The sequence below is a fragment of the Pseudacidovorax sp. genome (assembly GCF_017991995.1).
In the GTDB taxonomy this organism is placed as follows: Bacteria; Pseudomonadota; Gammaproteobacteria; order Burkholderiales; family Burkholderiaceae_C; genus Xenophilus.
Window position 1 is genome coordinate 110101 of the sequence record NZ_JAGOPN010000004.1, and the last position, 104044, is coordinate 214144.

At 71.2% G+C, this 104044-nt stretch carries 57 protein-coding genes, 1 tRNA gene and 1 pseudogene (1 of these 59 cut by a window edge); 27 read left to right on the forward strand and 32 right to left on the reverse strand.

Features of this window, described 5'->3' with window-relative positions:
• Positions 1-985, reverse strand: partial view of a tripartite tricarboxylate transporter substrate binding protein gene (locus tag KBC94_RS07010; protein WP_294367875.1) — the 5' portion only. Its footprint begins 11 nt before the window's first position; only the first 985 of its 996 coding nucleotides appear in the window; it begins with the start codon at positions 983-985; its stop codon lies off the left edge, out of view.
• Positions 986-1078: 93 nt separating this feature from the next.
• Here KBC94_RS07010 and KBC94_RS07015 point away from each other — a divergent pair, with 93 nt between their 5' ends.
• Positions 1079-1978, forward strand: coding sequence for a LysR family transcriptional regulator (locus tag KBC94_RS07015; protein WP_294367879.1), 900 nt, complete (start codon positions 1079-1081; stop codon positions 1976-1978).
• Between the two features lie 3 nt (positions 1979-1981).
• On the opposite strand, the gene thiL is transcribed toward KBC94_RS07015, so the two are convergent.
• The 4 genes from thiL to apaG form a co-directional block, all read right to left on the reverse strand.
• Positions 1982-2950 (reverse strand): thiamine-phosphate kinase, encoded by a 969-nt coding sequence (thiL, locus tag KBC94_RS07020; RefSeq protein WP_294367882.1) that lies wholly within the window; start codon positions 2948-2950, stop codon positions 1982-1984.
• Between the two features lie 5 nt (positions 2951-2955).
• Positions 2956-4080 carry a YbdK family carboxylate-amine ligase gene (locus tag KBC94_RS07025; protein WP_234193722.1) on the reverse strand — a complete coding sequence of 375 codons (1125 nt, stop codon included), beginning with the start codon at positions 4078-4080 and terminating at the stop codon, positions 2956-2958.
• A gap of 124 nt (positions 4081-4204) precedes the next feature.
• A complete protein-coding gene (locus tag KBC94_RS07030; protein ID WP_294367884.1) occupies positions 4205-5470 on the reverse strand; it encodes a cation:proton antiporter in 1266 nt (421 codons plus the stop codon).
• Positions 5471-5613: 143 nt separating this feature from the next.
• Positions 5614-6009, reverse strand: coding sequence for a Co2+/Mg2+ efflux protein ApaG (gene apaG, locus KBC94_RS07035; RefSeq protein ID WP_017762174.1), 396 nt, complete (start codon positions 6007-6009; stop codon positions 5614-5616).
• 78 nt (positions 6010-6087) lie between these two features.
• Here apaG and rpe point away from each other — a divergent pair, with 78 nt between their 5' ends.
• Positions 6088-6783 (forward strand): ribulose-phosphate 3-epimerase, encoded by a 696-nt coding sequence (gene rpe / locus KBC94_RS07040; RefSeq protein WP_294367887.1) that lies wholly within the window; start codon positions 6088-6090, stop codon positions 6781-6783.
• A 26-nt stretch (positions 6784-6809) separates the two neighbouring features.
• The gene (locus tag KBC94_RS07045) at positions 6810-7262 is read left to right on the forward strand and encodes a DUF2214 family protein (RefSeq protein ID WP_294367888.1); all 453 of its coding nucleotides are present in this window, start codon (positions 6810-6812) and stop codon (positions 7260-7262) included.
• 67 nt (positions 7263-7329) lie between these two features.
• Here KBC94_RS07045 and KBC94_RS07050 read toward each other — a convergent pair whose 3' ends face one another.
• Complete coding sequence (locus KBC94_RS07050) at positions 7330-7656, reverse strand: PsiF family protein (RefSeq protein WP_294367890.1); 327 nt, start codon at positions 7654-7656, stop codon at positions 7330-7332.
• Between the two features lie 197 nt (positions 7657-7853).
• Positions 7854-9140 carry an EAL domain-containing protein gene (locus KBC94_RS07055; protein ID WP_294367892.1) on the reverse strand — a complete coding sequence of 429 codons (1287 nt, stop codon included), beginning with the start codon at positions 9138-9140 and terminating at the stop codon, positions 7854-7856.
• A gap of 78 nt (positions 9141-9218) precedes the next feature.
• Here KBC94_RS07055 and argS point away from each other — a divergent pair, with 78 nt between their 5' ends.
• The 8 genes from argS (at position 9219) to KBC94_RS07095 (ending at position 17590) form a co-directional block, all read left to right on the forward strand.
• Entirely contained in the window at positions 9219-10919 is a 1701-nt protein-coding gene (gene argS, locus KBC94_RS07060; protein WP_294367895.1) for an arginine--tRNA ligase, read from the forward strand.
• 56 nt (positions 10920-10975) lie between these two features.
• On the forward strand, positions 10976-11674 hold the full coding sequence (locus KBC94_RS07065) for an SPOR domain-containing protein (RefSeq protein WP_294367897.1): 699 nt from the start codon (positions 10976-10978) through the stop codon (positions 11672-11674).
• 93 nt (positions 11675-11767) lie between these two features.
• Positions 11768-12424 carry a thiol:disulfide interchange protein DsbA/DsbL gene (locus KBC94_RS07070; protein WP_294367899.1) on the forward strand — a complete coding sequence of 219 codons (657 nt, stop codon included), beginning with the start codon at positions 11768-11770 and terminating at the stop codon, positions 12422-12424.
• 172 nt (positions 12425-12596) lie between these two features.
• Positions 12597-13268: a lipopolysaccharide transport periplasmic protein LptA gene (gene lptA, locus KBC94_RS07075; RefSeq protein ID WP_294367902.1), complete on the forward strand. Its 672-nt coding sequence runs from the start codon at positions 12597-12599 to the stop codon at positions 13266-13268.
• The gene (gene lptB / locus KBC94_RS07080) at positions 13265-14041 is read left to right on the forward strand and encodes an LPS export ABC transporter ATP-binding protein (RefSeq protein ID WP_234193175.1); all 777 of its coding nucleotides are present in this window, start codon (positions 13265-13267) and stop codon (positions 14039-14041) included. Before lptA ends, lptB begins: the two co-directional genes overlap by 4 nt.
• Positions 14042-14123: 82 nt before the next feature.
• The gene (locus KBC94_RS07085; protein ID WP_294367907.1) at positions 14124-15713 is read left to right on the forward strand and encodes an RNA polymerase factor sigma-54; all 1590 of its coding nucleotides are present in this window, start codon (positions 14124-14126) and stop codon (positions 15711-15713) included.
• Between the two features lie 100 nt (positions 15714-15813).
• Positions 15814-17085, forward strand: a complete 1272-nt coding sequence (locus KBC94_RS07090) for a THUMP domain-containing protein (protein ID WP_294367909.1) — start codon at positions 15814-15816, stop codon at positions 17083-17085.
• Positions 17086-17116: 31 nt separating this feature from the next.
• Positions 17117-17590, forward strand: a complete 474-nt coding sequence (locus KBC94_RS07095; protein ID WP_294368406.1) for a putative toxin-antitoxin system toxin component, PIN family — start codon at positions 17117-17119, stop codon at positions 17588-17590.
• A 939-nt stretch (positions 17591-18529) separates the two neighbouring features.
• Here the strand turns inward: KBC94_RS07095 and KBC94_RS07100 are convergent.
• The 3 genes from KBC94_RS07100 to KBC94_RS07110 form a co-directional block, all read right to left on the reverse strand.
• Positions 18530-19090 carry a TPM domain-containing protein gene (locus KBC94_RS07100; RefSeq protein WP_294367912.1) on the reverse strand — a complete coding sequence of 187 codons (561 nt, stop codon included), beginning with the start codon at positions 19088-19090 and terminating at the stop codon, positions 18530-18532.
• A complete protein-coding gene (locus tag KBC94_RS07105; protein ID WP_294367915.1) occupies positions 19090-19962 on the reverse strand; it encodes a TPM domain-containing protein in 873 nt (290 codons plus the stop codon). Before KBC94_RS07105 ends, KBC94_RS07100 begins: the two co-directional genes overlap by 1 nt.
• Before the next feature lie 182 nt (positions 19963-20144).
• A complete protein-coding gene (locus tag KBC94_RS07110) occupies positions 20145-20738 on the reverse strand; it encodes a LemA family protein (protein WP_294367917.1) in 594 nt (197 codons plus the stop codon).
• A 102-nt stretch (positions 20739-20840) separates the two neighbouring features.
• On the opposite strand from KBC94_RS07110, the gene KBC94_RS07115 reads away from it, so the two are divergent.
• Positions 20841-21644 (forward strand): hypothetical protein, encoded by an 804-nt coding sequence (locus KBC94_RS07115; RefSeq protein WP_294367920.1) that lies wholly within the window; start codon positions 20841-20843, stop codon positions 21642-21644.
• Positions 21645-21670: 26 nt separating this feature from the next.
• Here KBC94_RS07115 and KBC94_RS07120 read toward each other — a convergent pair whose 3' ends face one another.
• The 12 genes from KBC94_RS07120 to KBC94_RS07175 all read right to left on the reverse strand — a co-directional run bounded on the left by KBC94_RS07120 (position 21671) and on the right by KBC94_RS07175 (position 33554).
• Complete coding sequence (locus KBC94_RS07120) at positions 21671-22483, reverse strand: ABC transporter permease (RefSeq protein WP_294367923.1); 813 nt, start codon at positions 22481-22483, stop codon at positions 21671-21673.
• Positions 22480-23385, reverse strand: coding sequence for an ABC transporter permease (locus tag KBC94_RS07125; RefSeq protein ID WP_294367926.1), 906 nt, complete (start codon positions 23383-23385; stop codon positions 22480-22482). Before KBC94_RS07125 ends, KBC94_RS07120 begins: the two co-directional genes overlap by 4 nt.
• Positions 23382-24509 carry an ABC transporter ATP-binding protein gene (locus KBC94_RS07130; protein ID WP_294367928.1) on the reverse strand — a complete coding sequence of 376 codons (1128 nt, stop codon included), beginning with the start codon at positions 24507-24509 and terminating at the stop codon, positions 23382-23384. The genes KBC94_RS07125 and KBC94_RS07130 overlap by 4 nt, the downstream gene beginning before the upstream one ends.
• Positions 24506-25552 (reverse strand): PotD/PotF family extracellular solute-binding protein, encoded by a 1047-nt coding sequence (locus tag KBC94_RS07135; RefSeq protein WP_294367929.1) that lies wholly within the window; start codon positions 25550-25552, stop codon positions 24506-24508. The genes KBC94_RS07130 and KBC94_RS07135 overlap by 4 nt, the downstream gene beginning before the upstream one ends.
• A 39-nt stretch (positions 25553-25591) precedes the next feature.
• A complete protein-coding gene (locus KBC94_RS07140) occupies positions 25592-26575 on the reverse strand; it encodes a 2OG-Fe(II) oxygenase family protein (RefSeq protein ID WP_294367931.1) in 984 nt (327 codons plus the stop codon).
• Positions 26572-27279 (reverse strand): isochorismatase family cysteine hydrolase, encoded by a 708-nt coding sequence (locus tag KBC94_RS07145; RefSeq protein ID WP_294367933.1) that lies wholly within the window; start codon positions 27277-27279, stop codon positions 26572-26574. The genes KBC94_RS07140 and KBC94_RS07145 overlap by 4 nt, the downstream gene beginning before the upstream one ends.
• Positions 27279-28223, reverse strand: coding sequence for an ABC transporter permease (locus tag KBC94_RS07150; RefSeq protein ID WP_294367935.1), 945 nt, complete (start codon positions 28221-28223; stop codon positions 27279-27281). The genes KBC94_RS07145 and KBC94_RS07150 overlap by 1 nt, the downstream gene beginning before the upstream one ends.
• A 1-nt stretch (position 28224) precedes the next feature.
• Entirely contained in the window at positions 28225-29355 is a 1131-nt protein-coding gene (locus KBC94_RS07155; protein ID WP_294367938.1) for an ABC transporter permease, read from the reverse strand.
• Complete coding sequence (locus KBC94_RS07160; protein ID WP_294367941.1) at positions 29348-30853, reverse strand: ABC transporter ATP-binding protein; 1506 nt, start codon at positions 30851-30853, stop codon at positions 29348-29350. Before KBC94_RS07160 ends, KBC94_RS07155 begins: the two co-directional genes overlap by 8 nt.
• Before the next feature lie 118 nt (positions 30854-30971).
• On the reverse strand, positions 30972-32069 hold the full coding sequence (locus KBC94_RS07165) for a BMP family ABC transporter substrate-binding protein (protein ID WP_294367945.1): 1098 nt from the start codon (positions 32067-32069) through the stop codon (positions 30972-30974).
• 106 nt (positions 32070-32175) lie between these two features.
• Positions 32176-32562: a VOC family protein gene (locus KBC94_RS07170; protein ID WP_137946951.1), complete on the reverse strand. Its 387-nt coding sequence runs from the start codon at positions 32560-32562 to the stop codon at positions 32176-32178.
• The gene (locus KBC94_RS07175) at positions 32562-33554 is read right to left on the reverse strand and encodes a 2-oxoglutarate and iron-dependent oxygenase domain-containing protein (protein ID WP_294367952.1); all 993 of its coding nucleotides are present in this window, start codon (positions 33552-33554) and stop codon (positions 32562-32564) included. Before KBC94_RS07175 ends, KBC94_RS07170 begins: the two co-directional genes overlap by 1 nt.
• 282 nt (positions 33555-33836) lie before the next feature.
• Between KBC94_RS07175 and rutR the strand changes: the two genes are divergently transcribed.
• Positions 33837-34586, forward strand: a complete 750-nt coding sequence (rutR, locus tag KBC94_RS07180; RefSeq protein ID WP_294367955.1) for an HTH-type transcriptional regulator RutR — start codon at positions 33837-33839, stop codon at positions 34584-34586.
• Positions 34587-34598: 12 nt separating this feature from the next.
• Here rutR and rutF read toward each other — a convergent pair whose 3' ends face one another.
• The 5 genes from rutF to rutA are packed head-to-tail and all read right to left on the reverse strand — an operon-like array spanning position 34599 to position 38329.
• Positions 34599-35156: an NADH-dependent FMN reductase RutF gene (rutF, locus tag KBC94_RS07185; RefSeq protein WP_294367958.1), complete on the reverse strand. Its 558-nt coding sequence runs from the start codon at positions 35154-35156 to the stop codon at positions 34599-34601.
• Positions 35157-35179: 23 nt separating this feature from the next.
• On the reverse strand, positions 35180-35968 hold the full coding sequence (gene rutD / locus KBC94_RS07190) for a pyrimidine utilization protein D (protein WP_294367961.1): 789 nt from the start codon (positions 35966-35968) through the stop codon (positions 35180-35182).
• An 8-nt stretch (positions 35969-35976) separates the two neighbouring features.
• Positions 35977-36369: a pyrimidine utilization protein C gene (gene rutC / locus KBC94_RS07195; RefSeq protein WP_294367964.1), complete on the reverse strand. Its 393-nt coding sequence runs from the start codon at positions 36367-36369 to the stop codon at positions 35977-35979.
• A gap of 32 nt (positions 36370-36401) precedes the next feature.
• Positions 36402-37193: a pyrimidine utilization protein B gene (gene rutB, locus KBC94_RS07200; RefSeq protein ID WP_294367969.1), complete on the reverse strand. Its 792-nt coding sequence runs from the start codon at positions 37191-37193 to the stop codon at positions 36402-36404.
• Positions 37194-37207: 14 nt separating this feature from the next.
• Complete coding sequence (gene rutA, locus KBC94_RS07205) at positions 37208-38329, reverse strand: pyrimidine utilization protein A (protein ID WP_294367972.1); 1122 nt, start codon at positions 38327-38329, stop codon at positions 37208-37210.
• Positions 38330-38541: 212 nt separating this feature from the next.
• Here rutA and KBC94_RS07210 point away from each other — a divergent pair, with 212 nt between their 5' ends.
• From KBC94_RS07210 to KBC94_RS07220, 3 genes are all read left to right on the forward strand, one after another.
• On the forward strand, positions 38542-38994 hold the full coding sequence (locus tag KBC94_RS07210) for a nuclear transport factor 2 family protein (RefSeq protein WP_076507440.1): 453 nt from the start codon (positions 38542-38544) through the stop codon (positions 38992-38994).
• 8 nt (positions 38995-39002) lie between these two features.
• Positions 39003-39977 carry an alpha/beta fold hydrolase gene (locus KBC94_RS07215; protein WP_294367980.1) on the forward strand — a complete coding sequence of 325 codons (975 nt, stop codon included), beginning with the start codon at positions 39003-39005 and terminating at the stop codon, positions 39975-39977.
• Positions 39978-40115: 138 nt separating this feature from the next.
• Positions 40116-40649, forward strand: a complete 534-nt coding sequence (locus KBC94_RS07220; RefSeq protein WP_294367983.1) for a DUF2946 family protein — start codon at positions 40116-40118, stop codon at positions 40647-40649.
• A gap of 141 nt (positions 40650-40790) precedes the next feature.
• Here KBC94_RS07220 and KBC94_RS07225 read toward each other — a convergent pair whose 3' ends face one another.
• The 4 genes from KBC94_RS07225 to KBC94_RS07240 all read right to left on the reverse strand — a co-directional run bounded on the left by KBC94_RS07225 (position 40791) and on the right by KBC94_RS07240 (position 47591).
• Complete coding sequence (locus tag KBC94_RS07225) at positions 40791-41426, reverse strand: c-type cytochrome (protein ID WP_294367984.1); 636 nt, start codon at positions 41424-41426, stop codon at positions 40791-40793.
• Between the two features lie 192 nt (positions 41427-41618).
• A complete protein-coding gene (locus KBC94_RS07230) occupies positions 41619-43097 on the reverse strand; it encodes an efflux transporter outer membrane subunit (RefSeq protein WP_294367985.1) in 1479 nt (492 codons plus the stop codon).
• Complete coding sequence (locus tag KBC94_RS07235) at positions 43090-46263, reverse strand: efflux RND transporter permease subunit (RefSeq protein WP_294367987.1); 3174 nt, start codon at positions 46261-46263, stop codon at positions 43090-43092. Before KBC94_RS07235 ends, KBC94_RS07230 begins: the two co-directional genes overlap by 8 nt.
• Positions 46264-46313: 50 nt before the next feature.
• Positions 46314-47591 (reverse strand): efflux RND transporter periplasmic adaptor subunit, encoded by a 1278-nt coding sequence (locus tag KBC94_RS07240; protein WP_294367988.1) that lies wholly within the window; start codon positions 47589-47591, stop codon positions 46314-46316.
• Positions 47592-47773: 182 nt separating this feature from the next.
• On the opposite strand from KBC94_RS07240, the pseudogene KBC94_RS07245 reads away from it, so the two are divergent.
• The 3 genes and pseudogenes from KBC94_RS07245 to KBC94_RS07255 all read left to right on the forward strand — a co-directional run.
• A pseudogene (locus KBC94_RS07245) lies at positions 47774-48382 on the forward strand (TetR family transcriptional regulator); the annotation flags it as partial.
• A 124-nt stretch (positions 48383-48506) separates the two neighbouring features.
• Positions 48507-48581, forward strand: a tRNA-Arg gene (locus KBC94_RS07250).
• A gap of 242 nt (positions 48582-48823) precedes the next feature.
• Positions 48824-49717 (forward strand): LysR family transcriptional regulator, encoded by an 894-nt coding sequence (locus tag KBC94_RS07255; RefSeq protein WP_294367990.1) that lies wholly within the window; start codon positions 48824-48826, stop codon positions 49715-49717.
• 49 nt (positions 49718-49766) lie between these two features.
• Here the strand turns inward: KBC94_RS07255 and KBC94_RS07260 are convergent, their stop codons facing one another.
• Positions 49767-50408 carry a hypothetical protein gene (locus KBC94_RS07260; RefSeq protein ID WP_294367994.1) on the reverse strand — a complete coding sequence of 214 codons (642 nt, stop codon included), beginning with the start codon at positions 50406-50408 and terminating at the stop codon, positions 49767-49769.
• 345 nt (positions 50409-50753) lie between these two features.
• Here KBC94_RS07260 and KBC94_RS07265 point away from each other — a divergent pair, with 345 nt between their 5' ends.
• From KBC94_RS07265 to KBC94_RS07300, 8 genes are all read left to right on the forward strand, one after another.
• On the forward strand, positions 50754-51467 hold the full coding sequence (locus KBC94_RS07265; RefSeq protein ID WP_114801439.1) for a SapC family protein: 714 nt from the start codon (positions 50754-50756) through the stop codon (positions 51465-51467).
• Positions 51468-51510: 43 nt separating this feature from the next.
• Positions 51511-53046, forward strand: coding sequence for a TolC family protein (locus KBC94_RS07270; protein ID WP_294368000.1), 1536 nt, complete (start codon positions 51511-51513; stop codon positions 53044-53046).
• The gene (locus KBC94_RS07275; protein WP_294368002.1) at positions 53043-53909 is read left to right on the forward strand and encodes an efflux RND transporter periplasmic adaptor subunit; all 867 of its coding nucleotides are present in this window, start codon (positions 53043-53045) and stop codon (positions 53907-53909) included. Before KBC94_RS07270 ends, KBC94_RS07275 begins: the two co-directional genes overlap by 4 nt.
• Positions 53909-55789, forward strand: a complete 1881-nt coding sequence (locus tag KBC94_RS07280) for an efflux RND transporter periplasmic adaptor subunit (RefSeq protein WP_294368003.1) — start codon at positions 53909-53911, stop codon at positions 55787-55789. The genes KBC94_RS07275 and KBC94_RS07280 overlap by 1 nt, the downstream gene beginning before the upstream one ends.
• 15 nt (positions 55790-55804) lie before the next feature.
• On the forward strand, positions 55805-57952 hold the full coding sequence (locus KBC94_RS07285) for a biotin/lipoyl-binding protein (protein WP_294368004.1): 2148 nt from the start codon (positions 55805-55807) through the stop codon (positions 57950-57952).
• Positions 57949-59904 carry a hypothetical protein gene (locus KBC94_RS07290; protein WP_294368007.1) on the forward strand — a complete coding sequence of 652 codons (1956 nt, stop codon included), beginning with the start codon at positions 57949-57951 and terminating at the stop codon, positions 59902-59904. Before KBC94_RS07285 ends, KBC94_RS07290 begins: the two co-directional genes overlap by 4 nt.
• Positions 59888-61477, forward strand: a complete 1590-nt coding sequence (locus KBC94_RS07295) for a DUF1566 domain-containing protein (RefSeq protein WP_294368009.1) — start codon at positions 59888-59890, stop codon at positions 61475-61477. The genes KBC94_RS07290 and KBC94_RS07295 overlap by 17 nt, the downstream gene beginning before the upstream one ends.
• A 171-nt stretch (positions 61478-61648) precedes the next feature.
• The coding region (locus KBC94_RS07300) for an LEPR-XLL domain-containing protein (protein WP_294368011.1) at positions 61649-104044 on the forward strand (42396 nt) is incomplete at its 3' end.

The window sequence follows — 104044 nt, forward strand, 5'->3', positions numbered from 1 at the left end:
TGATTTGGGCGGTTTTGATGACCTGGCCCCACTTGCGCGTCTCGCTCTGGATGTAGCGCTCGAAGGCCTGTGGCGTGTCGGGCGCCGGCTCCACGCCCTGGGCGCGCATGGCGGCCTGGTTCTGTGGATCGCGCAGCGCAAGGTTGAAGGCCTCGTTGAGCTGCGTGACGATGGCCGTCGGCGTGGCGGCCGGTGCTACCACGCCGAACCAGCCGGTGGCGTCGTAGCCGGGTAGGCCGGCTTCGGCCAGCGTGGGCACGTCGGGCAGCGAGGGCAGGCGCTGCGGACTGGTGACGCCGAAGGCGACCAGCTTGCCGGCACGGATCTGCTGCAGCGCGGCCGGCAGGTCGACCATGGCCAGCGGCACCTGGCCCGCGATGGCGTCGATGGCCGCCGGGCCCGAGCCGCGGTAGGGCACGCCCACCACCCTGGCCTCGGCCATCTGCTCGAACAGGGCCGTGGCCAGGTGCATGGCGGTGCCGTTGCCGCCGTGGCCCACCGACAGCCCGCCCGGCTTGCTGCGGGCCAGCGCGATCAGCTCGCGCAGGTTGCGCGCCGGCACCGAGGGGTGGCCCACCAGCACGAAGGGAATGGCCGCCAGCATGCCCACGGGCTTGAGGTCCTTGAGCGGGTCGAAGGGCATCTGGGCATACAGGCTGGAATTGGCCGACAGCGCGCCGGCCGCGCCCACGCCCAGCGTGTAGCCGTCGGCCGGCGCCTTGGCCACCAGCGTGAGGCCGACGTTGCCGCCTGCGCCGGGGCGGTTGTCCACCACCATCTGCTGGCCCAGCTTCTCGTTGAGGCGGGGCGTGAGCAGGCGCACCACGGCATCGGTGCTGCCGCCGGGCGGGAAGGTGACGACCAGGCGGATGGGCTTGTCGGGCCAGTTGCCCTGGGCGCGGGCGGCCAGCGGCGCGGCCAGCAGCGCCGCCAGCGAGGCCAGGCTGGCGCGCCGCGTCAGGCCGGCGGCATGTTCTGTCGTCATCGATCTGTCTCCTGTTTTTGTCGAGGCCGCATTGAAGCGCGTCAACATTCATTCGTAAATCGAGAAATTCGAATGAAAATTTCAGGTCACCTGATGAATCGTTCCTTCACGCCCACCATCCGCCAGCTGCGCGCCTTCGTCGCCGTCTACCAGTCGCGCCGGCTGGGCACGGCGGCGCAGCGGCTCTTCGTCACCCAGTCGGCGGTGAGCATGCTGCTGCGGCAACTGGAGGAGGGGCTGGACACGCGCCTGTTCGACCGCACCACGCGCTCGCTGCAGCCCACCGCGGCGGCCACCGACATGCTGCCCACGGCCGAGCGCATCCTGCGCGACGTCGATGCGCTGGCCGGCGGCTTCCGGGACCTGGCCACGCTGGAGCGCGGACGTGTCGCGGTCGCCATCACGCCCACGCTGGCGGGCTTTCTGTTGCCCGAGGCGGTGCGCCGTTTCGGCGAGTCGCACCCCGGCGTGCGGGTGGTGGTGGACGACTGCGCGCCCGACCAGTTCGTGGCCCGCGTGCTGGGCGAGCATGTGGACTTCGGCCTGGGCACACCCGAGCGGCCCGGCGCCGACATCGAGACCGAACCGCTGCTGCGCGACCACCTGGCCTTCGTCTGCCGGCGCGACCATCCGCTGGCCGGCCGCCGCAGCATCCGCTGGACCGACCTGGCCGGCCATCCCGTCATCACCTCGCGCGGCGGCTACGGCGTGCGCCAGACGGTGGACGTGACCGCCGCGCGCGCCGGCGTGGCGCTGGAGGTGGCGGGGGAGGTGAGCTTCCTGTCCACCGCGCTGTGGATGACGGCCAGCGGCCTCGGGCCGTCGGTGATGCCCTCGGCCTTCGCGCGGGCGCGCGGCGATGCGGACCTGGCCGTGATTCCGCTGTCGGCACCGCGGGTCTCGCGCGACATCTCGGTGGTGACGCGCCGTGGCCGCTCGCTGTCGGCGGCCAGCCGCAGCTTCATCGAGATGCTGCGGGCGCAGTGGGCCTGAGCGTCAGCCGAAGTGGTCGAAGGACGCGAAGCGCTGGTCCACCGGCCGGCCTTGCGCATCCACCACGCGCAGGCCGGGCTCGGCCTCGATGCGGCCGATGCGCGTCACCGGCACGCCGGCCGCACGCGCCGCGGCTTCGACGTCGGCCGCGCGCCCTGCCGGTGCTGTGAAGGCCAGTTCGTAGTCGTCGCCGCCGGCCAGCGTCAGGCTGCGCTGCATCGCGGCGTCCAGCGCCACCGCGCCGCGGGCGGCCAGCGTGCCGGCCACGGCGTCGGCGTCGAGCGTGGCGCCCACGCCGCTGGCGCGCAGCACATGGCCCAGGTCGCCGGCCAGGCCGTCGCTGATGTCGATGGCGCTGGTGGCGATGCCGCGCAGCGCCAGGCCCAGCGCGACGCGCGGCGTCGGCTGCTCCATGCGGGTACGGGCCGCGGCGAATACCGTTTCGGGCACCGAGAGCCGGCCGCGGAACACCTCCAGCGCCAGCCGCGCATCGCCCAGCGTGCCGCTGACCCAGAGCTCATCGCCCACGCGCGCGCCGCTGCGCAGCAGGGCCGCGCCGCGCGGCACCTCGCCGAAGACGGTGATGCACAGGTTGAGCGGGCCGCGCGTGGTGTCGCCGCCCATCAACTGACAGCCGTGTGCATCGGCCAGGGCGAACAGGCCCTGGGCCAGACCGGCCAGCCATGCTTCGTCCACCGAGGGCAGCGACAGCGCCAGCGTGAAGGCCAGCGGTCGCGCGCCGCAGGCGGCCAGGTCGCTCAGGTTGACGGCCAGTGCCTTGTGGCCGAGCCGCGCCGCATCGACCGTGGAGAGGAAGTGCCGGCCCTCGACCAGCATGTCGGAGGAGACGGCCAGTTGCATGCCCGGTGCCAGGTCCAGCAGCGCGCAGTCGTCGCCCACGCCCAGCGCCACTGCGCCATCGGGCACCGCCGGGCGCTGGAAGAACTGGCGGATCAGATCGAATTCACCCATGTCGATCAGCCCACCGGCGTGCGGAAGCGCTCGGCCGCCTGGCGCACCACCTCGGCCAGCAGCCGTTCGCGGCCCTGGCGCTCGCGCAGCCAGCGGGCGTCGTTCTCGCTGGCTTCGACCGAGCTGCGCAGCCGGCCGAAGGCGCGGGTGGCGTCGAGCACGGCGGCATGCGGCTCCAGCATGGTCATGGTGCGCAGGATGTGCTCGCGCAGCGGCATGTGCTCGCCGTTGGACGGGTCCACGTACACCGCGTCCAGGCCGAAGCGGCAGGCCTGGAAGCGGTTGTAGGTGTAGACCAGGTAGTCGTCCTCGCTGGGCACGAAGGGCTGCTCCTGCAGGAAGTACGCGGCCAGCGTCTGCACGTAGCCGGCCAGCGCGGCGGCGCGCTCCACCGTGAGCGGCGTGTCGAAGACGCGGATCTCGATGGTGCCGTACTCGGGCTTGGGCCGGATGTCCCAGTAGAAGTCCTTCATGCTCTTGACCACGCCGGTGCGGGTCATGCGCGCGAAGTAGCCCTCGAACTCCTTCCACGACAGCGTGAAGGGCGCGCGGCCCGACAGCGGGAAGGCGAAGACGGAATTGAGCCGCGCCGAGTCGAACTGCGTGTCCTGCCCCTGCACATAGGGACTGGAGGCCGACAGCGCGATGAAGTGCGGGATGTAGCGGCTCATGCGGTGCAGCATCAGCAGCGCCGAATCGGCATCGGGGCAGCCCACGTGCACGTGCTGGCCGAAGATGGTGAATTGCTTGGACAGGTAGCCGTACAGCTCCGACAGCTGGCGGAAGCGCGGCTTGTCGTAGATGCGCTGCTCGTGCCACTGCTGGAAGGCATGCGTGCCGCCGCCCAGCACCGCGATGTTGAGCTTGCCGGCCACCTTGACCAGCGCGTCACGAAGCGGCCCCAGCTGCTGCAGCACCTCCTCGGCCGAATGGCAGACGTCGGTGGAGATCTCGATCATGCTCGAGGTCATCTCCGGCACCACGCTGCCGCGCAGGTCGAACTGGGCCATGCCGCGCAGCATGTCCTCGGCATAGGGTGCGAGGTCGTAGTCGTGGGTGTTGACCAGCTGAAGCTCCAACTCCACGCCCAGCGACAGCGCCTTGGAGCTGCGGAAGGGCTCCAGCGGCACCACCCGCGCATCGGCCTCGCGCTGGGCGCGCGTCGGCTCGGCGGTCGGGGGCGAGAAGGGCGAAGGGGGGGTGTCCAGAGGGCTCATGGCTGTTCCTTCGGCGTCGAAGCGGCCGGGCGGGCGCTCATCGCTGCGTGTCCTCGGGGGCGGTGAAGGCCTCGGGGGCCCAGGGCCGCGAGCTTTCTTTTGCGCCATAGAGGGCCACGGTGGCCAGCACCGCGCCCAGCACCTCCATCAGCAGGATGGCCGGCAACGCGACCTGCGTGATCAGGTGGCCCAGCAGCGGCGAGGCGGTGACGAAGCCCGACGCAATCAGCAGCGCGATGGACGACAGCGGCGCCATCGCGCAGCCGATCCACAGCGCCTGGCGCCAGCTGGTGCCGCTGCCCGGATTGGCCAGCGCCACGCCGGCGATCTTGGCCACGGCGCGCGCACCGATCAGCGCCAGCACCACGGTGGCCACGGTGAGGTTCCATTCCGCCTGCGCCGCGACGATGGAGACCAGCACGAACATCAGCATGGTCACCAGCGAGGCCGCGGTGCCCAGCTGGCGCGGCCAGACCCAGGGCCGCGGATTCAGCCCCTTGAGCAGCACGCCGCCGATCAGCGCCGCCAGCGGTGCCGCGCCGCCCCAGGCGCTGGCCACGGCCGCGCCGGCACCGATGATCGCCAGCAGCAGGATCGAGGTGTTCTCGCTCGTCGGGCTCATCACCCGCAGCGCCGAGCGCAGGGCCAGCGCCATCACCGCGCCCACCACGAAGGACAGGCCCAGCACCGTCAGGATGGGATGGAAGTTCTCCATGAAGCCTTGCGGCGAGTTCTCGAGCCGGCCCGCGAAGACATAGGCCAGTGTCAGCGCATACAGCGTGTTGAGGGTGGACAGCGCCAGTGCCCGCTCGGTCACCGGGCCGGAGGCGCGGATGTCGATCACCACGCGGGACAGCACGGCCGGCGAGGCCGCCACCGCGATCAGCGCCAGTGGGGCGATCACCGAGGGCGGCACGTCGAAGGCGCGCAGCGTCCACCAGACGGCGGCGAAGGTCAGGCCCGATTCGGCCAGGCTCTGCGCCAGCACCATCGGGTTGCGGCGGAACCAGCCCAGCGGCAGGCGCCCGCCCGCCTCGAAGAGCACGATGGCCACGCCCAGCTCCATCAGGTAGAGGGCCGTGCCCTGCAGCGGCCAGATGGCACCCTCGAAGCCGGCCAGGCCCACCACGGTGCCCACCAGCGAATAGCCCACCACCTTGGGCAGGCCCATGTAGCGTTGCACGAGATGGCCGGCGGCGGCTGCTGCGGCGATCAGCAGGGCCCACCACACGGTGGGCAGGCCAGCTGTCGGTCGCATCCAGCTGGACAGGAAGCCCAGCAGGTCGGAAGGAAGAAGATTCATCGAGCTGGCAAAGGTCTGCGAAGGGCCGGACGGCATCGGCACCGCGCAGCGGCGTCCTGGTCGTCCGTTCCTTCTGACTGGGCCCGCGGCGCCAGCGCGCGGTCGGGTCCCGGGGTCATCGGCGCCGCAGCGCCGGGCGATCCTCAGTGCAGGATGCGCGGGCCGGGGTCGGAACCCGTTCCGGCGTCGAGCACGAAGGCGGCGATGGGCACGTCGAAGCGTTCGGCGTCCTCGCTCACCACGAAATAGCTGCCGCGCATCGTACCGCTGGCCGCCTTGAGCTGGCAGCCGCTGGTGTAGCGGAAGGACTGGCCCGGCGACAGCAGCGGCTGGCGCCCCACCACGCCCAGGCCGCGCACCTCCTGCACATGGCCGGAGATGTCCTCGATCACCCAGTGGCGGGCGATCAGCTGGATCGGGAACAGCGCCACGTTGGTCACGGTGATCGTGTAGGCGAAGGCGTAGAGCCCGGTTTCCGGCGAGGACTGCTCGGGCAGGTAGCGAGGCTCGACCTCGACGCGCATCGGGTGCTGGGGCATGGCGCGGAATGTTAACAACGCGGGTCTTCCGGCCGGGTCCGCGGGTCAAGGGCGGGCCTGCGGCGAGAATCCGCGTCCATGACGACGAGCCGCCCCACGACCCACCGCATCGCCCCGTCCATCCTCTCGGCCGACTTCGCCCGGCTGGGCGCCGAAGTGAGCGACGTGATCGCCGCCGGCGCCGACTGGATCCATTTCGACGTGATGGACAACCACTATGTGCCCAACCTCACCTTCGGCCCGATGGTGTGCGAGGCGCTCAAGCCGCACGCCAAAACGCCCGACGGCCGGCCGGTGCCCATCGACGTGCACCTGATGATCCAGCCGGTCGACGCCCTGGCCGCCGCCTTCGCCAAGGCCGGTGCCGACTACATCAGCTTCCACCCCGACGCCTCGCCGCATGTGCACCGCAGCATCCAGGCCATCCGCGCGGCCGGCTGCAAGCCGGGGCTGGTGTTCAACCCGGCGGCCTCGCTGGAGGTGCTGGACTGGACGCTGGACGAGATCGACCTGGTGCTGATCATGAGCGTCAATCCCGGCTTCGGCGGCCAGAGCTTCATCGACTCGGCGCTGCGCAAGATCGAGCTGGTGCGAAAGCGCATCGACGCCAGCGGCCGCGACATCCGGCTGGAGGTGGACGGTGGCATCAAGGCCGACAACATCGCCCGCGTGGCCGCCGCCGGCGCCGACACCTTCGTGGCCGGCAGCGCGATCTTCAACGCGCCCGACTACCGCACGGTGATCGACACCATGCGCGCCAACCTGGCCCGCTGAACGCCTTTCCATCTCCGGAGTCCGCCGTGACGCTCGAAGCCATCCTGGCCTACCTGCACCTGCTCGCCATCCTGACGATGGTGGTGTTCATCTCCAGCGAGGCCGCGCTGTGCCGCATCGAATGGCTCAACGCCAAGGCGGTGGAGCGGCTGGCCAAGGTCGACCTGATCTACGGCATTGCCGCCATCGCCGTGCTGGCCACCGGCTTGGTGCGCACCTTCCTGGGCGTCAAGGGCAGCGCCTGGTACTGGACCAACCCGCTGCTGCACGTGAAGGTGACGCTGTTCGTGATCGTGGGGCTGATCTCGATCTTCCCGACGCTGACCTTCCGCCGCTGGGTGCGCGCGCAGCGCCAGGGCGGCGCACTGCCCGGCGCCGAGGAGGTGCGCCGCACCCGCCGGCTGGTGATGGTGCAGGCGCACCTCATCGCGCTGATCCCGCTGTTCGCCGTCTTCCTGGCGCGCGGCTTCGGCAAGTAGGCGACGGCGCCCGGCAAAAAAGCCCGGCGTCGGCCGGGCTTCGTGGTCGTGGACGCGGGCGCCCGCCTCAGGCGGCCTTGGCGCTCAGGCATTCCTTCATGAAGGCCTTGCGCTCGTCGCCCTTGAGGGTCTTGGCCTTGGGGTCGGCGTTGCAGCTCTTCATCTTGTCCTGCTGCGTGGCGGCCTTGGCCGGCTTGGCCGACAGGCACTGCTTCATGAAGGCCTTGCGCTCGTCGCCCTTCTTGTCGCCGGCGTCGGCGTTGCAGGTCTTCATCTTGCTCTGCTGCGCGGTCGGCGCCTTCTCGGCGGCCGCTGCCGCCGGGGTGGGCGTCTGGGCGAAGGCGTTGAACGACAGGGCGGCGCCCAGGGCGATCAGGGAAGCGAGCTTTTTCATGGGTGGTTGTCCTTCCGGCTCAAGCGGCGCCCCTCGGGCACCGGCCCGGCGGCGCCAGGCTTTCATGCAACGCGGTTCACAAAGGTTGCGATGACGACGAACGATGAAACGAAAGTTTGCAATCGCACCAGCGCGAGGCGAGGCGAGGCGATGCGGAGCGCGGCGCGGCGCGGCGAGCGGCCTGACGTGCCGCCGGGTCAGCCCGCGCCGGTCGATCCGCCTGCGCCGGCCGGTGCCGTTCCGCGGCCGATGGCGTGCGCCCATTCCAGGGCCTCGGCCTGGGCCTGGTTGAACAGGGCCGGCGAGAGGTCGGGGTGGGCCTGCAGGGCCTGGGCCAGCCCTTGCAGGTTGCCGCTTTCGCTGGCCTGCGCCAGGGCCAGCAACTCGCCCAGCAGCCCGGCGCCGTCGCGCAGGGCCTGGTCGATGGCCGGGGCCAGCCGCAGCGGGCCGAGGATGTCTTCCATGGCCAGCCCCACCACGGCGGGCATGAGCGACATCATCCCCACCATGAAGGCACCATCTGCCAGGCCCGCATCGCGCGGACGCAGCAACTGGGCCGCCGATTCCATGAGCCGGCCGCGGGTGGCGGCCATCAGCAGCAGGGGGCTGGCCGTGCCACCCCGGGCATCGGCGGCAAACAGCAGCAGTTGCACCCAGCGCTGCAGGTGGCGGCGGCCCAGCACCTGGATCACGTCGCGCAGCGAGGTGACCGCGCGCGTGGCCCCGGCGCCTGCGGCGTTGGCCATGCGCAGCAGGTTCATGGTCAGGCCGGGCTCGGGCTTGAGCGTTTCCTCCAGCGCACCGCTGTCGGCATCGGCGCCCAGCTGACCCATCAGCCGGATCAGCGTGTGCTGCGAATGACCCAGGCGGCGGCCGGCGATGATCGTCGGCCGCGCGAAGTGGTAGCCCTGGAAGAGCGAGAAGCCCAGCGCCAGGCAGGCGTCGAACTGCTCGCGCCGCTCCACCTTCTCGGCCAGCAGCAGGACCGCCGGTGCCGCCGCGCGGAGGCGCCGCACCAGCGGAGCCACGGCATCCGCGGCGAGGGGCAGCAGGTCGACCTTGACCACGCGCGCCAGCGGCAGCAGGGCGGCCGTGCGGGCATCGAAGTCCACCACGTCGTCCAGCGCCAGCGTGAAGCCCGCCTCGCGCAGGTGCAGGCAGCGCTGCAGCACGGCTGGCGTGGCGGGGACCGACTCCAGGATCTCCAGCACCACCGCCTGGCGGGGCAGCAGCTCCAGCACGTCGCTGAAGAGCAATTGGGTGTCGACGTTGATATAGGCGGGATGACCGTCCAGGGCATGGGCCATGCCCAGTTCGGCGAAGGCGTTGACGATCACCGTGGCCGTGGCCTGGGCGCCGTCGAGCACCTGGGCACCCGCGGCATGGCCACTGCGGAACAGCAGTTCATAGGCGTGCAGTTGCTGGTCCCGTCCCAGGATGGGCTGGCGGCCGATGTAGAGGGCCTCCGCGGCGTCGTGGCGCATCTTTTTAGTGAATTTTTCTTAAAGGATCGTAAGCGCTTGCGCCCGGGGCGGCCTGGCACGCCCGCCTAAAATCCTTCGATGCTTACCGTCAAACAGGACCTTCTGGCGGCGCTGGCCCAGGTGCTCGAGCAATTCGAGCCGGGCGCCGGCAGCCGGGCGGCCTTCGAATCCCCCAAGGTCGCCGCCCATGGCGACCTGGCCTGCACCGCGGCCATGCAATTGGCCAAACCCCTCAAGAAGAACCCTCGCCAGCTCGGCGAAGAGCTGCGCAATGCGCTGCTCGACACGCCTGCGTACGCGCGCTGGGTCGATGCCATCGAGATCGCCGGCCCCGGCTTCCTCAACATCCGCCTCAAGCCGGCCGCCAAGCAGCAGGTGGTGCACGAGGTGCTCGACGCCGGTGCCGCCTTCGGCAGCCAGCCGGTGCGCCCGGACGAGAAGGTGCTGGTCGAATTCGTCTCGGCCAACCCGACCGGACCGCTGCACGTGGGCCACGGCCGGCAGGCCGCGCTGGGCGACGCCATCTGCAACCTGCTGACGACGCAGGGCCAGGCCGTCCACCGCGAGTTCTATTACAACGACGCGGGCGTTCAGATCGAGACGCTGACCAAGAGCACGCAGCTGCGCGCCAAGGGCTTCAAGCCGGGCGACGACTGCTGGCCCACCGACCCTGACAACCCCGCCAGCAAGGCCTTCTACAACGGCGACTACATCCAGGACATCGCCGACGACTTCCTGGCGAAGAAGACCGTCCGCGCCGACGACCGCGAATTCACCGCCAACGGCGACGTCAACGACACCGAGAACATCCGCCAGTTCGCCGTCGCCTACCTGCGCAACGAGCAGGACAAGGACCTGCAGGCCTTCAAGCTGCGCTTCGACCAGTACTACCTGGAGTCCAGCCTGTACACCAGCGGCCGGGTCGAGGCGACGGTGAACAAGCTGATCGAGGCCGGCAAGACCTACGAGCAGGACGGCGCCCTGTGGCTGCGCTCCACCGACTACGGCGACGACAAGGACCGGGTCATGCGCAAGAAGGATGGCACATACACCTATTTCGTGCCCGACGTCGCCTATCACATCGCCAAGTGGGAGCGCGGCTTCCACAAGGTGGTCAACATCCAGGGCGCCGACCACCACGGCACCATCGCCCGGGTGCGCGCCGGCCTGCAGGCGGCGGGTGTCGGCATTCCCGAGGGCTACCCCGACTACGTGCTGCACACCATGGTGCGCGTGGTGCGCGGCGGCCAGGAGGTCAAGATCAGCAAGCGCGCCGGCAGCTACGTCACGCTGCGCGACCTGATCGAATGGACCAGCACCGACGCCGTGCGCTTCTTCCTGCTCAGCCGCAAGCCCGACACCGAATACACCTTCGACGTCGACCTGGCCGTGGCTCAGAACAACGACAACCCGGTCTTCTACGTGCAGTACGCCCATGCGCGCATCTGCTCGGTGCTGGACAGGGAAGGCGTGGACGCCGCGGCGCTCAAGGGCACCGAACTGGCGCCGCTGGCCACCGAGGCCGCCCAGCCGCTGATGCTGCTGCTGGCCAAATACCCTGAGATGCTGGCCGCCGCCGCGCGCGACTTCGCGCCGCACGACGTCACCTTCTACCTGCGCGAACTGGCCGCGGCGTACCACAGCTATTACGACGCCGAGCGCATCCTGGTGGACGACGTGCCCACCAAGCGCGCCCGCCTGGCGCTGGTCGCCGCCTGCGCGCAGGTGCTGGCCAACGGCCTGTCGGTGCTGGGCGTCAGCGCGCCGCGCAAGATGTGAGAGCCCGCACAATCCCACCCCGGCGCGCCGGTGGCGCTGCAGCAGCAAGGCAATCCATGAGATCCAGACAACAGGGCAATTTCGCCATCGGCCTCATCGTCGGGCTCGTGCTCGGCCTGGGCGTGGCGCTCGGCGTGGCGGTGTACGTCACCAAGGTGCCGATCCCGTTCATGACCAAGACCCAGCCCCGCGCCGCCGAGCAGGACGAGGCCGAGGCCCGCAAGAACCGCGACTGGGACCCCAATTCGCCGCTGTATGGCAAGCAGCCGTCCAAGCCGCCGGCCACGCCGGGTGCGCCGGCCGGCGGCAATCCGCCCGTGACCACCGCCCCGCCGGTGCCGGCCATCGCCGCCCAGCCTGGCACCCCGCCCCAGGCCGCCACGCCGCCGACGGCCGTCACGCCGGCCATGCCGCGCGCGCCGCAGGCAGCCAATCCGCCGCCCTCGGCCGATCCGCTGGGCGACCTGGCCCGCGCGCGCGCCGGCCTGCCCGCCAGCGGCGGCGATGCGGCGTCCGACCCCTTCGTGTACTTCGTGCAGGCGGGTGCCTTCCGCACCAGCGACGACGCCGAGGCCCAGCGCGCCAAGCTCTCGCTGATGGGCGTGGAGGTGCGCGTCACCGAGCGTGAGCAGGCCGGCCGTCCCGTCTTCCGGGTGCGCGCGGGTCCGTACAGCAAGAAGGACGACGCTGACCGGCTGAAGGAACGACTGGACGGCGCCGGCTTCGACGCCGCCCTGGTGCGCGTCCAGCGCTGAGTGCCTTGCCCTGTTGCCGTCGGGCGCGGCAGATCGCCGGAACTCGCTGCCGCCCGACGTGCTCTGTGTCTGCATCCCTGTTGGAGAAATCGCTTGAAACGTCGTGACTTTTCGCTGGCCGCCGCGGCCGTGACGCTGGCCCCCCTGGCCCCCCTGGCGGCCCATGCCCAGACCCCCGCCTCCGCCTTCAAGGCCGGCAAGGACTACGTGACGCTGGGCAAGCCGGCCCCGGTCGATGCGCCGGCCGGCAAGGTCGAGGTGGCCGAGTTCTTCTCGTACAACTGCCCACACTGCGCTGCCTTCGAGCCCAAGCTCGAACCCTGGATCAAGAAGCTGCAGCCCTACGTGGCCTTCCGCCGCATCCCGGTGCCCTTCGTGGGCAACGACGTCGAGACCAAGCAGAAGCTCTACTACACGCTCGAGGCCATGGGCAAGGTCGACGAGTTCCAGATGAAGATCTTCCAGGCCATCCACGTCGACCGCCAACGCATCTTCGGCGACGCCGCCGTGATCGAGTGGGCCGGCAAGCAGCCTGGCCTGGACGCCAAGAAGTTCGAGGAAACCTTCAAGTCCTTCGGCGTCGCCGGCAAGGCCAAGCGTGCCAGCCAGATGACCGAGGCCTACCAGGTGGCCGGCGTGCCCGCCTTCGGGGTGGCCGGCCGCTACTATGTGGACGGCGACTTGGCCGGTTCGCTCGACCGCGCCCTGCAGATCGTGGAGGCCCTGGCGGCCGAATCGCGCAAGGGCTGAGCCGACGCCCCGCCCCAGCGCCCCGGCCCGCTTCGGCGGGCCTTTTCATTGCGGGTGTGCCGCGCGCCCTGCCGACGGTGCGCGCTACCGGAATGCAAGCGCGGGACATTCACCGCGGCCGCCGGTTTGAGACAAAGCCGGGCCTACAATCAAGAGCAAGTTCCGTGCCTTTATGACCCATCCCTCGCACTCCACGATCTCCCTTCCCTGGCGCCGCCTCGGCCGTGCCATGGTCCTCGTGGCCGCGCTGGGCCTGGCCGCCGCGGCCCAGGCCGAGAAGGCCGACCGCAACCAGCCGATGAACATCGAGGCCGACTCGCTGCGCTATGACGACCTGAAGCAGACCAGCATCTTCACGGGTCGGGTGGTGGTCACCAAGGGCACGCTGCTCATCCGCGGCACCCGCGTCGAGGTCCGGCAGGACCCGGAGGGCTACCAGTACGGCGTGGTCACCGCCGACCCGGGCCAGCGCGGCTACTTCAAGCAGCGCCGCGATGGCGGCAACGACGAGTGGATCGAGGGCGAGGGCGAGGTCATCGAGTACGACGGCCGCGCCGACACCGTCAAGTTCATCCGTCGCGCCGTCATGCGCCGGCTGACCGGCACCACCGTCACCGACGAGACCTCCGGCCCGCTGATCACCTACAACCAGACCAACGACACCTTCACCGTCAATGGCGCCCCGCCGCCGCCGGGCGGCACCCAGCAGCCGGGCGGCCGCGTGCGGGCCATCCTGTCGCCGCGCAGCACCGAGCCCACGCAGGTGCCGGCCCCCGGCCCGCGCACCGGCGCGCCGCTGCGCCAGAGCGGCTCGCTGTCGGGCCAGAACGGGGGCAGCCGGTGAGCGTCGCGGTGCCGGCGGGCGGCAGCCGGCTGCAGGCGCGTGGCCTGCAGAAGAGCTACGGCAGCCGCAAGGTGGTCAAGAACGTCTCGCTCGACGTGCAGAAGGGCGAGGTCGTCGGCCTGCTGGGCCCCAACGGCGCCGGCAAGACCACGTCCTTCTACATGATCGTCGGCCTGGTGCGGGCCGATGCTGGCCAGATCAGCATCGACGGCGAGGCCGTGGAGCACATGCCCATCCACCGCCGGGCGCGCATGGGCCTGTCGTACCTGCCGCAGGAGGCGTCGATCTTCCGCAAGCTGACGGTGCAGGAGAACGTGCGCGCCGTACTCGAACTGCAGGAGGAGCCCGACGCCCGCGGCCGCATGGCGCCCCTCTCGCGCGATCGCATCGAGCAGCGCCTGTCCGAGCTGCTGGCCGACCTGCGCGTCGACCACCTGCGCGACTCACCCGCCCTGGCCCTGTCGGGCGGCGAGCGGCGCCGGGTGGAGATCGCCCGTGCGCTGGCCACGCAGCCGCGCTTCATCCTGCTGGACGAGCCCTTCGCCGGCATCGACCCCATCGCCGTGATCGAGATCCAGCGGATCATCAGCTTCCTCAAGGAGCGCGGCATCGGCGTGCTGATTACCGACCACAACGTGCGCGAGACGCTGGGCATCTGCGACCACGCCTTCATCATCAGCGACGGCCAGGTGCTGGCGCAGGGCACGCCCTCCGAGATCGTCGACAACGCCGAGGTGCGCCGCGTGTACCTGGGCGAACACTTCCGGATGTAGCCAGGGTGCCTGTTTCCGCGTTCCGTCCTGCCGGCTCCTTTCCCGTCCTGCCAGCGGCTGCGCGCCCTGCGGGAGGCCGGCCATGAAGCAGGGCCTGTCGCTGCGCGTCTCGCAGCACCTGGCGCTCACGCCCCAGCTGCAGCAGTCGATCCGGCTGCTGCAGCTCTCGACGCTGGAGCTGAGCCAGGAGGTCGAGCAGATGCTCGACGACAACCCCTTCCTGGAGCGTCTGACCGAGGAGGCGCCGCGCGAGGAGTTCGGCCTGGAGGCGGCCGACGCCCCGGTGCCCCGCGACGAGCGCGAGGACGGCACCGACTACGCCGCGACGGCCAGCGCCAGCAGCACGTCGAGCAGCAGCGACACCGCCGTGGCAGAGGCCGACGCGCCCGCCACCGAGAGCGTCGACGCCGAGCCCGACTGGGACGGCGACGGCACCGTGGAGTTCTCGCCCGACGACAGCGAATGGGGCGGCGACGCCCCGGCGCGCAACAACAGCAGCAGCCAGGACGACGACGAGCGCGCCGACGCCACCGAGCTGGCGCGCAGCCAGGAGTCGCTGCAGGCCCACCTGCACCGCCAGGCGCTGTCGCTGCGCCTCACGCCCGAGGACTCGGCCGCGCTGCGCTTCCTGATCGAATCGCTCAACGACGACGGCTACCTGGAGGATTCGCTCCCGGCCCTGGCCTCGGCCCTGGCCGGCGACGACAACGACGAGTTCGACGAGTTGATCCACCACTTCCAGGTGGCGCTGGGCCTGCTGCAGAGCCTGGACCCGCTGGGCGTGGGCGCGCGCGACCTGGGCGAGTGCCTGGCCATCCAGCTGCGCGCCGGCGCCGACGCGGACGACAGCGACGAGGAAGACCAGGTCCGCAAGGTCGCCCTGGCCATCTGCAAGCAGCCCATGGACCTTCTGGCCAAGCGCGACTTCAAGCGCCTGGCCGTGCTCACCCGCAGCAACGAGGACCTGGTGCGCCAGGCGTCGCAACTGATCGCGCGGCTGGAGCCCAAGCCCGGGCGGCGCTTCGTCGATGTGGAGCGGCACGTGATCGTGCCCGACGTCATCGTCACCCGCAGCGGGCGCGGCAGCAACATCAAGTTCCGCGTGCAGCTCAACCCCGACGTGATGCCGCGGCTGCGCGTGCACGACATCTATGCCGGCGCGCTCAAGTCGCACAAGGGCGAGGGCAGCCAGGCCCTGAGCCAGCGGTTGCAGGAGGCGCGCTGGTTCATCAAGAACATCCAGCAGCGCTTCGACACCATCCTGCGCGTGTCCAACGCCATCGTGGAGCGGCAGAAGAACTTCTTCATCCACGGCGAGCTGGCCATGCGCCCGCTGGTGCTGCGCGAGATCGCCGACGAACTGGGCCTGCACGAGTCGACCATCAGCCGGGTGACCACTGCCAAGTACATGTCCACGCCCTTCGGCACGGTGGAGCTGAAGTATTTCTTCGGCTCGGCCCTGGGCACCGAGACCGGCGGCAATGCGTCCAGCACGGCCGTGCGGGCGCTGATCAAGCAGTTCGTGGGCTCGGAGAACGTCAAGAAGCCGCTGTCGGACAGCCAGATCTCGGACATGCTCAAGGAGCAGGGCATCGAATGCGCGCGCCGCACGGTGGCCAAGTACCGCGAGGCGCTGCGCATCGCGCCGGCCAATCTGCGCAAGGCGCTCTAGGAGCCGCCTTGTTCCTGGCCTGCACGCGGGCCGGGGCTTCCGATCGGCGTGCCGGCGAATCGCGGTGGCCGGCCACCTCATTTTTTCGGACGACGAAGCCGTGAACGAACTGATCCTTTTTCTGCCCTGCGCCGCCGGCGTGGAAGACCTCCTGGCCGCCGAGGTGCATGCCATCACCGGCCGCAGCGGCGACGACCTGCGGGTGCTGCGCGGCGGTGTGCGGGTGATGGGCGCCTGGCGCGACGTGCAGGCGCTCAACCTCAAGAGCCGGCTGGCGCAGCGGGTGCTGGTGCAGCTGGCGCACCGGCCCTATCGCAGCGAGGCCGACCTGTACGAAGCCGCCTCGGGCATCGCCTGGGAGATGTGGTTCCAGCCGCGGCAGACCTTCAAGGTCGAGCTCACGGCGCAGGGCAGCCCGCTCCAGAGCCTCAACTTCGCCACGCTCAAGATCAAGGACGCCATCGCCGACCGCTTCCGCGCCCGCGCCGGCGGCGTGCGGCCCAGCGTGGAGACGCGCTTTCCCGATGTGCGCGTCTTCGCCCACCTGACGGCGGAGGACGTGACGCTCTACATCGACACCAGCGGCGAGCCGCTGTTCAAGCGCGGCTGGCGCGTGGACAAGGGCGACGCCCCGCTCAAGGAGACCCTGGCCGCCGCCATGCTGGCCGCCAGCGGCTGGTGGGATCCGGAGACCGGTGCCGTCTCCGAGCAGCCGCTGTACGACCCCTGCTGCGGCAGCGGCACCATCCCCATCGAGGCGGCGCTGCTGGCGGCCGGCGTGCCGGCCGGCGCCTCACGGCGCTTCGGCTTCGAGGCGCTGCTGCTGCACCGCGCCGAGCTGTGGCGCGCGATGCGCGAAGAGGCGCTGGCGCAGGCCGACGCGCGACCGGCAGGGCCGGTGCGGGTCTTCGGCAGCGACGTGTCGCACCGCATGGTCGACTTCGCGCAGCGCAACGCCGAGCGCGCCGGCGTGACCGACCGGTTGCAACTGCGCGGCGGCGATGCGCTGCAGCGCATGCCGCCGGTCGAGGGCGGCGGCGTGATCCTGCTCAACCCGCCGTATGGCGAGCGCATCGCCGTGGGCGGCGTCGCCGGCGCCAACGCGGGGCGGCGCGGGCCGGGCGGGCGCGAGGTGGCGCAGACCGAATCGGGCGCCGACGGCGGCGATGATTTCTTTCCTCAGCTGGCGACGCACTGGAAGCGCAACTTCGCCGGTTGGACGGCCTGGGTGCTCACGCCCGACATGAAGCTGCCGCAGCGCATGCGCCTGAAGGAGTCGCGCCGCGTGCCGATGTGGAACGGGCCCATCGAATGCCGGCTGCTGCGCTTCGACATGGTGGCGGGTTCGGCGCGCACGGCGCCCGCGGCATGACGCCGCGTCAGGGACGCGCGCGGTGAGCCGCATGGCGGCGGACATGGGCGGGCCGGTCTCGTCGGCTGCGGGCGGTGCCGAGGTGGATGCCGCTGCGCAACCCGAAGTGACCGCCGTGGTCATCGACACCAACATCGTGCTCGACCTCTTCGTCTTCGACGATGCTGCCGCCAGGCCGCTGCGTGCGGCGCTGGAGGCCGGCCAGCACCGGTGGCTGGCGGCGGCCCCGATGCGTGTCGAGCTGGCCCGCGTGCTGGACTATCCGCAGATCGCGCCGCGGCGGGCCTTCTACGGCCTGTCGGTGGACGACGTGCTGGCCTGTTTCGACCGGCATGCGCAGCTGCAGCCGCCTGCGGCCAAGGCGCCCTTCACCTGCGCCGACCCGGACGACCAGGTGTTCATCGACCTGGCCGTGGCGCACCGGGCGCGGCTGCTGAGCAAGGACAAGGCCGTGCGGGCGATGCGCAAGCGGTTGGCGGGGCTGGGCGTGGAACTCTGGCCCTGAGTCGCTGCGCTGGCTGTGTGGGTTGCGTGGGTTTCGTCAGATGTGTGGGTTGTGCGGACGCACCTGCGATCGGGGCGCTAACCCGGCAGAGGGTGCCGGCATGCGCGCTCCCGGTGCACGCTCGCGCTGACCGGCTTGTCGCGCAAGCGGGGTGCTCGCTCTCCACCGACGCGCCTTGCACACTGCACGGCGCCGCGAATGGCACCTCCGCACGCACACCGGCACCCTCCGCCTTGACGCTGCGCGCGAACGGCCGGGTTCGGCCGCCCGGGTCCTAACTCCGTTCGCCCTGAGCTTGTCAAAGGGCAGAAGGGCGCGGGGCGCATGTGCCCGGCGCTGCTTGACTCGCCTGTGTGCTGCCCATAGGGGCGAGGCTTCGACAGGCTCAGCCCGAACGGGTTGGGTTGACCGGCCGGCATTGTCTCCAGGACCCCAGGACCCCAAGGGCCCACGACCCCACGACCCCACGACCCACGACCCACGACCCACAACCCCACAACCCCACAACCCCACAACCCCAAGGGCCCCAGGACCTCAGGACCTCAGGAGCCGAAGGACGCAAAGGACTCAAAGGACTCAAAGGACTCAAAGGACTCAAAGGACTCAAAGGACTCAAAGGACTCAAAGGACCAGGACCCAAAGAATGCCAAGGCCCGGAAAACGGGAGGGCTCGGGCGCAGCGTCGAGGCGGAGGATGACGGTGTGCGTGCGGAGGTGCCATTCGCGGCGCCGTGCAGTGCGCAAGGCGCGTCGGTGGAGAGCGAGCACCCCGCTTGCGCGACAAGCCGGTCGGCGCGAGCGTGCACCGGGAGCGCGCATGCCGTCGTCCTCTGCCGGGTTACCGTCCCAGCCGCTGATGCCGCTGATGCCGCTGATGCCGCTGATGCCACGGATACACATGGCGATCCCGACGTCGCCAAGCCCCCGTAACGGCGAAGCTCAGAGCAGCACCGGCAGATCCGGCAACTCGTTCATGCGCCGCGGCGCCTCGGCGTCGTCCTCGGCAGGAAAGTGCGTCACCAGCAGCGCCGAGACCTCTTCCAGCGCCTGCGTCAGCCCGTCCTCGAAGCGGCCCTCGCGGAAGGCGCCCTTCATGCGCTGCGCCATGGCGGCCCATTCGGCGGCGTCCACATGGGCGTCGATGCCGCGGTCGGCCAGGATCTCGATGGCATGGTCGGCCACCAGCAGGTAGATGAGCACACCGTTGTTCTGCGCCGTGTCCCACACCCGCAGCTTGCCGAACAGCGTGACGGCGCGGTCGCGGGCACTGGCGCCGCGGCGGATGTAGCTCCAGGGCAGGCCGGCCTCGACGCAGATGCGCACCTGGCCCGTGTGGCGCGCCTCGCTGGCCGCCACGCGTCGGCCCAGGCGCTTCACGGCCTCGGGCGGCAGCAGGCGCCGAACGTCGTGCTCGTCGTGCCAGCGGTGGCGCCACAGGCGCGCCAGGCGGGCCATGAGGCCGGGGCGCGGGGTCTGGGCGGTATCGGTGTTCGTCGTCATCACCAGTCTCCCGAGGCGCCGCCGCCACCGAAATCGCCCCCACCGCCCGAGCTGAAGCCGCTGCCGGAACTGCCGCTGCTCCAGCCGCCGCCTCCACTTCCACCACCGGACCAGCCGCCCGACCAGCCGCCGCTGGAGCCGCCGTGGCCCCCAAGGCCGGAGCCTGCGCGGTGGCCCGTCACGAAGGCGAGCACCAGGGCGGCGACCGTCGCCAGCGCGGCCACCACCAGGCTGGTGGTGACGATGAACACCGCCACGCCAGCCAGCCCGCCGGTGGCCAGCGGCCCCAGCTTGTTGCCCAGCAGGCTGCGCAGGAGCGGGCCGCCCAGCACCACGCCGAAGAAGACAAAGACCGCCAGGTCCTCCCAGTCGACGTCCAGCAGGCCTTGCCTCTGCACAGTGTGCGACTGGGGCATCGGGAGCGGCAGGGCCTCGTTCTCGATGCGCGCGATCAGCGCATCGGCGGCGGCCTCCAGGCCGCCGGCGAAGTCGCCGGTGCGGAAGGCCGGCTTCATCTGCTGATCGACGATGCGGGCCGCCGCCAGATCGGGCACGGCGCCTTCCAGCGTCTTGGCCACCTCGATGCGCATGCGGCGCTCGTCCTTGGCCACGATCACCAGCACGCCGTCGCCGACCTCGCGGCGGCCGATCTTCCAGGCATTGGCCACGCGGTTGGCATAGGCCGCGATGTCCTCGGGCGCCGTGGCCGGCACCATCAGCACCACGATCTGCGAGCCCTTGCGCTGTTCGAACTCGGCCAGCTTGGCATCCAGCGCCTGCGCCTCAGTGGTCGTGAGCGTGCCGGTCTGGTCGATCACGCGTGCCGTAAGCGCGGGCACCGGCAGCAGGCCCTGCGCCCAAACGGCCGCCATGAAAGCCATGTTCAGGCACAGCGCGGCCAGTACAGCCCAGAAGGCATACCAGACTGCGCCGCGCGCCCGGGGCGCAGCGAAGGCGGGGAACACCGCGGAACCGGCTTTGCCGGGCCGCTGGTGTTGCCCCCTGGAAGGGGGTTGGCGGAGCGACACGAAGTGCGCGAAGACTGGGGGTGGGCCTATTTTTTGTTGAAGTCCACCACAGGCGGCTTGGAGATCTCGGCCTCGTTCTGCACGCTGAAGTTGGGCTTGGGTTCGTAGCTGAACACCTTGGCCGTCAGGTTGGTCGGGAAACTGCGGGCCAGCACGTTGTACTCCTCCACCGTCTGGATGTAGCGGTTGCGGGCCACGGTGATGCGGTTCTCGGTGCCCTCGAGCGTCACGCGCAGGTCGCGGAAGCCCTGGTTGGCCTGCAGCTGCGGATAGCGCTCGGCCACCACCATCAGCCGCGACAGAGCGCTGGAGAGCTCGCCCTGCGCCTGCTGGAACTTGTTGAAGGCCTCGGGGTTGTTCAGCGTCTCGGGCGTGACCTGGATCGAGGTGGCCTTGGCCCGGGCCTCGACCACGCGCGTGAGCGTCTCTTGCTCGAAGTTGGCCTCGCCCTTGACCGAGGCCACGATGTTGGGCACGAGGTCGGCGCGGCGCTGGTACTGGTTGAGCACCTCGCTCCAGGCGGCCTTGCTGGCCTCGTCCAGGCGCTGGAAGTCGTTGTAGCCGCAGCCCGAGAGCAGGGTGGTGGCGGCAAGAAGAAGGGCGCAAAGCCAGCGGGTCATCGAACCTCCTTGAAAAGCATGGACGGCGGTGCGGCTGGGCGGACGGCAAAGAAGCGCCGTGCGCCGCGCACCCCCGTGGAGCGGCGACAGTAGCATAGGCCGATGGCCCTCGACCCCCTCCAAGCCCTGCAGGCCGCCAGTCGGCCGATGGCGCGTCCGCCTGCCCTCCAGACACTGCTGATCGCCGGCGCCACCGGCCTGCTGGGGGCCGAGCTGGTCCATCGCCTCGGTGGCGGGGGCGGCTATGCCCGCGTGGGCGTGCTGGCCGGCCAGCCCTTGCGCGAGGGGCTGCGCGGCATCCAGCCGGTGGTGGTGCCGGACGACCGGCCGCCCGCCGAATGGCCTCGCCTGCCGGTGGACATCGGCATCGTCGCCTTCGACCCGCCGCGGCTGCACCATGGCCGCGAGCGGGCGCTGTGGGCGGCCGACCCCGCGCAACTCCTGGCCATCGCCATCTGGCTGCGCGCCTGCGGTGCACACACGCTGGCCGTGGTGCAGCCGCACGACGCGGGCCGTCTGCCCGATGCGCTCAAGCGCGGCCTGGCCAACCTCGACGAGCATGCGCTGGCCGGGCTCGGCTTCGAGCGGCTGCTGCTGTTTCGCGCCGCGCGCAAGCCGGCGGACTTGGTGCACGGCCTGCTCCCCGGCCTGGCGCACTGGATGCTGTCGAGCCTGCGTTTCATGGTGCCGGCCACCGACCGGCCGGTGCGCGCCGTCAAGGTGGCCGAGCTGCTGGACGAGGCGCTGCGCATCGCGCCGCCCGGCATGCATGTGGCCGCGCCGGAGGTGGTGTGGGCCGCCTCGCAGCAGGACGCCCGCACGGTCGCCGCGCGCTGGCTGCTGGGCGAGGCGCCCGATGGCAGCGACGCGCCGCGGCCCGCCCGTGATGCCTGGAAGTCGCCTTAGTCAGGCGACGCCGCCGAACCAGCCCCTCAGCCGAAGCGCAGCGTGCGCAAGCCCACGCTGCGGTCGATCCACACCACCGCCGCCAGCGTCAGCACGATGCTCACCGTGGACACGGCGGCGGCCGTCGGGTCGAAGTCCCAGCGCAGGTAGTCGAAGAGCTGCAGCGGCAGCGTCGTCATGCCGACGCCCTTGAGCAGCAACGACATGTTGAACAGGTCGAAGGAGATCACGAAGGCGAACAGCGCGCCGGTGATCAGTCCCGGCTTGATGAGCGGCAGCGTCACGCGCGCGAAGGCCCGCACCGGGGAGGCGCCCAGGCTGCGTGCCGCCTGCTCCAGCGAGGCGTCCTGGTTGTAGAGCGCCGAGGCCACGTTGGTGAAGACGTAGGGCAGCGTCACCAGCACATGGCCCACCACCAGCCCGAACACGGTGCGCGTGCCGATGCCCGTCGCGTACAGGAAGAACAGCAGCGCGATGGCGGTGAGGATCTCCGGCAGCATCAGCGGCATCATGAGCAGCAGCCGCAGCGCCTCGCGCGTGCGCGTGGCATGGCGCACCACGTACAGCGCCGCGCCGGTGCCGATCAGTGTGGCCCCCACCGTGGCAGCCGCCGCCAGCGCGAGCGAGGTGCCCATGGCCCGCATGAAGCCCTCGTTGGCAAAGAGCGCGCCGAACCAGCGCAGCGACAGGCCCTGCGGCGGAAAGGTCAGGAACTCGCCCGCGTTGAGCGACATGAGCACGATCACCACGATCGGCAGCAGCAGGAAGGCATACACCGCGCCGATGAAGACGCGCAGCAGCGTGTCCATCGCGCGGTCGGCCACCATCGATCCGTTCATGCCAGTCCCCTCGAAAGCCGGCGCGTCAGCCGCGCATAGGCGGCCACCGCGAGCATGCCGCAGGCCGTGAGCACCAGCGCCTGCGCGGCGCCCGCGGGCCACTGGAAGTTGTCGATCAGGCTCTGCACCACCAGCACCGACACCGTCTTGACCTGCGCCCCGCCCAGCATGACCGGTGTGACATAGGCGCTGAGCGTGAGCACGAAGACCAGCACCGTGCCGGCCTGGATGCCGGGCCACGACAGCGGCAGCGACACGCGCAGGAAGGCGCGCAGCCGCGAGGCACCCAGCGAGCGCGCGGCGGCCTCCAGGCTCGGGTCGATGCCCTGGATCACGCCCACCAGCGGCAGGATCATGAAGGGCAGGAACACGTGGACGAGCGCGATCGTCACGCCCAGGCGGTTGTTCATCAGCTGCAGGCCGGTGTCGATCCAGCCGAGGTCGATCAGCGCGCGGTTGATCACGCCGTTGCCCGACAGCAGGATCAGCCAGCCGAAGCTGCGCACCACCACGCCCACCAGCAACGGCGAGAGCACCAGCACATACAGCAGCCCCGCCCAGCGCGAGCGGCTGCGCGCCAGGTGGAAGGCCACCGGATAACCCAGCAGCAGGCAGATGGGCGTCACCGTCAGGCCCAGCAGCAGCGTGTCGCCCAGCACGCCGAGCAGGTAGCCGTCGGTCAATACGCGCGTGTAGTTGCCCAGCGTGAAGCCCGCGCCGTAGGGCGCCCCGACGGCCGGCGGGCGCAGGCTCATCAGCACGATGTTCAGGTAGGGCAGCAGCAGGAAGACGCCCAGCAGCACCAGCGCGGGGGCGATCAGCCAGAAGGCGCGGCTGCGCGGCGCGGACGCCGCCGTGGCGGCGGGCAGCGCGGTGGGCGCGGCGAGCGTTGACGCGCTCATCCCGGAATGACCCAGGCATGCCCGGGCTCGAAGGCCAGGCCGCAGTGCGCGCCTTCGGGCATGCGTCCGCCGGGTGGCGTCTGCACCAGCAGGGTCTGGCCGCCAGCGGCCTCCACCACATGCTCGACCGTGCTGCCCAGGAAGTAGCTGCGTGCCACACGGCCCGCATAGGGGCCGTCGGCACGGAAGTGGATGGCCTCGGGCCGCAGCGTCACCTGCACGGTCTGGCCGGGCTCCAGCGCTTCGTGGAAGGCGGCCTCGACCGGGCCCAGGGCGGTGTCGACCGCATGCACCGGCCGCGGACCGGGCCCGGGCACGATGGCGCGCACGCGCCCTTCGATGAGGTTGGAGCGGCCGATGAAACGGGCCACCTCCACACTGAGGGGCCGCAGGTAGATGGCCTCCGGCACGTCGAACTGCTGCAGCTGGCCGCCTAGCATCACGGCCACGCGGTCGGACATGACCATCGCCTCGGCCTGGTCGTGCGTCACATAGAGCGTGGTGATGCCCACGCGGCGCTGCAGGTCGCGGATGAACACCCGCATGTCCTCGCGCAGCACGGCGTCCAGGTTGGCCAGCGGCTCGTCCAGCAGCAGCAGGCGCGGCTCGATCACCAGGGCGCGTGCCAGCGCCACGCGCTGCTGCTGACCGCCGGAGAGCTGGCGCGGAAAACGCTCGGCCAGCGCCCCCAGCTGCACCATGCCCAGCACCGCCTCGACCCGGCGCGCGATCTCGGCGCGCGGCACGCCGCGCATCTCCAGGCCGAAGGCCAGGTTGCGCCGCACCGTCAGGTGCGGAAAGAGCGCGTAGTTCTGGAACACCATGCCGATGTCGCGCTTCTCGGGCGGCAGGCCGGTGATGTCCTCACCGTCGATGCAGATGCGCCCGGCCTCCGGATGCTCGAAGCCGGCCACGCAGCGCAGCGTGGTGGTCTTGCCGCAGCCGCTCGGGCCCAGCACGGAGATGAACTCACCCTCGCGGGTGGCCAGGTCCAGCGAATGGATGGCCACATGGCCGGCATAGCGCTTGTGCAGCCCCTCGATGGACAGCCGCGTGGTGCGCCGGCCGGCTGTGCGCGCGGTGGACATCGCCGCCTCGGGCGGCGCGGACAGGACCGCGCTCACTTGATTTCCCGGTTCCAGCGATCCGTGATCGCCGGCAGCTGCGGGTTCACCTTCGCCCAGTCGAACTGCACGATGGAGGACATGGCCTTGCCGCTGATCGGCACGTCGGCGGCCAGCGCCGGCTCCAGCTTCACCTGCGTGTTGGTGGGCGAGGTGAAGAACTCCTTGGCCATCGACTCCTGCACCTCGGGCCGCAGGATGAAGTTGAGGTACTGGTAGGCCGCTTCCTTGTCGGGCGCGTGCTTGAGGATGTTGAAGGACTGCTCGAAGGCCACCACGCCTTCGCTGGGCACCACCATCTCGACCGGCACGCCCTTCTTCTTGAGCGCCACGATCTCGGGGAAGTCGATCACGGCCACGGTGACGTCGCCGCGCGTGAGCATGGTCGACAGCGTGCCGCTCCAGTCGGCCTGCTGGAAGGGCAGCAGCTTCTTGATCTCGACGAAGGCGCGGTCGATGGCGTCCTGCGAGCCGCCGTAGATCTTGGCGGTCATCAGCAGGAACAGCATGGCCGCCGTGTTGCCGATCTGGTAGAGGCCGATCTTGCCCTTGAACTCGGGGTTGTTCCAGAGATCGGCCCAGGACTTGGGTGGCGTCTTGACCAGGTCCTTGCGGTAGCCGATGCCGATGGTGGAGACGATGCCGCGCACGCCGTTGTCGCCCGGGTTGCGCATGTTGGGGTAGACATGGGCCAGGTTGGGCACCTTGGCGGCGGGGATGGGCTCGAAGTAGCCCTCGCCGCGCACCACGCTGGCGATGTTCTCGTTGACCATGAGCACGCTGTAGGGCGGCTTCTCGATGCCGGCGGCGCGCAGGTTGGCGATGAAGTTCTTGCCCAGGCCCACATCCAGCGTCGGCTTGACGCCGCTGATCTTCTCGAAGGCGGGCATCAGATCGGTGCGCCAGAACTTCTCCCAGCGGCCACCGTAGGTGTTGATCACCAGCGGCGCGGCTGCGAGGGAGGGGAAGGCGGGCAGGCCGAGGGCGGCGGCGGTGCCCAGGCCACGGGCCAGCAGGTCGCGGCGGTTGATCGGAAAGGTCATGACAGCACTCCGGAACATTGAGGGAAGAGGGCGCGGCCTTCAGGCCACGGCGGCAGGCTCGGCGGGCTTGCGGTAGTCGTAGTTGCGGTTGAGCCGTTCGAGCAGGTAGTCGCCGTAGCGCACCGGCGGGTGCTGCGGCGGATGGGCCGCATCGGTGCAGGTGGGCAGGCATTCGATGAGCGTGTCCATCGACGGATCGAGGAAGTAGGGCAGCGAGTAGCGGTCGCCGCCCGAGCGGTTGATCACGCGGTGCGGCGTGGAGACCAGGCGGCCGTTGGTCCAGCGCGCCAGCATGTCGCCCACGTTGAGCACATAGGTGTCGGGAATGGGCGGTGCCTCGATCCAGTCGCCGCCGCGTGGGCGCACCTGCAGGCCGCCGGAGTTGTCCTGCGCCAGCAGCGTGATGATTCCGTAGTCGGTGTGCGGGGCGGAGCCGATCTGCTCGTCCTCGGCGGGCGGCTGCGGCGGATAGTGCAGGGCGCGCAGGAAGGTGGTGGGGTGGGCGAAGTGGTGGTCCAGTGCCGTGGCCGGCAGGCCCAGCGCCAGCGCGATCAGGCGCACGATGTGGCGGCCCAGCGCATCCACCTCACGCACGTAGGCCAGCATGGCGGGCTTGAAGCCCGGCAGCCAGTCGGGCCACTGGTTGGGGCCCTGCATGGGCAGGCCCGCGAGCAGGCCGGGGTCGTCGGGCGGCAGCTCGTGCATCAGCATCAGCGACTCGCTCATGTTGGGCCGCGTCACCTTGGCCACGGTGGAGGTGACGATGGTGGAGCTGGCCATGCCCATGTAGCCGCGGTGGAAGGCGTTGATGGCCAGCGACTGCTTTTGCGCCAGCGTGGAGGCATGGAACTCGCGCGACGCGGCGAAGGCGGCCTCGCGCGTGGCCGGTGCCACGTTGTGACCGGCGATGTAGGCGAAGCCGATCCGGCTCAGGGCCTCGAACAGTTCGCGTGCGCTGCGCTGCGCAGCGGGGGTATCGGCGTCGAGGCTGCCCTGCAGGTCGACGATGGGAATGTGCTTCATGACAGGGTCTTGTTCGAAGGGTTGAGGGCGCGCTGACGCCACACGGCCAGCAGCTCGGCCGAATCCATCACCAGCCCCAGGTGCAGCGACACCATGGCCAGGGCGGCCTGCTCCAGCGGTTCGTCGGTGCCGCGCACCAGGTCCTGCAGCACGATCACGCGGTAGTTGCGGTTGTTGGCGTCGAAGGCGGTGTTGAGCACGCAGCAGTCGGTGAAGCCGCCGTCCAGCACCACGGTCTCGATGCGCTGGTTACGCAGCAGGAAGTCCAGGTCGGTGGGATAGAAGGACGACAGGCGGCGCTTGTTCTCCACCTTCAGGTCGCCCGGCTCGACACGCGTGACCCACTCGGTCCAGGGCGAGCCCTCGATGGCATGCGCGTCGGCATTGGGAATGGGACCGACATGCAAGGGAAAGGTGCGCCGCCATGCGGCCGGGATGCCGTCGATGTCGTCGGCACCGCCCTCGCGCAGCACCGACTTGACGTGCACGATGCGCCCGCCCAGCGCGCGCACTTGGTCGTGGAAGGCATCGATGGGGGCCACCACGTCGCGCGCCCGCGGGGCGGGGCAGGGGCAGTCGGGCGAATCGTCCAGGTGGCCGCGGTGCATGTCGATCGAGAGCACGGCGGTGCGGGACAGGTCCAGGTAGTCGGCGAACTGGGCCGGGTCCAGCTCGCGCGGCTGGTTGTAGACATAGGCACGCATCAGCGCCGCTCCTCTCGCAGATAGGGTTGACCGAGGGCGCCGGGCTCGTCGTGCACGGCCTGGCCGCCGCGGCGCGCCAGGGCTACCCACACCATCACGCCCAGCGTGACGACATAGGGCGTCATCAGCACGAAGTACTGCGGCAGCTGCACGCCCGCCGCGGCCAGCTGGGGGATCAGCGCCTCGATGCATCCGAAGAGCAGCGCGCCCGCCAGCGCCCGCCAGGGCGACCAGCGCGCGAAGATCACCAGCGCCACCGCGATCCAGCCGCGCCCGCCCGTCATGCCCGCGATCCACAGCTTGGTGCCCACCACCGAGATGTAGGCCCCCGCCAGCCCCACCAGCGCCGAGCCCGCCACCACCGCGCCGAAGCGCCACAGCGGCACCGAGATGCCGGCCGCATCGGCGGCCTGCGGGTTCTCGCCCACCGCGCGCAGCCGCAGGCCGGGCGTGCTGCGATTGAGCCAGTGCACCGCGGCCCAGAACAGCAGCGGCACCAGGTACACGATCAGGTTCTGGTTGAAGAGGCGGCCCACCAGCGGCAGCTCGGACAGCAGCGGGATCGGCAGTGCCCCGAAGCTGCTCACCGGCTTGTTGGTCCAGTCGAACACCGTGCCCAGCAGGCTGGTCAGGCCCTGGCAGAAGAAGACCAGCGCCAGCCCGGCAATGACCTGCTGGATGCGCAGCACGATCACCATGAAGGCGAAGAGCAGCGACACGACGGCCGCCGCCAGCATGGCCAGCGGCAGCGCGATGGCCGCGTCGTGAAAGGCCAGCATGGCGCCGATGCCGGCCAGCGCGCCGACCAGCATCAGCCCCTCGGCGCCCAGCGACAGCACGCCCGCGCGCTCGCTCAGGATCAGGCCGAGCGCGGCCAGCGCATAGGGCACGGCGAAGTCGGGCGCATTGCCCAGCCAGTTGGTGGCGATGGCGAGCAGGTCCATGTCAGCTGCCTTTTGCGGATGCGATCCGCCGCAGGCGATGGCGGATGAAGAAGTCCGACGAGGCGACGCAGATGACCAGGATGGCCTGGATCAGCTGCACCATCGCGAAGGGGATCTGGTAGAAGACCTGCAGGTTGCGGCCCGCCACGAAGAGCATGGCGATCAGCACCGCCACCACGCTGGCCGCGAGCGGGTTGTTGCGCGCCAGGAAGGCGATCAGGATGCCCGAGAAACCGTAGCCTACGTAGAAGGCCTGCGTGAGCCGGCCTTCCTGCCCCGTCACCACGACGAAGCCGGCCAGCCCCGCCAGCGCGCCCGACAGCAGTACCGCCGTGAGCACCATGCGCGCCACCGGCACACCCAGGGCCCGCGCCACGCGCGGGTTGGCGTCGACGAAGCGCAGGTACAGGCCCGCGCGGCTCAGGCCCGTGAACCAGGTGGCCAGCAGCGCGGCCAGCACGGCCAGGCCGATGGCCGCGGTGCTGACGTTGCCGAACCATTCGGGCAAGCGCTCGAAGGCGCGGAACTGCGGCGAGTAGGGAAAGGAATCCTTCGGATCCTTCCAGGCGCCGTAGACCAGGTGCAGCAGGAAGTTGCCCGCCACGTAGTTGAGCATCAGCGAGGCGATGATCTCGTTCACGGCCAGCCGCAGCTTGAGCAGCGCCGGCGCCAGCGCCCAGAGCATGCCCATCGCCATGGCCACGGCGCCCATTAGCGGCAGCCGCAGCGCGGCCGGGCCGATGTCGAACATCGACACCGCCGTCGCGCCGATGGCGCCGAAGATCATCTGGCCTTCCAGCCCCAGGTTCCAGAAGCGGGCGCGGAAGGCGATGGCGGCGCCGATGCCCACCAGGACCATGGGCGCGGCCTGGAAGAGCACGGCCAGCAGGCTCTGCCGATCCACCAGCGTCTGCATGATGAACTCGTTGAGCAGCTCGTCGGCCGGCACGCCCGCGGCCACCAGGATCGCGGCCGAGATGGCCAGCCCGACGACCACCGCCAACGCGAGGATCAGCGCCTGCCGGGGCAGGCCCATCTGCTGGCGCAGCTCCAGCGTGTAGCGGCGCGCGAAGAGGGGCACGTGCCGCGCGCGTGCTTCCGGGGCGGCAGCGTCGAGCGCGGCATCAGTCATGGTTCACCATGGCTTGGCCGACCGCCTGGCGGTCGGCGGGTTGATCGAACTCGGCCACGATGCGTCCGCGCGCCATCACGCCCACGCGGTCGGCCAGCGCGAGCACCTCGTCCAGGTCCTCGCTGATGAGCAGCACGGCCGCGCCAGCGTCGCGCGCGGCGCGCAGGCGCGCATGCACCTCGGCACCGGCGCGCACATCCAGGCCGCGGCTGGGGCTGTGGGCCAGCACCAGGCGCGGGGCGCGGCCGAACTCGCGCGCCAGCACCAGCTTCTGCGCATTGCCACCCGACAGCAACGCGGCCTTCTGGTTGAGGTGCCGCACGCCCTGCACGTCGAAGGCCTGCACGGCCTCGCGCGTGTCGGCGGCCATGCGGGCGCGGTCCAGCCGCCAGGCCGGGCCGTAGCGGCCGGCCTGTACCTGGCCGATGCCGAAGTTCTCCACCACCGACAGGCCGCCCGCGAGCGCGAGGCCGTAGCGGTCCGCCGGGATGGCGGCGAAGTGCGGCAGGCGGCCAGTCGCGGCCCCGCCTTCGCCTGCCAGCGCAATCGTGCCTTCCAGCCCCTCGGCCATGCCCATCAGCGCCTCGGCCAGTTCGCCCTGGCCGTTGCCACCGACGCCGGCCAGGCCGTAGATCTGGCCCGCATGCAGCGTCAGGTCCACGCCGTCCAGCGCCTGGCGGCCGTTCGCATGCAGGCGCAGCCCGCGCACGGTCAGCAGCGGTGCGCCGCCCATGGTGGGTTCGGTGGCTGCCTCGCGGGCCGCGACCGACTGGCCCACGGTCAGACGCACCAGCTCTTCGATGGGTGTGGCCTTGGGGTCCACCGTGGCCACCGTACGGCCGCCGCGCATCACCGTCACGCGGTCGGCCCAGGTCTTCACGTCGGCCATCTTGTGCGTCACCAGCGCCACCGCGGCGCCCTGCCGCGACAGCGCATGCACCGTGGCCAGCAGGCGCTCGGCCTCCTGGTCGGTGAGCACGGCCGTGGGCTCGTCCAGGATCAGGATGCGCGCGCCCGCCAGCAGCACCTTGAGGATCTCCACGCGCTGCTGCTCGGCGATGGAAAGGCGCTCCACGCGCGCGCGCGGGTCGATGGCGAAGCCCAGCTCAGCCGCCCGTGCGGCGATCTCTTGCTCCAGCTGCACCATGCGCCGCCGGTGGCTGCCCTCGGCGTGCGCGAGCGGATGCCCCAGCAGGATGTTCTCGGCCACCGTGAACGGCCGCACCAGCTTGAAGTGCTGGTGCACCATGCCGATGTGCAGCGCCGCCGCCGCGCGCGGCCCTGCCAGCCGCACCGGGTTGTCGTCCACCAGCAGCTCGCCCTGCTCGGGCGCATACAGCCCGGCGGCGATGTTCATCAGCGAGGACTTGCCCGCGCCGTTCTCCCCCAGCAGCGCATGCACCTCACCCCAGCGCGCAGCAAATGACGCGTCCGTCAGGGCCTTGAACCCATCGAAGGACTTGTGAATGCCGACAAGGCGCAGAGCGTCAACAGTCATCAGCGTATGAAGAGAAAAGGGACCGCCGGCAGCCGCCGCGGAACTGGCTTTGCCAGGCCGCAGGCGGCGCCCCCGGAAGGGGGTTGGCGGAGCGCGCAGCGCGCAGCCTGGGGGCGATTCATTTCTGCGTGACCACGCCCTTGACGAACCAGTCCATCTTCCAGAGGTCCGCATCCGACAGCACGGCGCCTGCGGCCACGCGCTCCTTGCCGTCGCGGTCCTTCAGCGGGCCGGCGTAGACCTGCTTGCCCTTCAGGATGGCTTCGCGCTCGGCCTGGATGACCTTGACTTTGTCGGCCGGCACCGCCGGGCCGAAGCCGGCGATGTCAGTGCCGCCACCACTCATCGGGATGAAGGCGCCATAGGGTTCGGGCTTCCAGTTGCCCGCGATGATCTTCTTGAGCTCGGGCACCAGAAAGCGGTCCCACACCCACACCGACGAGCACAGCGTGGCCTTGGGCGCGAACTGCCGCAGGTCGCGGTGGTGGCCGGTGCCGTACACGCCGCGCTCCTGCGCGACGATCTGCGGCGTGGGCGAATCGACGTGCTGGCCGATCACGTCGGCGCCCTGGTCGATCAGCGCGGTGGCGGCGGCGCGTTCCTTGACCGGATCGTTCCAGGTGCCGGTGTAGATCACGTTCACCGTGGCGTTGGGGTTCATCTTCTGCGCACCCAGCGCGAAGGCGTTGATGGTCCAGTTCACCACGCCGAAGGGGTTGGCGGCCACGAAGCCCAGCTTGCCCGTCTTGCTGGCCGCGCCGGCGGCCATGCCGCACAGGTACTGGCTCTCGTAGGTGCGGCCATAGAAGGATTCGAGGTTCGGCCCGTTGGTGGTGCCCGAGCCGTTGAGGAAGGCCACCTTGGGGTACTTGGCCGCCAGGTCCTTCATGGCGTCGGACTGGCCGAAGGCGGTGCCGATCACGATGTTGGCGCCGCGCGAGATGAAGCGCTCGGCCGCCGGCTTGATGACCGAGGCGTCCTCGCCCACGTTCTCCACGAACTGGATCTTCTGGCCGAGGGCGGCCTCAATCTTCACGCGCGCCTCGTCGAAGGCCTGCGTCCAGCCGCCGTCGTTCTTGGGGCCGTAGTACAGCATCGCGATGACGGGCTTGCCGCTCAGGCTGAAGCCGGCCTGGGCATAGGCGGTGCCGGCCGACAGCAGCACGGCGGCGCCGGCCAGAGCCACGCTCATGCGGGGAAAGCGCTTGGACAACATGGAGACCTCCAGGAGGAAGGAAGAGGGGAGAGGAAGGAAAGAAGCGGAAAGGTGAAAAAGCACGAACAGTGCCGCCCCGGCATCGGCCGGTCGGGCGGCCGGCGCGTCACATCATGAAGTTGATGCGGAAGACGTTGCCCTCGGGGTCGAGCAGCACCGCCTGGTACCAGTTGTAGTAGGTGACGTAAGGCGGCTTGACGAGCGTGGCGCCGGCCTCCAGCGCGACGGGCACCATGCGGTCCACGTCCTCGCGGCTGTCGACGTCGATGTTGAGCAGGAACTTGACGCCCTTCGTGTCCGAGAACTCGGCCAGATGCAGCAGCTCGTAGGCATCGAGGGCGTTGAAGCCCAGGCTGCTCTTGCCCGTGTCCAGCCCGCGGAAGATGGGCGAGCGGATGGCCTCGATCTCCGGGAAGCCGAACACGCGCTGGTAGAAGCCACTCAGCGCGACCACGTCCTTGGCGAAGACGTTGACGTAAGACAGGTGTGCCATTACTTGGTGCCACCGAAGGTGGTTTGCTTCACGAACTTGGACGTGAGGTGATCGCCGGAGGAAATCGGCGCGTACTTGGCCTTCTCGCCCGGCGCCAGGCAGGTGGGCAGGCACTCGACCATGGCGTCGTAGTTGGGCTGGTGGAAGAACACCAGCGACTGCCGGCGGTTGGTCTGCGCCACCTCGAAGGGCGGGTTGACCACGCGGTGCATGGTGGAGACCCACTGGTCGTTGGTCCACTGCATCATCAGGTCGGCGATGTTGACCACCAGGCCGCCTTCGACCAGCGGCACGTCCACCCACTCGCCCGCCTTGTTCTGCACCTGCAGGCCCTTGTCGTCGGGCAGCACGATGGTCAGGCTGCCGTAGTCGCTGTGCGCGCCGGCGCGCAGCTGGCCGGGCAGCGGCGCCTCGCGCTGGGGCGGGTACGACAGCACGCGGAACATGCTGATGTGCTTGTCGATCTTGTCGTCGAAGTAGGTCTCGGGCAGTTCGAGCGCCAGCGCGAAGATGCGCATGAGCGAGCGCGAGAGATCGCTCATGGCCTCGAAGTACTGCTCGTAGGCTTCGCGGAAGCCGTCGATGGGGGGCCAGCTGTTGGGCTCGAAATGCGGGCCGGCGGCGGGGCCCCGGTGGTAGTCGTCATCGGGCACGTTCGACGGGCCGATGGAGAAGGACTCCTTCAGGTCCCCGGGCGAGGCCTCTTCGAGGCTGTACGACAGGCCTTCTTCGCCCACCGCGCTGTAGCCGCGCACTGCGTCGTCGCGCGGGCGGTCCACCTTGCGCTTTTCCGCCAGCGGCATGTCGAAGAACTGCCGCGAGAGGGCCGAGACGCGGGCGATGAGTGCCGGGTCGATGCCATGGTGCGTGATCACCAGGAAGCCGATGCTGCGGCAGGCCTCGTCCACCTGGCGGGCCAGCGCGGCCTTCTCCGCGGCCGTGCCCGAGAAGTAGGGCGCGAGGTCGATGATGGGAACGGTCATCAGGGTCATGGGGCGTCTCGATGCACGGAAGAGGTACTGCAGAGCCCGTTTGCAACGACCGTGCCAGTTGGACCAAATGGACAAACGCCGGCCGGGCTGCGTACGATGCGCCGTATGCACGCCATTCGGCCGCGCTGCGGTGTCTTGGTGCAGGTCAAGACAAATGAGCGGTGCGCGAAGCCCGTTGCTGGTGCGTGCAGGCTGGTACGCGATTCGCAATGGCCGGTACAGGCGGGCCGTTGCCGACCCCAACGACACACGCCCACAACAATGAAAGGAAAGGGAAGCCCGATGGCCAGACCACCCGCGGCGAAGAAGAAGGCGCCGGCCGAGGTGCGCAAGCGCAAAGCAGAACCCGTGGGCACGAAGGCGGCGCCCGCAGCCGGCAAGCGGGCCGCACGCCGGCCGCGGCAGGCCGAGGACAAGCGCAGCGTGATCCTGTCGGCCGCGCTCGGCCTGTTCTCGCGTTATGGCCTACACGGCACCAGCGTCGACCAGGTGGCCGCACGCGCCGATGTCTCCAAAAGCAACCTGCTCTATTACTTCGCCAACAAGGAAGAGCTGTATGTGAGCGTGCTGCGCGAGCTGCTGCAGGTGTGGCTGGAGCCGCTGCGGGGCTTCAGCGCCGAGCAGGATCCGCGCGAAGCCATTGCCAGCTACATCCGCCGCAAGCTGGTGATCTCGCGCGACCAGCCCGATGCCTCACGTCTGTTCTGCCTGGAGATGATCCAGGGCGCGCCGCTGCTGCACGAAGAACTGGCGCTGGAGCTGCGCACGCTGGTGGAACGCAAGTCCGAAGTGATCGCCGAATGGGTGCGCTCGGGCCGGCTGCGGCCGGTGGCGCCGCATCACCTGATCTTCGGCCTCTGGGCGCTGACGCAGCACTACGCCGACTTCGCCGTGCAGGTGCAGGCCATCGCCGGCCGCACGCTGCAGGACGCGGCCTTCTTCGAGGAGACGGTAGAGAACGTTCAGCGCCTGGTGCTGGATGGAATCAGTGCGCCCCCAGCCGAGGCCATGGCGGCGCCGCTGGCCGCTTGAGGCCGAGTCTGCTCAGTGCGCGGCGGCTTGCGGCAGCAGGTCGTGGTAGCGCCGGTCGAAGTACACCAGGCCATGGGCGGCGTTGCCCAGGCGCACCGCATCCACTTCGCAGAACAGCACGTCATGCGTGCCCACCTCGGTGCGATTGACAACGCGGCACTCGAAGGCGGCTGCCGCTTCGGCCAGCACCGGCACGCCGCTTCGGCTCATCTGCCACTCGGCCGCGGCGAATCGCTCGTCCATGGGCGTCTTGCCACCGAACAGGTTGGACAGCTGCTGCTGACCGGCGCCCAGCACGTTCACACACAGCACGCCGTTGGCCTGGAAGATGGGATACACCGAGGCGCTGCGGTTCAGGCAGACGAGCAGCGTGGGCGGCTCGTCGGTCACGCTGCACACGGCCGAGGCGGTGAAGCCCGCACGCCCCGCGGGACCATCGGTGGTGATGACGTTCACGGCCGCGCCCAGGCGGGCCATGGCGTTGCGGTAGTCGCCGCGTTCGGGTGGCGTGGCGGCCAGGGCCTGCAGGGTCGCGGCAGCGGTGGGAGCGGGGGCGGTGGACATCATCATCGGAAGCCGGAAGAGAAGAAGGGTCAGTGCTGACGCGACAGGAAGCCGAGCAGGGCCGCGTTGAACGCGGCAGGAGCGGTCACGCTGTGCGCATGGCCGCCGTGCGGGCTGTGATCGAGCAGGGCCTGAGGCAGGCCCTCGGCCAGGCGCTGGGACATCGTCCACGGCACCAGCACGTCGTCCTGCGCGCAGGCGACCAGCGCGGGCACGGCGATCTCGGACAGGCGTGCATCCACGTCGAAGGCGCGCAGCGCGCCGATGCGGGCGCGCATGTTGGCCTCGCCGGGGAAGTGTGCGAAGGCATGGTCCACCTCGGCCTGCACGTCGGCCGCGTGGGCCGCAGCCCAGTCGGCGGGGTACAGGAAGATGGGCTGCGCCTCCACATAGGCGCGCGGCCCGCACGCGCCCAGCAGCGCAAGGCGGGCGTCGAAGCAGCGCGCCGAATGCGGGTTGGGCCGCGACCAGGCGTTGATCAGCACCAGGCTGGCCACGCGGGTCGGCGCATCCAGCGCCAGTTGCAGGCCCACCAGGCCGCCCAGGGCATGGCCCACGAGATGGCAGCGTTCGGTGCCGGTGGCGTCCATCACCTCGGCCACGTCGCGGGCCATGTCGGCGATGGCGTAGTCGGCGGGCAGGTCGGCCGGGGTGCGACCGGTGCCGCGCTGGTCGTAGGCCACCACGCGCCAGCCGGCCTCGACCAGCGCCGGGATCTGCGGCTTCCAGAAACCGGCCGAGCCACCCAGGCCCGAGGACAGCAGCACGCTGGGCGCGCCGGGGCGGCCTTCGCCGTGCACCTCGTGGTACAGCGCCATGGCGCGGCTCAGGCCTTCTTGCCGACGTGGGCGATGGAGGCGATCTCCACCAGCGCGTCGGGCTTCACCAGCCCGCACTGAATGCAGTAGCGCGCGGGCTTGGTGCCCGGGAAGTACTCGGCATACACCGCGTTGACCTTGGCATAGTTGGCCCAGTCGGTGACGAAGATCATGTTGAAGGTGACGTCGTCCATCGTGCCGCCAGCGGCCTCGATGACGCCCTTGATGGTCTCCAGCACATGGCGCGTCTGGGCGGTGGCATCGCCGACGTGCACCACGTTGTTGTCCTTGTCGAAGGGCAGGGTGCCCGAGACATAGACGACCCCGTCGGCCAGCGTGCCGGGCACGAAGGGCGCGATGGGGGTGCTGGTACCGGGAGGGATGATGGCTTCCTTGGGCATGAAATGGACTCCAGAGTGGGATGAATGAAGGATCAGGCTGCGGTCGCTTCGGCGGCGGCGGGCGTGGCAGCGGTGGCAGGTGCGAGGGCCTGGCAGAAGGCGTCCACCGTCGACACCCAGCCGAAGAAGGTCTCGACGTTGTAGACCGTGGCCTGCTGGATCGCGGCGCCGCCCAGCTCGTGGGTGGCGTCTTCCAGCATCAGCGAGAAGTACTCCAGGTGGAAGGCGTCGCGCAGCGACGACTCCACGCACACGTTGGTGGCGATGCCGGTGAACACCAGGCTGCGGATGCCGCGGGCGCGCAGGCTGCTGTCCAGCGTGCTGTTGAAGAAGCCGCTGTAGCGCGTCTTCGGAATCACGATGTCGCCGGGCTGCGGCTTCATCGCGTCGATGAGTTCGTAGTCCCAGCCGCCCTTGGCCAGGAAGCGGCCCTGCAGTTCGGGCTTGGCGCGCATGGTCTTGAGCGCGTTGGACTTGTGCCAGTTGGGCGAGCCGGGGCCGCCGGCTTCCACATACTTCGCGTCCCAGCCGTTCTGCAGGAAGACGATGAGCATGCCCGCGGTGCGCGCCGCCTCGATGGCGCGCACGATCCCGGCGATGGTGCCCTGCGCGCCCGAGATGTCGAAGCCGGCCGAGTCCACGTAGCCGCCCAGCGAGGCGTAGGCGTTCTGCATGTCGACCACGATCAGCGCAGTCTGGGTGGGCACGAGGGCCAGGGGCTCGGGGCGCGAAGGAATCACCGTCGGTGCCGGTGCGCCCGGCGCCTGGGGCGGCCCGACCGGCGTGGTCGAGCGCAGGGTGGCATTGGTCTTAGTGCTGCTCATGGTGCCGCCTTCCGTCAAGCCGCCAGGGCCTCGGGCGCGCCCACCTGCGAGGGCACGGGCGTGTCGACGTCCACACGGCTCTTCATCAGCGGCTGGATGCGCTCGCCAAAGTCCTCCACGCCCTGCACGAAGTCGTCGAAGGTCAGCAGCACGCCCTCGGTGCCCGGCACCTCGGCCATCTCGTCGAGCATGCGGGCCACGCTGGCGTAGGAGCCCACCAGCGTGCCCATGTTGATGTTCACTGCCGAGGGCGAGGTGGCATCGGTCATCTGGCGCACGTTGGTGTCGCCGCCCGATTTGGTGTCGGCTGCGCCTTGCTGCGCCATCCAGGCGATGGCGTCGGTGTCGGCGCCGGCCTTGTAGTGCTCCCACTTGGCGAAGGCGGCTTCGTCGGTCTCGGCGGCGATCACCATGATGAGCACGTAGGTGGTCACGTGGCGGCCGGTCTTGGCCGTGGCCTCGATCAGCTTCTGCGCCGCCGGCGCGAAGGCTTTGGGCGTGTTCACGCCCTTGCCGAAGCAGAAGTTGTAGTCGGCGTACTTGGCCGAAAAGGCCATGCCGGCATCGCTCTGGCCGGCGCAGATCACCTTCATGGGCGCCTGCGGCTGCGGGCTCAGGCGGCAGTCGTCCATCTTGAAGTGGGCGCCCTTGAAGTCCGACTGCCCCTTGCCCCACAGGTCGCGCAGCACCTGGATGTATTCGGACAGGTATTCGTAGCGGGTGGCGAAGAACTCGTCGCCGGGCCACATGCCCATCTGCGAGTACTCGGGCCGCTGCCAGCCGGTCACCAGGTTCAGGCCGAAGCGGCCATTGGAGATGCTGTCGATGGTCGAGGCCATGCGTGCCACGATGGCCGGCGGCATCACCAGCGAGGCGGCGGTGGCGAAGAGCTTGATCTTCGTCGTCACGGCCGCCAGGCCCGACATCAGCGTGAAGGACTCCAGGTTGTGGTCCCAGAACTCCGTCTTTCCGCCGAAGCCGCGCAGCTTGATCATGGACAGCGCGAAGTCCAGGCCGTAGTGCTCGGCCTTGAGGGTGATGGTCTTGTTCAGCTCGAAGCTGGGCTTGTACTGCGGCGCGTTCTGCGACAGCAGCCAGCCGTTGTTGCCGATGGGGATGAAGACGCCGACTTTCATGTGCGTGGACTCCAGGATGGGATTGCCGGCGGGTTTGCATGCGCTGTGCCAATGCCGTTTTCCTGTTCCACATCAAGGACTTGATCGAAAAAGGCGGTGCATGTTTTGACCAAATGGTCCAAAACGGTTCGCCGCGCTGGGCGAGTGCGCGGCAAGGTGGTGCGCCGCATGCCGGGCCGTGGTGCGTGCGCAGCGGCAGAATCGCGGCTGCCATGCCCAGCAAAACCCGATACCCCGCCGCCCTGGGCGGCACCGCCGACGACCTGGAGGCCGCCTTCTATGACGCGCTGCAGCGCGGCGACGCCGATGCATTGATGGCCTGCTGGGCGGATGAGGAAGACGTGTTCTGCGTCCACCCCGGCGGGCCGCGCCTGGTGGGCGTGGCCGCCATCCGCAGCGCCTTCGAGCAGATGTTCGCCAACGGCGGTGCCGTGCATGCGCGGCCTTCGCATGTGCGCCGCGTCGAAGCCCTGGGCACCAGCGTGCACAACGTGCTCGAGCGCATCGAGGTGCTCACCGCCGAAGGCCCGCGCCATGCGTTCGTGCTGGCGACCAACGTGTACCTCAAGACCGAGATGGGCTGGCGACTGGTGGCGCACCATGCCAGCCCTGGCACCTCGCGCGAGCCCGACGACGCGGTGGAAGTCCCGGGCCTGCTGCACTGACCCTTCGGATGCAGGCCTTCGTCGCGCCCCGCTGGCTGCCGGGCGGCAATGCGCAGACCATCTGGCCGGCCCTCTTCGGCCGCCGCTACACGGGCGCCGCCCCGGTGTACCGGCGCGAGCGCTGGAACGCGCCGGACGGCGACTTCGTCGATGTGGACTTCCAGGACGCGGCCGATCCGGCCATGGCGCCGCTGCTTGTGCTCTTCCACGGCCTCGAAGGCTCGTCGCGCAGCCACTATGCCGAGGCGCTGGCGGCGGTGGCGCGCGAGCGTGGACTCGGCTTCGCAGTGCCGCATTTCCGCGGCTGCAGCGGCGAGCTCAACCTCGGACCGCGGGCCTACCACTCGGGCGACCATGAAGAGGTGGGCTGGGTGCTGGCGCGTCTGCGCGAACGCAGCCCGGCCGGCGTGCTGGCCGTGGGCGTCTCGTTGGGCGGCAATGCGCTGCTGCGCTGGGCCGAGGAGGCCGGCGACAGCGCGGCGGCCGTGGTGCAGGCCGTGGCCGGCGTGAGCGCGCCGCTGGACCTGGCCGCCGGCGCCGATGCCATCGGACGCGGCTTCAACCGGCTGGTGTACGAGCGCATGTTCCTCTCGACCATGAAGCCCAAGGCGCTGGCCAAGCTGGTGCAGCATCCGGGCCTGTTCGATGCCCACCGACTGCGCGCCGCGCGCCGCCTGCGCGACTTCGACGACCTGTTCACCGCGCCCCTGCACGGCTTCAAGGATGCGGCGGACTACTACGCCCGCGCCGCCGCGGGGCCGCGGCTGGGCGACATCCGCATTCCCGCGCTGGTGCTCAATGCCCGCAACGACCCGTTCGTGCCCGGCGAGAGCCTCCCGGTGCCGGCGCGGGTGAGCAATCCGCGGGTGACCCTCTGGCAGCCGCTCCACGGCGGCCATGTCGGTTTTCCGCAGGGGGGGTGGCCGGGGCATGTGCAGACGATGCCGCAGGCCGTGGTGGACTGGCTGCTGGCGCATCGCTGACCTCTCGCGGGTGCACGAGGCCGGCTCCCGTCGGCTGCCAGTCCGACCTTCAGCCTCGATAGCGCTGTCGGCCTCGGCTCACCCGCGATGGCGGCATGGGCGACACCGCATGGCAACTTCGGCGCGGAGAATGCCGCCATGGATGACATCGTCAAACAGGCACTGGCCAAGTGGCCCAACGTGCCCCACTGCTACGGTTGGCTGGGCCTCGATGCACGCGGCCAGTGGTACATGCGCGATGACCCCACGCAGGCGGCCGGCCCCTTCCCCCAAAGCAAGGGATCGCTGCTGCGGCATGACAAGCTGATCGATTTCATCCAGCGCAACTACGAGCCGGATGCCCAGGGCCAGTGGTTCTTCCAGAACGGGCCGCAGCGGGTGTACGTGGAACTGGAGGCCGTGCCGCTGGTGTGGCGCGTGATGGACGACTTTTCGCTCCAGGCGCACACCGGACTGGCGGGGGAATTGCAGCGCGTGCTGCTGGATGCGGAAGGGCGCCTCTATGTCGCAGCACCGGTCGGCCTGGGCATCGTCCATTCGCAGGACATGGGCCTGGCGGCCGACGCGCTCGAGCAGGGCGTCTGGCCGGCGCCCGAGGAAGTGTCGGCCTCCGAACTGCCGACGCGTTTCGGCTTCGTCCGCAGTCCGGCAGCGGCCCGAAGCAAGGCTTGACGCGCGGCGAGCAGGCGCCGCGAGACGCGCCTTGCGCTAAGCCGAAGCGCGGGCACATCGCCGCTGCTGCAGCGCCACCAACGAAAAAGCCGGCGGATGCCGGCTTTCGAGGAGGCCCGAAGGCCTGGGGGTCTGCGCTCTTTATTGCTTGGCCGGCATCGCGCCCGCTGCCGCAGGGGCTGCGGCCGACGTGGCCGATGCATCGCCCGCCGGCGCAGCGGCGGCCGGCGCAGCAGGCTCCTCGAACTTGGCGCCGCCCGAGTTGGCCATGTAGGCCGCCGCACGGCTGATCTCCACATCGCTGAAGTCGCCGCCACCCTGGGGCGGCATGGCGCCCTTGCCCTTGAGCGCATGCTCGGTCAGCGTGGCCAGGCCCTGGCCGATGCGAGGGGCCCAGGCCGCGGCATCGCCGAAGTGCGGCGCGCCAGGAATGCCGGGGCTGCCGTGGCAGGCGGCGCATTGGGTCTTGAAGACGGTCTCGCCGTTGGCGAGCGGGCGGTTGGCGTCGCGGATCTCGACCATGCCCACTTTGCGGATGCGCTCGGCGACATCGCGGTCGCGGGCGTCCTGGCTGACGCCGTAGAGGTTCATGTTGTCGCCGGTGGCCGCACCGGAGGGCTTGAGCCCGGACACCACGAAGAAGACCAGCCCCGCAATGATGAGGATGGGGGCCACGAAGCCGAAGAGGACCGCGAGCATCAGCTGCTTGGGATTCTTGATCGGGCCCGTATGCGCCTCTTCGGTGGCCGGAGCCGGGTTTTGCGCGCTCTCGCTCATCGCTGTCCTCGGTATCGGGGGCTATTGGAAAACAGCGTTCGATTATAGGGACGGGGGGTGTGCGGACAGGCCCCGGCTGACCCGGGATAACCCCCGCACACCCCCCGAAAGAAGGACTCCTGATGCAGATCAGCGATCGGCCCGGAGGCCGCTGCCGAACCGGTCGTCCTGGTCCGCGATGCGCCAGCCGGCCTACTGGGCGCCGGCCTGCTGCGTGCTGCTGGTCCAGCCGCCGCCCAGCGTCTTGTAGAGCGTGACCTGGTTCTGCAGCAGCGTCAGCTGGGTCTGCACGGCCGTCTGGCGGGCCGTGAACTGCGAGCGCTGCGCATCCAGCAGGTCGAGCGCGCTGGCCACGCCGTTGCGGTAGCGCAGGTCCGACAGGCGCAGGCGGGTGCCCTCGGCGTCGGCCTGGGCACGCGCGGCGCGGGCCTGCTCGCCCAGCGTCTCGCGGCCCGCAAGGGCATCGGCCACCTCGCGGAAGGCCGTCTGGATCGTCTTCTCGTACTGGGCGACGGCAATGTCGCGGCTGACGCGCGCCGAAGCGAGGTTGGCCGAGTTGGCGCCGGCCGTGAAGATCGGCAGCGTCAGGCTGGGCGCGAAGCTCCAGGCCCGCGTGCCGTCGCCGTTCCAGAGGTTCGAGAAGTCGGAGCTCACCGTGCCGATGGAGGTGGTCAGCGCGATGCGCGGGAAGAAGGCGGCCCGCGCCGCGCCGATGTTGGCGTTGGCCGCGATCAGCTGCTGCTCGGCCGCCCGGATGTCCGGCCGTTCGGTCAACAGGTCCGAGGGCAGGCCGGCCGGCACGTCGGGCATGGCGCGCACGCTGGCCAGGCCGCCGTTGTCGCCGGCCAGGCCTTCCAGTGCACTCGCAGGCACAGGGGCACCCAGCAGCAGCGCCAGGGCGTTCTCGTCCTGGCGGCGCAGGCGGATCTGCTGCGCATAGGTGGCGCGCGCGCTCTCGGCCAGCGAGACGGCCGACTGGTAGTCCAGCTCGGACGCCACGCCGTTGTCGAAGCGCAGCCTGGTCAGCTTGAGCGTCTCCTCGCGCGTGGCCAGCGTCTGGCGGGTGATGGCCAGCAACTCTTCGTCGGCGGCCAGCGTGAGCCAGCCGTTGGCCACCTGGGCGACCAGGCTGATCTGGGTGGCGCGGCGCGACTCCTCGGTGGCCAGCGCACGGGCCTGCGCCGCGGCGCTCAGGCTCTGGATGCGGCCGAAGAAATCGATCTCCCAGGCCGTCACGCCCAGGCCCACCGAATAGCTCGACGACACCTTCGGGGCGGACGAGCTGTAGGCGCGGGCCGAATTCGGCTCGGAGCGCGAGCCCGAGGTGGTCAGCCCCACGGTCGGGAAGAGGGCCGCGCGTTGCACGTCGAACTGGGCGCGGGCCTGCTCGATGTTGAGCACGGCCACGCGCAGGTCGCGGTTGTTGTCGAGGGCCGTCTGGATCAGCCCCGCCAGCCGCGGGTCGGAGAAGAAGGCCTGCCAGGGCACGTCCACCGCCGCCTTGGCGCCGCCCGGCTGGGCCGGGTCGCCCGGGAAGGTGGTGGGCACCGGCGCGGCCGGCCGCTCATAGGTGGGGATCAACGAGCAGCCGCTCATCAGCAGCGCGGCGGCCAGCGCCAGCGGCGCCAGGGGCCCGAAGGGCAGCGTCATCATCGTCTTGGACTCAGCCATGGTTGTCGGCTCCGGATTCTTCCTGAATGCCCGCTTCCTGGGCATGGCGCTTGTTCATGTCCTGCTGGCGCTTGCTGCCCTTGAAGATCGTGCGCACCACCACGAAGAAGATGGGCACGAAGAAAACGGCCAGCGCCGTGCCCGTGAGCATGCCGCCCAGCACGCCGGTGCCGATGGCGCGCTGGCTGGCCGAGCCCGCGCCCGAGGCCAGCACCAGCGGCACCACGCCCAGGCCGAAGGCCAGCGAGGTCATCACGATCGGGCGGAAGCGCAGGTGGGCGGCTTCCAGCGCGGCGGCGATGGCACTCTTGCCCTGCGCCTGCAGGTCCTTGGCGAACTCGATGATCAGGATGGCGTTCTTCGCCGACAGGCCGATGATGGTGATCAGGCCCACCTGGAAGTACACGTCGTTCGAGTAGCCGCGCAGCAGCGTGGCCAGCAGCACCCCCAGCACACCCAGGGGCACCACCAGGATCACCGACAGCGGGATCGACCAGCTTTCGTACAGCGCCGCCAGGCACAGGAACACCGCCAGGATGGCGAAGCCATACAGGATGATGGCCTGCGAGCCGGCGAGCTTTTCTTCGCGCGACTGGCCCGTCCATTCGAAGCCGAAGCCCGCGGGCAGCTGGCCGGCCAGCTTCTCCATCTCGGCCATGGCAGCGCCCGAGCTGTAGCCGGGCGCGGCCTCGCCGCTGATGCGCATCGCGGGGTAGCCGTTGTAGCGCACCGTCTGCTGCGCGCCCTTGATCCAGCGCGTGGTCGCGAAGGAGGCGAAGGGCACCGGCTGGCCTTGCGTGTTGGACGCGTTCAGCCGCAGCAGGTCCTCGGGCTGCATGCGGGCCGGGGCATCGGCCTGCACCACCACGCGCTGCAGGCGGCCGCGATTCGGGAAGTCGTTGATGTAGCTCGACCCGAGCGCGGTCGACAGCGCGGTGTTGATGGCATCGAAGCCCACGCCCAGGGCCTGTGCCTTGTCGCGGTCGATGTCGATCTGCAGCTGCGGCGCATCCTCCAGGCCGTCGGGGCGCATCGCGGTCAACACCGGGCTCTTCATGGCCATGCCCAGCAGCTGGTTGCGGGCGTTGACCAGCGCGTCATGGCCCTGGCCCGACCGGTCCTGCAGCCGGAAGCTGAAGCCGCTGGCCGAGCCCAGTTCGGGGATCGGCGGCGGGTTGAGCGGGTAGATGAAGGCATCGCGCACGCCCGACAGCGCACCGAAGGCGCGGCCGGCCAGCGCGGAGGCCGAGTTGGCCTCGCCGTCGCGCTCCTTCCAGTCCTTGAGCGTGACGAAGGCGATGCCCGCGTTCTGGCCCTGGCCCGAGAAGCTGAAGCCCAGCACGCCCACGATGCTCTGCACCTGCGGCTGCTTGAGCATGAAGTTCTCGACCTTCTCCATCACCGCCTCGGTGCGCTCCAGCGTGGCGCCCGGCGGCAGCTGCACGTTCACCAGGATGTTGCCCTGGTCTTCCTGTGGCAGGAAGGAGGTGGGCAGGCGCGAGTACACGAACACCACGCCGCCGATGATGGCCAGGTAGATGATCAGGTAGCGCGCCGCGCGGCGCAGCAGGCGCGACACGAAGCCTTCATAGCCCTTGGCCGTGCGCGAGAAGCCGCGGTTGAACCAGCCGAAGAAGCCGCGCTTCTCGTGGTGGTGGCCCGCTTCGACCGGCTTGAGCAGCGTGGCGCACAGCGCCGGCGTGAGCGACAGTGCCATGAAGGCCGAGAAGGCGATCGAGGCCACCATCACCGCCGAGAACTGGCGGTAGATGTTGCCCGTTGAGCCCGCGAAGAAGGCCAGCGGCACGAACACCGAGATCAGCACCACCGTCACGCCGATGATGGCGCCGGAGATCTGCTGCATTGCCTTGCGCGTGGCCTGCAAGGGTGGCAGGCCTTCCTCGCTCATGATGCGCTCGACGTTCTCCACCACCACGATGGCATCGTCCACCACGATGCCGATCACCAGCACCATGCCGAACATGGTCAGCACGTTGATCGAGAAGCCCAGGGCCAGCAGCGTGCCGAAGGTTCCCAGCAGTGCCACCGGCACCACCAGCGTCGGGATGAGCGTGTAGCGCCAGTTCTGCAGGAACAGGAACATCACCAGGAACACCAGCACCACGGCCTCGACCAGGGTCTCGACCACCTGGCTGATGGAGATGCTGATGAAGGCCGAGCTGTCGTAGGGAATGGAGTAGCTCACGCCCTGCGGGAAGAAGCGCTTGAGCTCGTCCATCTTGGCGCGCACCGCCTTGGCGGCCTGCAGCGCATTGCCCGATGGCGACAGCTGCACGCCCAGGCCCACGGCCGGCTTGCCGTTCAGGCGGGCCGAGGTGGCATAGCTCTGGCCGCCGATCTCGATGCGGGCCACGTCCTTGAGCCGCACGGTCGAGCCGTCGGCATTGGCGCGCAGCACGATGTTGCCGAACTGCTCCACCGACGACAGCTGGCCCTTGACCACCACCGTGGCCGCGATGGCCTGGCCGGTGACGTTGGGCAGGTCGCCGATGGTGCCGGAGGCGACCTGGGCGTTCTGGTTGCGGATGGCGGTGTTGACGTCGCCCGCGCTCAGGTTCAGGCCTTGCAGCTTGGCCGGGTCGATCCACACGCGCATCGCCGTCTCGCTGCCGAAGAGCTGCACCTGGCCGATGCCGGGCACGCGCTGCAGTTCGGGCTGGATGTTGCGCGCGGCGTAGTCGCCCAGCTGCGTGGTGTCCACGGCCGGGTTGGTCGACGACAGCATCGTGAACAGCAGGAAGTTGTTGCGCGACTTGTCCACGCGCACGCCCTGCTGCGTCACGGCCGAGGGCAGGCGTGGCGTCGCGCGCGACAGCCGGTTCTGAACGTCCACCTGCGCCAGGTCGGCGTTGGTGCCGGGCTCGAAGGTCACGGTGATCGAACCGGTGCCGTCGGCCTGCGCCACCGACTCCATGTAGATCAGGCCGGGCGAGCCGTTCATCTCGCGCTCGATGACCGACAACACGCTGTCTTCCAGCGTCTGGGCCGAGGCGCCGGGATAGGCGGCGTTGATGACGATGGCCGGCGGGGCCACCGGCGGGTACTGGGCGATCGGCAGCTGCGTGATCGCCACGCCGCCCATCACCAGGATGAACAGAGCGATCACCCACGCAAAGATGGGGCGATCGATGAAGAACTTGGCCATAGAAGTGCTCGCGTTCCTTCTTCGTGATCAGTCGGGGTTGCGTGCCGGCGTCATTGCTTGGCCGGTGCGGCCGCTGCCGCGGGGGCCGATGCGCCAGCGGCCGGGGCTGCGGCGGCGGTCGTCGGCGGCTGCCAGGGCACGGCCTTCACCGGCGTGCCGGGCGGCAGCATCTGCAGCTTCTGGAAGCCGTCGACCATCACCTGCTCGCCTTCCTTGAGGCCCTCGGTCACGATCCAGCGGTTGTTCCTGCCGGCGGTGATCTTCACGTTGCGCTTGGACAGCTTGCCGTCCTGGCCCACGATGGTCACGGTATCGCCCTGGTCGGTGCGCGTGACGGCCTGCTGCGGCACGCTGATGGCCTTGTCGACCTGCGCCTGCTCGGTGCGCACGCGCACGTACATGCCGGGCAACAGCTCGCCCTTCGGATTGGGCAACTCGGCGCGCAGGGTGATCTGGCCGGTGCTCGCATCCACCGTCAGGTCGGAGAAGAGCAGGCGGCCACGCTGGGCGAACTCGGTGCCGTCCTCCAGCACGATGCGCACGTCGGCGGCGTCCGGGCCGCTGGCGCGCTGCAGCTTGCCCTGCGCCATCGCGCGGCGCATGCGCATCACCTCGGTCGCCGACTGCGTGAAGTTGACGTAGAGCGGATCGATCTGCTGGATGGTGGCGAGCTGGGTCGCTTCGCCCTGGCCCACCAGCGCGCCCTCGGTCACCAGTGCGCGGCCGATGCGGCCAGAGATGGGGGCCGTGACGGTGGCATAGCCCAGGTTGATGCGGGCCGTGGTCACGGAGGCTCGGCCGGCCAGCACGTCGGCCTCGGCGGCCTTCTGCGAGGCGATGGCGTTGGCATAGTCCTGCTTGCTCACCGCGTTGGCCTCGACCAGGGGCTTGTAGCGATCGGCCAGCGCCTTGGCCTGGGCCGCATTGGCCTCGGCGCGCGCCAGGGTCGCCTCGGCGCTGCGCAGCGTGGCCTCGTAGGGCGAGGCGTCGATCCTGAACAGCGGTTGGCCGGCCTTCACGTCGCTGCCCTCCACGAACAGGCGCTTCTGCAGGATGCCGGCGGCACGGGCGCGCACCTGGGCGACGCGCGTGGCCTCGAGCCGGCCGGGCAGTTCGGTCACCAGTCCGACTTCGCCCGGGGTGGCGACCACCACCCCGACCTCGGGGGCCGGCATGCCGCCGCCCGGAGGACCGCCGGCCGGTGCCGCGGCGTCCTTCTTGCCGCAGGCCACCAGGGCCAGGCTCAGAAGGACCGCGGTGGCGGCGAGGGTCAGGGGCGAACCGGGACGAAACATCGAACGACTTGCAACAACATGCGATGCAGGCATGCGAATCCTCTTGGAGTGGGATTGAAAAAGCGGAGGAAGCGGACGCGCCGCGGATCGATCATGCGTGCAGGCAGATCGGGGCGCCAGAAGCTTGCCGGGGCAGCAAGTTTACATACATTCTTGAATGTATAGTCGCGGCCCTCACGTTTCGGTTTATTTCGTTTTCTTGCCAAGGAGATGCCGTGGTACGGCGCACGAAGGAAGAAGCCCTGGCCACTCGCCATCGCCTGCTCGATGCGGCCGAGCGGCTGTTCCAGGCCCAGGGCGTGTCGCGCACGTCATTGCAGCAGATCGCCGAGGAAGCGGGGGCCACCCGCGGCGCCGTCTACTGGCATTTCAAGGACAAGGCCGACCTCTTCAACGCCATGATGGAGCGGGTCACGCTGCCGATGGAGAAGGGCGTGCGCCAGGCGGCGGCGCCGGCCGGGGTCGATCCGCTGGACCTGATCGAGCAGGGCATGACGCAGGCGCTGGCGCTCATCGCCGACGACCCGCAGGTGCGCCGCGTGTTCCAGATCGCGGTGCACAAGGTCGAGTACACGGACGAGATGGCCTCGGTGCAGCAGCGGCACCTGGGCGCGCGCGATGCGTGCGTCATGGACTTCGAGAAGGCCCTGCGGCTGGCTGCGCGCATGCGCGGGCTGCGGCTGCCGGTGCCGGCCCGCACCGCGGCGCACGGCCTGCATGCCCTGATGTCGGGCCTGATCGACGACTGGCTGCTGGAGCCGGCCGCCTTCGACCTCGTGCCCGCGGGCCGTCGGCTCTTCGGTGTCTATCTCGCCGGCCTCGGCCTTCCCCGCGGTGGGGAGGCGGCCGATGCGGCGGCGCCCGTCCTGCCGGCGGGGCGCGCCGAGCACGCCAAGCGCAGAAGATCGGTCATAATGCCGGGTTCGCGGCCGAACTCGGCGCGACTTTCTCGCCGTATTTCAACGGATAGAATTCGGCCCTCCGAAGGCTGAGATCCAGGTTCGATTCCTGGCGGCGGGACCAGACACAGAGCCCGGCTACGTTTCTGACGTAGCCGGGTTTTTCTTTTGTTCTCGCCGATGCGAAGGACCGCGCCCCGGCCCCGGGGCCGACATGCGGCTTCTCGAAGATAAATGAACCAACAAGTTCATTTATGCTTCGGCGATGCGGATGTTCATGCGTTCCCGAGCCCCGGAGCCCGTTCGTGCGGCGGGCCGATTTCAACCGGATGCACAGGCATCGGCTTCGGCCGTTGATGAAGCCGCATGTCGGTCGACAGCCTCGACCTGATCAAGACCTTCCATGAAGTTGCCAGCCGTGGCAGCTTCTCGAAGGCGGCCGTCTCGCTGCAGCTGTCCAAGGCAACGGCCAGCAAGTACGTGGCGGAACTCGAGCGGCGGCTCGGCGTGCGGCTGCTGCACCGCTCCACCCGCGCGATCAGCCTGACCGATGCCGGCCAGCGTCTGCTCGAGCGCAGCACCTACCTCGTTTCCTACGCAGAGGAAATGATGGACGAACTGCGCGAATTCGGATCGCTGCCCAAGGGAGGGCTCACGCTGAGCGCACCCTACGGCCTGATGTTCGGCGGCTTCAGCGACATCATCGCCACCTATGTGCGCAGCTACCCGGACGTGCGGCTCACCCTGCGCTTCACCAACGAACCGATCGATCTCATCCGCGAGGGCGTGGACCTGCACTTCGGCAGCGGCACCATCGCCGACCAGCACCTCATCGCGCGCCGCGTGATGAAGTTCGACCTGGTGCTGTGCGCTGCGCCGGCCTATTGGGAGCGTTTCGGCAGACCGGCCACGCTCGAGGAGCTGACCCACCACAACGTGCTGCAGTACAGCGCCTGGGCGGCGGCGAGCCTGGCGCCGGCGCGTCGGCCGGACGCGCCGGTCGCCCATCGGCTTGGCGTCATCGAGGTCAACGACCCGGTGGCCGTGGTCCAACTGGCGTTGCGGGGCGTCGGCATCGCGGTCGCTCCCAAGCCCGCCGTGGCGTCCTTCCTGGCGAATGGGGAACTGGTACAGGCCCTGGACGAGCACATGCCCAAGGACCTCTGGGTCTATGCGGCCTATTCCGAGCGACGCCACAAGAGTGCGGCGCTGTCGGCGATGCTGCGCCTCCTGGATCGCTTCGGCCTGGATGTCCAGTGAGCGTGGCGGGACCGCGCTCCGGGTTTCGAAGGATGCCGAAGGTCAGGGTTCAGTCTGCGTGCGCGACGGCCGTGACGGGTGGCCGCTGCGCCGCGGCCCGCGGGTGGGAGCCGGCGCGCACCGCGCCGTCCATGCCGCAGCGGTAGCGGCGCAGCCAGTCTGCATCGACCGTGGGCCGTGCCGGTGCGCGCAGGGCCGCGATGGTGCGCAGATGGCCCGCGTCCCATGGGTCGAGTTCCTCGCCCTCGCTGCCGGCCAGGTCCACCCATTCGGCATCCACGGCCGCCACGCAGCCGATGCCCTCGGGCCACATGGGGCGGCCGAGCGCACGCACCAGATCGGCGAGCCGTTGGCGTTCCTGGTGGGCGTCCGGCGTGCAGGGCCAGGCCACGAAACAGTCCTCGGCCAGCACGGCCACGCGGCGGGGGTCCGTCACGGCCTGGCGCAGGCGGCGCAGCAATTCCCGGCTCGCGCCGGTCGCCACGTCCTCGCCATAGGCGGCGCGGATGGCCCACAGGTCCGGCAGCGTCACCAGCGCCGCGCGCGAGCCCGACAGCTCGCCGCCCGGGCGCGCGCCGTCCGCCCGCGCAGTGGCGCTCCCATACCGCGCCGGCACCGGCGGGAACAGGCAGCGCCGCCCCGCGACGCGCTCGTCGGTGCCTGTTCGCAGCAATGGCAGGGCTTCCAGCATGGCTGTCAATGTAGGAAGCCCCCAGGTCGCTGCCGAGCGGAAACGGCTCCGAAATGACAAGTCGCTGACATCTGCCCACCGCGCCCGTCGAAGGCGCCGCGGCGCCCAGTCAGAGATATGTCAGCCAGTTAACACCTGATGCGCGATGCACCATCGCGGTGAAAGAGGCGCCGCCCAATACTCGTGCCGCCATCAGGAGAGCGGGGATCTGGAAGGGCTGAGGAGGTGGGTGGCCGACGCAGGGCATGCATGCAAGCAATGCCCGGCGCCGGCGTGCCGTGCCTTGGGCTCCTGGCCGCCAAGCCGATGGCAATCCGGCTTGAATCTGTCCAAGGAGAACGTCAGTTGTTTGAAAAGGTCGTGCCCGTCAACAAAGAGCGCCATGCGCAAACGCGCATCAAGGAAATCACGGGCTTTTCCTTCGCCTCCAAGTTCCACATCGCCTACGTCACCATGCACGAGTTCGCCCGTGCCGCGGCGATCTATCCCATCGTCTTCCTCGAAGACAAGGAGAAGGACGAGTTCCGGCCCGTGGCCCTGCTGGGCCTCGATGCGGGCACCAACCTCTTCGTTGGTGCCGACGGCAAATGGGACGCCTCCTATGTGCCGGCGATCATCCGCCGCTATCCCTTCGCGCTGGCCTCGTCCGACAAGGAAGGCCAGTTCACCATCTGCATCGACGAGGGCAGCGAGCTGGTGAGCAGCACCGAAGGCAGCCCGCTGTTCGACGACAAGGGCGAGCCCACGCAGGTCATCGAGAACGTCAAGCGCTACCTGTCCGAGCTGCAGCAGATGGACGCGCTGACCCGCGAGTTCGCCAAGTTCCTGGCCGCGCACAACATGCTCACGCCACTGAACATGCGCGTGCGCGAGTCGGCCGGCATCAAGAACATCGCCGGCTGCTACGTGATCAACGAAGAGCGCCTGAACAACCTCTCGGACGAGCGCTTCCTGGAAATCCGTGCCAAGCGCTACCTGCCTGCGATCTATGCGCAGCTGATCTCGCTGGCCCAGATCGAGCGGCTGGTCACGCTGGCCGACAAGCGCGCCGGCAAGTAAGAAGACGCGGGCCGTGCGCAGGCGGGCGTCGACAAGGCGCGGCATGAAGCCGCGCGCAGGCTGGGTCGCGATGCTGGCCGCGGGCGCCTGCGCGCTCGCGCTGCCGGGCGCGGCGGCGCAGTCGGCCGCCGCTTCGGCGGCCGATGCACGCACGCTCACGCCCCGCCGCTTCATCCAGCTGGTGGTGGACCGCAATGCCGAGATCGCCTATGCACGCCTGCAGGCCCGCATCGCCGACCGCGGCCTGGCGGCCGAGGCCTCGCTCTATCAGCCGACGGCCTTCGGCTCGGTGCGCCACGAAAGCCGGCGCCGCCAGCGCACGGCCGAGGAGCAGCTCTCGTCCCTGGCCGCCCGCACCTCGGTGCTGGACGAGATGGTGAACACCGCCGAGGCCGGGCTGCGCATGCGCGCCTCCACCGGCGCGGAGATCAGCACCAGCCTGCAGCGCTCCCTGCGCCGCAACAACCTCATCGAGGCCCTCTACAACGATGGCAGCGACCGCGAGGCCACGGCGCAACTGGTGGTCACCGTGCGCCAGCCGCTGCTCAAGGGCCGCGGCACCGATGCCGTCGAGGCCGACCTGCGCGTGGCCGAACTCGAGCGCGAGGTGGGCTACTGGACCTTCCGCCAGCAGCTGCTCAAGATGGGCAGCGAGGCCCTGTCCGCCTACTGGCAACTGCAGCGTGCGTATCGCTCGCACCCGCTGCGCCAGCGCCTGCTGGACAACGCCCGCGAAGCGCTGGCCGATGCGCGCGAGCGCGCGGCCGCCGGCCGTGTGGCCGTCACCGTCGAGGACGAGGCCCGCGCCCTGCTGTCGATGCGCGAGAGCGAGTTGTTACGCAGCAGCCAGGCCATCGTCGAGGCCGAGGCCCGCATCCGCACGCTGCTGGACCTGCCGCCCGAGGACGGCGCCTGGGCCCTGCCGGCGCTGGCGCCGGTGCCCGGCGACGAGGCCGCAGCCGCCGGGGCCTGGGAGCGCCGCCTCGACCAGTGGCCGCCCTTCCAGATCGCCAGCCTGCGCGTGCGCCAGAACCAGCACCGGCTGGATTTCGCGCGCAACCAGGCCCAACCACAGCTGGACCTGCAGGCCAACTGGGGCTCGCACGGCCTGGGCCGCAATCCCCATTCGGCCATGAACCCCGTGCCCCACAACCGCTACCCCGACTGGTACGTGGGCCTGTACTACGAGCAGCCGCTCGGCGGCACCACGCGCCCCGAGGCGCAGTACCAGGGCCAGCAGCTCAAGCTGGAGCAGGCCGAGCTGGAGGCACGCAACGCCCGCATCGGCTTCGCCAACGACTGGCGCAGCCGGTCCGAGGCGCTGCAGCTGGCCCGGCGCGATGTCGAGCAGCTGCGCGCCGACCTCGACAGCCGCGCCCGCCTGCTGCGGGCCGACGAGTCCGGCCTGCGCGACCAGCTGGTGCCGCGCGCCCGCGTGCTGCGCCGCGAGGCCGAGACGCTGGAGAGCGAGCTGCGCCTGATCGAGGGCGAGGCCCGGCTGTGGACGGCCCTCACCTTGTTCCAGCAGTCCGAAGGGCTGCTGCTCACCGCCTACGGCGTGGACGTCACATGGCAATGAAACGACGCCCCGGCACCGACCGCCTGCGGGGCCGGCACGCCGCCGCCCTCGATGTGCGCGCCGCGGCCTTCGGCCTGCTGCTGCTGGCCGCCAGCGCCGCGCTGCATGCGCGCGAATTCACCGGCCTGGTCCATGCGCGGCACGACCTGCTGCTGAGCGTGAGCGTGCCCGGCGTCGTGGCCCGCGTGCCCGTGGCCGTGGGCCAGCGGGTGGAGGCACGCACGCCGCTGCTCTACATCGACGAGCGCATCCAGGCCACCGAGGTTCAGCGGCGCCGGGTGATGCTGGACGACCTCTCCGAGCTGCGTGCCACCGAGGAGCGCGTGCGCACCCTCGCGCCGCTGTACGAGGACACGCGCAAGCTGCTCAACGCCCGCGGCGCGGTCAGCCGCGACGAGGTCGCGCGGCTGGAGCTGGACCTCGTCACCGCGCGCGGCCGCGTCGCCCAGTTGCAGGCGCAGAAGGTGCGCGAGCGTGTCGAGCTGGCTGCGGCCGAGCAGGAGCGCGAGTTGCGCCGCCTGAGCGCCCCCGTGGCCGGCGTGGTCACGCGCGTGGACACCGACGTGGGCGAATGGGCCAAGCCCGGCGACGCGCTGATCCAGCTGGTGGACGCCGACAACTGCTACCTCAAGCTCAACCTGCCGCCGGCCGCCGCGCTGCCGCTCAAGGCCGGCGCCGAGCTGCCGGTGCGCTTCGACCCGGCCACGGGCGTGGCACCGGTGCGCGCCCGTGTCAGCTACATCGCGCCCGTCATCGACGCCGCGAGCGGCCTGGTCGAGGTGCGGCTGGGCTTCGCCAACCCAAAGGGCGCGGTGCCCGCGGGCATCAAGGGCATCGTGGACCTTCAGGAAGGGAGCCGCTGATGGGCGCGGCCGACCATCCCCACACGCTCGGCGCGCCGGACGCGCTGGGGCTGGTGCAGGCCCTGCAGGCGCTGCGCCGCCGCTCCACTGGCGAGCCCGGCTTCTGGGACGAGTACGCCGCGGGCCTGCGTCACCTGTGCCGCGCCCGCCGCGTGTGGATCGCCGGCCGCGTCGATGCCACCGCCGATCCCGTGCTGGCCGACGGCAGCGGCTGGCAGTGGCTGGGCGCCGCCGCCGAGGCGGCCCTGCCCGTGGCGGGCGTGATCGAGGCCGCCACGCTGGCCAGCCTGCAGGCCCTGGCGCCGCGTGCGGCCGACAAGGGCTTTGCGCTGATGCCCGTCACGCACGAGGGCGTCGCGTTGTTCCACCTGGCCGTGCGGCAGGCCGGCGAGCGGCCGGTGCTGGCCCTCATCGAGATTCCCCAGCGCGAGCGCGCCAGCCTCAACGAACTGGCCCTGCGCGCCCAGCTCGTGGCCGACATGCCGGGCGTCGGCGCCCCGGCCGGCGCGCCGGTGGGTGAGGGCGTCCCGGCCGCCTCGCCCACGCTGCCCGCCCTGCTGGCGCTGGCCACCGAGGTGCAGCGCGAGGCCCACGGCAGTGCCGCCCGGCTGGCCCTGGTCAACGGCCTGGCCGCCCTCTGCGGCGCCTCGCACGTGGCCCTGGGCTGGGTCGACGAGGGCCGTGCGCAGCTGGCCGCCATCAGCCACCTGGATCGCTTCGAGGCCGGCACCGACCTGGTCGCCCTGGTCGAGGCCGCCATGGACGAGAGCCTGGCGCACGAGGGCGTGCTGCAGGCCGAGCAGGCGCCCGTGCTGCAGCGCCTGGGCGAGGCCCTGGGCCTGCCCGCGGTGTGCGCAATGGCCATCGGCCCCGAGGACGGCCCGCCCGAGGCCGTGCTGCTCTTCGCGCTGCCCGAAGGCCGCGGCGTGGACGAGCCCGGCCTGGCCCGGGTGCGTGGCATGGCCGCGCTGGTGCTGCCGCGCCTGGCCGAGCTGCGCCAGCGCGAGCGCTGGTGGGGCCTGCGTGCGCGCGACGCCCTGCGCTTGCGCCTGGCGTCCTGGCTGGGGCCGCGCCATGTGTGGCCCAAGGCCGTGGCCGTCGCGGCCGGCCTGTTCGTGCTGTATGCCGCCTTCGGCACCTGGGATTACCGCGTGCACGGCACCGGCCAGCTCGCCACCGACAGCACGCGGTTGCTGGCGGCCGGCTACGACGGCCGCGTCGACAGCGCCGAGGCCAGCGCCGGCGAGCGTGTGCAGGGCGGCCAACTGCTGGCCACGCTCGACACGCGCGAGCTGCGCCAGCAGGAGAACGATGCCGATGCCGAGATGCGCCGCTTCGGCGCCGAGGCCGACAAGGCCCGCGCCGCCGCCGCCTGGGCCGAGATGGAAGTGGCCAGCGCCCGCCAGCGCCAGGCCCAGGCGCGCCTGGCCCGCGTGCGCGAGGCGCTGTCCCAGGCCGAAGTGCGTGCGCCCTTCGACGGCGTGATCGTCGAGGGCGAGCGCAAGGACCTGCTCGGCGCCCCGGTCAAGAAGGGCGACAAGCTCTTTCGCATCGCCCGCGTCGAAGGCCTGTACGTGGTGGCCACCGTGCCCGAGGGCGACATGCCCCTGGTGCCCGCGCAGGCCAGCGGCGAGCTGGTGCTGGTCAGCGACCCCGACCGCCGCATCCCGCTGCGGGTGACGGCGGTGATCCCCGTGGCCCAGACCAAGGGCCAGGACGGCAACCAGTTCCTGCTGCGCGCCGAGATGCAGCAGCCCGCCGCCGACTGGTGGCGGCCGGGCATGAGTGGCGCCGTGCGCATCGACGCGGGCGAACGCAACGTGGCGTGGATCCTGACCCACCGGCTGGTGGACAAGCTGCGCCTGTGGCTGTGGTGGTAGCGGAGCGCACACGACATGCCCGGCGCCGCCTTCAGTGACACCTGGTACCGCGTGGCCGGCCAGCGCGTGGCGCTGCAGCCGGCCGTGCAGGCGCGGGCCCAGCGCTACCGCGGCCAGCTGTGGTTCGTGCTGGAGGACGTCTACGCCCACCGCTTCTTCCGCGTCACGCCGCAGGCCTACGACTTCGCCCGCGCGCTCGACACCGGCCGCACCGTCGACGAGGTCTGGCGCGAGTACGTGCGCGTGCACGGCGCCGCCGCGCCGGGGCAGGACGAGGTGGTGCGCCTGCTGTCGCAGCTGCACGTGTCCAACATGCTCGTGACGGCCGGCTCGCCCGACAGCCATGCCATCGACGAGCGCAGCCGCCGCCAGAAGGACCGCGAGCTGCAGGGCAAGCTGCTGTCCTTCCTGTACGTGCGGGTGCCGGTGTTCAACCCCAACCGGCTGCTCGACCGCCTGCGTCCGCTCGTCATGGCCTGCACCGGCCGCGCCGCGGGCGTGGTGTGGCTGCTGGCCGTGCTGGCCGGCGTGTGGACGGCGGTGGAGCATTCCGAGCGCCTGGGCCGCCATGCCGACGGCGTGCTCTCGCTGTCCAACCTGCCCTGGCTCTACCTGGGCATGACGCTGCTGAAGGTGCTGCACGAGACGGCGCATGCCTTCGTGGTCAAGCGCTACGGCGGGCAGGTCCACACCTTCGGCGTGATGTTCCTCATCTTCACGCCGCTGCCCTACGTGGACGCCACCGCCACCTGGGGCTTCGGCAGCCGCTGGCGGCGCGCCTACGTGGGCCTGGCGGGCGTGGCCACCGAGCTGTTCTTCGCCGCCCTGGCCGCGCTGGTGTGGGCCCACACGGCGGAGGGACCGCTCAATGGGCTGGCCTTCAACATCATGTTCATCGGCTCGGTCTCGGCGCTGCTGTTCAACGGCAACCCGCTGCTGCGCTTCGACGCCTACTACGTGCTCACCGACCTGGTGGAGATGCCCAACCTCTACCAGAAGGGCCAGCAGCAGGTGCTGGCCTGGTGCGACCGCGTGCTGCTGGGCAACCGCGCCGCCGCCGGCCCCGCCACCGATGCGACCGAGCGCCTGTGGTTCACCGCCTACGGCTGGGCCAGCTTCGCCTACCGCCTGCTGCTGAGCGCGACCATCCTGCTGACCACGCTGGACAAGTGGTTCGGCGTCGGCCTGGCGCTGCTGGCCACCACCGTCGTCACGCTGCTGGTGCTGCCGGGGCGCAAGTTCGCCGCCTACCTGGCCGGCCCGGCCGTGGCCGGGCGCCGCACGCGGGCCGTGGGCACCGTGGCGGGCCTGGTGCTGGTGGCCTACGTGCTGGCCGCCTGGGTGCCGCTGCCCCATGCGGTGCGCGTGCCCGGCGTGCTGGAGGCGCAGCGCCGCGCGCTGCTCTTCGTCGAATCGCCCGGCGTGCTCACCGAGCTTCGCGTGCGCCACGGCCAGAGCGTGCGCCGCGGCGAGGTGCTGGCCGAGCTGCGCAATCCCGACCTCGACCTCAACATCGACCTGGCCGCCCTGCAGCTGGATGAGCTGCGCACCCTGCAACTGCAGTCCCTGCAGCGCACGCCCGCCGACGCCGCGCCGCTGCAGGTGCGCATCGACGCCACCCGTCAGCAGCTGGACGAACTGCGCGCCCTGCGCGAGCGCCTCACCGTGCGCGCCCCGCAGGACGGCGAATGGGTGGCGCCCCAGCTGCACGAGCGCCGCCAAGCCTGGATCGAGCGCGGCCAACTACTGGGCGAGGTGGTCGATGCGGGCCACTACCGCTTCAGCGCCGTGCTTGCGCAGGGCGACGCGGCCGACCTGTTCTCCGCACCGCCGGTGGCCGGCGAGCTGCGGCTGGCCGGCCAGGCCGGGCAGGGCATCGCCGTGCAGCGGCTGGAGGTGATCCCCTACCAGCGCGAGCGCCTGGCCTCGCCGGCCCTGGGCCTGCCCGGCGGCGGCGAGGTGGCCGTGCGGCCGGACGACAGCACCGGCACGCTGGCGGCCGAATCCTTCTTCGAACTGCGTGCACCGCTGCCCGCCGGCGCGCCGGCCACCACCTATGCCGGCATGTCCGGCGTGCTGCGGGTGGCCCTGCCCGCGCAGCCGCTGTGGGATCGCTTCCACAAGGGCTTCCTGCAACTGCTGCAGAAGAGGTACGCGCTGTGATCCTGCCCGGCGCCGACGCCTCCCACGACAGCACGCCGGCCGCGCCCGCGCTGCGCTCGCCCTGGGCCGGGCGCAGCACGCTGCCCGGCTGGTGGCGCCTGCAGGCCTGGCGCCGGCAGGCGATGCTGGCCGCCCTGCTGCAGGCGGCCCGCGCCGCCGAGCCGCCGTTGCAGCTGCTGGACGACGAGGCGCTGGCGGCATGCGCGCGCCAGGCCCGCCACGCCCTGCGCGCCGCCGTCCTGCGCGCCGGCGAGGCCGCCACGAGCGCCACCGTGCCCGCATGGGGCGCGGCTGCCGCGGCGGCGGCCGAGCTGGCCTCGCGCAGCCTGGGCCAGCGGCCCGCGCCGGCCCAGCTGCAGGCCGCCCTGGCCATGGCGCAGGGCCGGCTGGTCGAGGCCGGCGCCTGCAGCGGCAAGAGCCTCGCCATCGCGCTGGCCGCCGTGCTGGGCGCCTGGGCCGGCCGCCGCTGCCACCTGGTGTGCGGCAACGAACTGCTGGCCGCGCGCCATGCCGCCGCCTTCGGGCCGCTGTACCTGCGCTGCGGCGTGCCCTGCGCCGTGCTGCCGCCCCAGGCCCCGGCAGAAGCCGCGCCGCAGGCCTACGGCGCGCAGGTGCTGCTCGTCACCGCCCGCCGCCTCCTGGCCGACCGGCTGCGCGATCCCGCGCTGTGGCCGCGTGCCACGCCCTGCTGGGCCCTGGTGGACGACGCCGACCGCGTGCTCATCGACGACGCCGTGCATCCGCACGTGGCCAGCGAGCCCGGCCACAACCCGCTGCTGCTGGAGGCCATCGCCTGCGCGCAGGGGCTGGCCGAGGGCTTCCGCGCCGGCGAGCACTACCACGACCGCCGCCGGCTGCTGCGCTTCACCCCCGCGGGCCAGGCGCTGCTGGCCGAGGTGGAGGCGCGGCTGCCCCCCTTCTGGCGCGCGCCCCGCCGGCGCGACGAGCTGCTGATGCAGGCGCTGGTGGTGCGCGACCGGCTGGTGCGCGGCCGCCACTACGACGTGCAGCCCGGCCCGGCCGGCGGCGCACGCATCGTGCTGGGCGGCGAGATGCCGCTGGCGCAGCTGGTGCCCGAGCGCAGCCTGCACACCGGCCTGCTGCAGGCGCTGGAGGCGCGCGAGGGCCTGCCGCTGTCGCATCCGCCCGCCACCCGCGGCCGGCTGTCGCACCAGGAGCTCTTCGGCGGCTACCGGCTGCTGGGCGGCATCGCCTCGTCGCTGCGCGGGCTGGAGTCCGAGCTGTGGCGCATCTACGGCGCCGTGGTGCTGCGCCAGCCGCGCACCGCCCCGCCGCTCGCCCTGCGGCATGCCCTGGCGGCGACCGATGACGAGGTGCGTGCCCGCCAGGCCGCCGAGGCCGTGGCCGAGGCCGTGCGGCAGGGCGCCGCCGTGCTGGTGGGTCTGCGCCGCATGGAGAGCTTCCGCCTGCTGGTGCCCGCGCTGCGCGCCCATGGCCTCAGCCCCGCCGTGCTGGGCGCCGCCGCCCCGGGCCCCGACGACGGGCTGCTGCGTCCCGGCGAGGTCGTGCTGGTGCCCGAGCCGCTGCTGGCCGGCCTGGATGTGCGCACGGTGCCGGTCACGACGCCGCTGCAGCTGCTGCTGCCCGAGCCGCTGGATTCGGCCCGCACCGAGGCGCTCTTCCATGCCCGCGGCCAGCGCCTGCCGGCGCCGCGCCGCGGCCTTCGGCTGTGGTCCGCCCCCGCCGGCACGCCGCTGGCGGCCGCCGTCGCGCGGCTGGAGTCGGCCCTGCCGGCGCGCCTGGCCGATCCCCTGGCGCTGGTGCTGCTGCGCACCGGCTTGCGCCTGCAGCGCGCCGTTGCCGCGCGCCAGGCGCGCCGCCAGCGGCGCCAGCTCTTCCTGCACGAGCAGCAGCTCGTGCTCCAACTCTCCTTCGCCGCCCGCGGCGAAGCCCCTGTCCTGCGAGGTGAACTGCATGCCCCCCTTCCTTGAACCGATGCGCGCCCTGCGCCGCGCGCGCCCCTGGCCGCTGCTCGTGCTGGCCCTCGCCGGCTGCGGCGGAGGCGGCGGCGGCGGTGGTGGCGGCGGCTTCTTCCTGCCGGTGCCCGAGACGCCGCTGGTGCTCAGCATGGCCGACAGCGTCGCGCTGGAGTCCGGCAACGGCATCATCTTCACGGTCAAGGTCGAGTCCGGCCCCAACGTGGACAAGACCATCACCTTCACCACGGCCGACCTGGCCCCCAACCTGGCCGCCAAGCCGGTGGCGGGCTATGCCCGCGGCGGGGCCAACTGCCCCGCCGGCGGCGACTACGTGGCCGCCAACGGCACCTCGCTGCGGGTGCCGGCCGGCGCCTCCAGCGTGACCTTCGCCATCCCGCTGTGCGACGACGGCACCTTCCAGGCCAACAAGCGCTTCCGCGTGAGCATCGGCGGCGCCTCCAATTCGCCGGTGGCCTACGGCACCATCCTCAACGACGATGCGGGCGGCCTCAACGACACCGGCATCGCCCAGTGCTACACGGCGGCGGGCGCGGCGGTGGCCTGCCCGGCCAGCGGCCTCGCGGGCCAGGATGCCGAATACGGCCGCGACAGCCGGGCCCTGACCGGCGGCGGCAGCGACGGCCCGGCCGGCTTCAGCTATGCCAAGGTCTCGGCCAGCGGCCAGGCCATGGCCTCCGGGGCCAGCGGCTGGGCCTGCGTGCGCGACGCGGTCACCGGCCTGATGTGGCAGGTGCAGCAGGGCGTGAGCCAGCCGGCCGCCACCGCCTTCGCCGACGTGCAGGCGCAGATCGACGCCGCCAACACCGCCCGCCTGTGCGGCGCCAGCGACTGGCGCCTGCCCGAGGTCGGCGAGCTGGACAGCCTGGTCAACGCCGGCCGCAGCACCGGCGTCGCCGCCACCACCGAGTGGTTCTCCGACCTGGCCGGCCTGGGCAACCAGGCGCGCTCGGTGTTCTGGAGCAACACCACCTATCCCGACGACGCGCAGACCGCCTGGGTGGTGGACTTCTCGCTGGGCATCGTGGGCCCGCGCAACAAGGCCGATTCGCCCGGCAATGCCGTGTCGCTGCGGCTGGTCAGCGGCGGCAGCGCGCCGGCCCTGTCGTCGGCGGCGCCGTGCACCGCCGATTCGGCCAAGTCGGCGTCCGACCGCTACAGCACACCCGGCGACGGCACCGTCACCGACCGGCGCACCCAGCTCATGTGGGCGCAGTGCCCGCAGGGCCAGAGCGGCGGCAGCTGCGAGTCGGGCAGCGCCGCCAGCTTCAGCTGGAGTGGCGCGCTGGCGCAGGTGGCGGCCGCCAATGCCGCGGGCTGGCTGGGCTACAGCGACTGGCGCCTGCCCAACCGCAACGAGCTGGCCTCGCTGGTCGAGCGCCACTGCCGGGCCCCCGCCTTCAACCGGGCGTACTTCCCCAACAGCGCGGGCGCCAGCTACTGGAGCAGCTCGCCGGCGGTGCCCAGTGCGGGCAGCGCCTGGTACGTGGACTTCGTCGATGGCGACGTGGCCATCGCGGACATGGCGGGCAACCGCCGGCTGAGGCTGGTGCGGGCGGGCCAATGACAACCGGCTGCCGGCTGGCGCCGCGCCCCCGTGCCGATCGCGCACGGGGGCGCTTCGCGCTTGCAGGCGGGCCGATGACGCAACAACGGGGCATGCCGCGGCCAGCCGCGGCGTGATGGCGAGACGGGCCGGCGAGAGGCCCGATCGGAAACGAGAGAGACGGAGAAGATCATGAAGAAGGCACTCAAGAAGACGGTGGCGCGCATGGTGCGGGACGCCTGGCGCCTGGAAGCCCTGGAGCCGCGCGTGCTGCTGTCGGCGGACCCGGTGCTGGGCGTGCTGCCCGTGGTCATGCCCGACGACCAGGGCCATGCCCAGGCCCTGCACGGCGCCTACGACTTCGACGCCGCCGACAGCCAGGCGCCGGCCTCGCCGCTGATCTCGCCCGAGGCCTACCAGGCGCTGGTCGAGCAGCCGCGCCTGACGGCCGTGCCCACCACCTTCTCCGTCGACAGCCAGGTCTTCGACGTCGGCAACCTCGCCAGCCAGGGCTACTTCGACAGCACGCTTGCCGTGGCGGCCAACGAGACGCTGTACGGCTCGGGCTCGCTCAACGTGGCGCTGCTCAACAGCGGCACCGTGAGCCCGGGGCATTCGCCCGGCGTGCAGAACGTGCTGTCGTACACCCAGTCGGCCGGCGGCACGCTGGAGATCCAGCTGGGCGGCAGCGACGCCGGCACCGGCAGCGGCCATTACGACCAGCTCAACGTCAGCCAGCTGGCCACGCTGGACGGCAAGCTCAGCGTCAGCCTGATCGACGGCTTCCGGCCCACCGAGGGGCAGGAGTTCACCTTCCTCACCTACGGCCAGCTCAGCGGCAGCTTCGCCCACGGCACGGGCTTCGTGCAGGCCGACGACGACCTGTACTTCACCATCGAGCAGCGTGCCGGCGACAACGGTGGCGGCGCACTGGTGCTGGTGGCCCACCAGCTCGACGGGGCCGCGGCCTTCCTGGTGGACGCGCTGGCCCAGACCACCGGCGGCACCACGGCCACCGACCGCATCGGCGAGTTCCTCAACCATTCCTACTTCGCCGACAACCAGAGCGTGGCCTTCAGCGGCGCGGTGGATCTGGGCCAGGGCCTGAGCCTGTCCGGCGACTTCCAGCTGGGCCACACCGCGCACCTGCTGCTGGGCGAGGGCGCCGACCAGGGCTACTACGACGTCTTCACGCTGTCGCTGGCCGGCGGCAGCGGCTACCTGGGCCTGGACGCGACCGACAGCCAGGCGCCAGGCCTCGCGTTCAGCGGCGCCGACGTGGGCATCGTCTTCATCGCCGCCACCGACGGCAGCGACCGCGGCTGGGTGATGGCGCAGGGCCAGGCCAGCGGCGCCAGCCTGCAGGGCGTGGCCATGCAGCTGGACGCGACCCAGCTCACGCTGGAGTTCAGCCTGGGGCTGGGCGCCGGCAACAGCGGCAGCCTGGACCTGCACAACACGCCGCTGCACATCACCGACGCGCAGCAGCAGGTGCTCTACACCTTCGACGGCACCGGCTCGGACAGCAATGCCGCCACCCTCGCCGGCCATGCCAGCCTGACCGTGGCGAGCGACCTGCGGCTGGAAGGCGACATGGGCTTCTCGGTGGCCGACGGCACGCTCCAGGCCGCGGGGCAGGACATCAGCGCCCGGCTGCAGGCCGGCGGCATGGCGGTGGGCATCGACCACGGCGCCTTCGGCCTGGTGGTCGACGGCGACGGGCTGATCGCGCTGGAGGCCTCGGGCCGCGCCTTCCTGCAGGGCGGCGACTTCGCCTCGGTCAGCGCCGACTCGGCCACGCTGCGCTTCAACCAGCAGGCGCAGGCGCTCACCGGCCATTTGCTGGCCTTCGGCGACTTCGCCTACACCTTCTCCGACCTGCCGGGCCACAGCGCGGCCACGGTGGGCATCTACGGCCTGCAGGCCGTGGTGGGCGGCAGCATCGCCATCCACGGCGACTTCTTCTTCCAGCCCGGGGCCGACGGCGCCATGGCCATCGTGGCCAGCAAGGCCTCGGTCGCGCTGCGCAGCGGCGCCTTCGATGCCGGCGTGACCGATGCCGATGTGGGCCTGCTCGTGCTGGCCGGCGGTGGCGGCACCGTGCTGGAGGCCACCGGCGGCATCGACGTCGCCCTGGGCGCGGACGTGACCCTGGCCGCGGCCGTGGCCAGCGTGCGCTGGAACAGCACCGCCGCCGACGCCAGCGGCACCGTGGTCGATGCCGCGGGCGGCACCCACACCTTCGGCGACGGCCTGCTGGCCGGCGTGCAGGAAGTGGCCGTCAGCCAGGGCCTGCTCGAAGTCGCCGGCTTCTTCAGTGCCACCGGCGACTTCGCGCTGCACAAGGGCACGGCGCAGATCGTGCTGGCCGGCGATCCCGACACGCCGGTGCTGGCCGACGTGCTCACGCTGGGCGCCAGCCACCTGGACGCCAGCGCCGGCCTGCTGGGCACCGCCTTCGGCCTGCAGATGACGGGCGTGGAGTTCGCGCTCGCCCTCATGAGCGCCCGCAGCGATGCGAGCCGCACCTGGACCGCCCTCAAGGCCTCGGCCGAGACTGTCTCGCTGCAGGGCGTGCCGGGCGTCTCGGCCAGCGGCAGCCAGTTCGGCATCACCATCAACCGCGCCGGCCGGGCCGGCGACCCCGTGGCCGATCTGGCCCGCAGTCCGCTGCGCGTGGCCACCGCCGCCGACGGCGGCGAGATCGTGCTCGACATGGACGGCGCCGCCGGCGAGCTGCTGCATGCGCAGGGCACGCTGGACCTGTCGCTCTTCGGCTTCGTGCAGGCGCAGGGCACCGTCTCGGTGGACCGGCGCAGCGAATCGGTGGTGCTGGCCGACGGCAGCGTGGTCGATGCGCAGCTGCTGGCCATCGGCCTGCAGGACGCGGGCGGCCATGTGGGCATCGGCGGCGTGGGCTTCGACCTGGCCGGCGCCGACCTGGGCCTGGCGCTGCTGGCCGACTCGGCCGACGCCAGCCGCACCTGGGTGAGCGCCCAGGCCACGCTGGGCACGGCCAGCCTGAGCGGCATCGATGGCCTGTCGCTGTCCGGCAGCGACCTGGGCCTGACCATCAACCAGGCCGGCCGCCAGGGCGACGCCGTGGTGGACTACCTGGCCCATGGCCTGACGGTGGGCGAGGGCGCCGATGCCGTGGCGCTGGACATGGACGGGCGCGACGGCACCCTGCTGCAGGTCGGCGGCCATCTCGACCTGCAGGCCTTCGGCTTCTTCAGCGCCGAGGGCGACTTCGCCCTGCGCAAGAGCAGCCAGACCGTGGTGCTGGCCGACGTGGCAGCCACGGCCGACGTGGACGAATCGGCCACGCCGGTGCAGGTGGACATGTTCAGCCTGGGCGGCCGCGGCATCGCCGCCTTCGCGGGTGTGCGCGACGGCCAGACCGACGCCTTCGGCCTGCGCCTGTCGGACGTGGACTTCGCGCTGGCGCTGCTGAGCGAGGCGGGCGCCGGCGCGCAGGCGCGCCACTGGAGCAGCCTGCAGGCCCGCGTGGGCGAGGCCGCCTGGGTGGGCATCGACGGCTTCGCGCTGTCCGGCAGCGGGCTGTCCATCGAGATCAACCGCGCCGCCGCCGACGGCAGCCTGGTGGACTACGCCAGCGGCCGCACCCAGCTGGCCGTGCCCGTGGCCACCGGCACCACCGTGGCCCTGGCCATGGACGGCAGCGAAGGCGAACTGCTGCGCGCCAGCGGCCACCTGCGCGTGGACGCCTTCGGCTTCCTGCAGCTCGAAGGCGACTTCGCCCTGGCCAAGTCCACCCAGACGCTCACGCTGGCCGACCACAGCCAGGTGCGGGCCGACCTGCTCACCCTGGGCGGGCACGACCTGCAGGCCTTCGCCGGCACCGGCGGCGGCACCGCCCAGGCGCTGGGGCTGCAGCTGTCGGGCGTGGACTTCGCGCTGGCCCTGTCCACCGAGCAGGTGGCGGCCGGCCAGCCGGCACGCAGCTGGACCAGCCTGCAGGCCCGCGCCGACGGCGCCGCGCTCACCGGCGTGGACGGACTCGTGGCCGCTGGCGAGGACCTGCGCCTGGCCATCAACCGCGCCTCCTCCGGCCCGGTGGTCGACTTCTCCGCCGGCGCCACGGCACTCGCGCTCGACACCGGCGCCGGCCGCCTGGCCTTCGACATGGACGGCGCCGAGGGCGCCATCACCCGCGCCGCCGGCACGCTGCGGCTGGACGCCTTCGGCTTCTTCCAGGCCAGCGGCAGCTTCGCGCTGGAGAGCTACGACACCACCTTGCACACGGCCGACCTGGCCGGCACCGCCGCCGACGAGTCGGGCGATGTGCAGGTGCGCCTGCTGACGCTGGGCGCGCACGACCTGGAGGCCTTCGCTGGCGTCGGCGACACCGGCTTCGGCCTGTCGGGCGTGGACCTGGCGCTGGCCCTGGCCACCGAGAAGACCGCCACCGGCCAGAGCGCACCGGCACGCCAGTGGAGCGTGCTGCAGGCCAGTGCGGGCACGGCCGGCTTCACCGGGCTCGACGGCTTCAGCGCCAGCGGGCAGGACCTGTCCGTGGCCATCAACCGTGCCGCCGCCGACGGCGTGGTGCTGGACTTCTCGGGCAGCCACGGCCTGGCCGTGGACACCGGCGCCGACACCGAATTCACCCTGGCCCTGGACGGCAGCGAAGGCGCCGTCACCCGCGCTGCGGGCCACCTCACCCTCGACCTCTTCGGCTTCGTGCAGCTCGAAGGCGACTTCGCCTTCAACCGCAGCAGCGGCACCGTCACCCTGGCCGACGAGGACCACACCCAGGTCGACGTCGACCTGCTCACCGTGGGCGCGGCCCATGCGCGCGGCTTTGCCGGCCTGGCCGGCGGCAGCAGCGACGCCATCGGCCTGCGCTTCGACGACGTCGGCTTCGGCCTGGTGCTGGCCACCGAGCAGCTGCAGGCGGCAGGCGGCACGGCCCGCCACTGGAGCGCACTGGAGGCCAGCGCCGGCAGCGCCGCCTTCATCGGCGTCGACGGGCTGGTCGCCACCGTCAGCCAGGTCGAGCTGCGCATCAACCGCGCCGATGCCGATGGCGTGGTGGTCGACTGGGCGGCGCAGCCGCTGCCCGTGGCCACCGGCCCCGGCAGCACGCGCACGCTGGACTTCGCCGGCAGCGCCGGCGAGCTGCTCGAAGCCGCGGCCCACATCGAACTCAACGTCTTCGACTTCTTCGCCGTCGAAGGCGACTTCGCGCTGCAGAGCAAGCGCCAGGACCTGACCCTGTCCGACGGCAGCGTCATCCATGCCGACACGCTCACGCTGGGCGGCGCCGGCCTGTCCGCCTTCGCCGGCCTGCATGGCGGCAGCGACGACGCGCTGGGCCTGCGGCTGGGCCAGGCCGACTTCGGCCTGCTGCTGGCCACCGACCGCGATGCGCCGGCCCGCCACTTCACCAGCCTGCAGGCCAGTGCCGAGCTGGCCGACTTCGTGGGGCTCGACGGCGTGACCATCGCCGGCTCTGACCTGCAGGTGCAGATCAACCGCGGCATGCCCATCCCCGCGGTCGATGCCGGCACCGAGACGCAGAACGCGCAGTGGCACCTGCAACTGGCCGCCGGCACCGCCGGCACGCTGGACCTGGACTACGGCGGCCACCAGGCGCAGCTCGCGCTGGACGGCCGCGAAAGCAGCAGCGCCCTCATCGCCCTGCTCACCGGCGCGCTCGAAGGGCTCACGGGCATCGGCCAGGGCAACGTGAAGGTCAGCGGCTCACGGGCCGAAGGCTTCACCATCGAACTCGTCGGCGCCCTGGCGGGGGCCGAGGCCCAGGTCCTGACGGTGCAGGCCCATGCCGCGCCGGTCACGGTCACGGTGGGCACCGCGGCCGAGGCCACGGCCGGCGCCAGCGAGGTCAAGCAGGTCGTCATCGAGGCCGAGCGCGTGTCCGCGCCGCCGGTCAGCATCGGCATCGCGCAGGTGGTGGCGGCCACCGCCGGGGCCGACGAGGTCAAGCAGCTGCTCTTCACCACGCCCTACTCGTCGCGGGGCACCTACACCCTCGAGATCGACGGCGTCGCCGGCTCGCGCACGCTGACCTTCGTGGGCAACGACGTCACCAACAACGCGCGCTACATCCACGATGCGCTGGTCGGCCTGCTGGGCGCCGCCGACGGCGACGTGCAGGTGCGCTTCGACACACAGAGCCAGGGCGGCCACCGCTACAACATCCGCTTCCTCGGCGCACTGGCCGGCACCGACATCGGCGACCTGATCGTCACCGAGGCCATGTCGGGCGACGTGGTGCCGCTGAACATCCGCCAGGGTGGCGGCGGCACGGGCGAGGTGCAGCGCATCGCCGTCGACACCGCGGCCACCGGCCACTACACGCTGTCGCTGGCCTACGGCGGCCGCACCTACACCACCGCGGCGCTGGCCTTCGACGCCGATGCGCAGGCGGTGGAGGCCGCCCTCAACGCCGCCTTCGCCGCCATCGGCGGCGAGGTGAGCGTCAGCACCACGGCCGGCGGCGCGCTGCTGGTGCAGTTCGGCGGCGTCTTCGTCGGCCAGGACGTGGCCACCCTGCGCAGCCAGGTGAGCGTGGACGAGACGCGCCCCTCGGGCAGCTTCACCATCGAATACGCCGGCGTGCGCACCGGCCCCATCGCCTACAGCGACGACCCGGCCACCCAGGCCGCGGCCATCGAGGCCGCGTTGCTCGCCCTGGACGCCTTCGCGCCCGGCGACCTGCATGTGGCCTACAACGCCAATGCCTCGGGCAGCCGCTTCGCCAGCTACGACGTGGTCTTCACCGGCGCCAGCGCCGACCAGGACATCGGCGACTTCACCACGCATTTCGGCGACCTGGACCATGCCAGCGCCGCGCCCTTCAACCTCGTGCAGGGCCATGCCGCGGGCGCCGAGTCGCAGCGCGTGCACTTCGACACCCAGGCGACCAGCGGTGGCTTCACGCTGTCCTTCAGCCACGGCGGCCAGACCTGGACCACCGCGGCGCTGGCCTTCGACAGCAGCCGCGCCGAGATCAATGCGGCATTGGCCGCGGCCTTCGGTGCCCACATCGACGGTGCCCTGATCGAGGCCACCTTCTGGAACGGGCAGGACCTGGTGGTGCGCTTCGGTGGCAGCCTGGCCGGCGAGGACGTCGCGGCGCTGCAGGTGCAGGCCACGACCGAGGTGCAGCAGCCCGTGCTGTCGCAGTTGCAGGACGGCTTCACCCACCACACGCCGGCCGAGCCGGCCGGCACGCTGGTCATCGACTTCGCGGCCCGGTCCGTGGACGTGGCCACCGGGCCCGGCGGCCAGGCCATGACCCTGGACATGGACGGTGCGCTGGGCGAGCTCACCCGCGTGCGGGGCCACCTGGAGGTGGACCTGTATGGCTTCTTCCAGGTCGGCGGCGACTTCGCCATCGACCGCAGCAGCAGCCAGGTGACGCTGGCCGACGGCAGCGATGTGGCCGTCGACCTGCTCACCCTGGGCGCGCATGACGCCCATGCCTTCGCCGGCCTGGACGGCGGGCGTGCCGACGACCGCACCGGGCTGGTGCTGGACGGCGTGGACTTCGCGCTGGCACTCATCACCGACAGGCTGGACGCCCAGCGCCACTGGACCAGCCTGCAGGCCACCGCAGCCCAGGCCGAATGGGTGGGCACCGATGGCCTGACCCTCGCCGCCACCGGCATCAGCGTGGCCATCAACCAGGCCAGCCGCGACGGCGACGCCGTGGTCGACTACGGTGAAGGCGCCACCGCGCTGAGCATCGCCACCGGGCCGACCACCGAGCTGGCGCTCGCGCTCGATGGCGACCAGGGCGAACTGCTGCAGGCCAGCGGGCACCTGACCGTCGACGTCTTCGGCTTCTTCCGCGTCGAGGGTGACTTCGCCATCGAGAAGAGTTCGGCGGAGGTCACCCTGGCGAAGACCAAGGACCAGACCGAAGCCGAGAAGGTCGACGTCGACCTGCTGACCATCGGCGGCACGGGCGTCGACGCATTTGCCGGCATCAATGGCGGGACCAGCAGCGCCATGGGTCTGGAACTGACCGGCGTCGAGTTCGGCCTGGCGCTGATGAGCCAGCAGATGGCGGCAGGCAGCACCACGCCTGCGCGGACGTGGACGAGCCTGCAGGCGACGGCCACGAGCGCCGAGTTCAAGGGCGTGGACGGCCTGGAACTCTCTGCCGGCGCCATCGCTGTGGCGGTGAACCAGGCCGGCAAGGCCGGCGACCAGGTGGTCGACTACGGCACTGGCAAGACCGAACTGACAGTCGGCACCGGAACCGGCAGCGACCTCGAACTGACGCTGGACGGCAGCAAGGGCGAGTTGCTGCAGGCCAGCGGCCACCTGACGGTCGATGTCTTCGGCTTCTTCCGTGTGGAGGGCGACTTCGCCATCGAGAAGAGTTCGGCGGAGGTCACGCTGGCGAAGGCCAAGGACCAGGCCGAAGCGGAGAAGGTCGAGGTCGACCTGCTCACGATTGGCGGCACGGGCGTCGACGCATTTGCCGGCATCAATGGCGGCACCAGTAGCGCGATGGGACTGGAGCTGACTGGCGTCGAGTTCGGCCTGGCTTTGATGAGCCAGCAGATGGCCGCAGGCAGCACCACGCCCGCACGGACGTGGACGAGCTTGCAGGCAACGGCCACGAGCGCCGAGTTCCAGGGCGTGGACGGCCTGGAGTTGTCCGCGGGCGCCATCGCTGTGGCGGTGAACCAAGCCGGCAAGGCCGGCGACCAAGTGGTCGACTACGGCGCCGGCAAGACCGAATTGAAGGTCGGCACCGGAACCGGCAGCGATCTGGAGCTTGCCCTCGACGGCAGCAAGGGCGAGCTGCTGCAGGCCAGCGGCCACCTGACCGTTGACGTCTTCGGCTTCTTTCGCGTCGAGGGCGACTTTGCCATCGAGAAGGGCAGTGCCGAAGTCACGCTGGCCAAGACCAAAGACCAGACCGAAGCGGAGAAGGTCGAGGTCGACCTGCTGACCATCGGCGGCAGCGGCATCGATGCCTTTGCCGGCATCAACGGTGGCACGTCCAGCGCGATGGGCCTGGCGCTCACGGACGTCGAGTTCGGCCTGGCCCTGATGAGCCAGCAGATGGCGGCAGGCAGCACCACGCCTGCACGCACCTGGACCAGCCTGCAGGCCTCCGCCGCCTCCGTGGCCTTCGTCGGCCTGGGCGACGACGTGACGGCCTCGGCCACGGACCTGACGGTGCGCATCAACCGCGCCGGCCTGCAGGGCGATGCCGTGGTCGACTATGCCGACGGCGCCACCGACCTGAAGATCGACGTGGGCGCCGACGCGCCGCTGGCGCTGGACATGGCGGGCAGCAAGGGCGAGATGACCCAGGCCGCCGGCCACATCGCGCTGGACATCTTCGGCTTCTTCCGTGTCAGCGGCGACTTCGCGGTCGAGAAGAGCACGGCCGACGTGCAGCTGGCCGCCAAGGGCACGGCCCAGCCCGAGAAGGTCGCCGTGGACGTGCTGACCATCGGCGGCGCCGGGGTCGATGCCTTCGCCGGCACCGGCAACGCGGGCCTGCAGTTGCAGGACGTGGACTTCGGCCTGGCGCTGATGACGCAGCAGTCGGTGCCCGGCCGCACCTGGACCACGCTGCAGGCCACCGCCGGCAGCGCCTCGGTGCAGGGTCTGGGCGACCTGCAGCTGGACGCCACCGGCACGCGTGTGCTGATCAACCAGGCCGGCCGCGCCGGCGATGCGGTGGTCGACTACGCCAGCGGCGCCACCGAACTGGCCGTGGCCACCGGCGATGGCGACCTCGCCTTCGACATGGCCGGCAACCTGGGCGAGCTGCTGCAGGTCAGCAGCCACCTCAAGCTGGACGTCGACGGCTTCTTCCAGGTCGAAGGCGACTTCGCGATCCAGACCAGCACCCGCACCGTCACCCTGGCCGACGGCACCGAGCAGACGCCCGCGAGCCAGGTGAAGGTGGACGTGCTGACCATCGGCGGCCACGATGTGGACGCCTTCGCCGGCCTGCACGGCGGCCAGACCGATGCGCTGGGCCTGGCGCTGCACCAGGTCACCTTCGGGCTGGCGCTGATGACCGAGGCCGCGCCGGCCCAGGGCAGCGCCGCACGCACCTGGACCAGCCTGCAGGCCACGGCCGGCAGCGCCGGCATGGTGGGTACGGGCGATCTCACGCTCACGGCCTCGGACGTGGCCGTCGCCATCAACAAGGCCGGCACCCCGGGCGTCGCCGTGGTCGACTACGCGGCAGGCGCGACCCAGCTGGCGGTGGTCACCGGCAGCGGCACCGACCTGCAGCTGAGCATGGACGGCGCCGACGGCGCGCTGCTGCAGGCCAGCGCCCACCTGGTGGTGGACCTGTACGGCTTCGTGCAGGTCGAGGGCGACTTCGCCATCGAGACCCACACGGCCGAGGTGCGCCTGCAGGACCTGGCCTCCACGCCCGACGTGGACGAGGGCGCCCAGCCCGTGGCCGTGGACCTGCTGGCCATCGGCGCCCACAACGTGCATGCCTTCGCCGGCGTCAACGGCGGCACCAGCGACGCGCTGGGCATCGAACTCGACGGCGTGGACCTGGCCATCGCCCTGATGACCAGCCAGGCCGACCCGGCCCGCCGCTGGACCGCCGTGCAGGCCAGTGCCGATCAGGCGGCCTTCGTCGGCATCGACGCCATCACCCTGGCGGCGACCGATGTGGGCATCGCCATCAACCGCGCCTCGGGGACCGGCCAGCCGGTGGTGGACTTCGCCCACATGGCCGAGCCGCTCACGGTGAACCTGGGCGGCGGCGAATCGCTGGCCTTCGACCTGGACGGCCAGAGCGGCAGCACCACGGCCGTGAACATCGGCCGCGCCACGCTCGCCATCTCCGACTACATCTACATCAGCGGCGGCTTCCACCTGGAACAACTGGCCACCACGCATGTGGACGTGGTCACGGGCCTGGCCGCCAACGGCGCCGGCCTGTCGCCCGCGCTGCGTGCCGGCCTGGCCAAGGTGCAGGGCCTGTCGGCCGACGACCGGCTGATCGACGACCTGGAAGTCTCGGCGCTGCTGCTCAGCGGCACCGACCTGGAGATCTTCGCGGGCCTGGGCCCCTACTTCATCGACAGCAACGGCAACGGCATCCGCGATGCCGGCGAGGCGCAGAACCCCGACGCCTTCGGCGTCAAGCTCGACGGCATCGATGTCGGGCTGGTGATGTTCGACTCCACCCTGGCGGCCGACCCGGACTCGGTCATCCCCGACCTGTATGCGCTCAAGGTGAGCTGGGGCCAGGGCATCGACATCGACCTGGGCGGCATCTTCAAGTTCCAGACTCAGGGCCTGACCATCGACGTCAACCAGGGCGGCCAGTGGGCCGGCCAGCCCGCAGGCAGCGTGGCGCCCTATGTCGACTTCGCCAGCAGCTTCGAGGGCGGCCTGAAGGTGCCCACGGCCACCGGCACGCCCATCGTGCTGGACTACGACCGCGCCACCATCGCCGTCAGCCTGGCCCATGCGCTGCTGAACATCGGCGACTTCTTCCAGATCGAAGGCAGCTTCGCCTTCGAGCGCACCACCACGCAGGTGGACGTGGCCACGGGCCTGTCGGCCGCCGACAGCTTCGGCGCCCTGGGCACCGACCTGGCGCGCTTCAAGGCGGCCGGGCTGCTGTCGGCCGACAACAGCCGCTTCACGCACCTGGCGGTGGACAGCATCACCATCGGCGCCGCCGATGTGCGCATCACCATCGGCGACCCGGACGACCCGTTCTTCACGCTCGACCACATCGACGTGGCCTTCGCCACCTTCCGTGCCAGCAAGAGCGTGGACGCCAACGGCGTGATCCCGCTCATGTACGCCATGAAGGCGTCGTGGGCCAACCCGCTGGACGTGGACTGGGGCTTCATGCAGCTGCAGGTGCAGGACCTGCAGGTGCAGCTCAACCAGGGCTCCAGCTGGCGCGGCCTCACGGTCTCGCCCACCGTGGACTTCGTCTCCAGCTTCGGCACGCAGGGCATGCGCGTGGCCACCGGCGGCGACGACGTGTACCTGGACTTCCGGCAGGCCTACTTCGGCGTCGAGGTCGGCCATGCGTTGATCGCCATCGGCGACTTCTTCCACATCGAGGGCGGCTTCTCGCTGGGCAAGGGCAAGGGCGTGGCGGTGGACATCGTCACCGGCTTCGGCGCCTATGACCCCACGGCCGCCGCGGCCGTGGGCACCCTCGCCACCCCGGGCCACTACGACCGGATCGAGAACTACGCCATGAACATGGTCACGATCGGCCTGTCCGACGTGAAGCTGTTCGTGGGCGCGGGCCCCTACTTCGTGGACGAGGACGGCGACGGCGTCATCGACGCCACGCGCGACCCCGACGCCGTGGGCCTGGTGGTGGACAACCTCGACCTGGGCATGGCGATCTTCACCGACCCCCAGCACAAGGTCGGCCGCCTGTGGTCGCTGGAGGCCAGCGTCGACCAGATCGCCTTCGTGGGCCTGGACTTCCTCACGCTCAGCGCCGAAGGCGCCGAGGTGCGCGCCAACCAGGGCACCGCCTGGTCGGGTACGCAGATCCGGCCCTTCGTCGACTACCTCTCCAGCTTCGGCAGCGACGGGCTGGAGGTGCGCACCGGCGGCACGCCGGTGGCGCTGAAGTTCAGCACCAGCTACATCGGCGTGGACGTGGCGCGTGCCACCCTCACGCTGGAGAACTTCATCCACATCCAGGGCGGCTTCAGCTTCGAGCAGGGCCGCCGCGAGCGCTTCTCGGTCGACACCGGCGCCACCGCGGGCAACCTGCCGCTGTCGGCCGCGCTGCTGGCCGCGGGCGCCGCGGGGGCGCAGGTGTCCGAGGACCTCGGCCGGATCGACGGCGTCGAGTTCCAGCTGATGACCATCGGACTCAGCGACGTCGATGTCTTCATCGGCTACGGCAATCCCGACTTCGACAGCACCGTGCCCCTGCGCGAGCAGAGCGACCTGTTCGGCCTGGCCCTCTCCAACGTCGACCTCGCCCTGGCCATCCTCACGCCCACCGGCGCACTGGCCAAGCTGCTGCCCAAGTTCACGGCCCTGAACGGTTCGGCCGACGAGTTCGTCGTCGCCGGCGGTGAGGGCCTGTTCGAGCTGTCCAGCGGCCGCATCGAGGTGCAGATGAACTGGAGCGACGGCTGGAAGGCCGATCCGAAGGTGCATGCCTCCATCGACTTCTCCGAGGCCACCGGCCGGCCGCTGCAGGTGCGCGCGGGCGACCAGCAGCTGACCATCGACTTCGCGGCCGGCGCCTTCATCCAGGCGCAGGTGCAGGGCGCGCTGCTGGCGGTCTCGGAGTTCGTCTACTTCCGCGGCGATTTCGCCTTCCGCATGGGCTCGGCCACCGACCTCACGGTCAAGACGGTGCTGGGCGCCACCACCGTCAAGGCCAATGCCATCGAGTTCGGCGCGAACAACGTGCAGGCCTTCGTGGGCATCAACGGCCCCTACCGGCAGGACAGCAACGGCGACGGCGTGGTCGACAGCCTGGACCCGGTCAACGACGAGGCCATCGGCCTGGTGATCGACGACTTCGACCTGGGCATGACGGTGCTGACCACCCAGTTCGACGCCCTCAACCCGCTGGTGCCCGCCAACACCAAGTTCGTCGGCCTGAAGGGCCATGGCGAGCAGATCGGCTTCGTCGGCTTCGGCAGCGACTTCATCCAGTTCAACCTGCAGGACATCGAGGTGGCGGTCAACGCCAGCAGCCGGCAGGACCTGGTGGCCGATTTCACCAACGGCGGCACCCGCGAAGGCCTGGCCATCGCCACCGGCGGCGAGCCCGTGGTGCTGGACTTCAGCAATGCGCTCATCGAGGCCACGGTGGCGCACGCCACGGCCTCCGTCGCCGGCATCCTGTCGCTGCAGGGGGGCTTCACCTTCCAGAAGCGGACCGTGGAGGACGTGGAGTTCCACCTGCCCGGCGGCAAGCTGACCACCTCGGCCGAGGCGCTGGTGGTGGCGGGCAAGGACATCTACGCCTTCGCCGGCATCAACGGCCCCTACCGCCGCGACACCAACGGCGACGGCGTCATCGACGAGCAGGACCCGCCCAACGACGACGCCATCGGGCTGGCCATCGACGACCTGGACTTCGCGCTGGCCATGATGACGCCCACGCTGGCGCAGGGCGTGCCGCTGCCCGGCAAGTTCTTCGGCCTGTCGGCCACCGCCGGCATGGCCGGCATCGTCGGCACCGATCCCTTCCTCACGCTCAACGCGACGGACCTGCTGCTGTCCTTCAACGGCGCCTTCCTGGGCTCCGCACCGGTGCCCGGCGCCTATGTGGACTTCAGCGCCATCGACGGCGGCCAGGGCCTGCAGATCCCCATCGGCACGCAGGGCGAGCACCTCACGCTCGACTTCGACAGCAACTCGCTGGGCATCGGCATGCAGGCGCACCTGGGCCTGTTCGACCTGATCAATATCGACGGCGGCTTCCACTTCGAGTTCGAGCTGCCCGACACCAGCCACCTGTTCCCGTCGATCAAGCTCTCGGGGCTGGGCGACCTGCTGCCCAAGTTCTCGCCCGACCTGGACTTCCTCAAGGGCGCGCTCGACTTCGTGCGCGACATCGACCTGTCCATCGGCTTCGATCCGAACCTGGGTCTGACGCTCTTCGGCTCGCTGTCGCTGCCCGACCTGTCGCTGGACCTGGGCGACTTCGTGCACCTGCGCGGCGACTTCCAGCTCAACATCGGCGAGACCTTCACCGGCACCCTCTACACCGGCCTGCCCTCCGAGGTGTCGCTCATCGAGACACTGCTGGGCGACCAGGCGCAGTCCATCCTGGGCGCGCTGAAGGCGCTGGGCGGCGTGGCGGACGACTATTCGACCATCCAGGACGTCAGCTTCAAGGGCCTGAGCTTCGGCGCGAGCAACGTCTATGCCTTCGTCGGCCTGGGCAACCCGGACTACGAGGAGGTGCCGGGCGGCAACGGCAAGCTGGAGATCGCCAACGGCGACGATCTCTTCGGCTTCAGCATGGAAGGCCTGGACGTGGGCCTGACCATGTTCAAGGCCCAGCTGCCGAGCGTGTTCAAGGCGCAGGACTTCTTCTCGCTTTATGCGCATGCCGACAGCGCCCGCACCTACGGCATGGGCGACGTGCTCAAGGTGCGCGCCGAAGACCTCACCATCGAACTCAACCGCGGCGGAGAGATGTTCGGCGGCCTGCTGCACGGCACGGCCGACTTCGTGGACAGCTTCCCGGCCGACGACCAGGCGGGCCGGCCCGCCGGCTTCGAGGTGCGCACCGGCGGCACGCCGGTCTACATGCAGCAGCGCGGCACGCAGCTCATGGGCCTGGACATCGGCTATGCCGAGATCCAGGTGTCGCAGTTCCTGAGCCTCAGCGGCTCGCTGGCCTTCCGCAAGGGCGAGCGCATCGTCGGCGCCCAGGTCGACCTGGGCGGGCTGCAGACGCTGGTCAACCAGGCCACCGGCAACACCGGCACGCACCTGGCCATGGACATGGAGACGCTCACCCTGGGCGGCTACAACCTGCAGGGCTTTGCCGGCGTGGGCGGGCCCTACCGCTACGACAGCGCCACCGACGACAACGACCGCATCGACAACGACGACCCCATCAACGACGGCGCGGTCGGCGTGGCCATCGGCAACGTGGACTTCGGGCTGGTGATCGCCAAGCCCGCACTGCTCGCCAGCATTCCGGGGCTGGAGGCCGCCTCCCCGTACTTCCTGACGCTCAAGGCCGACGTCGGTTATGCCGGCCTGGTCGGCGTGGACCCGGACATCCTGGCCGTGCAGGCGCAGGACGTGTCGGTCAACATCAACACCTTCGTCCTCACCAACGACCCGACGGGCAACCTCAACCCGCTGCTGCAGCTCTTCGGGCCGCCCTCCATCGACTGGGCAGCGACCTACGACAAGTCGCCCGAGGACAAGAACGGCAACGGCGTGCTGGACGCCGGCGAGGACCTCGACGGCAACGGCAAGCTCGCCACCCGCGGCTATGCGCTGCCGGCCGGCGGCGACCATGCGGTCATCATCGACTTCGACCAGGAGATCATCCAGGCCGCCATCGGCTACGCGCAGATCAACGTGGCCGGCTTCCTGCAGCTGTCGGCCTCGATGGCGCTGACCAAGAAGGGCTCCGAGACCGTCACCCTCAACAACGGCCAGCAGACGCAGGTGACCAGCCTGGCCATCGGCATCAACGACGCCTACGGCTTCATCGGCGTGGGCGGCTACTGGCGCGACAGCAACGGCGACGGCCGCATCGACGAGAACGACACGCCCGACGACAGTGCCGTCGGCCTGGCCGTCGAGAACCTGGACCTGGGCCTCGTGGTGGCCAAGGAACTGGTGATCGGCCTGAACTCGGTGGACGTGGGCGTGTACCTGGCCGGCCGGGCCAGCGTGGACTACATCGGCCTGGTGGGCGTGCCCGGGGCCGAGATCAACGCCGAGGGCATGGTCATCGAGATCAACACCGGCGTACGCGCCTCGGTGGGCCTCGGCCATGTGATGCGCGACGCGGCCTCGGGTGCCGTGTCCTTCGATCCGGACCTGAGCCTGTCCTTCAGCTTCACCACCATCGACTTCAGCAAGTCGACCTGGCTGGACTCGAACGGTGCCTCGCACCAGGGCTACGGCATTCCCACGGGCAATGCCGACGAGCCGGTGGTGCTCATGTACAACGAGCAGCTGCTGCGCGTCTTCGGCGAGGCGCAGCTCAAGCTCTTCGGCCTGGTCAGCATGACCGGCGTGCTGGACTTCCGCTTCAGCGAGAGCGAGGGCCTGACGGCCTTCGCCGACGTCACCGTCGCCATCGGGCCCGAGGGCCTGAACCTCAACCGCCACGGCACCGGCCTGGTGGTGGTGCGCGGCGGCAGCGATCCGGGCGTGGCCCTGCGCCTTTCGCTGGACGCCGACCTGGCCATCGGCTCGGTGGTGCAGATCCATGCCGACCTGGACCTGTCGCTCAACACCTTCGGCCGCGACGTGGTCTACGTGGTGCCGGAGCAGTTCCGCGACAAGGTGGACTTCGACACCTTCACCATCGGCGCCGCGCCTCCGGGCAAGCCCGACTGGGTGGGCGTGTATGCGGCCGTGGTGGGCCACGGCACGCTGGACCTGCTGGACGGCGCGCTCACCCTCAAGGGCGACTTCAGCGTCATCGTCGCCGAGATCGACGGCGCGGTGCGCGCCGAGCTGGGCGCCACCGCCACGCTGGACCTGCCGCTGCTGGAGCCGCTGTCGGTCACCGGCACGCTGGGCATCGTGGTCGACGGCGGCAACACCGGCATCTACGGCGCCTTCGAGGTGGGCGGCAGCGGGGCCGACTCCATCATCATCGACGGCGGCGGCGTGTTCAGCGTCTCCGGCCGCTTCCTGCTGCAGATCAACACCACCGCCGCCAAGCAGGAGGTGCGCACGCTGGCGGTGGACGCCGCCGGCAATCCGCTGGGCACCGTGTGGCTCGATCCGCAGATGCTGCGCATCTCGGGCTCGGGTGCCGTGGCCGTCGGCCCGGTGGAGATGACCGGCGCCATCGACCTGCTGATCGACAAGCGCGGTGTGCAGGCCGCGCTGGACGTGGCGCTGGAGCTGGGCGGCTTCGGCCGCGTGGCCGTGGGCGGCTCGGCCGCCTTCCTGATGGACGGCGATGCGCCCGTCTTCGCGCTCAACATCCACACCCACGTCAACATGGGCGTGGACATCATCGGCATCAGCGCCGATGCGGACATCCGCATCAACACCGGCCACAGCGACTACACCGACCTGCACGGCAACGTGATCAAGGCCAACACGCTGTTCGACATGCAGCTGAAGGGCGACATCAGCCTCTTCCTCTTCGATGTCGACTTCAAGGGCGGCATCAGCGTGATCGACAACGTGTTCAAGCTGTCCTTCGACGGCAGCCTGAACTTCTTCAACGCGCTGACCATCGACGTGGGTGGCTACGTGGATTCCGAGGGCAACTTCGAGATCCGCGGCAAGGCCGAGATCGACATCTGGCTCGGCCCGCTGCACCTCAACGCCGGCGCCTCGCTCGTGCTGTCGAGCCAGCCGCGCTTCGCGGCGGCGGTGTGGGGCTCGCTGGACTTCGAGATCGACCTGGGCCTGTTCTCCATCGACATCACGCTGGCGGGCTTCCGCGGCGAGATCGACATCAACGCCGCCAGCGCCTACCTGGCCGCGCGGGTGACGGTGATGGGCATCACTGTCTCGGGCAGCTTCAAGTGGTCGTGGGCCGATCCGCCGCAGATCGCCTACCAGGTGGGCGACACGCTCTACCTCAACATGGGCGATGCCTCGGGCCGCTACGGCGACACGGTGTACGACGACATCACCAACGAGTCCTACTCCATCGAGCAGGAGCGCGGCAGCGACACCGTGGTGGTGCATTCGCTGGGCGAGACGGCCAGCTTCACCGGCGTCAACCGCATCGTGGGCGTGGGCGGCAAGGGCAACGACTCGGTCTACGTCGGCAAGTACGTCACCGCGGCGCTGGACTTCGACGGCGGCGAGGGCAACGACAGCTTCGTCATCCTCGGCGGTGCGGCGGGCAGCGTGATCCGCGGCGGCGCGGGCGACGACGAATTCCTCAGCGGCGAGGTCAGCGGCCTGCGCTTCGAGGGCGGCGCCGGCAAGGACCGCTTCACCGGCGGCGACGCCGCCGACATCGTGGACATGGGCGAGGGCGTCAACACCATCTCGAGTGGTGGCGGCAACGACGTCATCTACGTGGGCGCGGGCGTCAACACCGTGGACGCGGGCAGCGGCGACGACCTCATCTACGTGAGCGGCGCGGGCACGCTCAACCTCAAGAGCGGCACCGGCACCGACCGCCTGGTGATCTCGCCCTTCTCCAGCACCGGCACGCTGCTGCTGGGCGACCACAGCCTGAAGGTGGCCATCGACGGCGCCGACCGCGTCATCAACTTCGACGACGCCCTGGAGCGCCTGGAGCTCAGCGACACCAGCACCGGCCGCACGGTGCTGAAGATGACCGACGGCGCCAGCTGGGGCCACACCTCGCTGCACCTGGAGACGGCCGGCATCCTCGACGTGCGCCAGACCGCGCTCTACAAGGCGCCGGATGCCCTGCTGAGCATCAGCGCCGCCGGCATCGACGGCACGCTCGCCACGCAGGTGTCGCAGCTGAACGTGGTCAACCGCGGCACGGCCGGCGCGGCCTATGCCGACATCGTGGTGCGCGAGACCGACAGCGTGAGCGTGGTGACCGACGGCGATGCAGCCGGCGGCCTGACCACGCCCGCCGGCCGCATCGACCTGCAGCTGGGCAGCCACGAGGCGCTGCTGTCGCTGGACGGCGGCCAGATCTCCACCGGCACCGGCGGCGGCGCCATCGCCATCGTGGCCGACGACGTGGACTTCGCCTCGGGCGACGACCGCGTCAGCGGCACCGGCAGCTTCAGCCTGCGCAGCTTCTCGGCCGACCAGGGCTACCGCGTGGGCGGCGCGGCCCAGGGCACCTATGGCGGCGACTACTCGCTGGGCAACGAGACGGGCTTCATGGAACTCGGCATGCGCGACCTGGCCGCGCTGCGCGACGGCTTCTCGTCCATCGCCATCGGCCACGCCGCGACCGGCGTGCGCATGTATGTAGGCGACGTCGAGGACGCCGTGGTGGGCACGCAGTTCTACTCGGCCCTGCTGCGCGACGACGCCACGCTCATCGCCGACCGCATCACCGTGCAGGGCGACGTGCAGTCCACCGAACGCCTGACCTTCGCCGGGCGGCTGATGGAGATCCAGCGCCAGAACGTGCGCGCCCCCATGGGCGTGCCCGACGCGGGCATCCATGCCCGCGAGACCGTACTGCGCTTGACCGAGCAGCTGGTCGTGAGCGGCTGGCTGCGCGGGGATGACCTGCTGGACGTTCAGGTCGTGGGCAGCACCGGCGCCGGCGCGTTGGTGGGCTACGGCACCGAGGTCAACAGCATCACCGCCGACAAGGGCGCGGCCGTCGAGACGATGAAGGCCGGCAGCCACCTGTTCCTGGGCGGCTCGGGCTCGGTGGTGATCGCCGCCGGCGTGTGGGCCCATGGCGACGACGTGCAGCTGCAGATCGCTGCCGGCGCCTCGCTGCGTGTGCTCGAAGGCGCGACGGTGTCGGCGGAGGGTGCACGCTCCGTCATCGCGCTGAGCGCCACCGGCGCGCTGGGCCTGCTCTCGGGCAGCGCGGTGCTCTCGGGCGCCCGCTTCGGCGCCGACGGCCTCACGCCGGAACTCACCGGCGCGGATGCCAGCGTGTCGATCCAGACGGCCGGCGAGCTGATGCTCGCGGGCTCGCTCACCGCGGCCGGCGCGCTGCACATCGATGCCGGCGCCGTCAGCGATGCGCATGCCGACTACTTCGACACCTTGCCCGGCCGCACGCTGGCCACGCTCAGCGACGCGCAGAAGTTCGCCGCCATCATCGAGGCGCTGAACCGCGGCGACATCCACGTCGACCTGCGCCAGCTCTTCGGCGGCGCCGACACGCCGCTGGCCGCGCTGGCCTCGGCCACGGCCCTGGCCAACTACACGCCCTTCGCCGAGCTGCCCGACGACGCCAAGGCGGCGCTGGTCGCCTCGCTGGGCTACACCACCTACGAGGACGGCGGCTACTGGAACGCGCAGACGCACAGCTTCCGCACCGCGCTGACCGAAGGCGAGCTGGTGGCCTACCGCAACGCCGACATCGACTGGGGCAGCGCCGGCGCGCCGGCCACGGACGCCGGCTTCGACCAGCTCACGCTGGCGCAGAAGAAGGCCGTGGCCGCCTCACTGGGCTATGCCACCTACGACGGGCTGGTGTTCACCCACACCGCGCCGGATGGCAGCCTCACCGTGGCCACCGGCTTCACGCAGGGCGTGGCGCACGACTACGACAACAGCCACATCGACTGGGCCGCCGCGGGCGTGCCCGCGCCGGCGGCCGGCACGGCCTTCGACCAGCTCTCCGGCGCACAGAAGCTGGCGGTGGCCCAGGCCCTGGGCTACACCTTCGATTACTACGCCATGCCCGGCGACCTGTGGAACGGCACGGGCCTGGACGCCACGCCGATCTCGGCGCTGCCCGCGGTGGACGCCGGCTGGAGCGAGCTCACCGCGCTGCAGCGCCAGATCGTGGTGGACTACCTGGAGCACGGCAGCGGCGAGAAGAACTTCTTCAACTACAGCGCCGCACCCGGCAAGAAGGTGCTGACCACCTTCAGCGAAGGCCCTGCCACCGACTACAGCAACGCCAGCATCTACTGGGGCAGCGCGGGCCAGCCCGCGGCCGACGCGGGCTTCGACCAGCTCACCGATGCGCAGAAGAAGGTGGTGGCCCGTGCACTGGGCTACGAGGTGCTCGATGGCCTGCACTTCATCAAGGCCGACGCCGACCGCACCGTGCGCATCGTCGACGGCTTCGCGCAGGGCCAGGCCGCCGACTACAACCTGGACGCCATCGACTGGGGCGGTGCCGCTGCCCCCGCCGCCGGCGCGACCTTCGAGGACCTCGACCCCTCGCAGCGTGCCGTGGTGCTGGACGCCCTGGGCTATGCGCAGGTGGACCGCGAGGTGTTCCACAACGCCGCCACCGGCCGCACCGTGGGCCTGCTGGTCGAAGGCGAGGGCCGCGACTACCGCAATGCCGACATCGTGTGGACGGGGGCCGACGGGCATGCACTCACCGTGCCGGCGCCCGGCACCACCTTCGACCGCCTGAGCCTGGAGCAGCAGGACGCGGTGCTGCGCCAGCTGGGCTATGCCCGCTGGGACGGCGCCGTCTACTACAACGCCAATGCATCGGCCGATGCGCAGTACCGCCTGAGCTTCGAGGCCGGGGTGGACTACCACGCCGAGACCCTGCACTGGAGCGACGTGGCGCGGCCCGCGGACGGCACGGCCTTCGCCCAGCTTTCGGGCGACCAGCTCTTCCGGATCGTCGACCAGAGCGGCTTCAAGACTTACGCCGGCACCGTCTACTACAACGCCTCGGCCGCCGAGGGCAAGCAGGTCATGACCGGCTTCACCGAGGGCGTGGACTACCGCAACGACACCAGCGGCGCGGCCGGCACCGACCGCTGGGTGGTGCGCGACGGCAGCCACACCTACGTGGTCCAGGCCTACGACGCCAACAACGACGGCGTGGTCGACGAGATCCGCGTGCTGGAGCCGCATCCGCTGCTGGGCCAGCGCGGCTTCGGCTTCCTGCTGACGGGCACCGTCACCACGCTGCAGGACGATGCCGACTTCGTGGTCTCCACGGCCGACGACGTGATCGTGCGCGGCAACATCAACCTGCTGGGCCAGGGTTCGGACCTGGTGCTGCAGTCCGACCGCTGGGTCTACTGGGAAGGCCAGGCCCGCGTCAACGGCAGCATCACGCTGGTGGGCGGCATGTCGCTGGACGGTACCGACCTGCACGGCGCCAACGCCGACGGCACCAGCGTCTACGTCAACGCCTCCTCGGTGCTCAACACCACGGCGGCGGGCAGCAGCATCACCGTCATCGGCAGCCGCGACGTCGAACTGCATGGCGCGCTGGTGGCCGGCGGCATCATCGGCAGCAGCGGCATCCAGTGGAGCGGAGCGGACTCGTCCATCCGTGTGCAGGCCGGCGAACAGGTGCTGGTGGACACGGCCCTGCAGGCCACGCGCGCGGTGCAGATCCAGACCACCGGCCTGACCGGCGCGGACGACGATGGCTGGGGCGTGGTCATCGGCAGCGCGGCCGGCCTCAATGCGGCGGGCATCACCAGCGACGGCTCGGGCGGGCTGGTCTCGGTGGACGCCTACGGCGGCATCACCATCGGCGGCAGCATCCTGTCGGGCGGCACGCTGCAGCAGAGCGGCGCGCCGGCCACCGGCGGCGAACGCACGGAGACCATCGACTGGTCGGCCGAGGCCTCGCGCGTGGTGCTGCGCTCGGCGGGCCAGCTCTACCTGGGCGCCCAGACCACGGGCGCCTCGGGCGCCACCGTGGAGGTGGGCGCCACCATCCGCGCCAGCGAAAGCGTGGAACTGGCCGGCGGCTACAGCGGCGACGGCATCGGCGTGCGCATGCCCGGCAGCGCGCGCGTGGCGGTGCACGACGCGGACGGCCGCATCGTGGTGAGCGCTTCGCAGGACGCGCAGCTCGACGGCCTGCTGGTGGCCGGCGGCGAGGTGGTGGACCACTTCGACCCGGCCGGCATGACCCTGGGCAGCACCGTCCACACCTTCGGCGGCGACTCCACCATCAGCATCACGGCGGGCCAGCAGGTGCGCCTGGGCCGCGACCTGATGGCCGGCAAGGCCATCGAGGTGCGCGGCGGCATCGGGGCCGGTACGCCCAGCAGCGCCAACCCCTGGGCCGACCAGGGCGTGGTGCTCGGCGGCAACGTGCACCTGAAGACCTGGTCCGAGGACAGCGCGATCACCCTGTCGGCCGCGGGCGACGTGTCGGTGCTCACGCCGGCCTGGACGCAGGAGCTGACGGCGGCGGGCTTTGCCGAGTACGCCGACGGCCACCTGAGCCGCGACGCGAGCCTGGTGCTCACCGTCAAGGATGGCAGCTACCTGCGCAGTGCCACCCTCACCGTGTCGGCGTCGGCCACCGCGGGCAACGCCGGGCTGGCCTCGCTGGTGCAGGACCTGCAGGCGGCCATCGATGCCGCGCCCGAACTGTCGGGCTACGGCCTGACGGTGCGCCTGACCGACGGGCGGCTGATGATCACCGGCGACTACGCCTTCACGCTGGCCGATGCCGGCGGCGGCGCCGGCCTGCTCGGCTTCACGCAGGCCGTGTCGGCCCCGGCCGATTCCGACCGCGGCTGGGCGCTGGACGCCAGCGCCCGCGGCTCGATGGTCAACCTGGGCCGCGCCAACGCGCCGGGCGGCGAGATCACGATCGCCGGCGCGATCCGCGCCTACGGCGCCATCAACCTCTATGCCGGCACCAACGCCCTGGGCAACCAGACGGTGGAGCTCACCGAGACTGGCCTGCTGGAGACCCTCTCGGGCGGCATGTACCTGGCCCCGGCGGGCAACGCCATCATCCGCGGCGACCTGGTGGCGCGCGGCGCCAATGCCGACATCGTCATCGAGGCGCGCAACACCCTGGAGCTGCGCGGCGACCTGACGGCCCAGCGCGACATCATCGTCAGCGCCGGCAGCCAGGTGCGGGCCGGCGAGCTGAGCCTGATCACCACCAACTCGGCCCACTTCAACACGCTGGACGCCAACGGCCGGATCCTCTTCAGCGGCGTCAACGACGTCTCCATCAACAGCGCGCTGGGCCGCGACAGCGGCGGCACGGGCCTGGTGCAGATCGTCTCCAGCCAGGGCACGCTGACGCTGCAGCACGAGGCCGGCTGGATCGAGACCGGCGGGCAGATCGTGCTGTCGGGCCGCAACGTGGACCTGGCCGGCACCGTGCGCAGCACGGCGGCCACGCCGGCCACCTACGACTACGAGGTCGACATCGCGGCCGCCCAGGGCGTGCAGTTGCATGCCGACATGCAGCTGGCCGGCTCCCTGCGCGTGGTGGCGGGCGGCAACGTGGCGCTGTACGGCTCGCCCATCACGGCGGGAGCCGCGGGCCAGGGCGTGCTGGTGCAGGCGGCGGGAGACATCGCCGTCGGCTCGGTCGGTGCCGCCAGCGGCGGCGCGGTGATCACGGCCGACCGGCTGCTCGAACTGCGCGCCGGCGGCAGCATCCGCTCGGCCGCCGATGGCCAACTGGTGACGCTGGCCGCGGCCAGCGTGCTGCGCCTGGATGCGGGTGCACGCATCGAGTTGGCAGGCGATGCCTATGCCGGCGGCCGCCAGCTGGACGGCGCCGGTGCCCAGATGCAGCTGCGCGCGGCGCTGGACATGGTGGTCGCGGCGCACCTCTCCGCCAGCGGCAGCCTGCAGGTCCTGGCGGGCACCGATGTGGCCGGCAACGGCCTCACGGTGAGCTCGGCCGGCCGGCTGGGCGTGGGCGATGCCGACGGCCAGATCGTGGTCTCGGCCGATGGCGACCTCATCCTGCGCGGCGACGTGGTGGCCGAGGGCGAAGGCGCGGACATCACCCTGAGCTCGCGCTCGCAGGTGGTGGTCTCGGCGCTGGTGCGCGGGGACGACCAGGTGCGCGTCGAAGGCGGCACCGATGCCGCCACGCGCATCGGCGTGCTCATCGACACCCTGGTGCTCGACGCCGACGGCAAGCAGATCTCCGGCGGCGTGCTCGACACCGGCGAGGGCGGCACGGTCACCGTGCGCGCGGCCGACGGCATCACCATCTCGCACGTGATCGGCGAACGCGTGGACGGCAGCAGCCCCACCCGCGCCCACGTGAAGGACGTGGTGATCGCCTCCACCTCCGGCGACGTCAACGTGATGCGCAACATCGAGGTGCAGGAGCGCGTGGCCATCACCGGCGCCAGCATCAACATGACGGCCGGCAGCCACGTCTTCGCCTTCGGCGAGGACTCGTCCATCTACATGCAGGCGCGCACGCGCCTGGTGCTGTCCAGCGCCTCGGTCGCGGGCAGCGATTCGCCCATCGTCAAGGCCGGCTCGCTGGTGCATCTGGCGGCGCCCACCGTGGTCATCAACGGCAACGTGCAGGTCGACCAGGACGCCGACCATGGCCTGCTGCTGGTCAACGCGGGCACTTCGCTCACGCTGGGCGGCTTCCTGGGCTCGCGCCACGACGTGCACCTCAACGCGGGTGTGGACCTGGGCTGGAGCCGCGAGCGGCTGGAATCCGACATCGCGCGCGCCCAGCTGGCGGGCGGCAACATCCTGGTGCTGGAGCAGGGCAAGGTCAATGCCGAAGGCACGCTGGTCGTGCAGGCCGGCGGCGACGTGGTGCTCAAGTCCGCGCAGCAGCTCGCAGCCGTGCAGGCCGTGCAGGTCACCAGCTACACCACCACCGAACAGACGGTGGATGTGGTCACCGGCTACCAGCAGGTGGCCGACGGCACCATCCAGGTGCCCGAGGTGAGCTGGCAGACGACGCAGGTCACCGAGCAGGTGGGCACCGAGCTGGTCAAGGTGGGCAGCAGCTATCACACGATGGACGTGACGCTGTCGCAGACCGGCTACTACAACCCCTCCGCCGCGGCCGACCAGCAGTTCCGCGAGTTCTTCATCGAGGGCGTGGACTACTTCAACACGGCCGAGGAGAAGGCGCTGAGCACGCTGCCCAACAAGGCGGCCATCCCGGTGGTCGACTGGACGCGCGCCGGCGACGAGCAGAACCCCGGCCGCTCGGTCGCCGCCCCTAGCGGCGACTACAAGAGCTCGGACTACAAGAGCTTCTCGCAGCTCACCGATGCGCAGCGCTGGGCCGTGCTCAACACGCTCGGCTACATGCCGCTGTACGACTTCGGCTACGACAACGCCGTCACGCACCAGACGCTCAACGGCAACACCACAGAGTCGGCCTGGACGCCCGACTGGAAGGACGGCACGCTGCAGGTCTTCTATGTCAATGTGGCCGGCTGGCGCGACAAGTACGTGCTGATGCCCGTGGGCGCGCAGGAGGACGTGCTGCGCGTGGTCAGCCAGGGCAGTGCGCTCTACCTCGATGGCGACACCAGCGCCGACGGCAGCAACACCGGTGGCAACTGGGTGCAGGCCGGTGCCACCCACAGCGGCGAGCTGGTGGGCAGCTACATCGACAGCAGCAAGGTCTTCTACAAGCAGGTCAGCTCCAGCTTCACGGGAACGGCCAGCAACTTCGACTGGTCGAACCAGTCGCTGGACTTCGACCACGACATCGGCCGCTGGAAGGTCAGCTACATGGACGGCACCGGCACCCGCCAGTACCTGGACATGGCCGACGACCACGACGCGACGATCAGCTACGCGCCGAAATGGTCGTGGTTCGACAGCGAGGGCGCCAAGGTGCGCGCCAACAACGCCGCGTTCGGCATCAGCGCCATCCTGGCGAACGAGGACTACCGCGCCACCCTGGCCTCGGGCACGGCCTCGCTGGTGCTGCAGTCCTCGGCCTTCGACAGCACGCGGCAGGTCGGCGTGGCGCCGGGCATCCAGGCGGGCTATGCGGGCCCGGTCTTCTACTGGTGGGCCAACTACGTGGGCTATGCGCTGGAGGTCAAGAACGACACCAGCAACCTCGTGGGCAACTACAACGGCTCGCGCGGCGGCGACGACTGGAACGACGACATCCAGGCGGTGCGGTTCAGCTCGGCCACCTATGCGGTGCAGGTCTTCCAGCACAAGAACTACGGCGGCTGGGAAGAGAAGCTCACGGGCAGCAAGCCGGACTTCGGCGGCCACAACGACGAGATCACGGCCATCAAGGTCTGGGGCTACCGCTACGAGAACTTCTGGAACTACACCTACCAGTGGACGGCCAAGACCGAGAACGTCTACGACCAGCGCGTGCAGCTCAAGTACCAGCTGGCCACGGTGGCGCAGGACATCGATGACTACCGGCCGGTCTACCAGACCACCACCAAGGAGGTGATGGTCACCACGCTGAAGGACGTGACCGTCTGGAAGTCGGTGCCGATCATCCAGAAGGTCACGCAGCTCGTCTCCGAGGCGCACACCGAGACGGTGGGCAGCAGCTACGGCGATTTCGGCGATGCCGCCGCGCTGGGCGCGAAGAACATCGTCATCGACGCCGGCGCCTCGGTGCGCCTGTCGGGCGTCGTCAGCGCCAGCGACCGGCTGGACGTGAGCGCGCGCACGCTGGTGCAGGTGCAGGGCGTGGCCGATGCGCAGGGCCAGGCCGTGCAGACCACGCTGCAGGCCCACAGCCTGAGCCTGGCCGCCGGCACCAGCCTGGAGGTGGCGGACAACGCCACCCTGCTGGGCACCGGCAGCGGCGCCACCGTGACGCTGCTGGCCGCGCAGGACCTGACGCTGGGCGGCGCCACCCATGCCGGCGCCGCCGCCGGCGACAGCCTGGCGAGCGTGACGGTGGATGCGGGCCGCGACCTCTTCCTCAGCGGCGCCGTGACCGCCGGCAGCATCGACCTGGAGTCCGGCTCGGCCGCCGCCGGAGCGGCGCGCGACGGCGGCATCGAGGCCGACGCACAGACGGTGCTCAAGGCCACGGAGGGCGGACTGTCGCTCACCGCGGGCCGCTTCGGCGGCGACATCGTGCTCGACCATGCGACGCTGGAGGCCAGCGCCACGCAGGGCGTGCTGCACCTGCAGGCGCAGGCCGGCTTCATCGAACAGCGCCGCGACCTCGTGCAGCTGCCGAACACCACGGGCGACGAGAACAAGGTCTGGGTGGCCGTGGGCACCATCGCCGCCCGCCGCCTGGAGGCCTCGGCCGAGACCGGCCTGACCCTGGGAACCCGCGTGTCCGAGGCGCAACTGGCGCTCACCGGCGTGGGCAACATCGACCTCGTCAACGCCGGCCCGCTGACGCTGGACGCCCAGACCGCCGACGGCGGCATCACCGTGAGCAACACCGGCCTGCTCAAGGCCATCCGCGTGCTCACGCTCGGCACGAGCGACCGCAACGACATCAGCCTCTCCACCCTCAGTGCCGCCGGCCTGACGGGCGACCTGGTGCTGGGCGACGTGCGCAACGACGCACGCGGCGACGTCACGCTCAGCGCCCAGGGTCAGGTCTGGCACGACGACGACACCCGCGTGGTGGCCGACGAGCTGGTGCTGACGAGCACCGGCGCGGTGGACATCGCCACCAACGTCAACAGCCTGCGCCTGGCGGTGCAGGACACCGCCAGCGCCACCGTGGCGCAGGGCGAGCGCCGCCTGACGGTGCAGGACGTGGAGATCGCCGATGGCAGCTTCACCCTCACCGGCGAAGGCGTGGTCGAACTGGTCGAGGTGGTGCTGCGCACCAACAAGGCCGGCAACGACGTCAAGGTGGATGCGCAGCAGGACCTGCTGGTGCGCCATGTCTCGGCGGGCGTCCATGCCGCCACCGCGGCCGACCTGCCGGTGGTGGACGGCCAGGCCCAGCAGAGCCTGAGCTCGGCCGGCCTGGTGACGCTGATCTCGCGCCAGGGTGCCGTGGCCGAGTCCTTCGCCGACGCGGCGGTGGACGTGGTGGCGCAGCGCCTGACGGTGCGCGCCGCCACCGGCATCGCCGGGCTGGAGATCGCCGTCAACGAACTCGATGCGACCACCACGGGTGGCGACATCGCGCTGCACGACTTCGACGGCGTGGGCGAGAAGTACGCCGGCCTCACCGTGGTCCAGGCCTTGAGCAGCGTGACCGCCGGCACCGGCAACACGCGCGTGGCCATCGAGAGCGAAGGCAGCCTGCTGGTGGACGTGGACGGCCGCATGGCGGGCGACACCGTGTCGCTCACCAGCCACCAGGGCAGCGTCGTCGTCAAGACGCCCAAGGCCGGCGATTCGCTGGCCTACAGCCGCGGCGTGGTCTTCGACGCGGCGCAGACGGTGGAGCTCTACCGCTTCTTCGAGGCGCCCGAGTGGATGGAATACCGCGCGGGCAAGTACTTCGTGTTCGGCACCGAGGCCTCGGGCGGCGAGCCGATCACCAAGCTGCTGCCCACCACGCTCAGCGCCGACACGCTGATCCTGCAGACGGGCGAGAGCCTGAACCTCAAGGACGTGACGCTCAGCGTCAACCGCCACCTGGAACTGGTGGCGGGCCAGAACGTCAACCTGAGCGGCACCATCGCCGTCAAGGCGCAGCACTACGACGGCAGCGCCGCGCTCGATGCCATCGAGCAGGTGATCGTGCGCGCCGATGGCGCCACGGCCGTGCAGCAGTCGGTGGACGTCAACGCCAGCGGCAGCACCTCGGTCAACGCGCCGGCGCAGGAGACGGGCTTCATCAACCTGCAGGTGGACCAGCTGCCCGCGCTGCGCTTCGACCTGCGCGCGCGGCAGGACATCTTCGTCCACGTGCAGGACGACCTGACGCTCAGCGGCTTCGTCGGTGGGCTGCAGGGCTTCGATCCGGCCCGCAATGTGACGCTGATCGTGGAGGGCACGCTGGCCGTGCAGAGCGGCATCGTGGCCGCGGCCACCACCGGCGGCGTGCTCAGCCTCACGGCGCAGGCCGTCACCAGCGACGGCGCCTCGGTGTTCATCTCCGACCGCCTGGAAGTGCAGACCGCGGGCGACGCCCAGCTCAACACGCTGGTGGACACGCTCAAGGTGCGCTCGACCGTGCACGGCGCCATCCGCATCAACGAGGCCACGGGCCTGGTGGTGGAGCTGGCCAGCGCGCGCGACGGCCTGATCGACATCGCCGCCGGCGGTGACCTGTACCTGCGCGAGGTGCGCAACTTCGCCGGCGGCAGCGACATCGACCTGCGCGCGGCCGGCGTCATGTACGTCGACCTGGTGGAGGCCGCGACCGACCTGGGCGCCGAGAAGACCTCCGGCCGCATCACCGCCGATGCACTGCACGGCGTGAAGGAGTGGAAGGCCCTGTCGGTCGCCACGCTGCAGCCCGACGGCACCACCACGGTGGTGACCGATGCCTACGACGAGCGCACCGCCGACCTCTACGGCTACGAGGTGACGGTGCGCGGCGCGGCGCAGATCACGCAGCTCACCGACCCCGGCAAGCAGGGCAATGGCGACGACGTCGAGGTGCGCACCATCGCGGCCGGCGGCTTCGGCTACGACCCGCAGAGCACCGTCACCGAGCATTCGCTGCTGGAGGCCGGCGGCGCCATCGTCAACCTGCAGGGCCAGACGCTCACGCCGGCCGGCGTGTCGGTGGCGCAGGTCAGCACGCTGGCCTTCGGCATCCAGCCGGCGGCGGGGCAGATCTACGCCGTCACCGTCAACGGCCATGCCTACAGCGTGACCGCGGCCCAGGGCGACACGGCGGCCGGCGTGCTCGGCGCGCTCAAGACACGCATCGAGCAGGGCGAGGCCATCGCCGTCACGGTGGATGCGGACAACCTGCGGCTGGTGCTCAGCGCCGAGCAGGGCAACACGCCCTTCACCCTGGCCGGCGTGTCGCTGACGCTGCCCACGCTCGATGCCGTCACCGGCGGCGTGGCCAAGGACGGCGGCAGCCTCGACACCGGGGCCGGCGACGTGGCGCCGGGCTTCGACCAGGCGCAGCACACCAACGTGCTGTTCGACAGCGGCACCGCGCCGCAGTCCGGCAAGCTCTACGGCCTCACCCTGGACGGGCACGACTACCTCGTGCGCCTGGGCACCAATGCCTTCATCGACGTCACCGGCCTGGGCAACGGCAGCGGCAGCCTGGACGTGCTGGCGCTGCAGGCCGACAGCCGCCTGGGCACGGCCAGCGGCACGGCCTCGGGCAACGACGTCACGGTCGACCTGACGGGCCTGTCCGGCATCGTCGCGGGCGCGCACTACACGCTCACCGTGGCCGACGGCAAGCGCTTCGACGTGATCGCCGTCGACGGCGACACCCGCGCCAGCATCGCCGGCAAGCTGGCGGCGCTGGCCGATGCCGACGCCACCATCGCGGCCCAGGCCTCGGGCACGGTCATCACCTTCAGCGCGGGCGCCACGCTCGCGGCCACCCAGGTCGGCGGCAGCTCGATGCAGAGCGTGCAGGCCGGTCAGGCGGGCCTGCTGCAGGACGGCACCACCGAGGGCGGCCGCCACTTCGACCTGAGCAGCCTGCAGGTGCAGCAGGGCTGGCGCTACGTGTTCACCGTGGGCGGCCAGAGCTTCAGCTACACCGCGGCCAGCGGCGACGGCCTGGCGGCCGTGGTGCAGGGGCTGGCGGTGGCGGTCGACGCCCATGCCAGCTACGGCGCCACCGCCACGGTGGCCAGCGTGACCGACTGGGCTTCGTTGCGCACGGCGCTGGCGGCGCAGATCGAGCGCGGCGAGGCCATCGACGCCACGGCCTACGACGGCCGCGTGCTCGACCTGCGCAGCCTGACGGTCGCGGCCGGCACGGCCTACACCATCACCCTCGACGGCACGGCCTACAGCTACACCGCGCAGGACGGCGACAGCGCCCAGGCCGTCACGGCCCAGCTGCTGACGCTGATCCAGGAGGGCGGCTACAAGGTCAGCAGCGACTTTGCCGATCCGCAGTCGGGCGCCGGCGGCGTGCTGACGGTGCTCAGCACCTCGGCCATCGCCTCCGCCTCCACCAGCTTCGGCGCCAGCGTGGCGCAGCGCAGCGTGATCGGCCTTGCGGCCGAGGTGGCCAACGACGCGTTCGGCACCGCGGCCCTGGGCCAGGCGGGTGCCGTCTCCGCCACCTTCGACACCGACATGGACGCGGGCGCGCAGGTGCAGCAGAAGAGCCATGTGGTCTTCGCCGATCCGGCGACGGCCGGCTACACGCTGGCCGCGGGCAGCGTCTTCACGGTGCAGGTCAACGGCCACAGCTACAGCGCCACCGTGGGCAGCGGCGGCGTGACCGTCAGCTGGGCCTCGGTGCTGGGCGCCCTGGCCACCGCCATCGAGGCGGGCGAGGTGGACGGCGGCCATGCGCTGCTGGACGTGGGCTTCGATGCCGCCACGCGCCAGCTGGTGCTGACGGCCAACGATGCCAACCAGGCCTTCACCGTCGACGACGTGACGGTGCAGCGCCTGTCGCAGACGGCGGTGGCCGGCGGCGTGATCGACGCGGGCAGCGTGCTGGCCGCGGCCGGCCAGGACGCCACGCAGGCCAGCCGCCTCACGTTCAGCGGCACGCCGCAGGCGGGCGTGGACTACACCGTGCAGGTGGGCGCGCGCAGCTACACCGTGCATGTGGGCGACACCGTGGGCGGCCAGGCCGTCACGGCCGACTGGGCCTCGGTGCTGGGCGCGCTGGAGCAGCGCATCGAGCAGGACGGCGTGGTCTCTGCCAGCGTGCAGGGCAGCACCCTCACGCTCACGGCGCTGCAGGCCAATGCGGCCTTCGAGCTCAAGGGCAGCGTGCGCGATGCCGCCGCCACCCAGGCGCTCACCAAGAGCGGCGACTATGTGCTGATCGTCCCCGACCGCAGTGCCGGCGATGCCAGCCTGCTGGTCAGCGGCAGCCTGACGGTGGTCAACCTGCCCACCTACGACGGCGACAACCTCACGCTCGGCGCGGGCCGCGACCTGGTGGTCGTCTCCGACATCGGCGTGGGCAGCGGCGGCACGGTCACGCTCAGCGCCGGCGCCTCGCTCACGCTGGGCGGCACGCTCAGCGCGGGCGCGCTCACGGTGTCGGCCGGCCATGACCTGACGCTCACCACCGAGGTCGGCACGCTGCAGGTCACCATGACCGGCGACGGCAACCTCACCGTGATCCAGACCGGCGCGCTGGAGATCACCGGCATCCAGATGGCCGGCGGCAACATCACCATCGTGGCCGACGGCGACGTGCGCATCGGTGCCATCACCGGCACCGCGGGCGACGTGAGCATCACCTCGCGCACCGGCGCCATCGCCATCGACAGCATGGCCTCGGCCGGCGCGGTGACGCTGACGGCGGCCGGCGCGGTGTCGGCGGGCCGGCTGGTCAACGGCGCGGTGGTCGGCACCATCGAGGCCGACACGCTGACGGTGACCGCCGGCTCGGCCATCGACATCTACGAGAAGGACGGCATGACCGTCACCCAGGCGCTGAGCACCAGCCACGCGGCGGTGCACCTGCAGTCGGGCGGCGCCATGACCGTCGACGGCGCCATCGCCACCACCGGCAGCGCCGGCATTTCGCTGGTCACCACGGCCGGCGTGCTGACGCTGAACCAGGCGCTGTCCAGCGCCTCGGGCGACGTGACGGTGCGCGGCCAGGGCGGCCTGGCCATGAGCGGCCAGGGCGACATCACCAGCGTCTCGGGCGCGGTGACGCTGGACGCCGGCGCCGGCAGCCTCTCGATGGAAGGCGACACCGTCGTCAATGCCGGCAGCGGCGCCATCTCGCTCGATGCGGGCGGCGCCATCCTGCTGGGCAAGCTGCGCACCACCCACGACGGCGAGCTGCGCATCGTGGCCGGCGGCGTGCTGGACGTGGCCGAGGGCAGCACCGACGTCATCGCGGCCGACGCGCTGCTGTACATCCGCTCCAGCGGCGGCATCGGCGAGGACGGCAATGCGCTCGAAGTGCAGGTGCGGGCGTTGGACTTCGTCAACACCGGCCACGGCGACGTGTTCATCGAGGAGGTGGACGGCCTGCAGCTGGTGGGCGTGGACCAGCAGGCCGCGGGCCGCGTCTCGATCCTGGCGCGCCATGGCGACATCGACGTGCTGGCGGACGGCACCGGCGTGCACAGCGCCGGCGGCGACCTGGCGCTGTATGCGGGCGGCAGCCTGCACATCGGCCAGGCGGTCGACACCGCGGGCGGCAGCATCGCCCTCACGGCCGAGGGCGGCGACATCTCGCTGGGCGCCACCGTCAAGGCCGGCGGCAGCGGCAACATCGGGGTGCGTGCGATCACCGGCTCGGTGGTCAACGACAGCGCCGCGCTGGGCTGGCTGCGCGACGGCAGCGGCTTCGACGCCGACATCGACTGGATGCTCTCGCGCAACAAGTTCACCATGGACCAGGCCACCGGCCTGATCACCGTGGCGAACCTGGAGGACTACAACGCCGCCTCGCACGTGGCCAACGGCACGGTGCTGCGCAGCGCCGGCGGCCCCATGCTGTCGGCCGCCGGCGGCGGCATCACCATCACGGCCAAGGGCTCGGTGGGCCAGCGCTACGAGGACTTCACCTTCAGCCCGCAGGCCATCGTGGTGGACGCGCAGTCGCTCACCGTCTCCAGCACCAGCCGGCAGGACGTGGTGGTGTTCGCCACCGGCTCCATCGTCGTGCACTCGGACGCCGCGGCGGCCGGCTCGCGCGGCGGCCAGACCGACGTGGCGGCGCTGCAGGGCGAGCAGAAGTTCGTGAGCGACGTGGACGCGGGCGGGCAGGACATCACCATCCGCTCCGACCAGGTGAGCATCGCCGCCGACGTGCGCAGCGCCGGGGCCACGCTCACCTTCAAGCCCTCGGACCCGACCGGCACCGTGGTGCTGGGCGATGCCGGCAGCACCGGCGGCGGCATGCAGCTGAGCAACGACTCGCTGTCGCACCTGCAGGACGGCTTCGGCCAGATCGTCATCGGCGGCACCGACACCGCGCTCAAGGTCTACCTGGGCGGCGAGGGCGTGTCCGGCGGCACGATCCAGGTCAAGGACGACCTGGTCATCCTCAACCCCAACCTGGGCGGCGAGGTCTACATCAACCAGGAGCTGGTGCTGACGCACGACGCCTCGCTGACCATCAGCGGCTCGGGCAACACCACCACGGTCTCGGCCAACGCGTCCTCGGACTCGGACATCACCATCAACGACTCGGTGCGCATCAACGGCGGCACCGCCAGCGCGCCGATCACCCTGCGCGCCGGCACCGACGGCACGGGCAGCCTGCAGCTGGGCAGCCTGCCCTCGCACATGCTCAACGGCAACCAGGACGCCACGCCCGACTACCTGCGCCTGGAGGCGGCCGACAACATCGTCATCAGCGGCACCGTGGGCGGCGACGATGCGCTCGAAGGCCTGACCATCGGCGGCGTGACGGTGGGCAGCGAGGTCAACCTGCCCAACAACGTCACCTTCTACGGCCCGGTCACCGTCAACGGCGACCTGCAGATCACCGCCAGCGGCGTGGTCACCTTCTACAGCGACGTGGTGCTCACCTCGGGCAAGCTGGTGATCCAGGGCGCGAGCCAGGTGATCTTCAAGGGCGGCGTGGTGGTGCAGGGCGGTGGCGACATCGTGCTGCAGGGCGACGAGATCGACTTCCAGGGCGGCGACGAGTCCATCGTGGGCACCGGCACGCTCTGGCTGCGGCCCACCACCACCAGCCTCAACATCGAGGTGGGCTCGCCGATCAACAGCGTGACCAACGCCACGCTCAACATCAACGACCAGGAGGTGCGCAAGCTGGCCGACGGCTTCGGCACCATCGTGATCGGCGGCTACGACAGCAGCACCGGCCATGCCACCGGCACCGGCACCGTGCGCATCGCGGCGCTGACCACGGCGGGCCAGCCGCTGCTGCGCGACAACCTGGAGGTCTACGGCCAGAACATCACGGTGGAGGATGCCAACCTCGCCAACCAGACGCTGCTGGTGGAAGGCACGGTCAAGCTCGACGCGATCGGCAACATCCGCATCGGCAACACCATGGAGGCGCGCACCGCCGCCGGCGTGCAGGACATCGTCCTGTACTCGGCCACGGGCTCGGTGCAGCAGTTCGACGCCGCCACCGACGGCGCCACGGGCGAGGCGCTGATCGGCGGCCACCTGACGGTGACCGCGGCCTCGGGCATCAACCTGGGCGCCACCCAGCTCGACAGCGTCAGCGCCACGCACACCGGCACGCTGGGCGACATCACCATCCGCGAGACCGCGGCCGGAGGCGACCTCACGGTGCTGGGCGTGGCCCAGACGCAGGCGGGCGCCAGCGGCAACATCGGCGTGGCCACCACGGCCGGGCAGCTCACGGTGGCGGCTTCGGGCACCGGCGTGCTGCAGGCCGGCAGCGGCAGCGTGTCGCTGACGGCCGACGGCGGCAGCCTGGTGGTGCACCAGGCCATCGCCAGCACCACCGGCGCCGTGTCGCTCACGGCCAGCGGCGGCATCGTGCTGCTGGACGACACCACGCACGACGGGCGCATCGCCACCACCGGCGGCAGCGTGACGCTGCGCGCCAATGGCGGCAGCGCCTCGCTGGGCGGCGACATCGCCGCCGCGGGCGGCCTGGTGGACGTGCGCGCCAGCGCCGGCATCGCCATGGCCGACGGCGCGACCATCGGCTCGGTCAATGCCGGCAACACCGGCGCCGTGACGCTGACGGCCGACAGCGGCGACCTCTCGCTCAGCCGCATCCTGGCGGGCGGGCTGGTGACGCTCACGGCCACCGGCGGCGCGATCCGCGACAACCTCAGTGGCGACGGGCCCAACATCGACGGCGACACCGCCGCGCTGCGCATGAGCGCCGCGGCCGGCATCGGCGCCGCCTCGGCCGCGCTGCAGACCCGCGTGGCCCAGTTGAGCGCCACCAACGGCGCCACGGGCGGCGTGTACGTGCAGGAGGCCACGGCCTTGCGCCTGGTGGCCTCGGGCATGACCGCCATCGACAACGCCGGCAGCGGTGCCATCGTGATCCAGACCACCGACGGACGGCTGGTGGTCGAAGGCACGGTGCGCCAGACCGGCAGCGGCCACATCCGCCTGCGCAGCGGCGAGGCGGCCGAAGGCACCGATGCCACGCTGGAGCTGCGCGCCGACGTGAGCGCCGCCGGCGGCGGCAGCCTCTCGCTGCTGTCGGCCGACGGCATCGTCGGCAGCAGCGCCTTCAAGGCGCAGGCCCTGGGCGGCAGCGCCACCGTGGAGCTGGCGGCCGACGCCGGCATCGCGCTGGACGCCGCGGCCCGCGTGCTGAGCGCGGGCGGCAACATCCGCATCGATGCCGCCGGCGGCGACGCCGTGATCGGCACCGTGGGCACCGGCAGCAGCACCGCGGGCCTGATCGCCATCGGCGCCTCGGGCTCGATCCTGGACGCGGATGCCGACGGCGCCTCGCCGCAGCTGGTGAACCTGACGGCGGGCGCGGTGCGCCTGGTGGCGGGCGGCAGCATCGGCACGGCGGCCAACCGCATCGAGACCTCGGTGAGCACCCTGGCCGCCAGCGCGGGCAGCGGCGGGCTCTTCGTGGGCGAGGAGAACGGCCTGACCATTGGCAGCGTGGCGGCCGTGGCGGTCAACCGCATCGGCGCCGACGGCAGCAGCGTTTCGTCCGCCAGCGGCAGCACCCTGGTGGGCCTGCTCAGCGGCGACGGCGGCGCCATCGTGGTGACCAACGGCCTGTCCCGTGCCGGCGACCTGATCGTGGACGCGGCCGTGACGGCCGGCGGCAGCGGCAACGTGCTGCTCGCCAATGCCTGGACCGGTGCCACGCCGGGCAGCCTGCAGATCCGCGCGGCCGTGGGCTCCGGCAGCGGCGACCTGACGCTGAGCGCGGGCGGCGCCATCGCCCAGGCCGCGGGCATCGCCCTGGCCACGGGCGGCGGCCACATCGCCGTGCTGGCCGGCACCAGCTTCACCATGGGTGCGGGCGCCGTGGCCCAGACCAGCGGCGGCAACATCCAGGTGATGGCCACCACCGGCTCGGCCACGCTGGGCCTGCTGGACGCGCGCAGCGCCGCCGACCGCACGGCCGGCAGCCTGAGCGGCCAGTCCGGCTGGGGCTCGGTGAGCGTGCAGGCGGGCACCTCCATCCTCGATGACGAGGGCGAGACCGTGCCGTCGGTGGACGTGTATGCGCGCAACCTGCGCCTGCTGGCGGGCAGCGCCGCGGGCAACGGCATCGGCAGCGGCAGCAACGCGCTCGAGATCGAGGCGGCCGTGATGGGCGCCGCGGCCACCGGCACGGGCGGCGTGTTCGTGGCGGACGCCAGCGACCTCACGGTGGACACGATGAGCGTCATCGTGGTGAACCGGGTGGCCGTGGACGGCGTCAGCACCGGCACCTCCGCCGGCCGCATCTCCGATGTGGTCAGCGGCGGCAGCGTGGTGCTCACGGCCGCGGGCAGCCTGACCGTGAACGAGGGCACGGCCAACGACCGCGGCATCGACGCCGCGGGCACCCTGCGGCTGGAAGCCGGCACCGACCTGGCGCTCAATGCCCGCATCGGCGCGGGCGGCGCGGCCAGCCTGATCGCCGGGCGCGACCTGCTGCAGGCGGCCACGGTGGCCGGCAGCGGCACCGGCGTCAGCGTGGAGCAGGTCGCCGGACGCGACCTGCTGCAGACGGCCGGCAGCGGCCAGACCCGCACGGCGGGCGGCAACGTGGTCTTCACCGCGGCGCGCGACGTGGGGCTGGAGCTGGTCGACGCCGGCAGCGGCAGCGTGGCCATCGCGGCCACGGCCGGCAGCATCCTGGACGTGGATGGCGGCAGCGATCTGGACGTGAGCGCCACGGCGCTGCGCCTGACGGCCGGCACGGCCATCGGCAGCGGCAGCAATGCGCTCGACACCTCGGTGGGCACGCTCAGTGCCGCGGCGGGTGCGGGTGGGCTGTTCGTCAGCGAGGCCGACGGCCTGGTGGTGGGCAGCGTGACGGTCGACGCGAGCCGCGTTGCCGCCACCGGGCTGGCCGGTACCGTGGCCGGCACCGCGCAGGAGGACCTGTCGGCGACCGGCGCGGGCGCCATCGTGCTGCAGGTGCAGGCGGGCAGCCTGACCGTGGGCGCCGGCACGGCCGGCACCGCGGGCGTGAGCGCCGCCAGCGGCGCCGTGCGGCTGCAGGCCGCGGGCGACGTGACCCTCGCGGCGGACGTGGGCTCGGGCAGCGGCAGTGTGAGCGTGCTTTCCACCGGCGGCAGCCTCGCGCTGTCGGCGGGCGTGGTGATTTCCACCGGCGGCAGCGGCACGCTGGACCTGCAGGCGCAGGGCAGCGTCGTCACCGCCGACGGCAGCGTGCTGCGCACCGGCGGCGGCAACATCCGCGCGGAAGCGACCACCGGCGACCTGACGGTCGGCCTGGTCGATGCGCGCACCGCCGCCGACCGTGCGGCCGGCAGCCTGGCCGGCCAGTCCGGCTGGGGGGCCGTGAGCCTGGTGGCCGGCGGCGCGATCCTGGACAACGCCAGCGAGGCCACGGCGGGCGCCGTCGACGTGCAGGCCTCCCAGCTGCGCCTGTCGGCGGGCGGCGCCATCGGCAGCGGCGCCAATGCGCTGGAGACGGAAGCGGCGGTGCTGAGCGCCTCGGCCGGTGCCGGCCTCTTCGTCGCCGAATCCACGGCCCTGACCGTGGGCGCGGTGGGCGAGATCGCCGTCGTGCGCGTCGGGCTCGATGGCAGCAGCACGCCGTCGCGCGCCGATGCCGCGCAGGCGGCCTTCACGGCGGGCGGCGCACTGGTGCTGACCACCGCGGCGGGCACGCTCACCGTGCAGACGGCCGGCACTGCCGGCGGCAACCTGCTGCTGCAGGCCGGCGGCACCGGGGCCGACCTGGTGATCGATGCGGCCCTCACGGCCACGGCCGGCCACATCACGCTGGCCGCCGCGCAGGACCTGCGGCAGAACGCCGCCGTCGCCACGCTGGGCAGCGGCGCCACGGTCGGCGCCACCGCCGGCCGCGACCTGGTGCAGGCGCAGGGCAGCGGCACCATCGCGACGGTGGACGGCAACGTCCTGCTGAGCGCACTGGGCGGCGACCTGACGCTGGAGTCGGTGGACGCCGGCAGCGGCCGCGTGTCGCTGAGCGCGTCGGGCCGCATCGTCGACGGCGACGCGGCCGGCGACACCGAAGTGGACGTGCGCGCCAGCGCCCTGCGCCTCGACGCGGGCACGGCCATCGGCAGCGGCGCCAACGCGCTGGAGACCACCGTCGCCACGCTGAGCGCGAGTGCCGGTGCGGGCGGCCTGTTCATCGCCGAAAGCGATGGCCTGTCGGTGGATGCCGTCACGGTGGACGTGCAGCGCGTGCAGGCCGACGGCAGCGCCGTGGCCACCCAGAACGCGGCGCAGGAGGACCTGGCCGCCACCGGTGCTGGCGCCATCGTGCTCACCAGCGCCACCGGCGACCTGGTGCTGCGCGCCGGCACGGCCGGCAGCGGCGGCGTGGGCGCCGGCAGCGGCCCCGTGCTGCTGCAGGCCCTGGCCGGCGCCATCACCCTCGACGGGGCGGTGGTGTCGCAGGGCGGCGCGATCAGCGTGCGGGCCGGCACCTCGGTCACGGCCAATGCCGACATCCGCAGCGGCGGCGCCGGCAGCCTGGACGTGCAGGCCGGCAGCGGCGCGCTGACGCAGACGGTGGGCAGCAGCTTTGCCACCGGCAGCGGCGACATCCGCCTGCAGGCGGGCGGTGCGGCCACCCTGGCGCGCGTCGGCACCGCGGGCAATGTGTCGGTGACGGCGGGCGGCGCGATCCTCGACGCCGACACCGCGGGCGACAGCACGGTCAACATCCAGGCCGCGGGCCTGCGGCTGGATGCGGGCGGCAGCATCGGCACCGGCGCCAACGCGCTGGAGACCACGGTTTCCACGCTCTCGGCGCGCGCCGGGGCCACGGGCATGTTCCTGCTCGAATCCGACGGCCTGGCCGTCGGCGCGGTGGCGGCGAGCGTGCAGCGCGTGGCGGCGGACGGCAGCCTCTCGGCCCTGGCCGATGCCGCGCAGTCCGACATCGTCACCACCGGCAACACCGGCGTGGTGCTGCGCAGCACCACCGGCGACCTCGTGCTCGGCGACGGCGGCAACGCCGACGGCGTGGCCGTGGCGGCCGGCAACGGCAGCGGCGCGGGCGGCCATGTGCGCATCGAGGCCTTGGCGGGCCGGGTGATCGCCGACGCGGCCATCACCACCAGCGGCAGCACGGGCGGCTTCGTCACGGTGCTGGGCCAGGCGGGCGTGCGCTTCAACGGCGCGGTGGGCATCGCCACCGGCCTGGTGGGCGGCGTGGACGTGGAATCGGCCCAGGGCAGCATCGTCCAGGTGGCTGGCAACACCATCACGGCCGGCGGCACGGTGCGCCTGCTCGCGGCGCAGGACGTGGTGGTGGGCGTGATCGCGCTCACCTCGGCCACCGGCGGCGTCTCGGTCACCGCCACCGCGGGCAGCATCCTCGATGCCGACGCGGACGGCGACAGCAGCGTCAACATCACCACCGGCAATGTCTCGGGCGGCCTGCGCCTGGCGGCCGGCACCGGCATCGGCGCCGCGGGCAACCACCTGGAGACGGCCACCGTCAACCTCAGTGCCCAGGCGGCCGGCGGCGGCCTGTTCCTGAGCGAGGCCGACGGCGTGACCGTGACCACCGTCTCGGTGGCGGTGCAGAAGGTGAATGCGGCCGGCACGCTGGACGCCGCCACCGTGGACGCGGCCCAGTCGGACCTGCGCACCACCGGCGGCAACGGCAGCATCGTGCTGCGCACCGGCGGCAGCGGCACGCTGACGCTGACCGACGGCCAGCCGGGCTCGCTGGACGGCGCGGCCGTCTCGGCGAACGGCAGCGGCAATGTGCTGCTGCAGAGCGCCGGGGCGATCAGCGCCGCGGCCAATGCCGACGTGCTGAGCGGCAGCGGTGCGATCAGCCTGCGTGCGGGCGGCGCCATCGGCTTCGACGCCGGGGCGGACCTCCGCACGGGCGGCGCCGGCACGGTGGACGTGGACGCGGCGGGTGCCCTGGCGATGAACGCCGGCAGCCTGCTGACCAGCGGCACGGGCACGGTGCGCGTGAACGCGGGCACCACGGCCACCGTGGGCCGCATCACGACCGGCGGCACCGTCTCCCTCGTGGCCGGCACGGCCATCGTGGACGCGGACGCGGCGGGCGACAGCACGGTCAACATCGAGGCGGCCAGCCTGCGCCTGCAGGCGGGCACGGCCATCGGCAGCGCGGCCAACGCGTTGGAGACCAAGGTGAGCACGCTCAGCGCGAGCGCCGGCAACGGCGGCCTGTTCGTGCTGGAGGCCGACGGCCTGACGGTGGGCGACGTGTCGGCCAGCATCAACCGCGTGGGCGCCGACGGCGCGACGACGGTGGTGGCCGATGCGATGCAGTCGGACCTGCGCACGCTGGGCGGCAACGGCGCGGTGGTGCTGCAGAGCACGACGGGCGACCTGGTGCTGGGCGACGGCACGGCCAACGGCGCGGGCGCGAGCGTGTCGGCCCATGGCAGCGGCAACGTGCTGGTGCAGGCGCTGGCCGGCAACGTGACGGTGCAGGCGGACGTGCTGAGCGGCAGCGGTGCGATCAGC

What these genes read in the sequence shown, in the direction of transcription:
- rutD (WP_294367961.1), bottom strand. Translation starts at nt 35,968, where the DNA reads ATGGCGCTGTACCACGAGGTGCACGGCGAAGGCCGCCCCGGCGCGCCC.
- KBC94_RS07210 (WP_076507440.1), top strand. Translation starts at nt 38,542, where the DNA reads ATGCCCAGCAAAACCCGATACCCCGCCGCCCTGGGCGGCACCGCCGAC.
- KBC94_RS07030 (WP_294367884.1), bottom strand. Translation starts at nt 5,470, where the DNA reads ATGAATCTTCTTCCTTCCGACCTGCTGGGCTTCCTGTCCAGCTGGATG.
- rutF (WP_294367958.1), bottom strand. Translation starts at nt 35,156, where the DNA reads ATGATGATGTCCACCGCCCCCGCTCCCACCGCTGCCGCGACCCTGCAG.
- rutC (WP_294367964.1), bottom strand. Translation starts at nt 36,369, where the DNA reads ATGCCCAAGGAAGCCATCATCCCTCCCGGTACCAGCACCCCCATCGCG.
- KBC94_RS07055 (WP_294367892.1), bottom strand. Translation starts at nt 9,140, where the DNA reads ATGCGCCACGACGCCGCGGAGGCCCTCTACATCGGCCGCCAGCCCATC.
- KBC94_RS07215 (WP_294367980.1), top strand. Translation starts at nt 39,003, where the DNA reads ATGCAGGCCTTCGTCGCGCCCCGCTGGCTGCCGGGCGGCAATGCGCAG.
- KBC94_RS07155 (WP_294367938.1), bottom strand. Translation starts at nt 29,355, where the DNA reads ATGACTGATGCCGCGCTCGACGCTGCCGCCCCGGAAGCACGCGCGCGG.
- KBC94_RS07095 (WP_294368406.1), top strand. Translation starts at nt 17,117, where the DNA reads ATGGCGGCGGACATGGGCGGGCCGGTCTCGTCGGCTGCGGGCGGTGCC.
- KBC94_RS07240 (WP_294367988.1), bottom strand. Translation starts at nt 47,591, where the DNA reads ATGCCTGCATCGCATGTTGTTGCAAGTCGTTCGATGTTTCGTCCCGGT.
- KBC94_RS07015 (WP_294367879.1), top strand. Translation starts at nt 1,079, where the DNA reads ATGAATCGTTCCTTCACGCCCACCATCCGCCAGCTGCGCGCCTTCGTC.
- KBC94_RS07135 (WP_294367929.1), bottom strand. Translation starts at nt 25,552, where the DNA reads ATGACCTTTCCGATCAACCGCCGCGACCTGCTGGCCCGTGGCCTGGGC.
- apaG (WP_017762174.1), bottom strand. Translation starts at nt 6,009, where the DNA reads ATGCCCCAGCACCCGATGCGCGTCGAGGTCGAGCCTCGCTACCTGCCC.
- rutA (WP_294367972.1), bottom strand. Translation starts at nt 38,329, where the DNA reads ATGAAAGTCGGCGTCTTCATCCCCATCGGCAACAACGGCTGGCTGCTG.
- rpe (WP_294367887.1), top strand. Translation starts at nt 6,088, where the DNA reads ATGACGACGAGCCGCCCCACGACCCACCGCATCGCCCCGTCCATCCTC.
- KBC94_RS07120 (WP_294367923.1), bottom strand. Translation starts at nt 22,483, where the DNA reads ATGAACGGATCGATGGTGGCCGACCGCGCGATGGACACGCTGCTGCGC.
- KBC94_RS07275 (WP_294368002.1), top strand. Translation starts at nt 53,043, where the DNA reads ATGAAACGACGCCCCGGCACCGACCGCCTGCGGGGCCGGCACGCCGCC.
- KBC94_RS07260 (WP_294367994.1), bottom strand. Translation starts at nt 50,408, where the DNA reads ATGCTGGAAGCCCTGCCATTGCTGCGAACAGGCACCGACGAGCGCGTC.
- KBC94_RS07065 (WP_294367897.1), top strand. Translation starts at nt 10,976, where the DNA reads ATGAGATCCAGACAACAGGGCAATTTCGCCATCGGCCTCATCGTCGGG.
- KBC94_RS07050 (WP_294367890.1), bottom strand. Translation starts at nt 7,656, where the DNA reads ATGAAAAAGCTCGCTTCCCTGATCGCCCTGGGCGCCGCCCTGTCGTTC.
- KBC94_RS07230 (WP_294367985.1), bottom strand. Translation starts at nt 43,097, where the DNA reads ATGGCTGAGTCCAAGACGATGATGACGCTGCCCTTCGGGCCCCTGGCG.
- KBC94_RS07175 (WP_294367952.1), bottom strand. Translation starts at nt 33,554, where the DNA reads ATGACCCTGATGACCGTTCCCATCATCGACCTCGCGCCCTACTTCTCG.
- argS (WP_294367895.1), top strand. Translation starts at nt 9,219, where the DNA reads ATGCTTACCGTCAAACAGGACCTTCTGGCGGCGCTGGCCCAGGTGCTC.
- KBC94_RS07125 (WP_294367926.1), bottom strand. Translation starts at nt 23,385, where the DNA reads ATGAGCGCGTCAACGCTCGCCGCGCCCACCGCGCTGCCCGCCGCCACG.
- KBC94_RS07105 (WP_294367915.1), bottom strand. Translation starts at nt 19,962, where the DNA reads ATGGCGGCCGTTTGGGCGCAGGGCCTGCTGCCGGTGCCCGCGCTTACG.
- KBC94_RS07115 (WP_294367920.1), top strand. Translation starts at nt 20,841, where the DNA reads ATGGCCCTCGACCCCCTCCAAGCCCTGCAGGCCGCCAGTCGGCCGATG.
- KBC94_RS07160 (WP_294367941.1), bottom strand. Translation starts at nt 30,853, where the DNA reads ATGACTGTTGACGCTCTGCGCCTTGTCGGCATTCACAAGTCCTTCGAT.
- rutR (WP_294367955.1), top strand. Translation starts at nt 33,837, where the DNA reads ATGGCCAGACCACCCGCGGCGAAGAAGAAGGCGCCGGCCGAGGTGCGC.
- thiL (WP_294367882.1), bottom strand. Translation starts at nt 2,950, where the DNA reads ATGGGTGAATTCGATCTGATCCGCCAGTTCTTCCAGCGCCCGGCGGTG.
- KBC94_RS07100 (WP_294367912.1), bottom strand. Translation starts at nt 19,090, where the DNA reads ATGACGACGAACACCGATACCGCCCAGACCCCGCGCCCCGGCCTCATG.
- rutB (WP_294367969.1), bottom strand. Translation starts at nt 37,193, where the DNA reads ATGAGCAGCACTAAGACCAATGCCACCCTGCGCTCGACCACGCCGGTC.
- KBC94_RS07270 (WP_294368000.1), top strand. Translation starts at nt 51,511, where the DNA reads ATGAAGCCGCGCGCAGGCTGGGTCGCGATGCTGGCCGCGGGCGCCTGC.
- KBC94_RS07225 (WP_294367984.1), bottom strand. Translation starts at nt 41,426, where the DNA reads ATGAGCGAGAGCGCGCAAAACCCGGCTCCGGCCACCGAAGAGGCGCAT.
- KBC94_RS07145 (WP_294367933.1), bottom strand. Translation starts at nt 27,279, where the DNA reads ATGCGTGCCTATGTCTACAACCAGCCGCGCGAGCTGGACCCGGCCCAG.
- KBC94_RS07085 (WP_294367907.1), top strand. Translation starts at nt 14,124, where the DNA reads ATGAAGCAGGGCCTGTCGCTGCGCGTCTCGCAGCACCTGGCGCTCACG.
- KBC94_RS07255 (WP_294367990.1), top strand. Translation starts at nt 48,824, where the DNA reads ATGTCGGTCGACAGCCTCGACCTGATCAAGACCTTCCATGAAGTTGCC.
- KBC94_RS07280 (WP_294368003.1), top strand. Translation starts at nt 53,909, where the DNA reads ATGGGCGCGGCCGACCATCCCCACACGCTCGGCGCGCCGGACGCGCTG.
- KBC94_RS07140 (WP_294367931.1), bottom strand. Translation starts at nt 26,575, where the DNA reads ATGAAGCACATTCCCATCGTCGACCTGCAGGGCAGCCTCGACGCCGAT.
- KBC94_RS07235 (WP_294367987.1), bottom strand. Translation starts at nt 46,263, where the DNA reads ATGGCCAAGTTCTTCATCGATCGCCCCATCTTTGCGTGGGTGATCGCT.
- KBC94_RS07165 (WP_294367945.1), bottom strand. Translation starts at nt 32,069, where the DNA reads ATGTTGTCCAAGCGCTTTCCCCGCATGAGCGTGGCTCTGGCCGGCGCC.
- KBC94_RS07150 (WP_294367935.1), bottom strand. Translation starts at nt 28,223, where the DNA reads ATGGACCTGCTCGCCATCGCCACCAACTGGCTGGGCAATGCGCCCGAC.
- lptA (WP_294367902.1), top strand. Translation starts at nt 12,597, where the DNA reads ATGACCCATCCCTCGCACTCCACGATCTCCCTTCCCTGGCGCCGCCTC.
- KBC94_RS07220 (WP_294367983.1), top strand. Translation starts at nt 40,116, where the DNA reads ATGGATGACATCGTCAAACAGGCACTGGCCAAGTGGCCCAACGTGCCC.
- KBC94_RS07170 (WP_137946951.1), bottom strand. Translation starts at nt 32,562, where the DNA reads ATGGCACACCTGTCTTACGTCAACGTCTTCGCCAAGGACGTGGTCGCG.
- KBC94_RS07285 (WP_294368004.1), top strand. Translation starts at nt 55,805, where the DNA reads ATGCCCGGCGCCGCCTTCAGTGACACCTGGTACCGCGTGGCCGGCCAG.
- KBC94_RS07295 (WP_294368009.1), top strand. Translation starts at nt 59,888, where the DNA reads ATGCCCCCCTTCCTTGAACCGATGCGCGCCCTGCGCCGCGCGCGCCCC.
- KBC94_RS07110 (WP_294367917.1), bottom strand. Translation starts at nt 20,738, where the DNA reads ATGACCCGCTGGCTTTGCGCCCTTCTTCTTGCCGCCACCACCCTGCTC.